This window comes from Lysobacter enzymogenes (genome assembly GCF_017355525.1).
GTDB classification, from domain to species: domain Bacteria; phylum Pseudomonadota; class Gammaproteobacteria; order Xanthomonadales; family Xanthomonadaceae; genus Lysobacter; species Lysobacter enzymogenes_C.
The window spans coordinates 4,535,531-4,646,822 of record NZ_CP067395.1; the positions used below are offsets into that span (position 1 = coordinate 4,535,531).

Consider the following 111,292-nt stretch of genomic DNA (forward strand, 5'->3'; position numbering starts at 1 on the left):
CTTGAAAGCCATCGGCGAGCGCCTGGGGCCGTTCGATGTTTCGCTGATGGACAGCGGCCAATACAACGAGCACTGGACCGACGCGCACTTCGGCCCGGAGCTGGCGGTGCGAGCGCACCAGCTCGTGCGCGCCAGGCGCCTGATTCCGGTGCACTGGGCGCTCATGAGTCTGGCGCCGCATGCCTGGACCGAACCGGTCGAGCGCACCCTGCGCGCGGCCGCTTGCCAGAACGCCGAGGTGCTGGTGTTGCGGCCGGGGCAGCCGACCGAGCCCGCGGCGGTGGCGGGCGCCGGCGAGCGCTGGTGGCCGCGCACCGATTGGAAGACCGCCGCCGATGCGCCCATCCTGTCTACGCGCAACGGCGACGCGGACGATCGCTACCCGCCCGCGGCCTGCGGCTAACCGGTTCGTTGCGCGCCTAAGCCGCGGCGGCGCGACGGAGCCGTTCGAGGAATTCGCGCCCGCGCCGTCCCGGCGCCATCACCACGCCGGTGCTGACCAGAAAGAAACGTTCCAGTTCCGGCGACAGGCTGCTGACCACCCAGAAATCGTCGGCCTCGCGGTGATTGACCGCGTGGTACAGGATCAGACCGCGCGCACGCAGATCGGCGACGACCTCCGCGAGCAGCTGCCGCGGCGTCTTGCGCGCGGGCTCGGCGAAATCCCAGTGCGCGCGATGCAGCCGGCGCGGATCGATGCCGCCCATCGCGCAGTCGCGCAGGCGCGGGTACGCGGCCAGCAGCTCCAGCGCGAGCCGGTCGAGCCCGGCCAGATGCTCGGTGTCGCGCTTGATGTCGACGCACTGCACCAGCTCGCTCAGCGCGCGCAGCGCCGCGTGTTGCGGATACGGCGAAGCGCCGCAGCCGTGCGAGAACACGACTTCGTCCTCGAGCCGCCGTTCGGGCACGGCGATGAAGGCCGGATAGGCCAGGTCGCTGGTGATGTCGATCAGGCGCACCCGGCAGCCGACGCGTCGCTCGGCGGTGCGGTGCGTGCGCGCCAGTTCGTCCGGCAGCGACGCCGGGTCGATCCAGCGCCCGTAAACGCCGTCGCCGCCGAGGTAGTGCGCCATCAGGAACAACGACCAGGCGTCGCGCTCGACGATCTCGCCGATGCCGTGCAGCGCCGCTTCCGCGAAGCTGCCGCCGATCGCGGTGCCGCTGTTGCTGCCGAAGCGCAAGGCGCGCGTGTAGTCGAAATCGTCGCGCGGATCGGCCGCGCGGACGCCGCCGGGATAGTCGGGGAAACTCAGGAACAACGGCACGGGCAGCGCGTCCTCGCCCGAGTACGCGGCGTAGTCGCGGCAGGCCAGGCGCCGCTGCGGTTGTCGTTCGAACTCGGACAGAAACGGCAGCGCTGCGTAGCGCGGGTCGTCGGCGATCGCGCGCGCGCTCGGGTAGTCCCACTGTTGCGGCAGCACCGAGGCTTTGCAGTAGTAGTGTTCGACCGCTTCGTACACCGCGCCGGTGTAGGCCGCGTCCGGCGCGCCCTTGCCGCCGCCGAAGGCCAGCGTTTCGCCGCCGGCGTCGAGCAGGAAGCATTTGGCCGCGACCAGGCCCTCGCCCAATCGGTCGGTATCGATGCTCCAGCCGCGCCGCGCGATGCAGGCGCGGATGATGCGGTCGGCCTCGTCGAGACTGCGCTCGCGTTCGTACGGAATCATGCCCGCGCTCCGGTTCGTTGGCGAACGACGCGCGGCGCGGCAACCCGCGCCGCGCGCCGGCGGCGCAAGCCGCTTACTTGGCGAACTCGTCGAGGAACGCCTGTTCCTGTGCGGTCGGCGCGTTGAGCTCGACCATCGTCGCCTTGAACTCGGCGGCCGACGCGCTGTTGGCGCGCAAGGCGTCGCTGGCCGGAATGGCCGATCCCTTCTGGAGCACGGTCTTGATCACTGCGGGACGCTCGTTACCCATGATTCGACTCCCTTGGTCGCAGAAGACTCAAGGTCGCGCCGCCGGGCCGGTTCGGGCCGTGGTTGCGGTTCGTCCTTGTGCCGCAGCCCGCGGCTGCGCTTGCAGGCTCGGGGCGGCGAGGACGGTCGTCAGTGATAAGGGTCACAAATGCTTCGGCGGCCGGCGCGCGAGGCGACCAGCGGAGCGCGCGGAGCGCGCAAGGCGCCCCATCCGCGAGGATGAGGCGCCGGACAGGCTCAGTGCTCCGGCGGATTCACGCCGCAAAGCTCGCGGCAGTAGCTGTAGTCCGCCGCATAGCAGGCGGCTTCGCCGCCCTCGGGGGCCGTCAGCAGGCACTGCGCGATGGCGGCGCGCTTGCATTCGACTACGCAATCCCTGGCCAACGCCGCGGTGGCGAAACTCAGGCCGAACACGAAAGCACACACTGCCAGCTTGCTGGTACGCGTCATTTCTCTCTCCTTAGAGGCCCAGGACCGGGCGTGTCGAAGCCGCGGCCGGCGGCCGGCGGCGCATCGAGCTTGGTCGACTGCGCGCGGCCTGTCCATCGGGTCCGCCGACGCCGAGCCGGGTCGGTCCGCATTTGTGCGAGCGCCCTCACGACCGCCGCGATTCGATCCGGCCGGACGAAAGACCGCAGCGGCCGCGCCTGCGCCGCCGATCGCGCCCCGGCAAACCGATGAGCCGAACCGCGCGGCTTTTGCGAGTACCCGAACGCCCGCTGCATCGCAGCCGGGCCGCCGGCGCGACGCCCGCGATGCGCTCGCGCATCGTCCAGGCCCCGCCCCGTCTCTCGCCTATACCCCTGACAGGAGCGACATCATGAAATGGTTTTCGGCAACCAGCGCGGTTCTGCTCGCCGCGCTCGGCCTGGTCCAGTTGACCGGTTCCACCGCGGCGGCCGCGACGCCCGCCTTCACTCTGAATCCGGCGTTCTGCACGCCGGTCTGCGGCGCCTCGCAGCTGGCCAGCCGGGGGTGGATCAAGCCGGCGCGGGCGACGTACGAAGACCAGACCGTCGAAGTCGACGTCGCCGCGTCCGACCTGCTCCAGGCCGGCATCGAAAACGTCTTCGTCAGCACCATGTCCGGCGATCAGGCCTTCACCTCCTCGGGCCAGTTCACTCCCAACGCGACCGGCGGCGGCATCGGCATCGTGCTGGGTTCGGCGCGCCCGCCGTACCACCCGACCTGCGTCGGCGCGACCGCCGACAACCGCCAGTTCGGCATCTTCGCGTACAGCTGGGGCGACCCCTACGGCCCGACCGCGGGCATGGTGGCGTGCAAGAACGTCGCCAAGACGCAGATCACCGGCACCGTGCGCATCTCGGTGACCACCAGCTGCGGCCCGGGCCTGAAGCCGTATTGCTCGGTCTCGGCCACGCTCAAGGACGCGGCGACCGGCGCGCTGCTGGCCTCGGCCTCGGTCAACAGCGTGCGCATGACCAACCCGAACAACCAGCGCAAGATCTGGTACGGCGTCAGCAACTACGACGCGTCCGCGCCGAACTATCCGGTCACCTTCACCCCGCGCTCGGAGAACTATTACGCGGAAGTGGAGCAGTGCAACCCGATCTGCCCGTAAACCGTCCGCATCGCGATGCATGACGCCGCGCAGCCGCTTGCGGATTCGCGGCGATGCCTCCCAGCGCCGGGCCCCGGATCATTCCGGGGCCCGGCCTGCGTTCATCGTCCGCAGCGCAGCCCCGGCTCGCCTTTCACCGCTTTGCACGCCGGCGCGCCGTACTCGTCCCGGCACTGGCGCGCCGAGGAACACGAGCGACAGCGTTCGCCTTCGCAAACGTAGGCGCCGCACGCGTTCAATTTCCCGTCGCGCAACGCGCCCGCTGCGTGCGGCGCGGGCCGGCAGCGGCGGCCGTATAGATCGTTGGGCGCGACGCACGTCCGTTGGTCGCAGAAACCCGAACCGCATTGCGCATCCGCCGAACACGCCGCGCCGAGGCGGCGCGACGCGTCGTGCGCCGCCTGCGGACTTTCGCGGCCGCAGGCGGCGCAGATCAGCGCGATCGACAGCAGCAGCGCCTTAGAGACAGCCGGCACCTTCGCGTCCCGGGCCGCCGTAGTAGAACCAGTTGCGCCAGATCGGGTCGGTATGGAAATACGGGCCCAGGCCGCTGTAGCACGCGGCATCGGTGACCGACAGCGAGCCGCTGTCCCACCACCAGTAGTTGTCCGCCGACCAGAAATACGTCAGGTTGCGGAAGTACGCGGCGTGGCCGAACTGGGCGTTGGCGTAGGCGCCGCTGCCCATGTCGGTCGAGGTCGATGCCGGCGCGGTGCTGTCGTAGATCTCGCCGTACCAATCCAGGCGGTCGGCCTTGTCGCGGATGCCGGCGGCCGAGAACAAGGTGCCGCCGGGGCACGGCGGCGCGCCGCCGCCGCCGATGCAATACGGGTAGTAGCCCGCCCACTGGCCCGCCGCCTTGACCCACCAGTTGCCGTTGAACAAGCGCACTTCCAGATCGAGGTCGTATTGCGGGCCGCCGGCGACGCTGGACCAGCCGACCAGCGACATGCCCGGCGCGACCGTCGGCGACACCTGTACCCAGCCGCGCACCAGCGCGTTGTAGCCGCCGACCCAATCGCCCGAGGCGTCGTCGTTGGTGCGGAAGTAGGTGAAGAACACCGGTTGCGAAGCCGGCGCGAACGCGACGTGCTCGATCTTGCCGGCCTCGATCGCCTGCATCGGCGCGCCGCGGATCACCGCGGTCTGGGCGATGGAGGTTTCGCCGTACACCGGCCCCGCCGTGTCCCAGATGTTGATGTAGCCCGAGGTGCCGTAGACATCGGCGAAGCGGTGCCAGACCACGTAATAGCGATTGTTCGACGCGGGGCTGGGCGCCGGCGGCGCCTTGCTGACGATCTGGCGCGGATCCAGCGGCAGGTTCTTGACCTGGCGCAGATAGGCATCGACATCGAAACGCACCACCGGCACGGTGCCCTTCGGCCCGCGCATCCCCGCGTCGAGCTGCACTTCGGTCTGCGCCGTACGGTTCGGCGCGCCCGGTGCCTTGGCCGCCAGCGAGGAAGCCTGATACGCCTGCCCCTTCGGCGGCAGGCCGTCGCCGTCGTCGGGCGGCGCGGCGATGACGCCGTCGGCGACCTGCGATTGCGGCAGGATCCAGTCGATGATCTGGCCGGATTTCGTGCGCGTGGTCGCGACGGCGCGATAGGCCGAACGTTGCTGCTCGAAGAATTGCACGATGCGGTTCTTGCGCTGCTCGTACTCGACCGCGCTCAACGGCGATTGCGGCGTTGCGCGGGCGGACGGGACGTCGGTGTTCGTGGCAGCGGGCTGCGCGCTGTAAGCCGGTGCGGCGGACAGCGCGAGCAGGGCGGCGGCGAAACGGCCGGGGACGGACGATTGCGGCATGGCGGCGGATCCTTCTGCACGCTAGGGGGATGCGCATTGGGTTTGCGCGCTCGTGCGCGTTCACACGCACGTTCGAGGCGACGGCGCAGAGCGGGGCGAACGGCGACAGCCGATGGAAACGCTACGGTTGTCGGGAGTCGTCGACGCCCGCCGATACGCTGCGATTGCGCGGACGTAGCCGACGCCGATCGCCATCGCCGTTCTAGCACCAATGCGCGCGGGCTGGAGCGAACGCCGATCCCACTATCGGGCCGTTGTTTGGGCGCCGCGTGCGCATTTCGGCGACCGTTCGCTGCGGCCGGAGCCTTAATCCGCATCGCTCGGCGCCGGCCGCGTTCCGGGTTTCATGTTCTTGCAGCGAAGCGGCGAGGTTCGTGTCCTCTACGTTGCGAACCCGGCCCGGTCTTTCGCCTCGGCGACGATGCCGGTCAGCGGCGGCAACGCAGCGGGTGCGGCGTTCTGCCGCGCCCGCGTTCCCGCGCCGCGCGCTGGAGCGCCTCTACTCTATGCGCTCGCCGGCGGCAGCGCCGGCATCCGAGAGCCGCAGACGCTGCGGCGCCCCTGAAACTCCGGCACCGCGCGGCGCCGCCGCGGGTCGCGTGCGCTTGCGAAGAACCTTATGACCCCACGAATCCTGGCGTTGAGTTGCTGCGTGGCCCAGGCCCTGATCGGCACCGCGGCTTTTGCCGCCGAGACCGCGGCGAAGGACGAATCCGCGCCGACCCTGGACGCCGTAGTGGTGACCGCCGCGCCGGTGTCGCCGCTGACGTTCGAACTCGATCCCAAGTTGCCGCGCCAGCCGGTGCCGGCGAGCGACGGAGCGGACTACCTCAAGACCGTGCCGGGCTTCGCCGCGATCCGCAACGGCGGCACCAACGGCGATCCGGTGTTGCGCGGCATGTTCGGTTCGCGCCTGAACCTGCTGACCAACGACGGCAGCATGCCGGGCGCTTGCCCGGCGCGCATGGACAATCCGCTGTCCTACGTCTCGCCGGAAACCTACGACCGCGTGATCGTGGTCAAGGGGCCGCAGACCGTGTTGTGGGGGCCGGGCGCTTCGGCCGGCACGGTGCGCTTCGTGCGCCGTACCGAACCGTTCGAGCGCCCGGGCCTGCGCATCGGCGGCAGCCTGCTGGCCGGCGCGTACGGCCGCAACGACCAGCGGCTCGACGTCAGCGCCGGCGATGCGTCCATGTACGGTCGCCTGTCGGCCAACCGCTCCGAGGCGGACGACTACGACGACGGCGACGGCCACCGCGTTCCTTCTTCGTGGCGCAAATGGAACGCCGATGCGGCCTTCGGTTGGACGCCCGATGCCGACACCTTGCTGGAACTGGCGGCCGGCGCGGGCGACGGCGAAGCGCGCTATGCCGGCCGCGGCATGGACGGTTCGCAGTTCAAGCGCGAAAGCTACAGCGCGCGTTTCGAGAAGAAACGGCTCGGCGGCGCGCTCGATGCGGTCGAAGCCAACGCGTACTACAACTACGCCGACCATGTGATGGACAACTACAGCCTGCGCGATCCCAATCCGATGAGCGCCATGCCGATGCCGATGGCCGCCAACGTCGACCGGCTCACCGTCGGCGGCCGCGCCGCCGCGACCTGGCGCTGGACCGCGTTCGAACTGACCGCCGGCGTCGACGGCTACGAGAGCCGTCATCGCGAGCGCAGCGGCATGGGGCGCGAGACCTACCGCGCCCAGCCGTGGAGCGGCGATGCGCGTTTCTCCAACGCCGGCCTGTTCGCCGAGGCGAGCTGGCGCGCGAACGCCGAAAACCGCGTGGTCTACGGCGCGCGCGTGGATCGCGCGCGGGCCCGCGACGAGCGCGCCGCGACCGGCATGATGGCCATGCCGAATCCTACGTTCGGCCAGACCCGCCGCGAAACCTTGCCGAGCGGATTCGTCCGCTACGAGCGCGAGTCCGCTGGCGGCCGCAGCGGCTGGTACGCGGGCCTCGGCCACGTCGAACGCATGCCCGATTACTGGGAACTGTTCTCGCCGAACCTGGGGCCGGCCGGCGCGTCCAACGCGTTCGCCGGCATCGCGCCGGAGAAGACGACGCAGCTCGACCTGGGTTTCCAGTACAAGAGCGAGCGCGTGGACGCCTGGGCCTCGGCCTATACCGGGCGCATCGGCGACTACATCCTGTTCGATTACGCGCCCGGCGGGATGATGGGCCCGACGAGCCGGGCGCGAAACATCGATGCGAACATCCGCGGCGCCGAGATCGGCGCGGATTGGCGGCCCGTCGAGCATTGGAAGCTCGGCGCGACGCTGGCCTATGCCAGGGGCGAGAACCGCAGCGACGGCCGGCCGTTGCCGCAGATGCCGCCGCTGGAAACCAAGCTGTCGTTGAGCTACGACGACCGGCGTTGGAGCTTCGGGGCCTTGCTGCGGGCTGCGGCGAGGCAGGACCGGGTCGCCGTCGGCCAGGGCAATGTGGTCGGCCAGGACATCGGCCGCAACCCCGGCTTCGCGGTGTTTTCGTTCAACGGCGGCTATCGCTTCAACGACAGGCTGCGGGTCAGCGCCGGCATCGACAATCTGTTCGACCGCAACTACAGCGAGCACCTCAATCTGGCCGGCAGCGCCGATTTCGGCTATCCGGCCGATCCGGTCCGGATCAACGAACCGGGACGCTCGGCGTGGCTGAAGCTCGACCTGGCGTACTGAAGCGGGCCGACGGCGGTCTCGGCGAGGCTACGGCGCTGCACCCGCCGCTTGCGCCTCAAGGAACGCCGCCAACTGCGCATCGAACGCGCGCCGGTACGCGGGCCGGGCGACGGCGCGGGCGACGTAGGCGGCGAGGTTCGGAAACTCGTTCACGGCGCCGAAGCGTTCCAGCCGCAACAGCACGGTCACCATCAACAGATCGCCTGCGCTGAATTCGCCGTCCAGCCAGTCCGCGTCGCCGAGGCGGCGCGACAGCTCGCCGAGCCGCCGGCGTACGCGTTCGTCGAGCAGCGCGGCGCGCGCGGCATACCAGCTCTCGTTGCGTTCGAGCACTTCGGTCAGCGCGCGCTCGAACACCGGCGGCTCGACGGTGTTGAGCGCGGCGAACATCCAGGCGATCGCGCGCAGGCGCGCGTTCGGATCGTCAGGCAGCAAACCGGGATGGCGTTCGGCGAGATGCAGCACGATCGCGCCGGACTCGAACAGGGCCAGTTCGCCGTCCTCGTAGGTCGGGATCTGTCCGAACGGATGCAGCGCCAGGTGTTCGGGCTGCTTCATCTGCGCGAACGAGAGCGGGCGGACCTGGTAATCCAGGCCGACCTCCTCGAGCGCCCAGCGCACGCGCATGTCGCGCGCCAGCCCGCGGCCGCGGTCGGGCGAGGATTCGAAAGCGGTAATGGTCGGTGTCATGGTTCGGGCTCCGGTCGGTTCAGCGTCGTGGCCGCGCGCGGCGCGGATGGCGGAAAGCGGCGGTCGGCCTTCGCGTTGCGCGCCCGCCGCCGAAGACTAGCGCGGTGGGGCGGTGCGGACGGGCCGACGGGCCGCCTGTCTGATAGAGACGAACGGCCGGTGCCGGAATCGACAAGGGACCCGGAAAGAGTATCGAGGCGTGGTTGCGCGCGGCGACGGGCGCCCGTGGGGGCGGCGACGAATCGTCGAGCCGCCGCGCGCAGCGACGCAGGCGGGATGGCAGCGCCCAGCGTCCGGCGCGCGCGGTCAGCGGCCCAGGGCGGCCAGCAAGGAACGCAGCAGCCGGCCGTCGGGCCTGTCTTCCAGCGGCAGGCCGGCCTCTTCGAACCAGCTCTCGTCGGCTTCCGGATGCGGGCCGCTCAGCACCACCACGCCGCGGCCGAGCGTATAGCGCGCCGCGGCGATGTCGTCGTTGGCGTAGGTGGCGATCGTGCGGAAGCCCGGGTCCTTGGGCGCGCGCCGCAGGTACGGCCCGTCCTGATAGAACACCGTCTGCGCGCGGCCCTGCCAGCGCACGGCGACGACCGCGTCCTCGCTGCCGTCGACTTCGAAACCCGGGCGCCCGACTTCCGACTGCAGTTCGTGCGGCACCAGACCGAGCCCGGAACCGCTGGCGAGATAGGCGCCCATGCAGATGCCGAGGTAGCGGCCGCCGCCGGCGACATAGTCGTGGATCGCATCGACCCGCCCGTCGCCGAGGCTCGCGAACGCCGCCGGAATGTCCTGGCCGCCGCCGGGCTGCGCATAGACGTCGTAGCGCGCGAGGTTCTCGGGGGTGATGTCGATGGGTTCGTCCGCGCCGACGAAGTCGACGCGGTACTGCGGACCCAGCGCCTGGATCGCGCGCTGCAGCGTTTCCGAACAGTTCTCGCACGAGGCCGGGCCGCGGTAGACGGCGACGCGCACGGTGTCGCTGCGGGCGCCGGCGTGGGCGGCGAAGGCGAGCACGGCGAACAACGCCAGTAGCGCGAGTTTCAGTGCGAGTTTCAATGCGAGGCGGTTCATGCGATCGGCTCCTGCGGCTGCGTCCGCGTGCCGTGCGTCGCCGCACGTACGGCGATGCACTAGCGTGCGCGGACCGCAGCGCGATGGACGTTGAGCCGGCAGCGTACACCCGACGGTTGCGCGCCTCAGTAACGATTGTTGATCGGACGGTTACACAGGTCGCGTTCGGCGTCTGCGATTGCGTTGCCGGCTCAACGCGTGATCAGCAAGGTCTTCGGCTCCAGATACGCGCCGATCCCCCACCGCCCCATCTCGCGTCCCAACCCCGAATGCTTGAAACCGCCGAACGGCGCGCGCGGTTCGTGGGCGAGGGTGTTGACCAGCACGCGGCCGGCGTCGATCTGCCGCGCGACGCGTTCGCAGCGGTCGACGTCGCTGCCGAGCACCAGCGCGCTGAGCCCGTAGTCGGTGTCGTTGGCGATGGCGATCGCCTCGGCCTCGTCGGCGTAGGCGATGATGGTCAGCACCGGCCCGAAGATTTCCTCGCGCGCGATGCGCATCGCGTTGTGCGCGCCGGTGAAGATCGTCGGCTTGACGAACCAGCCCGCGTCGAGCCCGTCGGGCCGGCCTTCGCCGCCGGCGAGCAGGGTCGCGCCTTCTTCGATGCCGAGGCGGATGTAGCCCTGCACGCGCTGCCATTGGCGCGCGCTGACCATCGGGCCGATGTCGGTGTCGGCTTGGCGCGGGTCGCCGGATTTGATCTGCGCGACCGCATGGCGGGCGACGGCTTCGAACTCGGCGAGCCGGTGGCGCGGCACCAGGATGCGGGTGCCGGCGATGCAGGCCTGGCCGCTGTTGGCGAAACCGGCCATCAACACCAGCGGCATGATCGCGGCGAAGTCGGCGTCGTCGAGCACCAGCGTCGGCGACTTGCCGCCCAGTTCCAGGGTTACCCGCTTCATGCTCGCGGCGCCGGCGGCGACCAGATGCTGGCCGACCGCGGACGAGCCGGTGAAGGAAATCTTGGCCACGTCCGGATGGCGCGCGATCTGTTCGCCGACGATATCGCCGCGGCCGTTGACGATGTTGAACACGCCCTTGGGCAAGCCGGCCTCGTGCAGCGCTTCGGCCACCACCCGGGTTTGCAGCGCGCTCATCTCGCTGGGCTTGATCACCGCCGTGCAGCCGGCGGCGAGCGCGGTCGCGAGCTTGTTGCAGATGAAGCCGGCGTTGCTGTTCCACGGCGTGATCAGCCCGGCCACGCCGACCGGCGTCATCGCCACGCGCGCGCTGCCGGCCTGTTCTTCGAATTCGAAGGCCTGCAAGGCCTCGATGGCCTGGGCGATGACGTCGGCCGGGTAGGTGGCCATCCAGCGGCTGCGCTGGGTGGGCGCGCCGTATTCGAGGATCACCGCTTCCATCAGCTCGTCTTCGCGCGCGGCGACGGCGCGGTGCATGCGTTGCAGCGCGTCCACGCGTTCCTCGCGGCTGCTGCGCGACCAGGCCGGGAACGCCGCCTTCGCTGCGGCGATCGCGCGCTGCGCGTCGTGGGCGTCGCCGAGCCGCACTTGGCCGATGACTCGCTCGGTGCTCGGATCGTGCAGGTCGAACCACTCCTCGCCGTGCGGCGCGACGAACTGGCCGTCGATGTAGATGTGCTCGATGCGTTGCATGCTGGGTCTCCTGGACGAGTGGCGATGCGGCGCAGTCTAGGAGTACAGTCGCGTCCTGATAAGACGATTTATCGCGTACGCTTCATCCGGATAATCAGGACAATCGATGCATCGCACCGGACTGACCGAACTGGAAGTGGTGCTCGCGGTGGCCCAGCGCAGCAGCTTCCGCGGCGCCGCGCAGGCGCTGGGGATGTCGGCCACCGCGGTCAGCGCCGCGGTCGCCGGGCTGGAGGCGCGGCTGAAGGTGCGCCTGTTCCACCGTTCCACCCGCAGCGTGGCGCTGACCGAGGCCGGGCGCCGTTACGTCGAGCGGGTGGCGCCGGCGCTGGCCGAAATCCAGCGCGCCAACGAGGAGGCCGCGCTCGGGCCCGACGTTCCGGCCGGCACGCTGCGGATCAACGCGCCGCAGGGCGCGGTGTCGTTGCTGATGGAGCCGTTGTTCAGCGAATACGCGCGGCGCTATCCGGACGTGCGCATCGACATCGTCAGCGAATCGCGGCCGATCGACATCGTCGCCGAGGGCTACGACGCCGGCATCCGCCTGGCCGAGTTCGTGCCGCAGGACATGATCGCGGTGCGGCTCACCAGCGACCTGCGCATGCGCGTGGTGGCGACGCCCGCGTATCTGCGCGAGCACGGCACGCCGGCGCAGCCGCGCGACCTGCTCAAGCACCGCAGCATCGGCATGCGCATGTCGCACGGCGGCGTCTATCACTGGGAACTGGAGCGCAAGGGCAGGAAGCTGCAGATGGATCTGCCCGCGCGCATGGTGTTGAACGAGCTGCCGGCGATCAAGCGCGCGGTGCTGCTCGGGCTCGGCATCGGCTTCGTCTCGGAATGGTTCATCGCGGACGAACTCGAATCGGGCGCGTTGGTGGCGGTGCTCGACGCCTGGTGTCCGCCCTACGAGGGGCTCAGGCTGTACTACTCCGGGCACCGGTTCGTCCCGGCGCGCCTGCACGCGCTGATCGCGATGGCGCACGAGCTGGGGCTGGCCGACCGCGTGCCCGTCGCGCGCTGAGCCGTTCGCGCGCTTACCCGGCCAGCCGCGCGACGATCTGGTCGAGGTGCGAGACTTCGTAGGTCGGCGCCGCCTCGCCGGGGTTGTCCAGGCGCAGCGGGTTGTACCAGCAACTGTCGATGCCGAAGCGGTTCGCGCCGAGGATGTCGGCATCGAGCCGGTCGCCGACGATGACCGTCGCGGACCGGTCGTAATCGCGGAAATTGCGCACCGCGTACTCGAAGAAGCGCGCGTCCGGCTTGGCGTGGCCGCAGGCTTCGGAGGTGGACACGAACGCGATCCAGTCGCCCAGGCCGGAACTGCCGATGCGTTTGCTCTGAACGTATTCGATGCCGTTGGTGATGACGCCGACTTCGCCGACTTGCGCCAGCGCCTCGCACAGCGCGCGCGCGCCGTCGACCAGGACCACGGTTTCGGCCAGCGATTCCAGATAGCACGCGCTGGCCGCGGCCGGATCGATCGCAAGCCCGTGCAGATCGAACACGCGGCGGAAGCGCTCGACCTTGAGCGCGTCCTTGCCGATCGCGCCGCGCTCGAACTGCGCCCACAGCTGCGCGTTCTCGCGCTGGTAGTCGGCGAACAGCGCGGGGCCGGCTTCGCCGCCGAAGCTTTGCAGCATCGTCGCGAACGACAGCCGTTCCGACGCGCCGAAGTCGAGCAGGGTGTCGTCGAGGTCGAACAAGAAATGCCTGTACTTCATCCACCGGTCCGCAAAGGCGAGCGCCGCGCCATTTTAGGCGGCGGGGCTTTGCCGGGACGGCCGGCTGGCAGCGCAGGGCCCCAGGGGAATCTCAAAGCGGCCCGGCCCGGGAGGCGCCGTTCGTCGGCTCGGGGCTTGCTTTCATATCTTACGATATATATCTTACGACCTATCTTACGATAGGTCAGAGGTACGTCATGCGTCGTTTCTTCGTGTTCGACCCGGGTCGCGCCCACTGCCGCGACGAGTTTTCCTTCTTCGAGCGTTTCGCCAGCCATTTGCACCGGCACGGCGACGGCCATCACCCGCGCGGCGGTCGCGGCGGGCGCCGCGGCGGCTTCCCCGGCGGTCCGGGCGGCCCCGGTTTCCCCGGCGGTTTCGACGACGGCGAGGGCTTCTCGCGCGGCCGCAAGTTCAGCTCCGACGATCTGCAACTGCTGCTGCTGGCGCTGCTGGAAGACAAGCCCAGCCACGGCTACGAACTGATCAAGGCCCTGGAAACGCGTTCCAACGGGTTCTACGCCCCGAGCCCGGGCATGGTCTATCCGGCGCTGACCTACCTGGAAGAACTGGGCTACGTCACCGTCGAGCTGGAAGGCAACCGCAAGCGTTACGCGCTGGCCGAGCCGGGCGCCGAGCACCTGCGCGCGAATCGCGAGCGCGTCGACATGATGCTGGCCAAGCTCAGCCACATCGCCCGCAAGATGGATTCGGTGCGGCGCGCGCTGGCCGGCGAGGACCCGAATGATCCGGCCGAAGGTGGTTGGCTGCCGGAGCTGATCCAGGCCCGGCGCGCGCTCAAGACCGCGCTGTTCCGCCGCGAGGAGGTGCCCGCCGACGAGCAGCGCCGCATCGCCGAGATCCTGCGTCGCGCCACGCGCGAGATCGAAGGCGACAAGGACTGAGCGCAGCCGCGCCCCCGCGCGAACCGCCGCGATGCGGCGGCATCGATAAAAACAAGAAACAGGACGGCCCCCCATGCAAGAACCCAGCGACCTGGCGGTCGTGCGCGTCCGCCATCCCTTGCGCCTGCGCCTGCTGCGCGTGACCCGGGTGGAGGCGGTCACCCCGCATCTGCTGCGGATCGCGCTGGCCGGCGATTCGCTCGCCGACTTCGTCTCGGCCTCGTTCGACGATCACGTCAAAGTGCTGTTCCCCGCGCCCGGGCAGGAAAGCCCGGTGCTGCCGACGCTGGGGCCGAGCGGTTTCGTCTACGCCGACGACGCGCCGCGGCCGACGATGCGCGATTTCACGCCGCGCAACTTCGATCTCGAAGCGGGCGAGCTCGAACTCGAGTTCGCCTTGCACGAGGCGGGGCCCGCGTCCGACTGGGCGCGGCAGGCGCAGGTCGGCCACCAGCTCGGCATCGGCGGCCCGCGCGGTTCGCGGGTGATTCCGGCCGGCTTCGACTGGCACCTGCTGATCGGCGACGACACCGCGCTGCCGGCGATCGCGCGCCGCCTGGAGGAACTGCCGGCCGGCGCGCGCGCGGTCGCCGTGCTCGAAGTCGAAGACCCGGACGCGCGTCTGGAGTTCGCCACCGCCGCCGCATTGCAGGTGCATTGGTGCTATCGGCGCGGCGCCGACAGCGGCGCCGAATCGCCGCTGCTGCAAGCGGTGCGCGCGCTGGCGTGGCCGCAAGGCGGCCGCGACGACAGCGCCTATGTCTGGGCCGCCGGCGAATCGGGCGCGATCCGCGCGGTGCGCCAGCACCTGTTGAACGAACGCGGCGTCGACAAATCGCGTTTGCACGCCGCCGGCTACTGGAAGCGCGGTGCGCAGGGCGTGCACGAATCCCTCGACGATTGAAGCCTTCTCCCACCGTCGCGCCCGCCGCGACCGCAAGGACTCCCATGTACTCGATCGAACCCCCACGCGAGCGGCGCCTGTTGTGGCTGCTGATGCTGACCCAGTTCACCCTCATCATGGATTTCATGGTGATGATGCCGCTGGGTCCGCAGATCATGCGCTCCATGCACATCTCGCCGGCGCAGTTCGCCGCCGCCGTCTCGGCGTATTCGCTGTGCGGCGGCTTGTCCGGCCTGCTCGCCGCGACCTATATCGACCGCTTCGACCGGCGCAAGCTGCTGCTGGCGATGTACGCGCTGTTCGCCCTGTCCAACCTGGCCTGCGCGTTGGCCGACAGTTATCCGTTGCTGCTGGCCTCGCGCGCGTTCGCCGGCCTCAGCGGCGGCGTACTCGGCTCGATCATCATGGCGATCATCGCCGACGTGATCCCGGCGCAGCGCCGCGGCGCCGCGACCGGCACGGTGATGACCTCGTTCGCGGTCGCCTCGGTCATCGGCGTTCCGGTCGGCGTGCTGCTCGGCGCGCATTTCCACTGGTCGGCGCCGTTCTGGCTGCTGGTGGCGCTGTCGCTGCTGATCTGGGTGGCCGGCGCGCGGGTGGTGCCGCCGTTGAACCAGCATCTGGCGCGGCAACCGCAATCGCTGGCGCAGGCGCTGCCGAACCTGTTCCGGCTGTTCTCCAATCCGCGCCATCTCAACGCGTTCGCGCTGACGCTGATGCTGACCACCTCGCAGATGCTGGTGATTCCGTTCATCTCCCCGATGCTGGTCGCCAACCACGGCATCGATCCCTCGCAACTGTCGTGGATGTACATGGCCGGCGGCGTCGCGGCGTTCTTCACCTCGCGCCTGATCGGGCGCCTGGCCGACCGCCACGGCAAGCAGCGGGTGTACCGCATCGCGGTGGTGGTGTCGCTGCTGCCGGTGCTGTTCGTGACCCATCTGCCGGCGGTCGGGTTCATCGCGATGCTGCTGTTCTTTCCGATCTTCATGGTCTCGATGAACGGCCGCATGGTGCCGCTGCAGGCCTTGCAGACCACGGTGCCGCAAGCCGAGCAACGCGGCGCCTACCTCAGCGCCAACAGCGCGGTGATGTCGCTGGGCACCGGCTTCGGCGCCTGGCTCGGCGGACTGATGCTGACCACCGACGCCAGCGGACACATCGCCGGTTACGGCGCGGTCGGCTGGATCGCGGCGGGGCTGGCGTTGTGCTCGGCCTTGTGGGTCGGGCGGGTGACCTCGGCCGATGCGCCGGCGCTCGCGCCGGCGCCGGCGGCGGACGAAGCGCCGCGCGGCGACGCAGTCTGAGCGCTGCAGGACGACCGCGCGCGAGGCGGGCGCAAGCTTGACGCAAGCTTGGCCTTCTATAGTGACCGCGCCGGACTGCGACCGATTCCAAGGCCGCAGTCCGGCGCGCAATCGACCGATCCGCTTCGCCGCACTATGACGACCCGACACGAACCCTCTCCGCCGAGCCGCTTTTCCATCGCGATGGCGCCGCAGCGCACGTACGAATCGGGCCTGCGCGTTGCGCCCGGCCTGGAGCATCCGCTCGCGAGCTGTCATTGCGGCGCCGTCTGCATCGCCCTGGTTTCGCCACCCAGCGAAGTCACCGCGTGCAATTGCTCGCTGTGCGCCAGCTACGGCGCGCTGTGGGCCTACTACACGGCCGACGACATCGTCGTCGCCGCCGGCGCCCGCACCGACACCTACGCCTGCAACGGCCAGCGCGTGGACTTCCACCGCTGCAGCGTCTGCGGTTGCCTGACCCATTGGGTGCCGCGCGATCCGCGCCGCGGCCGCCGCGGCATCAACGCGCGCCTGCTGCCGCCGCATTGGCTCGAGCGCGCGCGCCTGCGCCATCGCGACGGCGCCAACGGCGGCGAATACCTGGACTGATCCAGGCGCGACGGTCCGCGCGAGCGCGCGCGTTCGCGAAAATCGCAACGATCCGGATACAGCGAACCGGCGCCGCAAGGCGCTGCGTTCGCTTGTGCGCGTTGCTGCGTCCGCGCGCTGCGTGCGTTGCATGAACGCCGCACGACCGGGCGATGCGGCCGCGGCGCGCCGCAAGCTTGATACAAGCTTCGGCTCCTACAGTGCGCTCGACAGCAACGGCTTGCGTGGACGCACCGCTGCTGCGGCGCCCGCGACCTCTGCCCCGTCGCGGGCGCGCCTTTCCATCCAAGAGAAGGAGCACACCATGTACAAGGCTTCCGGAGCCTCACTCAAAGGCGTCGCCGCCGCACTGGCCATCGCCGCCGGCCTGGCCGCGGCGCCGAACGCCGATGCGCTGACCAAACAGGAACGGCGCGCGCTCGCCGGCGCGATCGTCGGCGGCGTCGCCGGTTCGCTGCTGTCGCACGGCGATCCGTGGGCGACCGCCGGCGGTGCGTTGGCCGGCGGCGCGATCGGCGGCGTCAGCGGCCACGACGACCGCCGCGACCGCTGGCGCGAAGACGCGCGCCAGCGCGAATGGGAACGCCGCGAACGCGAGCGGCGCGAGTGGGAATGGCGCGAACGCGAACGCCGCCAGAACAACTACTGGCGCGACCGATAACTCCCTCCCGATGAGCATCCCCCACATGAAGCGATCCGCAGTACTGATGCTGGGCCTGAGCCTGGCCGCCACCGCCAACGCCGCCACCACGGCCCAGTCCGATCTGGAGCGCGCCTACATCGACAGCGCCTTCGCCGCGGTCGACAGCGACAAGAACCAGGTCATCACCCGCAAGGAGTTCGACGCGTTCATGACCGCGCGGATCGCCAAGCAACGCATCGAGTTCGACAAAGGCTTCGCCGCCGCCGACGTCAACGGCGACGGCGGCATCGACCGCAACGAAGCCAAGATCCACGAGGCGCTGGTCGAACACTTCGACAAGCTCGACACCGACAAGGACGGCAAGTTGTCGCGGCGCGAAATGACCGCGGCGCTGCTCGCGGCGATGCAGCAAGGCAACGTCGCTACCGGCGGCTGACCGGTCCGCGTCGCCGCTGTCGCGCGACAGCGGCGGCGCGCTCGCGGACGCGCGCGTCAGGCTTCGTCGGTGGCCTGGAGCAGATAGCCCAGCCCGCGCATCGCGTGGATCTCCACCCCGGCCGGCGCCAGCGCGCGCCGCAGCCGCGAGATATGCGATTCCAGCGTATTGGATTCGATGTTGTCGTCGAAGCCGTACACCGCTTCCTGCAGCTTGGCCCGCGACACGGTGCGGCCCGCGCGCAGGCACAGCGTTTCCAGCACCAGCAACTGCCGCCGCGGCAGTGCCAGATCGACGCCGTCGACGCTCGCGCAACGGTTGGCGAAATCGAACTGCAAGGCGCCCAGGGTGATCGTGGGGATCTGGTGCTGGGCCGGACGCCGGCATACCGCGCGGATCCGCGCCAGCAACTCGTTCACGTCGAACGGCTTGGTGATGTAGTCGTCGGCGCCGGCATCCAGGCCCTGGATGCGGTCGTCGACGTGGTGGCGCGCGGTCAGGATCAGCACCGGCACGCCCGGCAGCGCGCGCCGCGCCTGCGGAATCAGCGAAACCCCTTCGCCGTCGGGCAACTGCCAGTCCAGGATCAGCACGCGATAGTCGGCCTGGCTCAGAGCCTGCCGGGCCTGGGCCAGGTCTGAAGCGACATCGAGCACGATGCTGTGCGCCGCCAGCGCGCTCTTGAGCGCCTGAGCCAGGCCTTGATCGTCTTCGACCAACAAAATGCGCATGTCAGGGGGTTTCCGTCTGCGGCTGAGCGAGCGGCAGCTGCACGCAGAAGCGCGCGCCGCCCTGGTCCGAACGCGATACCCGGATGCTGCCCTTGTGCCGGGTCACCACCTCGCGCGCCAGATGCAGGCCCAGCCCGCTGCCCTGGGTTTCGGGATTGAGCCGGTAGAACGGCGAGAAAATCTGCGAGTGTTCTTCCTCGGCGATGCCGGGGCCGGCGTCGGACACGCTGATGCGCGCCTGCGGCGACACGCTCAGCGCGATCTCGCCGGCGCCGCCGCCGTGGGTCATCGCGTTCTGCAGCAGGTTCATGACGACCCGCTGCAAGGCGCCGGCGTCGCCGGACACGACCACCGGATGCTCCGGCGCGTCGAAGGAGAACTCGTAGCCGGCCTTGACCAGCAGCGGGGCGATGTCTTCGCCGACGTCGCGGCAGACCTTGACCAGATCCAGCCGGTCGTTGGCGATCAGTCCGCGGTCCACGCGTTGCAGGTCCAGCAATTGCTCGGAGATGTTCTCAAGCCGCGCGATGTCGCTCAACATGCTGGTCTTGGACGCGCTGGCGGGCAGCGCGCCGGCGCGCGCGCGCACGATCGCGATCGGCAGCCGCAATTCGTGCGCGGCGTTGCCGAGGAAGCGGTCGCGCGCTTCGGCCGCATCCCAGATCCGCTCCAGCGCCTGGTTGAACGAATCGATCAGCGGCTTGAGCTCGGACGGCACCGCGCCGGCGTCGAGATGGCGGCTGCGGCGGTTCATGTCGACGCTGCGCGCCTGTTCGGCGACCTTGCCGATGCCGCTGAGGCCGCGGCGCACGATCCACGGCACCAGCAACAGGATCGCCGCCGCCACCGGCAGCGCCAGCCACAGGCTGACGAAGTAGAACAGCGGCGTGTACAGTCCGATCACGCCTTCTTCCGGGACGCCGCCGACGACGATGTGCAGGCGGCCCCAGGGGCGCTCCTCGACGATCAGCGTCGCCGCCAGCCGCGGATCGGTGCTGCGCAGGTCCGAATCGCTGAGCTGCGGCAACACCGGGATCAACGACCGGTATTCGGCGGGCAGCGCGCCCCAGGTCAGGCTGTGGCCGGATTCGTCCGCGGCCGCGAGCCAGGCGACGTCCGGCGCGTCGCGCAGGCGCGCCGGCAAGCGCGCTGGATCCAGCACCAGACGCCCGTCGCGACGCTCGATCGCGGTGGCCGAGTCCTCGGCCTTATCGCGATAGACCATGCGCAGGTCGGCCTTCCAGATCGACACGCACACGACCAGGATGATGACCAGGATCAGCAAGGTCACGCTCAGCCCGACGCGCCAGGCGATGCGCAGGCTCAGCGAAAGGGGGCGGGAAAAGAACGGGATGTTGGTTGGCATGGCCGGCTCCGGCGACGTCTGCAACGCGCAAAACCGTCGTCGGCATGATACCGGCAATCGCGTCGCGGCCGGTGTACGCCGCTGTGCGGATAACGCCGGCAGCGCGCGTGGACACCGCGCGCTGCGGATTCAGCCGGCGTCCGGCGTGGTTGTCACCGCTTCGACGCGGTGGCCGTCCGGATCGATGAGGAAGGCCGCGTAGTAATGCGCGCCGTAATCGGGCCGCAAGCCGGGCTGGCCGTTGTCGCGTCCGCCGGCGTTCGCGCCGGCCGCATGGAAGGCGTCGACCGCGGCGCGCGACGGCGCCGCGAACGCCAAGTGGAAGCCGTCGCCGGGCGCGGCGGCGCGGTCGTCGAGATTCAACAGCAGCAGGTCCTGGCCGTCGATCAGGCCGTAGCCGACCGAGCTGTCGCCGCAGAACACACGCCGATAGCCGAGCGCGGCGAGCGTCGCGTCGTAGAACGCGGACGCCGCGGCGAGGTCGCGCACGCCGAAGGAGAGGTGATGGAGCATCGTGGCGAACGTCCTTGCGGCGCAGGCGGGGAGGCGAGTCTATAACGCGCAGCGCTGCGCAGCGATTGGCCGCGCGCCGGCGCGCGAAACGACAGAGCCCCGCATTCGCGAGGCTCTCACCGGTTCCGCAAACGGCGTCAACGGGCCCGCATCAGTTGGTATCGATCGCGCGCGGCGATTTGCCCAGCGGCCCGTAACCGCTCAGGCCGAAATCGCTGACCGTGCGGCGCGCGCCGGTCAGCGGATCGACCTGCAACAGCAGGCCGCGCGCGTCGACGCCGGCTTTGGCGTCGACCACGTAGATCACCTGCTGATCCTTCGACCAGCGGATCGCGACCGGCGCCGCGCCGAGCGGCCCTTGGCCGTCGGCGCCGAGGTCGCTGACCAGGTTGCGGTAGCCCGACGCCGCATCCACCTTGACCAGCGCGCCGCGGCCGTCGGTGCCGGCGCGCGACAGCAGGACGTAGACGCTGCCGTCGTTGCCGGCGATGACCGAGTTCGGCCCGCTGCTGCCGCTGCGCGGATCGGTCCAGCCCTGCTGCGCGTCGCCGAAGTCGCTGAGCACCGAGCGTTGCTTGTTGATCGGATCGACGGTCAGCAGCGCGCCTTTGCCGTTGCTGCCGGTGGTCAGGTCGGTCACCAGCATCTTGCCGCCGAGGCCCAGCGCGCCGGGGCGCCAGGCGAACGCGACCGCTTGCGCGGCGCGCGCGCCGCGGCCGTCGCCGAAGTCGGCGAACACGCTGCGGCGGCCGTTGGATTCCAGCTTGAACAGCGCCGCGCGCCCGTCGGTGCCGGCGCGCCGGTCGAGCACGAAGAAACCGCTGAGCGGGCCGAGCAGCACCGGCGGGACATAGAGCACCGCATCGGGTTGCTGGCCGAGCGGCCCGCGCGAGGCGTCGCCGAAATCCGTCAGGGTCGTGCGCGTGCCGTTGCTGAGGTCGACTTCGTACAGCGCGCCGCGCTGGTCGGTGCCGCCGCGGGCGTCGGTCGCGATCCAGCGGTCGTTGCCGCCCCACAACCCGGCCGCTACCCGGGCCAGTCCGCTCGGCGCGATCGCCACCGGTCCTTGACTGGCGTTGCCGAAATCCGACAGCACGCGCCGGTAGCCGCTGACCGGCTCGATCGCGTACAGCGCGCCGCGCAGGTTGGAGCCGCCTTCCTGGTCGAGCACGATCAATGCGCCGGGCGCGGGATAGGAGCCCTGTGCGCAGACCGCGGCGGGCGCGCCGAGCAACAGAGCCAAAAGCAGATTCCTTGCAGACATGAACGATCTCCGTGGGGTGGGGTGTCCGGCGCCGCCGCGATGCCGGCAGGCGGAAGTGGGAGCGGCGTGCCGCTCTCGAAAACACCACGGTCTCCCCGCGAATGTCGTGATCCAACGCGTGCGGTGAGTAAGCGATAGGAAGGGTGAGCGGCGATGCGCGCGCGCAGGCAAGCGCGCGGCGTGAACGCGGTCGCGGCGGTTCATCCGGCGCGCGTTCGTGGGCGCGAAAGCGCGCGGATCGACGCGAAAAACAAAAGGCGGAGCCCATGCACGGGCCCCGCCTGCGGACTGCGATGCGCGTCGTCGGGTAACGCGCGGTTACATTTCCACGATCGGCCCGTTCGGGTCCGGCGGCGTCGGGCAGCCGGTGCTCTGGTTGCAGATGCCGATCAGGCGCCACGCGCCGCCGCGGCATTGATAGAACGAACCCGGGTCGACCGGATGATCGTAGGCGACCTGGAACAAATGCCCTTCCGATTGCGCGTTGCATTCGTAGGTCGGTTCCGCCGCGACCGGCGCGGCCGCGCCGAGCGCGAGGGCGAAAAGAACGAGCGTACTGCGCCTTGCCATCCATCCTTTCATGCGGCTGCCTTTCATGCGCGTGTCCTCCGTTGAACGCCGCCGCGATGCGAACGCCTGCCGAGCCCTTGCCGGCCGCGACGCTGCGCGCGACCATGCCGGCTCGCGACGATGCGAACCGGGCGGAAGCGACGGCGGGTTCCGCGCTCGGGACACGCGACGCTAGCACATGATGCGTCGCATCAAGGCGCCGCTGGCGGCCACGGTCCGGCACCGGCGCGGGAGCATTCGATGAAGCGTCTTTGGACCATCGTCGGCGTCGCCGACGTCGCGCGCAGCTTTCGTTGGTATCAGACCCTGTTCGGCCAGGATCCGACCGCACCGGCGCACGATTACTTCGGCCAGATCCTCGACAGCGACGGCACCGTGCTGATCTGCCTGCACCGCTGGGGCGCGCACGAACATCCGCCCTTGGCCGACGCCGCGCGCGCGCAGCCGGCAACGGCTTGCTGCTGTTCTTCCGCGTCGACGATTTCGAAGCGGCGCTGCGCAGAGCACGAACGCTCGTTCCCGCGCTGGACGAAGAGCCGCATTCGAATCCCGCGACCGGAACGCAGGAGTTCGCGTTGCGCGATCCCGACGGTTACTACGTCATGGTCAGCGCGCTGCCGGCGTAGGCGCGCGCAGTCAGGTTGGGAGCGTGCGGCGCGCACGCGGCGTTCTGCCGGCCGTCACAGAACCGCGGCCGGTTCGCATTGACTTGCTCGCTGCCCGGGTGCAAGGCTGTCGCGGTGTCTGGGACGGCACGGGCGGAAAGCGCAGGATCGCAGCCTATGGCTGCTACGCCTATCGGGGTCTTTAGGCACAGTGAAGTGTCCTCGTAACGTACCCGAATCCAATAAAGGAGAGCGTGTTATGAACGATCACGACCAGGTAGCCTCGTGGCGCAGCGAAGCGGGCGAGCACAATCCCGCCGGCCCGTTGTTCATCGGCGGCGAGTTCGCCGAAGCCGATCTTTCCGGCGACGCCATCGGCCCCACGTTTCTGACTTCCGGTTGCACCGGCTGCGGCACGATCCAGTGCTGCTGAGCTAAAGGCTTCGATACCGACATCAAGACCGGAGGGCGTTGCATGGCCACGGATGGGCAGTACACCGGCTCGATCGTCGCGGCTCGCCGCGCCCGGGTTTGACATGGCGTCCGTCGCGGACGCGCGCGGTTTCGAAGCATCGCTGGGCTGCCTGAGTTCGTCCGCGCTGGACGGCCTGGCAGCCCAGCTTCGCCGCATTCCCGGCTTGGACGAACGCGAACGCGAGGCGGTGTTGGCCGCCACGCGCGCGTCGCTGACCGCGGTGCTGCACGCCAAGCTCGGCCGGCTGCTGCTGCTCGAACTCAATGCCGCGCGGGTGACCGGCGGCCTCGGCGAGGACGGCAGCGCCGAAGATCGCTGGGAACGTTTCCTCGAAACGGCGGCGCAGCGCGATTTCTGGGACGGCCTGAGCCCGCACTATCCGGGCCTGATGGCGCGCGTGCGGCGCATCGTCGACAACCGCTGCGCGGCGTCGAAATCGTTCGCGCAGCGCTGGGCCGACGACCGTTCGCGCGTGCGCGCGCTGTGCGCGCGCGAGCCGGGCGAACTGCGCTCGCTGCGCTTCGGCGCCGGCGACAGCCATTGCGGCGGGTTGTCGGTGGCGGTCGTGGAATGCGCCGGCGGCGCGCTGCTGTACAAGCCGCGTTCGCTCGCGGTCGACGCCGCCTTGCGCGGTTTCCTCGATGCGCTGGCGCACGAGCACGGCGCAGCGATGCCGATCCGGGTGCCGCGCGTCGTCGACCGCGGCGAGTACGGCTGGAGCGAATTCGTCGCCCACCGCCACGCCGACGGCGAGGACGAACTGCGCAGCTTCTATCTCGGCATCGGCCATTGGCTCGCGGTCATGCGCGCGGTCGGCGGCACCGACCTGCATGCCGAAAACCTGATCGCCCACGGCGGCCATCCGGTGGTGATCGATTGCGAAACCCTGTTCACGCCGAAGCTGCCCGTGCTCGCCTCGGGCCTCGGCGAGGCGCACGACCGCGCCGTCGACCTGGCGTCGGGCACCGTGCTCAACATCGGCCTGTTGCCGGCCCGCGGCGGCAGCCTGGGGTGGCGCGGCGTCGACAATTCCGCCGCCGGCATGCTGCCGGGGCAGCAGCCGAAGATGAGCGTGCCGGGGATCGTCGGCGCGGGTTCGGACCAGGCGCGGATCGGCAAGCAGTGGGTGACCGCGCCGGTGTCGCAGAACCATCCCAGCGCCGAGCCGTTGCTGCATCGCTACTGGCCGCAGGTGTTGCAGGGTTTCGACGAGGCCGTCGCGACCTTGCAGCGCATGGACGCGGGCGGCCGCCTGCTGCCGCAGTTGCAGGCCTTCGCCGATTGCCGCGTGCGGGTGGTGCCGCGCGCGAGCGAGGCCTATGCCGAAATCGGCCGCATGCTGTGGCATCCGGTGTCGCTGCACGACGAGGCCAAGGCCCGGCGCACCGCGCACGAGCTGCTGGCGAAGATGGCCGCCAACGTGGCGATCGCGCCGAGCGATGCGGAAGTCATCGAGGCGGAGATCGACGACCTGATCGACGGCGATATCCCGCTGTTCGCCACCACCGTGCGCGACGGCCGCCTGCAAGGGCCGCGCGGCACCGCGTGGCTGGCGCCGTGCGATCTGGCCGAGGCCGCCTTGCAGCGTTGGCGCCAGGCCGATTTCCAGCGCGAGCGGCGTTTCATCTCGGCTTCGTTGATCAGCGCCTACGCCAACGACGGTTGGACGCAAGACACGCCGCAGCTGCGCGTCGACGCGCGCGCCGACGCACTGGACCGGCGCCGGCGCGAGCAGGCCGCGCGCATCCTCGGCCGAATGATCGAGCACGCCCTGTTCGGCGCCGACGGCAGCGTCGCCTGGATCGCGCCGAGCTACAGTCCCGCCGGTTGGGCGGTGCAGCCGTTGAACTCGGACATCTTCAACGGCGTGTCGGGCATGGCCTTGCTGGCCGGGGCGTACCTGCGCGAAGCGGCGGCCGGTCGCGCCGACGCGGTCGCGGGCATGCACGAGCTGTTCGCGGCCAGCGTGCGCACTCTGAAGTTCGCCGAGGCGCGCCGCGCCGAGCAGCGGCGCGACCGCGTGAAGCTGCGGCCGCGCGCGCCCGGCGCGTACTTCGGCGTCGGCGCGCAGATCTGGACCTGGCTGTCGCTGGCGCGCTGGGGCCTCGACGGCGGCGAAGGCCTGGCGCGCGCCCGCGCGCTGGCCGAGGACGTACCCGAAGCGGTCGCGGCCGATACGCTCAACGATCTGCTGATGGGCAGCGCCGGCGCCATCGTGCCGCTGCTGATGCTGGCGCGCGCGACCGGCGACACGGCCTACGTCGATCTCGCCAGCGAAACCGGCGACCGCCTCGCCGAACGCGCGCAGCGCGACGGCGAGCGCCTGTACTGGACGCACGAACGCTGGCCGCAAGGGCTCGGCGGTTATTCGCACGGCGCCACCGGCATCGGTTGGTCGCTGCTGCATCTGGCGCGCGCGAGCGGGCACGAACGCCACGACGCCGCCGGCCGCGGCGCGTTCGCGTTCGAGGATTCGCTGTTCGATCCGGACCTGGGCAACTGGCGCGACCTGCGCATGCTGCCGGGCGTGCCGGCCTCGACCGCGTGGTGCCACGGCTCGGTCGGCATCGGTCTGGCGCGCGTCGATCTGGACCCGGCGTTCGAGCAGCCGGGCACGCGCGAGACCTTGCGCGCGGCGGCGGCCGCGACCTGGCGCGCGGGGCTCGGTTGGAACCATTGCGTCTGCCACGGCGACGCCGGCAACGGCGAGCTGCTGGGGCTGGCGATCGACGCCGGCGTCGGCCCGGCCGGGGTGACCAAGACCGATCTGCTGGCCGAGTTGGTCACCGGCCTGGAACAGCACGGGCCGTACTCCGGCGGCCCGCGCGAAGTGTTCTCGCCGGCGCTGCTGCCGGGCATCGGCGGCATCGCCTATCAGTTGCTGCGCGCGCATCCGGACAGCGATCTGCCGTCGATCCTGGTGCCGGGCATGGCCTAGGCGCCGGTTACACTCGCACGCGTGCGCATGCGCCGGAGCGTGCGATGGATGCTGCAATGGCGGGTGCGACAGAAGCTGCGACAGCGCGGGCGGGCGAACAAGGCCGCAGCGTCGCCGAGCGCGATTTCCATCTGATCACCGGCGCCTCCGGCGCAGGCAAAACGACCTTGCTGGCCGAACTGGCGCGCCTGGGCTACGCCACGGTCGCCGAAGCCGCGCTGGCGATCGTCGAAGAACAGCGCGAGCGCGGCGGCAACCTGTTGCCCTGGACCGACCGCGCCGGCTTCATGCGCGAACTGCTGGCGCGCAACCTGCGCGCGCACCGCGCCGCCGCGACGCTGCCCGGGCCGGTGTTCTTCGACCGCGGCATCGGCGAATGCCTGGCGTGGATGCGCTCGATGGACATCGCGGTCGCGCCGCAGGACGCCGCGGCGGCGTTGCGCAAGCGCTACGCGCCGACGGTGTTCGTGGCCGAACCTTGGCCGCAGATCTACGCGCGTACGGGCGAACGCCGCGCCGGTTTCCAGCGGGCGATGCGTTCGTTCGAGACCACCGTCGACGCTTACCGCGCGCAGGGTTACCGGCTGTGCGTGTTGCCGCAGGTGCCGGTGGCGGAACGGGCGGCCTTCGTGCTCGAACGCATCGCCGAAGCCGCGAGACCTTCACCGTCCCACGGCGCGCTTGCGCCGCAATCCGAGGAGCCGCGATGAAACCGATGCTGGGACTTGCGCTGTTGGCGATCGGCGCGGGCTTGTCGCAGCCCACGGCGGCCGCAGATGCGCGCACGCCGTTCGCGGGATTCGTGGTGCACCCGCGCGGCGGCGTCGGGCCCTCGTTCGAATTCTCGGCTGCGCCGGCCAGCTCGGATGCGCCGGTGGTGATCAGCGTGGTCGGCCGCAAGACCGAACCCGCCGACCGCGAGTTCCGGACCAGTCTGCAGAAACGCTGGCTCAGCGAATACGTCGCAGCGGGCCGCAACCTGCGCCTGCGCGAACAATCGATGTGCGACTACCGGCCCGGCGGCGGGCGCTGCGACCGCTACGAGTTCGAACCGGGCGGCGAAGAAAACGCCTATTACTTCGCGCTAGACAACTGGCCCTGACGGCGGCGGTTGCGACGACGACAGGGCCCGGGCGCCGCATGCCCGCGGCCCGCGGCGTGTTCCGCCGCGGACCGGGAACGCAGGGCGCGTCGCGTCACCAGATCTTGATGCGCTGCTCCGGCGCCAGATATAGCTTCTCGCCCGGCTTCGCGCCCCAGGCGTCGTACCACGCATCGATGTTGCGCACCGTCTGCGCGCGCTGCGCGGCCGGCGCGTGGCCGTCGGTGAGGATGCGCTGGCGCAGCGCGGCGTCGCGGATCTTGCTGCGCCAGGTCTGGCCGTACGACAGGAAGAAGCGCTGGTCGCCGGTCAGGCCGTCGATCACCGGCGCCTCCTTGCCGCCGAGCGACTTGCGGTAGGCCATGTAGGCGATGGTCAGGCCCGACACGTCGGCGATGTTCTCGCCCGAGGTCTGCTTGCCGTTGACGTGCAGGCCCGGCAGCGGCTCGTAGGCGCTGTACTGCTCGGCGAGCTTCTTGGTCGCCTCGTCGAAGTGCTGGGTGTCGGCCGGCGTCCACCAGTTGGCGAGGCGGCCGGTGCCGTCGAACTCGGCGCCGGTGTCGTCGAAGCCGTGGCTGATCTCGTGGCCGATGACCGCGCCGATCGCGCCGTAGTTCGCGGCCGGATCGGCGCCCGGATCGAAGAACGGCTTGTCGAGGATCGCGGCGGGGAAGTTCATCGCGTTCTGCAGCGGCAGCTGCACCGCGTTGACGGTCTGCGGCGTCATCCACCATTCGCCGTTGTCGACCGGCTGGCCGAGCTTGCCGATCTGGTGGCGGTATTCCTGCAGCTCCGCGCGCAGGCGGTTGCCGAGCGCGTCGTCGGCGCGGATCTCCAGCTTGGAGTAATCGCGCCAGCGCTCCGGATAGCCGACGCTGACCCGCATCGACTTGGCCTTCTCGCGCGCCTTGGCCTTGGTTTCGGCGGTCATCCAGGTCAGCGAATCCACGCGCTCGTCGAACGCGGCGAGGATGTTGCGCACCATCTCCTCGACCTTCTGCTTCGACGCGGCCGGGAAATACTTCTCGGCGTAGATCTTGCCGACCGCGTCGCCGAGCGCGGCGCTGGTCGCGTCGAGCGCGCGCTTGCCGCGCTCGCGCGCCTGCGGGGTGCCGGCCAGGGTGGTGCCGTGGAAGCCGAACGCCAGGTCGCTGTAGGCCTTGGGCAGTTCGCCCGGGCCGCGCACGGCCTCGTTCCAGGCGGCGTGGTCGAGCGCGTGGAAGGTCAGGTAATCCTTCCACGCCGGCAGCGGCTCGCTGCCGACCAGACGGGCGATGCCGCCGATCGCGCCCGGCTGCCAGGCGACGATGGTCTTCTGCGAAGAAAGCCCGGCGGCGTCGAAGAACGCGGCCCAGTCGATGCCCGGCGCGCGCTGCGCGAACGCCGCGGTGTCCCACGGATTGTTCGACTTGTGCACGTTCTGCGATTCGACCACCGGCGCGTGCGCCTTGGCGATCTTGGTTTCCAGGGCCAGGATCGACTTGGCCTTGGCTTCGGGCTCGGCGATGCCGGCCTGCTTCAGCAGCGCGGCGACGTAGGTCTCGTAGGCGGCGCGCGTGGCCGCCATCTCCTTGTCGGACGACAGGTAGTACTCGCGGTCGGGCATGCCGAGGCCGCCCTGCATCAGGGTGGCGACATACGCCGGTTCTTCCAGCGCCTTGGCCACGAACACGCCGAACAGATTGTCGGTGTGGAAGTTGGTGGCGTTGAGCGGGTCGGTGTCGGCGCGCACGCTGCCGCCGAGCACGCGCGACAGGCCGGCGCGGTCGGCGATCGCGCCGATCGCGTCGAGCTGCGGTTGCAGCGATTGCAGGCCGCGCTTCTCGATCCCCGCTTCGTCCATGTAGGCGGCGTGGAAATCGGCAATGCGGCGCGCGTCGCTGCCGTCGGCGGGCTTGCTCGCGGCCAGTTGCGCGATCAGTTCGGCGTTGCGCTTCTCCGCGGTTTCCAGCAGCACGGTGAACGCGCCGTAGTTGGAGCGGTCGGCGGGAATCTCGAAGTTCTTGCGCCAGCCGCCGTTGGCGAAGGCGTCGAAGTCGTCGCCGGGCTTGACCGACTTGTCCATGCCGGCCAGGTCGACGCCGGAGGCCGGCGCGGCCGCGGCGGGCGCCGCCGGCGCCGCAGCAGCGGGAGCCGCGGCGGTTTCGTTGGCGGCGGGCTTGCACGCGGCCAGGCCGCCGGCCACGGCCAACGCCAGGCCGAGGGAAAGAAGGTTGGGGCGAAGGGACATGGTCGTGGTTCCGTGGCGGACACTGGGAGGACTGCGGACGCGGCCCGGCCGGCGCAGCGAGTGCGGCGCGGCGATACGGCAGCGACCGCATTGTGCGCCAGCGCGTCCTCGGCGCGGAAGTCCATGACTTTCGTCATCCCGGCCGTCGCTTTGCGCGCTCGGGCGGGCCGATGCGCGCGCCGTTCATCGCCGGCGCTGCGCAACGGGCGGGTTCGGCAAAGGTCGCCGCCGCGGCGCGCCTGCGCGCGTGGGTGCGCGCGGCGCGACGTGGCGAGCGGCGGCGGTTTCGATGCCTGCGCTGCGACGTCAGGTGCCGCCGGTGTCGTTGCAGCGTCGGCTCACGGCACGATACGCAGCGCGGGGTCGGCGACCAGCGCGTTCGGGCTGAGGGTCTGCAGCGCGCAGGGCCCGAGCATGCTGCGGAACACGAAGCGGTTCGCCGTCGGCGCGGCGGGCGGCGCGCCGGCCTGGTCGGCGACGTCGATCACGCCGTTGATCGCGCTCGTACCGGTCGTGTTGGGGCAGTAGAAGCTCGGCGGACCGGAGAAACTGAGGCGGACACCGGAGATCGCGAGGCTCCACAGCGTCGGCGTCAGCGTCGGCGCGCCGGGGAACGGCGGATTGGCGCCGGCGTAGGCCGCGGCTGCCGGCGTGGCCGGCCAGGGCAGCAGCGACGGCGCGAGCCCGCCGCAGAGGCTGCTGCCGGAGAACGAGGCGGCGGTGACCTGGGCGACGCCGGCGGAGACGGTCACGGTCCAGTCGGCGCCGCAGGCCCACTGCACGCCGAGGTAACCCAGGACGATGGGGCCGGTGAGGTGGGCGACGCCGTTGTTGGACCAGTTCGAGGTCGTCGCGTCCCAGACCTGGACGGAACTGGCGGCCGCCGGAGCGGCGGCGAGGGCGAGCACGAACGGAACGAGGGCGGACAGCGTGTGGCGATAGCGCGACATGGTGCGGCTCCTGTGCGTTGGCGGGAGATCCTTCTTTGGGTACAGACGCAGGCCTGCGCCGATCCCGAACCCCTTGGCCGGCGCGCGCCCGCCGCTGCGCGCGGCCGGCGTTCGGGCGGCCGCAGCGACCGGCCGCGCCGCCGGCGCGAAGGCGGAGGAAAAACCGCACGAGCGCCCACTACAATGCCGCGTCGAGTCCGAGGAACGTCGTAATGGATCCCCACGTCGAACCTGCCGCGGCGCCCGCCCCCGGCCCCGCTTCCGCGCCCGTATCGCTGAAAGCGCCGCCGGCGCGCATCGCGGCCTGGCTGTTCGCCGCGGCGGCGCTGTTCCTGGTGCTCAAGTTCGGCCTGCTCAGCGCGCTGCTGTCGGGGCTGCTGGTGTTCCAGCTCGTGCACACGCTCGCGCGCCTGGTCGACCGGCGGGTCAAGGGGCAGTGGGCGCGGTTGATCGCGGTGGTGCTGATCGCCGCGCTGGTGGTCGGCGGCCTGACCCTGGCGACGCTCGGCCTGATCGCGTTCTTCCGCGCCGACACCGGCGGCGAACAGGCGCTGCTGGCGCGGCTGATGGACATCATCGACGCCTCGCGCACCCAGGTGCCGGCCTGGGCGCGGCCGTATCTGCCGGAAGACCTGAGCGAGCTGGAGCACGCGCTGAGCGCGTGGCTGGACGAGCATCGCGGCGACCTCAGCCTGGTCGGCGCGGAGGCGGTGCAGCTCGGCGCGCGGCTGGTGATCGGCATGGTGCTCGGCGCGATGATCGCGCTGCAGGAAGAACTGCAGCCGCTGAAGCTGGGGCCGCTGGGCTCGGAACTGCTGGCCCGCGCCGCGCGCCTGTCCGACGCGTTCCGCCGGGTGGTGTTCGCGCAGATCAAGATCTCCGCGCTCAACACCGTGTTCACCGCGGTCTTCCTGCTGATCGTGCTGCCGTTGTTCGGCGTGCACCTGCCGATGGCCAAGACCCTGGTGGTGCTGACCTTCGTGGTCGGCCTGCTGCCGGTGGTCGGCAACCTGATCTCGAACACGCTGATCACCGTCGCCGGCCTGTCGGTGTCGATCTACGTCGCGGCCGCGGCGCTGCTGTACCTGGTGCTGATCCACAAGCTCGAATACTTCCTCAACGCGCGCATCGTCGGCGGCGAGATCCAGGCGCGCGCGTGGGAGCTGCTGCTGGCGATGCTGGCGATGGAAGCCTTGTTCGGCATGCCCGGGCTGGTGGCCGCGCCGATCTACTACGCCTACCTCAAGCGCGAGCTGGTGGAGCAGGGCTGGGTCTGAGGCGTCGCGATCGGCCGGTCCGGCTCGCGCTCGTCGCGATCGCGGCTCAGCCGCGCGCGGGCGGCCGCCGCGGCGGCGCGCTCTCGCGCAGGCTGTCGACCAGCGAGAACACCCACGGCCGGCTGGCCACCAGCATGCCGACGCTGCGGCGCCGCTCCGGCGGCAGGTCGACATCGAGTTCGGCGGCTTCCTTGAACTCGGCCACCAGTTTTTCCAGCTTGCGCCGCAGCGTCGCGGCCGACGCCTCGCCGAGTTCGCGGATTTCCAAAGCGAGAAAATCCCCGCCGGCGTCGAACGCGTGGTGGATGAACTCGCGGCTGGCCATCTGGAAATAGCGCGCGCGCACCGGGCCGTCGTCGCGCCAGGAGAAATCGCGCGGCACGCGCAGGCGCACGCGGTCGCCGGGCAGCAGTTCGATCAGGCGCAGGCGGTCGAGCTGCGCCAGCAGCCGCACCAGTTCGGTCTTGCGCAGGCCGTAGCCTTCGCCGATGGCGGCGGTGCGCCAGCCTTGGCAGAGCAGATGGAACACCGTCATCAGGCGCGGCTCGGCGGCCAGCGCGGTTTCCTGCAGCGGGCTCAGGTGGCGGCGCGATTCGCGGGTGCCGCGGGCGTTGCGCGCGAGCTCGAAGAAGTCGATGTCGAGCGCGTCGCAGATCTGTTCCAGCCGCTCCAGGCTCATGCGGCCGTTGGACAGGGTGCGCTTGATCGTCGGTTCGGACACGCCCAGCGCTGCGGCCAGATCCGCGTAGCGCCAGCCGCGCTCCTTGAGGATGCGCTTGAGCGCGGCGAGCAGGCGTTCGCGTTCGATCATGGCGGCGCGGGTTCCGGTCGGCGGGACACCGGGGATCATATTCCGATACCCGATCCGAACGAATAGCCGGTAGCGATACCGGCCGGTACGGTGCGGCCATCCCGCCCAGGCCCGCCGCCATGCTCGCCACCGCCCAGTCCGCGCCCGTTCCGCTCGAATCGCTCAACGATGTCCACGCGCGGCTCAATCCGACCCGCGCGCGGGTGCTGCGGCCGGCCACGCTCGACGCCGCCTGCGCCGCGGTGCGCGCCTGCGCGGCGGCCGGGCAGCCGCTGATCGCGGCCGGCGCGCGGCACGCGATGGGCGGCCAGCAGTTCCTCGACCACGGTTGGGTGCTCGACACCGCCGGCTTGAACGGCGTGCTCGGCTTCGACGACGCGCGCGGCCTGCTGACGGTGGAAGCGGGCATCCGCTGGCCGGCGGTGCTGGCGTGGCTGGCGACGAGCGCGGACAACACCCGCGGCTGGACCATCCGCCAGAAGCAGACCGGCGCCGACGATTTCAGCCTCGGCGGCGCCGCGGCGTCGAACATCCACGGGCGCGGGCTGGCGTATGCGCCGTTCGTGGAGGACATCGAAGCGCTGACGCTGATCGACGCGCAGGGTTGCTTGATCGAAGCCAGCCGGCAGCAGCGTCCGGAACTGTTCGCGCTGGCGGTCGGCGGCTACGGCCTGTTCGGCGCGATCGCGAGCCTGACCTTGCGTTTGACTCCGCGGCAAACGCTGCGCCGCGAAGTCTCTCTGGCGCGCGTCGGCGACCTGCACGCGGAGTTTTCCCGCGCGATCGGGCAGGGCTGCACCTACGGCGATTTCCAGTTCGCGATCGATCCGCGCAGCGACGATTTCCTCGACCTGGGCGTGTTGTCGTGCTACCGGCCCGCGCCGCAGGCCGCTGCGTTGGCGCCGCGCCATCTGCACGCCGACGACTTCGCCCGGCTGTTGTTGCTCGCCCATCACGACCCTTCGCGCGCTTTCACCGAATACGCCGGTTTCTATCTGGCCACCGACGGCCAGCACTACGCCAGCGACGCGCAGCAGAGCGGGGTGTACCTGGACGGTTACCACGCCGCGGTCGATCGCTCGCTGGGGCATTGCGGTTCGGAAATGATCACCGAGCTGTATGTGCCGCGCGCCGCCTTGGCCGCGTTCATGGCGCGCGCCGCCGACAGCCTGCGCCGGCATCGCGCCCAGCCGATCTACGGCACCGTGCGCCTGATCGAGCGCGATCCGACCAGCGTGCTGGCCTGGGCGCGCGAGGACTGGGCCTGCATCATCTTCAACCTGCACGTGCGCCACGACCCGCAAGGCGTCGACGCGGCCGCGCAGGCGTTCCGCGCGCTGATCGACGACGCGCTTGGGTTCGGCGGCAGCTACTACCTCACCTACCATCGCTGGGCCACGCGCGCGCAGGTCGAGGCGGCGCATCCGCGCTTGCGCGAGTTCCTGCGCGCCAAGCGCGAGTACGATCCGCACGGGCGCTGGCAAAGCGATTGGTATCGCCATCACCTCGCCTTGTTGCAGGCCTGAGATGCAGCGCATCTCCACGTCGATGCTGCTCGCCGCCGCTTGCGTGCGTCAGGCGCGGAACGATCGCGACCCCGATGCGCAGCAGGACGCGGCCTTGGCCCGCGCCTGCCTGCAAGGCTGCGGCGCGGCCGGCCGGCGCCTGCTGCGGGCGGTCGATCACGCATTCGGCCGGCTGTTGTTGCGGATGGCGGAAACCTTGTACTTGCCGGGCATCGGCGCGCATTACGCTTGGCGCAAGCGGCATATCCGGCGTTGGGCGCTGCAAGCCTGTACGCAGCCCGGCGCCGGCCGCGCGCGGCAGGTGGTGATACTCGGCGCGGGCTTCGACGGCTTGTCGCTGCGCTTGCTGGCGCGGGCGCCGACGCTGCGCGCGTTCGAGATCGACCGCGCGCACGGCGTCGCGATCAAGCGCGCGGCGTTGGCGGAGATCGGCGCGGACGATCCGCGGCTGACCTTGGTCGCGGCCGATCTGGCGCGCGAACCCATCGAAGCGGTGCTGCGCGCGATGCCGGGGTTCGATGCCGGCATCGCGACGCTGGTGATCGCCGAAGGCGTGCTGATGTATCTCGCGCCGGCCGACCTGCGCGCGCTGATGCGCGGCCTGGCGCGGACGCTGCCGCAAGCGCAGCTGATCGCCACCGCGATGGCCTTGCGCGCCGACGCGACGCCGTGCTTCGCGCGCCAGCGGCCTTGGGTCGGCGGCTGGCTGCGCCGCGCCGGCGAGCCGTTCCGCTGGGGCGCGACGCGCGCAGGCCTGGACGCGTCGTTGCGCGAGGCCGGCATGGAACTGCGGTACGTCGCCGATCCGTACGCCCCCGACGATCCCGATCCCTCGCCGGGCGAATGGGTGTTCGCCGGTTCGCTGATGCCGACCGCGGACGGCGAACGCTAGCGAACACCGCGAACCCGTGCCGACTTACTCGAGATAGCCCGGCGCCTTGGGCAACGCGTCGATATCGCGGCGGTCGTGCTGGATCACCAGCCGCCCGCGGGTATTGCTGAGGAGCCGGCGTACCCGGTCCATCGCAGCCAGGGTCTCGCCGCGCGAGTAGTTGAACGCCGGCATCCGCCCTTGCTCGAAATTCTCGCGGGTGTGGAACAGGTCGCCGGACAGGATCACCGTGCCGGCCTTCGGCAAACGCAGCATCAGCACCTGATGGCCGGCGGTATGGCCGTTGGCGCGCAGGATCCGCACGCTGCCGTCGCCGAACACGTCGCGGTCGAGGTCGATCAGTTCGACCTTGGCCTGCTTGTAGGCGGACAGGTTGTCCACCGCCATGCGGCCCGGCGCGGGCTGGCTGTCCAGCGACTGCACTTCGCGCCGGCTCAGCAGCCAGGTCGCGCCGGCGAAATCGTTGGCGTTGCCGGTGTGGTCCCAGTGGAAGTGCGAGAAGGCGATGTACTCGACATCGCTTGCGCGCAGGCCGATGGCTTCGAGCTGCGATTGCAGGGTGCGGGCGACGACGGCGCGCGAACCGTTGGGAAACGAGGTGCCGCCCGGCGTCGCCGCGAAGCGGTCGCCGAGGCCGGCGTCCCACAGCAGGTCGCCCTTGGGGTGGCGGACCAGGAAGCACGGCGCGGACAGTTCGCCCGCTTGGCCGTCGTACTCGCCGGTGTCGGCGAACGCGCCGAGGTCGTCCAGGACGATGCGGCCGCAATCGAAGGCGTACAGGCGCAGCGAACCGACTTTGGAATCGGCGTGCGCGGGCACGGCGAGCAGCGCGAACAGGATCGGCAGTGCGAGGCGAAGCGCGAACATGGCAGGACTCTCGGTCGGCACGGGGCGGGGACGCCATCCTCGGCCCGCCGCGGCGCGGCCGAAAGCGGCCCGAACGCCAATCGTCGATGGAATCGGGCCATGCGCGCGCCGCGCCGCAGCCTTACCTCGGCCGCACCGTCAGGCATTGCGACACCACGCCAATGGCGCCGGCGCGGCCGTGGATAACGCTGTGGGTGAGGCCGAGGCCGTTGCCGCCGAACGCCACCGTGGTGTCCAGGCCGATCCAGTCCGGATCGGGATCGCCGAACAGGTGCGCGCTGAGGTCGAGGTTCGGAAACGCCGCATGGTCGGCGTGCACGCGCGGGGTCAGGCCGTTGGCGACGTCGACCAGCCCCATCATGCGCGCGACCGGGCTGACCGCTTCGGCTTCGATCAAGGCCACGTCGGTGCGCACCCAACTGGCGGCGCGCCCGGGTTCGCGCTGCGCGCGCCGCGCTTCGACGCTGCGCACGAACGCGCCGGGCCACAGCTCGGCCAGCGACCACGGCGGCAGCGCGTCCGGCCCGGCGATGCGCTCGAACGCCGCGCCGGCCAGCGCGGGCGCCGGGTATTCCTGCATCAGCCACGCGCGCACCAGCACTGCGGCGCGGCCGGCATGGCTCAGCGTCGCTTCGACCAGTTCGATGGTGCGGCCGGGGCGCAACACCGCGACCTCGATGTCGACCGCGGCGATCGGCAGGGTGCCGAGAATCTCGCACGACACCCGCGCCACGCGCAGATGGCCCTGGCCGCGGCGGTCGCGGTCGCTTTCGATCGCATGCACGAGCAAGCCCAGCGCCGGGGCGATGTGCTGTTCGGCCGGGTTCCAGCCGCCGCCGACGCGCGCGGTGGCTTCGAAGCGCGCGGCGTCCAGGCGTTTGAAGTAGGCGGTCGCGAGCGCGTCGTTCGGCGTCGGCATGGTCGGGTCGTTCCTCATGAAAGGGTGTGGCTGCCGGGTCGGCGATGCGTCGCGCCGCCCCGCGTCGATGCAGCCGCGCTCACTCGGCCATATCGCCGTACTCGGTGTAGAGCGGACGCAGCACCCGCACGCCGCCGATGCGCTCGCCCGCGGCCGCCGCGCCGGCGCCGCGGTCGCGACGCAGCAGCGCGCCTTCGCGCGGCGCGCCGTCGATGCGCACGATCTGGTCGACGTCCGGTGGGGTTTCGATGCGATGGGCGAGGAAACGCTCGCGGCCTTCGCCGAACGCGATCCACTCGGCCGAACGCGGTTGGCGGCCGGGTTCGAAGCGGCGGAAGTGGACGATGCGCGCGACCTTTACGTCCAGGTTCTCGGCGATGCGCACGCCGCCGCGTTCGAAATGGCCGCGATACAGATCGGCGCGGAAGCGCGCGTCGGGGCGGATGGTCTGCGGCAGCACCCAGCGCTCGCTGGGAACCAGGGTGTAGTACTCGTCCGGATGCGCGCGGGCGTCGTCGCGATAGCGGCGCAGCACGTCGTCCGGCAGCTGCGCGCGCAGGATCAGTTGGTAATCGTGCGGGCGGTGGAACATCGGCAGATGCGACAGGTACACCGCCTGCGTGCCAGCCACCAGCATGCCGTGGGTTCCGGGCGGATCGGCGAATTCGCCGGCCTGCGGCACGCGGGCGAAGGCGAAGTCGGCGAAGGTGGTGTCGCCGAGGAAATCGCCGAGGCGCGCGGTTTCGTCCGCCCAGTGCGCGATCGCCGCCGCGTCCAGCGGCAGCGCGTGTTCCTCGGGCTGCGATGCGCTGCCGAGCGGATACAGTCGGTAAGGTCGCGCGCTCATCTCGACATGCGCGCCGAGCGCGCGTTCGACCCGGTGCGCGCGCGCGAACGCGGCCAGCCGCTGCGCGCTGGCGCGATAGGCGGCGAGGTCGCGCACGGTCAGCAGGCCGGGATACAGCGCGTCGCCGCTGAACACGCTCGCGCTGGCCGGGTCGTACACGGCGATGTGCGCCGCCTCGTGGCCCGGCAGCGGCAGCACGGTCAGGCGGCGGCCGCCAAGTTCGAACGCCGCTTCGCCCTGCGGCCATCGATCCAGGCCGAAGAACGCCGCGACCTCGGCCGCGCTGTGGCCGACGATGCGGGTATCGGGCCGATCGCGGAACTGCGCGTCGCCGTGGATGTGATCGCGATGGGCATGGGTGTGGGCCACGGTCAGCGCCAGCGGCGCCAGGCCGCGTTCGCGCTGCCACTGCGCCAGCAGCCGGTCGACCGTGGCGCGCAGCGGCAGGTCGGCGCCGCCGGCCGGTTCGGCGCCGGTGTCGAGCAGCAGCGCGCCGCGCTCGCCGGCGATCAGGTACAGGAACGGCGCCTCGAAGTTGCTGGCCTTGGATTGGCGCAGCACCCACAGGCCCGGCGCGGCGGCCTGCACTTGCAGCGCCGGTTCGCCGGGGGCGCCGTGGATCCAGCGCTGCGCCAGCGCGAATTCGGCGGCGCGCGCCGACGGCGCGATCGCGGCCGCGCACAGCAACAAGACGGAAAGCAGCAGGCGCATCGGCGGGTCGCGGGTCGGAGAGGGACGGCGGATTATCGGGCAATGCCGGCGCGGCGCACCAATCGCCGCACGCGGTCCCGGCCGCGCAGCGCCGACGACGCGCGGCCGCGCGCACCGCGCAACGCGCGGGCTCGGCGACGTTCACGGCGCGGCGACACGGTCCGTGCGCCGCCGCGCCGGTTCCGGCGCCGTTCGGGTCGCCGCCGGCCGCGGGTTTGCCGTCTGCCAACGATTCAGCCTCGCCGGGTCTTTTTCGCGCCGCGCTAACGCCGCCCGCTCCAGCTTGTACGGGCACAGTTTCGGGCGCGCCGGCAGCGGGCGCCTCATCGGACTAGACGGTCCATCAAGGAGAAAAAACATGAGCATGCGCATTGCAGGCATCGCGGTTCTGGCATTCGCCCTGGCCGGCGGCGCCGCGCTACAGCCGGCCCGCGCCGCCGGTGCGGAGACCAAGTGTCATATGACCTTCAACACCTCCGGCTGGGCCGTGATCTACAAGCACATCAACGGCAGCGGCACGGTCCGCTGCGACGACGGCACCAGCACCAAGGTGCGCATCCATATCCGCGGCGCCGGCCTGACCGCGGGCAAGTACAGCATCGAAAACGGCAAGGGCGAATTCACCAAGCTGCAGAACATCGGCGAGATCTTCGGCACCTACGTCACCGCAGGCGCCAACGCGGGCGTGGTCAAGAGCGGCGAGGCCCTGGCGATGACCAAGGGCCAGGTGTCGCTGGCGGTCAGCGGCACCGGCCGCGGCTTCAACCTCGGCGTGGACGTGAGCGGGTTCGAGATCCTCAAGGCGAAGTAAGCCGGCGCGGATCGAAGCATGCGGAAAGGGCGCCGGTCGGCGCCCTTTTCGTTATGCGCCGCCGATCGCGCCGCGGCGCCGGCGAGCGGGTCCGCCGTCCGCCGCCGCGCCGCGAATACTGTATCCACGCCTCGGAGCGGCCCGCCCGCGCGGCCGGCGGCCTCGCCGCAACGCGCCGCGCCCGCTCATGCCGCTCAGCAACAATCGCGGCCGCGCAACTCAATCGCCCTCACGCGCCGAGCGTGCGCGCGTCACGCATCCGCGCGAAAGCCGGCGAAGTGTCGGACCGGTCCGCGCATGCGGCCGCGCGCTCGCCTAGGATCGGCGTCCTCCAGCGCGTTCGGGACAGCGTCGCCGGAGAAGGCGGGAACCGCCATCGCGAAATCCTTCCGATCTGTTCGTGCGCCGCGACCACGCGGCGCGCGGCGGCGTCGTGTCCCGCCTGCGTGCGGTGTTCGCAATCCCCACGAGGAGAAGATCATGAAGCAGTTGATGCGTATCGCGGCGTTCCTCGCCGTGTCCCTGTTCGCCGGCGGCGCGTACGCGCAGAACTGGCAGTTGGTGTGGAGCGACGAGTTCAACGGCTCGATCGGTCCGAGCTGGGTGTTCGAAACCGGCAACGGCAGCAGCGGCTGGGGCAACAACGAGCTGGAGTACTACCGGCGCGAGAACGCCGGGATCGAGAACAACGCCCTGGTCATCACCGCCAAGCGCGAGGATTTCGGCGGCTTCCGCTACACCTCGGCGCGGATGAAGACCCAGGGCGTGCGCACCTTCCGTTACGGCAAGATCGAGGCGCGCATGAAGCTGCCCTCGTTCATGGGCGCGTGGCCGGCGTTCTGGATGCTCGGCGCGAACCTGCCGCAGGTCGGCTGGCCCGATTCGGGCGAGATCGACATCATGGAGCACGTCAACAACGAAGACCGCACCTACGGCACCATCCATTGGCGCGACCACAACGGCAACTACGCCCAGTACGGCGGCAACACCGCGCTGAACGTCGCCGACTGGCACGTGTACGCGGTCGAGTGGGACGCCAACGCGATCCGCTGGTACGTCGACGGCAACAAGTTCCACGAGGCCAGCATCCAGAACAGCGTCAACGGCACCGAGGAATTCCACCGCGACTTCTTCGTGCTGCTGAACTTCGCCATCGGCGGCAACTGGCCGGGCTTCAACGTCGACGAAAGCAAGCTGCCGGCGAAGATGCACGTCGACTACGTGCGCGTGTACAGCGGCGGCGGCAGCAACCCGGGCACGACGACGACGGTGGAAGCGGAGAACTTCAGCGCGCAGAGCGGGGTGCAGGTCGAGGCGTGTTCGGAAGGCGGCTACAACGTCGGCTGGATCGAGACCAACGACTGGATGGCGTACAACAACGTCAACTTCCCCAGCAGCGGCAACTACCGGATCGAGTACCGCGTGGCCAGCCCGAACGGCGGTGCGCTGTCGTTGGACCTGAACGCCGGCGCGGTGGTGCTGGGCCAGGTGCAGGTGCCGAACACCGGCGGCTGGCAGAACTGGACCACGGTGTCGCATACGGTCAACGTCAATGCGGGCACCTACAACCTCGGCGTGTTCGCGCAGGCCGGCGGGTGGAACATCAACTGGATCAAGATCACCAAGATCTGATCGGGTCGCGGCGATCGCATCGATCGGCCCGCCGGCTCGGCGCGGCCGATCCGACCCAGGCGCGCCGCCGCACGGCGGCGCGCATCCGGCGGCGCGGTGCGCTGCGGCGCTCTGGGCCGCAGCGCGCGCCGCAGCGGTCGCGCACCAACGCAGCCGCGACGCCGCGTTTCGGCATCCGCCGTTTTGTGCCGCAGTCCGCAAAACCGCCGCTCCCGGTCCGATGGATTGGCGGCTAAGCTCAAGCCACTCTCCCGCTATCGGACCGCCAAGACTCCGCCGCCGCGGCCGCTGCCGCCGTGCGCCGCCGGGGCGCCGTGCGATTCATGACCAACAAGGACGTGTCGATGCAACGGCCGCGGCGCGGCGCAGGGTTCCGCAATGCGCGGGCCGCTGCGCTGCTGGGTCTGGCCCTGCTCGCGCCGCCCGCATGGTCGCTCGATTGCGCCGCGCCCACGCGCGCGCTGCCGGATCCGGGCCTGTGCCAGTCGCGCCTGCTCGCCGACGCGCCGGCCGGCGACGCCGGCATCCAGGCGCTGTTCGATTTGGCCAAGGCCCGCGCCGACGCCGGCGGTTTCGACCAGGCCGAGCGCGCGCTCGATTGCGCCGACGCGCTGGCGCGACGCGCCGCCGAGCCGAAGCTGCGTTATGAAGCGGTGCGCCGGCGCGGCATCCTGGAATTCCGCCGCGAGCGCATCGCCCAGGCGCTGGACCGCTTCGAATGCGCGGTCGCGCTGGCCCAGCGCGCCGGCGACCGCGCCGGCACCGCGCGCGACCTCAGCAACGTCGGCGCCGCGCAGCGCCGGCTCGGCGATTTCCGCGGCGCCCTGCGCAGCCTGACCGCCAGCCTGGCGATCCAGCGCGAGCGCGGCGAGGTGTCCGCCGCGGTGCTCAACAACCTCGCCGACGTCTACCGCGAACTGTCCGACGAGACCCAGGCGATGCGCTTCTACCGCGATGCGCTGGCGGCCTTGCGCGAGCGCGGCGACGCGCTGGAAGCCGCGCACGTGCTCGAGACGATGGCCGAAGTGGCGCTGGACCAGGGCGACGCGCGGCAGGCGTCGGCGTGGCTGCAGGAAGCGCTGGCCGAGTACCGCAGCGCCGGCAACCGGGTGTACGAGTTGCGCGCGCACGATGGCCTGACCCGCGCCGCGCTGGCCTCCGGCGACGTCGCCCAGGCGCAGCGCTGGAGCGCGTCCGCGCTGGCCCTGGCCGACACCTGGAAGCTGCCGCTGCCGGCCGCGCTGCAATTGCAGCTGGCGCGCACCGCGCGGCTGTCGGGCCGCGTCGACGAAGCCGCCGCGCGCCTGCGCGAAGCCCTGGCCGCCGCGCCGGACACCGACCCGATGCGGGTGCCGTTGCTGGAAGAACTGGCCGCCGCGCAGGAAAACGCCGGCGATGCGGTCGCCGCCAACGCGACCCTGCGCGATGCGCACACCCGCGCGCTGGCGTTGGCGCGCGCCCAGCACGACCGGCAACTGGACTGGCTGCGCGCGCGCTTCGACGCGGCCGAGCAGCAGCGCACCATAGCCGCGCTGGAAACCGAAGCCGACCTGCAGCGCGCGCGTTTCCATCAGCGCACCTTGTTGCTGTGGCTGCTGGCGGCGCTGGCCGCGGCGGCGGCGCTGGGCGTGTGGCTGGCGCTGAAGCAGCGCCGCCATCGCGAGCGCCTGCGCGAACAGGCGCGGCAGGTGCGCCACGAACAAGAGCTCGAACGCTACCGGCGCGAAGCCGACGCGCTGGCCGAGGACCGCAGCCTGTTGCAGGCGTTGCTGGACAGCCGCGACGAACCGCTGTGCCTGCTCGACGCCGAAGGCCAGGTGCTGGCGGTCAACCGCGCCGGCCGGCAGTGGCTGGATGCGGGCGAGGACACGGTCAGCGCCGGCCAGCCGATCGCCGCGGCGCTCGACGAGGCCGGCTGGGCGGCGTTGGCGTCGGCGCTGGAACACATGCAGGACAGCGCCGGCCACAGCCTGCGCATCGCTTCGCAACGCGGCGCCGGACTGGCGGCGCGATTGACGCCGTGGGCCGGCGGCAACGGCCTGGTGTTGCTGTCGCCGCACGCCGACGCGGATCCGGCGCATAGCGCCGCTTCGACCGCACCGATCGCAGGCGACGTCGCCGCGGCATCGGCCGCGCCCGACGAAGACGCCGAAGCGCCGGTGCGCGAAGGCTTCCGCCGCGCCCTGGTCGAGCTGATGCTCGGCGCGATCGAAGCCTGGGAGCGCGGCACCGGCACCAGCCGCCTGGAACTGGCCGAGAAAAGCCGGATCTGGCGGGTCAACATCGACGACGGCCGGCTGCGCGCGCGCGCGCTGGAACGTTATCTGGCGGTGTCGCGCCTGCCGCGCAACCCGCGCTGGCGCGACGTGCTGCGCTCGGCCTACTTCGTGCTCGGCAAATGCGACGGCCTGTCGACCGAGGCGCGCGCCGAGTTGCAGGCGCGGGTCGACACCGTGCTGGCTTACACCCGCCGCGACGCGCTGGTGTAGGCGCGCCGACGGCGGGCGCCGAACGGCGGCGGGCCGCATGCAGGCTGCGGCCCGCGCCGCCTTCGCGTCACGGTTTCGTCGGCGGCGGGCAGACCGTGCACACGCCGCGGATGCCCTGGTCGATGCGGTAGGCGGCGTGGTGCGCTTTCGACAGATAGGTCTCGGGTCCGGACATGAACGGCACCGCGCCTTGCTTCGGCGCTTTCTCCTCGCAGTAGATCAGCATCGCCTGGCTGGCGACGCCCCACTGATCCTTTTGCTGCTGATGCTCGACGATGCCGCACTTGTGCGCGTAGCTGGCCAGCTCATCGCCGTTCATGTCGAAATTGGCGACGATCTTCGGCTCGCGGCCTTCCTGCACGCACCAGTCGGGCGGGACCACTTCGTGCGCCGCGCACAGCGGCGACAGCGTCATCGAGGCGACGAAACAGCACAGGGCGAAACGGGCGCGGAACGGTGACATGACGACTCCTGTCGTTTGGGGGTGCGCGTTCCACGGTACGTCCGCGGCGGCGCCGGCCTCCAGTCCGGTCGCGGGTATAAAACGGGAATCTTTGCGCGCAAGTCGTTGTTTCGCGTTCGCCGGCCCTTGCGCGTTGCGCCGTCGCCCGCGGGCGCGCTCGTGCAGCCCGGAATCGGCACGCGTGGATTGCGCGAACCCGCGCACACAGCGTCGCAAGGCGCGCTTCGACTGGATTGGCCGCAACGTCGCTGGTTACGGCGTCGTTCGCCCGCGGCGACGGGTGCAGGGGAGTTCGCACTGTGCCGTCCGAGGGCGTTCTTGACACCGCGGTCGACATGGAACATTAATTGTTACATGATATTCCGCCTTCCCACCCCGGCCCGGCCGGGCACCGAGACCGCGATGAACCCGTCCGACCCGTTCCACGACCCGCAAGCGGTCGCCCGCTACGCCGAGCGCACCGCGCGCGTCGTCCCCGGCCTGCGCGACCTGCACACCCTGGCCGGCCTGCTGCTGGCCGAACGCGCGCCGCGCGACGCCCGGGTGCTGGTGCTCGGCGCCGGCGGCGGCATGGAGCTGGCGGCGTTCGCCCGCGCCGAGCCGGGCTGGCGCTTCGACGGCGTCGACCCGTCGGCGGAAATGCTGCGGCTGGCCGCGGCGACGCTCGGCCCGCTGGCGCCGCGCGCGCGCCTGCACGAGGGCTATATCGACAGCGCGCCGGACGGCCCGTTCGACGCCGCCGCGTGCCTGCTGACCCTGCACTTCCTGCCCGAAGCCGAGCGCCGCGCGACCCTGGCCCAGCTCCAGCGCCGACTCAAACCCGGCGCGCCGCTGGTGGTCGCCCACCACAGCTTCGCGGCCGCGCAGGCCACGCGCTGGCTGACCCGCAACGCCGCGTTCGCGGTCGCGTCCGGGGTGCCGGCGGCGCAGGCCGAAAGCTCGATCGCGGCGATCCGCGAGCGCCTGCCCGTGCTCGCGCCCGAGCGCGACGAGGCGCTGCTGCGCGAGGCCGGGTTCGCCGAGGTCGAGCTGTTCTACGCGGCGTTTACCTTCAGGGGCTGGGTCGGTTACAAAGCCTGACGCCCGGCTGCCGCAGACCGGGCTTCGATGGCCTGGGGAGGCCGCTCATGGCCGTTGTCGCCAACCTCGTGGTCTTGCTCGTGCATCTGTTCGCCTACTACGTCGGCAAGCTCATCGCAGCCAAAGTCAGCGGCCGCCGGCCCAGCGCCGTAGGCCCCAAGGTCGCCGGCCTGATCGCGGTGCTGCTGTCGTCGGCGGCGATACTCGCCTGGCTGTTCTCGCGGATGGACTGGGTCGAACTCAATGCGCTGCCGCCGGAGCAATCCGGCTACATCATCGGCCGGGTGGTCGGATCGCTGCTGTTCCCGACCCTGATTTCGCTGGCGGTGGTCGGCTATCGCATCGCGCGCGCCCGCGGCGACGAAGCAAAAACCGCGCGCGACAGCGATCCCGCCAAGGCTTGAGCGCAGCGGCGCGGTCCCGATCCGCACTCGTCCGGCAGCGTTATGCCTGGAACCCGCGCCGCGTAGTACGCGCCGGCTCAGTAGAGACTGAAGAAATAGTCGTAGCTGCGCAGCCACAGCCGCGGCTTGCGCGGCGCTTCGAAGTGCAGTTGCAACAGGTTGCGCGGATGCGCGCTGTCGACGATGAGTTCGTCGTCGGACTCGCGGTCGTCGATCGGCGACATCGCCAGGCGCTGGAACGGATGGATCAGCGCGGCCTCGTGCGTGCGCGGGCGGTCGCCGTCGTCGAGCAGCAACGCGGGTTCGTCGAGATGGCCCTGGTGCAGCCAGTACCACAGGCCTTGCCCGGGCTCGCCGGGCTGCGCGCCCGCATCGCCCGCGGCGCCGCCTCTGCCGCTGGCTTCGCCGGCGACCGCGCCGGCCGGATCCCAGGCCAGCGCGCCGAGGCCGTCGCCGATTTCGACGAACGCGACCACGCTGCGTCGGTAACGCGCGCGCACCGCGTCGGGCACCGCGTCGAGATCGGCGTAGCCGCCCTCGCCGAGCAGCAGTTCGGCGGCGCTGCGCAGGCGCTGCGGCGCGACGAAATAGGAATGTTCGATCTCGATCCCGCCCGCGGACAGCAGTTCGCGCAAGGCCGTCGGCAAGCGCAGGCCCAGGCGTCGTTCGGCCTCGGCGAACGCGGCATCGGCGTCGGCGGCCGGGTCCGCGGGCGCGAACCGGGCCAGCCCGGTGGCGTCGGCGAACACGCGCACGCGTTCGGCCAGCGGACGCCCGCCGTCGTACAACGGCGAGGTGTGGACGCTGAGGTCGCGCACCGTCCAACGGCGGTCGAAGCGGGCGACGCCGCCGTCGCTTGCGGTCAGCGCGCCGCGCAGGCGCAGCTTGCGCAGGCCGTTCGGCAGCGCGATTTCGACCGTCGGGCGTTTGCTCAAGCCCGGATGCTGGGCGGTGTGTTCGAACTGCGCGAGCACGCGCCCGTCGGCCGAAACCTCGGCGCTCAACCGTTCGCCGACGCCGAGCCAGGGATGGATGCCGGCCCGCCCGGTCGATCCGCCCGGCTGCGGCGGCTGCGGCGACCCGCCGGTCGCCTTGGCCCACAGCTTCGACAGCAGAGAGCGCGGCGGTTCATCGGCGCAAGGCGGTGGCGGCATCGGTTCGGCGCAGGCAGGCAAGGGCCCGCCAGTATGTCGCAGCGCCGCGCTCAGGCCGCGCCGTCGCGAAGGCGCGCGACCACCTTGATCTCGAAGTCGAACCCGGCCAGCCAGTTCACTCCGACAGCGGTCCAGTTCGGATACGGCTCGGCGCCCATGACCTCGGCGCGCACCGCCTGGATCGCGTCGAACTGATGTTCCGGGTCGGTGTGGAAGGTGGTGACGTCGACGATGTCGTCGAAATCGCAGCCGGCCGCGGCCAACACTTCGGCGAGGTTGGCGAAGGCCAGCCGCACCTGCGCGGCGAAGTCCGGTTCGGGCGTGCCGTCCTCGCGCACGCCGACCTGGCCGGAGACGAACAAAAAGCCGCCGCTGCGGATCGCCGGCGAGTAGCGGTGCTGGCGATACAGGTCGTGGCGTCGGGCGGGAAAGACGGCGTCGCGTTGGGACATGGCTGCGGTTCCAGTGGGGGAGGGCGCCGCGCCGGACCCGGCGCGGGTTGCGCCGGCGGCGAAGCGGGGCCACTGTAATTGCTGCAAGCGATGGCGATAATCGCCGTCGGCCCCAAGAGACTCCTGCATAAAATGCAAGAACGAACCGGCAGCGAACTGCAACAGATCGAGGCCTTCGCCGCGGTCGCCGAACACGGCGGTTTCGCCGCGGCCGCGCGCGCGCTGGGACGCGACGCCTCGGTGGTGTCGCGGCGCATCGACGCGCTGGAAGCGCGGCTCGGCGTGCGGCTGCTGTCGCGCACCACCCGGCGGGTGACGCTGACCGAAGTCGGCGCGACCTATTTGCAGCGGGTGCGGGCGATTCTCGGCGAGCTGTCGGCGGCCGACACCGAGGCCGCCGAAGCCGCGGCCGCGCCGCAGGGACTGCTGCGGCTGGCGCTGCCGGCCGCGTTCGCGCAGCGCTGGATCGCGCCGTGGCTGGCGGATTTCCTCGCCGCCTATCCCAAGCTGCAACTGGAGCTCTCGCACAGCGACCGTTTCGTCGATCTGGTCGCCGACGGCTTCGATGCCGCGGTGCGCATCGGCGAACTCGCCGACAGCGGCCTGGTCGCGCGGCGCTTGGCGGGGTTCGAGACGATGCTGTGCGCCGCGCCGTCCTATCTCGCGCGGCGCGGCGCGCCGCAACGGCCGGACGAACTCAGGCAGCACGCCTGTCTGGGCATGCCCAAGGCGCGGTTCTGGCCGGACTGGAAACTGATCAAGGGCCGCCAGCGCAGCGTGCAGCGGATCGATGCGGCGATCGTGTCGGACGAGGGCGAGGGCCTGCTCGCCGCGTGCGTGCGGGGCGCCGGCATCCTGCCCGCGCCGGAGTGGCTGATCGGCCGCGAACTGGCCGACGGCCGGCTGGTGCGGGTGCTGCCGCAATGGCGGGCCGATTACGACGGCGCGATCCATGTGGTGCTGCCGCCGGGGCGGTTGGTGCCGGCGAAGACGCGCGCGTTCGTGGATCGGCTGGCGCAGGAGTTCGAACCGGCGCCGCCGTGGCTGCGCGCGCCGCACGCGCCTGCGCGCTAGCGCGTCCGAGCCGGTGAAGCGCCGCCGCGCGCGCATCGGCGCACGCGGCGGCGCGATGCGGGATCAGCGCTTGGACACGCCGCTGCCGGCGCCGATGACCTCGCTGGCCGGGCGGCCGGTCTTGGTCGGCGCCGACTTGTAATAGACCTTGGTGTCGGCGCCGGTGATCTCGACCCGCTTGACCGAATCGACGCTGACGGTGTTGCCGGCGCCTTCGATGACGACCGACGACAGCGGGCCGGTCACGGTGATGCGGTTGCCCGCGCCGGTGATCTCCAGTTCGCCGCCGGTGCCGACGAAGTTGCGCACGAGGTTGGTGCCGGTGATCGAGATCTTGCCGTCGGTCTCGACGACTTCGCCGGTATCGATGGCGCGGGCCGGCGTCGCGACCAGCGCGGCGGAAACGCCCAGGGACAGCAACAGCGCCAGCGAAGCGATCTGATTCTTCATGAGTAACGTCCTTGATTTCGGGGGATGGCGCATCGCGCGCACGGCTGCGGCCTCCGGCCGGCCTGCGGATGCCGGGCGATTCTAGCCACTCGAGGTTGCCGGTGGGCGAACGCCGATCGCGGGTTCGCGCGCGGCCGGGCAGGACGCCGGCCAGGGGCGAACGCAATCGGGCCAAAACCGGCCTGCCGCAATCGCGCGCGCTGCGTCGCCCGCGCGCCCGCTCGTCCGCCGCTGTCGTCGACCGAGCCGCGCCGGCGCGATCAGTGCCCCGCGGTTTCGCCGCCGCGGTGGCGCAGGCCGCCGAGCTTCTGCGCCGCCTTGCGCACCAGCAGATAGAACAGCGGGATGTAGAACACCGCCAGCACCGTCGCGGTAAGCGTGCCGCCGACCACCGCGGTGCCGATCTCGATGCGGCTGTTGGCGCCGCCGCCGGTCGACAGCGCCAGCGGCAGCGCGCCGAAGATGAAGGCGAAGCTGGTCATCAGGATCGGCCGCAGGCGCAGGCGTGCGGCTTCCAGCGCCGCTTCCACGGTGCCCTTGCCGCGGCGTTCGGCCTGCTCGGCGAATTCGACGATCAGGATCGCGTTCTTCGCCGCCAGGCCCATCGTGGTGATCAGGCCGATCTGGAAATACACGTCGTTCTCGAGCCCGCGCAAGGTCACCGCCAGCACCGCGCCGACCAGGCCCAGCGGCACCACCAGCAGCACCGCGATCGGGATCGACCAGCTCTCGTACAGCGCGGCCAGACACAGGAACACCAGCAGCAGCGCCAGCGCGTACAGCAGCGGCGCCTGGCCGGTCGACAAACGTTCCTGGTACGACAGACCCGACCAGGCCACGCTCACGCCGGGGATCGCGCGCGCGAGTTCTTCCATCCGCGCCATCGCCGTGCCGCTGCTGACGCCGGGCGCGGGCGTGCCCTGCAATTCGCTGGCCGGCACGCCGTTGAAGCGCAGCAGCGCGGTCGGCGCCTGCGCCCAGCCGAGCGTGGCGAAGGCCGAGAACGGGGTCATCTGCCCGTCGGCGCCGCGCACATGCCACTGGTACAGGCTCTGCGGTTCGTTGCGGAACGGCGCGTCGCCCTGCACGTACACGCGCTTGACCCGGCCGCGGTCGATGAAGTCGTTGACGTAGGTGCCGCCCCAGGCGGTCGACAGGGTCGAGTTGACCGAGTCCTGGGTCAAGCCGAGGCTGGACAGCATCTGCGCGTCGCTGTTGACCCGCAGCGTTGGCGTGTCCGGCAGCAGCGACGGGCGCACCGAACCCAGCAGCGGATCGCGCTGCGCGGCGGCGATCAGCTTGTCGCTGGCGGCGGCGAAGTCGGCGCGCGACATGCCGCTGGTGTTCTGCAATTCCAGGGTGAAGCCGCTGGTCTGGCCGAAGCCGCGGATCGGCGGCGGCGCCAGCACGAACACGCTGGCGTCGCGCAGCCCGCTCAGCGCCTTGGCGACGCGGCCGATCATCGCATCGGCGCTGCCGCGCTCGGTCTCGCGCTGCGACCAGTCGACCAGGCTGACGAAGCCCTGGCCGGAGTTCTGCGACGCGGTCGGGCCGCCGCCGCCGGCGACGATGAAGGCGGCGCTGATCAGTTCGGATTCGTTCTTGCTGAGGTAGGCGTTGACCTGATCGCGGACCTCGCTGGTGCGTCCCAGCGTGGCGCCGCCGGGCAGGCGGAACTGCACGTTGACCCGGCCCTGGTCCTCCGACGGCAGGAAGCCGGTCGGCAGGCGCAGGAACAACACGCCGAGCAGGGCCGCGATCAGCGCGTAGCTCAGCAGCGCCAGCCAGCGGTGGCGGAAGATCGACTGCACGCTTTGCAGGTAGCGGTCGGTGGCGCCTTCCAGCGCGCGGTTGAAGCCGCCGCCCAGGCGCGCCGGCAGCGCCGCCAGCTTCGGCGCGCGCCGCGCGAACCAGCCCGGGCCCTGCGCCGCCAGCGCATGCGGCGACTTCAGCAAGGTCGCGGTCAGCGCCGGGCTCAGCACCAGCGCGACCAGCACCGACAGCGCCATCGAGGACACGATGGTCAGCGAGAACTGGCGGTAGATGACGCCGGTGGAACCGCCGAACATCACCATCGGCAGGAACACCGCCGACAGCACCAGGGCGATCGCGATCAGCGCCACGTTGATCTCGCGCATCGAGGCGATGGTGGCCTGGCGCGGGGTCATGTTCGGGTTCTCGTGCATCAGCCGTTCGACGTTCTCGACCACGACGATGGCGTCGTCGACGAGCAGGCCGATCGCCAGCACCAGGCCGAACAAGGTCAGCGTGTTGATCGAGAATCCGGCCGCGTAAATGATGCCGAACGTGCCCAGCAGCACCACCGGCACCGCGATCGCCGGGATCAGCGTCGCGCGCCAGCTCTGCAGGAACACGAACATCACGATCACCACCAGCACGATCGCTTCGATCAGGGTCTTGACCACCTCGCTGATCGACAGCTTGATGAAGTCGGTGGCGTCGTTGAGGTAGGCGACTTTCCAGCCCTGCGGCAGGTTCGCCGCCAGCCGCGCGACTTCGGCGCGCACCAACTCGGCCGATTCCAGCGCGTTCGCGCCGGGCGCCAGCTGCAGGGCCATGCCGGCGGCCGGATGGCCGTTGAGCAGGCTGGAGGAGTTGTAGTTCTCCGAACCGATCTCGACCCGGGCCACGTCCTGCAGGCGCACCGAAGCGCCGTTGGGCTGGGTCTTGAGCACGATCTGGCGGAACTGGTCGGCGGTCTGCAAACGCGTCTGCGCGGTCACCAGCGCGTTGAGCATCTGCGTCGCCGGCTGCGGCTGGTCGCCGATCTGGCCGGCGGCGACTTCGGCGTTCTGGCTGCGGATCGCCGCGACCACGTCGCTGGGCATCAGCTGGAACGAGGCCAGCTTGCTCGGATCCAGCCACACCCGCATCGCGTACGGGCTGCCGTAGACGTTGGCGTCGCCGATGCCGGCGATGCGCGAGATCGGGTCCTGGAAATTGGTGGTGAGGTAGTCGGCGATGTCGCGGTTGGTGACGAGGTTGTTCTCGTCGTAGATCGCCACCAGCATCAGGTCGTCGGGGTTGGCCTTGCGCACCACGATGCCTTGCTGCTGCACCTGCTGCGGCAGCCGCGCGATCGCCTGCTGGACCTGGTTCTGCACCTGCACCTGGGCGATGTCGGGATCGACGCTGGTGTCGAAGGTGACCGAAATGGTGACCTGGCCGCGCGACGTCGAGGTCGAGCTGAAGTACAGCATGCCGTCGATGCCGGTCAGGGTCTGCTCGATGACCTGGGTGACGCTGTTCTCGATGGTCTCGGCCGAGGCGCCGGGATAGTTGGCGCGGATGCTGACGTTCGGCGGAGCGACGTTGGGGTACTGCGAGATCGGCAGGCTGCGGATCGCGAACGCGCCGCCGAGCATGACCACGATGGCCAGCACCCAGGCGAAGATCGGACGCTCGATGAAAACGCGGGAAATCATGCGCGCGCCTCAGCCTTGCTTCGTCGGTCGCGCCGCCGCGCCGGCGTCGGGCGCTTGCAGTTTCTGCGGCGTCGAGGCCGGCACCGCGCGCACGGTCGCGTCGCGGCGCAGCGAACCGATGCCCTGGGTCACGACCTTGTCGCCCGGGTTCAGGCCGGTGCTGACGATCCAGTCGCTGCCGTCGACGCGGTCGGCGCCGATCGGCCTCTGCACCGCTTTGTTGTCGGCGCCGACGACCCAGACGAAGGCGTCGCCGGTCGGGCCGCGCACCAGCGCCTGCTGCGGCAGGCGATAGGCCTGGGCCTGGGTCGCCTGGGCCAGACGCGCGCGCACGAACATGCCGGGCAACAGCAGCCCGTCGGGATTCGGCACGCGGATGCGCAGGGTGACGGTGCCGGTGGCTTCGTCGACCAGCACTTCGGAGAACTGCAAGGTGCCCGGCTGCGGATACGCGCTGCCGTTGGGCAGGACGATGCGCGCGGTGGTTGCGCTGGCCTGCACGCTGCCGGACGACAACTGCTCGCGCAGCATCAGCAACTGCTGCGCCGATTGCTGCACGTCGACGTAGATCGGATCCAGGCGCTGGATCGTCGCCAGCGGCGCGGCCTGATCGGGCGTGACCAGCGCGCCGACGGTGACCAGCGAACGGCCGATGCGGCCGTCGATCGGCGCCGGCACGGTGGTGAAGCGCTGGTTGATGCGCGCGGTCGACACGGCGGCTTCGCGCTGGGCCACGTTGGCGCGGGCTTGGTCGGCGGCGGCGACCGCGTTGTCGTAGTCCTGGCGGCTGATCATCTGCGTGGCGACCAGCGACTTGTTGCGCTGGGCCAGCAGGTCGGCGGCCTTGAGCGCGGCGCGCGCGTTCTTGAGGTCGGCTTCGGCCTGTTCGGCGGAGGCGCGGTACAGGCTCGGGTCGATCTGGTACAGCGGCTGGCCGGCGCGGACCAGGCTGCCTTCTTCGAACAGCAGGCGCTGCACCAGCCCGCCGACCTGCGGGCGCACTTCCGAGCTCTGGAACGCGACCGCGCGGCCGTTGAATTCGCTGGTCAGCGCGACCGTGGTCGGCTGCATCACCACATAGCCGACTTCGACCGCGCGGTCTTGGCCGGCGGCGGATTTGTCGGCCTTGCCGCCGCACGCGGCGAGCGCGAGGCAGACGGCGGCGAGGGGCGCGAGGCGGCGCAATGCGCCGGCGGAAACGCTGGAAAATACGGCGAACGGGCTGATGGTCATGGTCCTGTGAGTCGCCGTGCGGGTATACCGCCGGCGACAGTAGCATTCCTTAACGGTCGCGGCGCTGACGCAAAACTGACAAGCGCGCCAGGGAGCGCGGGGTTGACCTGGAATCGGGTCGCGGACCTTGCCGGATCTGTCCGCTCGAACGGCGGCCGGCGCGAGCGCGCCGCGGCAGCGGCCGCTTGCGACGATCCGGCGACATGCGATGGAGTATGCGCGCGTCGGTTTCGGCGGGTGCGCGCGGCGATGCGGGCTTGCGGCGGTGTTTCAGGATCGTGCTATCTCAGCATCGCGCTATCTCAGCGCGCCTCAATCCGCAGCGCCTCGGCCGCGGTTTCGCGCAGCACCTGGCCGATGCGCTGCAGCACGCTCGAGCGCACCGCCGCGTGCTGCCAGTACAACGGCACGTCGAGATGGCGCTGGGCGTCGATCAGCACGATCCGGCCGCTGCGCAGGTACGGCCCGGCCAGCGGCTCCGGCGCCAGGCACCAGCCCAGGCCGCGCGCGGCGGCTTCGACGAAACCGCTGGAGGTCGGCACGTAATGGATCGGCGGGTGCAGCCGCGCACGGGTGATGCGGCGGACGAAGCGCCATTGCAGCTCGTCCTTGCGGTTGAACACGATCATCGGCGCTTGCGCCAGCGCGTGGGCGTCGACGCCGGCGCCGAAATGGCGCGCGGCGAATTCGGGCGCGGCGATGGCGCGGTAACGCATCGTGCCGAGCGGATGCACATTGCAGCCCTGCACCGCGTTGGCCTCGGCGGTGACCGCGCCGAGCACGCTGCCGTTGCGCAGCAGGTCGAGGGTGTGGTCCTGGTCGTCCACGCGCACGTCGAACAGATAGCCGTATTGGCTGTGCAACTGCGCCATCGCCGCCAGGAACCAGGTGTCGAGCGAGTCGTCGTTGACCGCGATCGCCACCGGCCGGGTCGCCGCCGCGGCGCGGTCCTCGGCGAGGAAATCGGCCAGCGCCTCGGCCTCCAGCGCCTGCATCGGCCGCACCCGGCGCAGCAGCCGTTCGCCGGCGCGGGTCGGCCGGCACGGCGCCTGGCGCACCACCAGGACCTGGCCGAGGCGGTCCTCCAGCGCCTTGATCCGCTGCGACACCGCCGAGGAGGTGACCGACAGCCGGCGCGCGGCGGCCTCGAAACTGCCTTCCTCCAGCACCGCGGCGAACGCGGCCAGCTGCGGATGGAGTAGGTCCATGCGGCGCTCCCGGCCGGCGGCCGTCATTAGAGATTCTTGACACTGTAAAGGAAAATTAGCTGGCCTTAAGCAGGGGCGGGCGGCACCATGCCGCCTCCCCCGCTTACCGTCCCGTCCTGGAGTTCGCCATGCTCACCGCCGCCGCTTTCGCCGGCTTTCTCGCCAGCGCCGGCCTGATCATCGCGATCGGCGCGCAAAACGCCTTCGTCCTGCGCCAGGGCCTGGCCCAGCGCCACGTCGGCCCGGTGGTCGCGATCTGCGCCTTCAGCGACATCGCCCTGATCCTGGCCGGCGTGGCCGGCATCGGCGCGCTGGTGCAGGCCTGGCCGGCGCTGCTGCAAGTGCTGCGCTTCGGCGGCGCGGCGTTCCTCGGCGTCTACGGCTTCCTGGCCGCGCGCCGCGCCTGGCAGGGCAGCAGCGGGCTGGATGCGAGCAACGCCCAGCAGCAGAGCCTGCGCACCGCGGTGCTGACGTGTCTGGCCTTCACCTTCCTCAACCCGCACGTGTACCTGGACACCATGATCCTGCTCGGCAGCCTGTCCACGCGCTACGCCGGCGAACTGCGCTGGGCGTTCGCGATCGGCGCCTGCGCGGCGAGCATCGTCTGGTTCGTCTCGCTCGGCTTCGGCGCGCGCCTGCTGCAACCGGTGTTCCGCAACCCGCGCGCGTGGCGGGTGCTCGACGGCGGCATCGCCTTGTTCATGTGGGCGCTGTGCCTGATGCTGCTGTTGCAGCCGCTGAGCTGAGCGCGGACAGGAAAAAACGCCCCCGCAACGCGGGGGCGAAGTCAAGCGACAACGGGGGTCGTCGTCTCTCAGCCGCAGGCGGGCTGCGCCGATCCCGCGGGCAGCGGCACGCTGACCGCTTCCCAGGCGCAGGCCACCGCATTGGCTTGTTTCTTGCTCAGCAGGCCGCGGTCGAGCAGGTCCGCCGCCGCCTGCTGGGTCGCTTCGCGCGCCAGCGGGTAGTTCGTCTGCTCGGTCATGTACAGCCGCAGCGCGCGGTACCAGATCTGGCCGGCGGTCTTGTTGCTGATGGCCAGCAGCTTGGTGTTGCCGTTGCAGACCAGATCGTCCTTGGCCAGGGTCTTCTTGTGCGAGGCCGGCACCTTGGCGCCTTCCGACAGCAGATAGAAGAAGTGGTTGCCGATGCCCGAGGTGAAGTGCGAGTCCACCCGCACCTGGGCCAGCCGGTCGGTCGAGGAATAGTCGAAGCCGCCCTGCGGGTAGCAGTCGTACGAACCGATCTCCTCGTTCTTGCCGTTGTAGACGACGGTGCGGCGGTCCAGGCTCGGCTTGAACATGTAACGGAACGGCTTGCCGTCCTGCATCACGCTCTCGCCGATCAGATAATCCGGCGGGTCCTTCGGGTTGTTGTCGAAGAATTCGACCAGGGTGCCGTTGATGTCCGAGTTGGCTTCGTTGAGGCCGACCGGTTCGCCGCTGCCGAGGAACGCGGCGGTCGCCGCGGCGACGCCGTGCGACATCTCGTGGCCGGCCACGTCCAGGGCGATGACCGGATTGGACACGCCGGCTTCGCCGTTGAGGTAGTACATGGACTTCAGCGGCGTGTACCAGAACGCGTTGGTCTTGTCGGTCGATCCGGAGAAGACCCGCACGAACGAGGTGATGTTGGCCACCGCGGTCACGCCCGCGCCGTCGTCGTAGATGCCGTGGCGGTCGTGCTGCTTGAGGTAGTAGTCCCAGGTCTTGGCCACGCCGTAGTGGACTTCGCCGCCGATGCGCTGGCTCAGGTCGACCTGGTTGTCGCCCCACAGGTTGTCGGCATCGTAGAACGGCACGCCTTCGGGCTTGTCGCCGAAGCCGAGCGAGGCCAGGGCGAGGGCAAGATCGGAGGTGTCCTTGCCTTCGAAGTTGCGCGTCTGCCCTTTGCCGCGCTTCTCGTCGGTGAGCAGGAAGCCCGCGGCGCCGCCGGGGTTTTCCGCGGCGGTGACCTGGCTGGTGTCGAGCTTGACCTTGCCGCGGTTGAGGGTGAACGCGTCGCCTTGCGCGGCCACCGTCAGCACGTTGCTCTTGCGGCCCAGGTACTGCGCGTTGTCGGCGTCGACGTAGATCAGGTCGTCGACCGGAATGCCGTCGTCGCCGAGGCCGGTCAGGCGCACCTGATAGGCCAGCTTCGGCCGGTTGGCGTCGGCGAAGTAGACCGTGTCGAGGGCCGGATCGGCGAGCGGTGCGGTCGCGAAGTTGGCTTGGGCGGCGGCGACCGCGCGGTCCGGCGCGATGTTCGGCGTGGGCGCGCCGCGCAGCGCGGCGTCGTCGGGCACCTGCAGGTCCAGGGTCGCGCTCGACGACAGCCACTGGCCGTCGCGCGAGTGCACGACCAGATCGCCGCCGACCACCGGCAGGCCGCGATAGCTGCGCGCCAGACGCACGTGCTCGCTGCCGTCGGCTTCGACGATCGCATCGCGCGGCGTATAGCTTTCGGCGGCGAGCGATTGCGCGGACGCGTTGCGGCCCGCGGCCGCGGCCAGCGCGGTCTTGCGCTGGCGCAGCAGCGCCTCGGCGCGGGCGACGGCGGCTTGCTTGACCGAATCGAGCTGCGGCGCGGATGCGTTGATGCCCGCGAACGCATGCGCCGGCGCCGCGGCCGGCGAGGCCTGGGACGGCGCGCCGGCGGCGCTGTGGGCGGCGGTGGCCGCGGGCGTTTCGTGGACCAGCACCGCGGTGGCGGTGGTGCCGGCGATGGCCAACAAGGTTGCGCTGGCCAGCAGGTTGCGCTTCATCGACATGAATCGAATCTCCGTAGGAATCATGCAAGTGGGCAGCGCATTGCCCGTCGTGGTGTGCAGCGTTTCAGCGTGTCGTGTCGGTCCCCTTGCGCCATCGCTGAATGGCGCAATTCATTCGCGGAGCGAGTGCGTCCGCTGTTGATATAACGCGCGGCGCGCGGATTCTCCCTACCTCGGCGCGCTGCTTGCGGCGTGCCGAGACGAATCTTGCGGGGACGCTCGCCCGGACCTTCGTCGCGGAGCGTGCGCGCTTCGGGATCGATGGTCGGATGGGCCATCGGGAACGATCGGATCCGACGTTTTCGGTTCGGATCGAAGCGCCCGGCGTCGGGCCTCGATGCCGACCCGCGAGCCGTCGCCGTGGCGCGGGCCCGCGCATTGCGCGCGGGCGGACGGCGATGCGTGCGCGCCGGTGTCGGCCGGCGCGAGAACCGCGCTTACAGCACTTGATAATCGACGCCGACCACGCCCTGGTCCGGATTGGCGATGCGCAGGAACGCGCCGTAGGTCAGGTCGATGCAGATCGGCCAACCGAAGTTGCCGCGGTCGTTGATCCGCACCTCGACCGAGCGGCCCTGGTAACTGACCCGCACCCGCGTGCCGAACGGCAGCGAGTTGTGCGCGGCGGCCAGCGCGAAGCGGTGGAACGGTTCGCCGCTCGCGGTCGGCCAGCCTTCCGGGATCTCGCCTTCGGCGCCGTACCAGGTGGCGCTGCATACCGCCATCGTGCCGCTGCCGGCGTCGTCGACCGGCGCGTACGGAAGCGATTGCGCGCAGACGGCGCCGGATGCGGCGAGCGCGCCGGCGGCGAGCGCGGCGCGGACGAACGGGCGGAATGCGGCGACGGGCATCGCGGTGTCCTCGAGGGGGATGGCGGACGGCGCGCGCGCGATGCCGCCGGATCGCGGCACCGCGCGCCGCCGCGCGGTCGCGCGTCCTTGCCGCATGGGGGAGGTCATGCATGGGCCGGCGCGCAGGCTCATTGGACGCAAGCCGTGTTCAAGGCCGCGCGAAGCCGCACTGGCACGCGCTCGCAGTTTTTTGCCGTCGCGCATCACGCAAACCCGCGCGGCGCGGGGCATGTGCGCAGCCGCGCGCATTCGTCTGCGGCCGCGCGTCACACGCGTTCACCTTCCGTACCGAACGCCGCGTCAGGGCGCGGCTTCACGAACGCCGCGCACCGACGTTGTAGCCGCACGAGGGCCGTCCAGCCGCGTCCGCGGCGGCGGCCCCGGCCGGCGCGCTGCGCCTGGCGCGCCGGCGTTGCGGGCGCGAGCCCGACAGGAGACCGCGAATGCGTCGCGACAATGCGCTGTGGGCGATGCTCGAAGGGCGCGCGCCGCTGCCGGCCGCGGCGCGGACGCTGGGCTGGCGCCTGGATGCCCACAACGAAACCGACCGCAGCGTCAGCGTGAGTTTCGCGGTCGGCGCGGAACCGACGGACCCGCTCGGCTGCATCCCGCCCGGCACGATCGCGGCCATGCTCGACGATTGCATGCGCCCGGCGATCGGCGCGGAGCTGGCGCCCGGCCACGAGACGGTGCGGATGCGATCGGACCACGCGTTTCTTCTGCCGGCGCGACCCGGCCGCCTGTTCGGCTACGGCCGGATCGAGCGCTGGCGCGGGCCGTTGTGCGTCGTGCGCGCGCGCCTGAGCGACGAAGCCGGCCGGATTCTGGCTACTGCGACTGCCACCTATCGGATCGACGGTCCGCGTTGAGCGAGCGGGAAACGCACGATTCGCACCAGCGCGCCGGCGCCCGGGCCGGCGCCGCTGTCCGCGTCGTCGCGCCTGCGTTTACAGATCCAGCACCCAATCGTTGTACCCGGGGAAATAAGTCGGGTGCTTGTCCATGTACTCCTTGACCTCGTCCATGTTGTCCTTCTCGCGCTTGAAGTCGGCCTTGCGCTTGTCCGCATCGAGGAACTCGACGTAGGTGGTGGCGCCGCGGTCCTTCTCCCATTTGCCCTTGAAGTCGGCGAACTCCTCGCGGTGGAAGTCGAAGATGCTGCGGTCGCCCGGCGCCTGGCGGCCGCCCCAGTCGGCGCCGCGCAGTTCGCGCAGGTTGTGGATGTAGTCGCGGGCGTTGCCGAAGCTGTTGAGCGTGGTGACCGCGTAGTCGTACTTGAGGTTCCAGTCGCCGTGGGTCACGCCGTCGTCGCCGAGCTTCTTGAACCAGTCGTACTGCTCGCTGGCTTCCTTCTTGTCCTTGGCGTTGTTGACGAACACCGAGACCAGTTCCGAAGCGACGCTCAGCAACATGCCGACCGGCCCCAGGCCGCGGGTGATCGCGCCGACCACGCGCTCGGCGACCGCGCCGGCGGCCTGGCCGCCGACCGCGGCGACGAAGCGGCTGCCGGCCTTGAGCACGTCCGGCGCCAGTTCCAGGGTGCCCGACACCACGCCGAGCACCGCTTCGGCCTTCTCCGCCGGCGAGCTGTCGCCGTTGAACGCGGCCGCCGCCTCCATGCCGCCGGTGACCACGCCGAGCACGCCGCCGGCCTTGCCCGAATAGTCGGACAGCACTTTCAGCGTCGATGCGGAAATGCGCGAGAGATTGCCCTTGGCCGCATCGCCTGCGGTCTGTTCGATGCCCTTCACGATCTGGTCGCGGTTGGCGATGTCGGTCGGCGGAATGTCGGTGTCGGCGACGTTGCCGCCGATGGCCGACACCGCCTGGTTGCCGTAGCGCGTGTCGACGCCGATGCTTTCCTTGACTTGCTTGTCGACGCCGAGCAGATCCAGCGACGAGCCGTCGATGCCCTTGCCGAGGTTCGACAGCAGCTTCTTCGCGTCCGGCAGCGAACCGACCATGCCGATGATGCCGCCGGCGACGGCGAGCTTTTCCTCGGGCGTCTCGCCGAGACCGTCCTTGACCAGCCCGCGCACGGTCGAGGCGATGCCGATCGCGCCCGACACCGACGGCAGCAGGCCGCTGTTGTCGAGATTGCTGATGAGGTTGCGGATGCTGTCCTTCTTGTCGCTGGCGAAGTCGACGTTGGCGAAGGCCTTGTCGATGTCTTCCGGCGCGTAGCCTTCCTTGCGCAGCTGCGCGGTCACCTTGGCGAAGTCGCGCTTGGCGTCGTCGCCGCCCTTGCCGAGGAATTCCTTGATCTGCTCGGTCAGGTCGACCGGCAGCTTGGCCTTTTCCATCGCGTTGGTGACCGCGCCGAGCCCCGCCTCGACGCCGTCGACTTCGGCTTCGGGAGTGAACGAGTCGTCGGCCAGCCCGGCGTCGATGTCGCGCGCCAGCGCGTTCATGGCGAACTTCTGCCCGGCCGACTTGGCCCGGTCGGAATCGAGCAGGCCCAACTGCGAGATCGCATCTTCGACGTCGGCCTGCGCGCGCGGCTGATCCCACTTGGGCAGCTTGCCGATCTCCTGCACGTAGTCGGGGCTCTCCACCACCTTGGCCAGCTTGTCGGCCATCGACTTGCGTTCCTCCTCGGGCACCTTGCCGACGGCTTCCTTGAGGCTCTTCTGGTACAGCGCCGAGACCTGCTCGTCGCGCATCAGAGCGTCCAGGCGCTGGTTGATCTTGCCCTCGTCGAGCATCTCCTTCATGTCGACCGGCTCGAGCTTGAGCAGGTTCTCGGTCTCGGTCTTGGTCCGGCCGCCGACGCTGATGTGGCGGTTCTCGTAGACCGGATGGATGAACTTGCCGTTGGTCACCGCGCTGCGCGCCTCGACCATGCGCAGGAACTCGGCCTGCGGGCTGCCGTCGAACAAGTCCTTCTTGCCCTTGATCTCGTCGATCATCAGCTTCATCGCCGCGTCGCCGACCTTGAGCTTGTGGCCGTCGACTTCCTCGCTGGTCTCCAGCGAGAACACGTCGGTCTTGGCGGTCGGATCGAGCTTGGCGCGGTCGCGCGCGTTGTCGATGGTCTGCTGGCCGACGTCGAGATAGCTGCGTTCGGCCAGCGCGTAGACGTCGGGCGCATTGGTCTTGTCGACCGCGAACTTGCCGCCGTCCTTGGTTTCGAAACGCAGCCAGCCGTCCTTGTACTCGCCCGGATAGGAGACGTTCTTGATGTCCTCGTAGACGACGCGGTCGTCCTTGCCGAATTGGCGGTAGCCGTCGGCGAGGATGTCCTTGGGCGCTTCGGACGGCTTGTCGTCCTTCGGCGCGGGTTCGTCCTTCGGCGGCTCGGGTTTGCGGCTGGCGTCGATGAATTCGGCGGCCTTGTCCTTGGGGATGTGGTCGTCGCCGAAGCCGCGGCTGACGCCGTCGAGCACGCGCTTGCGGTCGCTGTCGTCGATGCGGCCCTTGTCGACCAGCTTGTCGAGGCGGTCTTTCTGCAGCCACGAATCCAGCGCGCCCTTGTCCTTCTCCATGACCGTGCCGATGAAGCGGCCGCGGTCTTCGGGGCTCAGCGTCGGCAGGAACTCGCTGGCCAGCGCTTCGAGCCGGCGGTCGTAGTCGTCTTTCTTGGCTTTCTTCTCGCCGACGTCGTGCAGCTTGTCGGCGAGTTCTTCGAGCTCGGCCTTGGTCGGCGACTTGTAATCGCCGTTGCCCGGTACGTAGGCGACGGCTTTGTTCTGCAGGTTGAGGGCGGGGACGCTCATGGGGATGCTCGCTCGATCGTCGTTTCGAGGGGAGGTGCCGCGGCGCGAGGCCGCGCGTCGCGGCGGCGCCGGCGAGCGCGGATCGCGCATCGGCATGGCTGCCAACATGAAAGCGGGCGGCGCAGCGGTGAACTGGGGAAAACCCGAGGTAAGCGCCGGCGAAGTGCAAACCCGCCGCGCAGATTCAGGATCGTTTACGGGTATACGTTCCGCGGCGCGCGCGGCGGCGATGGCGATGCGGTCAAACTTTCAACGCGTGCGCCGCTTCGCGATGGCTTTCGCGGCGCGCGGATGCGGCGGAGCGCGGCGCCGTCGCGCGCGGCCGCATTTCGATCCGGATGCGACGAAGCGACGACGGCATTCGCCGCTGCGATCAAGCGCGCGCGTCGCGACGGCCGCGCCAACGCGACAAGTAAGGCAGCGCGAACAGATACAGCCCGGTCGCCACCAGCAACACCAACGGCGGCAACGGCGCGTACGACACCCACACCAGCGGTTTTTCCTGCGCCAGCGCGATGAAACTGGCGGCGACGGCGAGAACGAACGCGATCGACGTCCAGCGATGGAACTGCCGGATCCAATGATTCCAATGCATGACGCGCTCCGTTGCCGATGAAGGACGATAGCGATGAAGGACGAGGGCGGCCGCGCGGCCAGGCGCCGGCGGCCGCGACGCGGTCCCCGCGCGCGGAGGCGCGCGCGGGGACGCTGCGCGCGCGGGCGAGGCCGCGCGCCTGGAACGGGATCAGCCCTGCGCGGCGGCCTGGATCCGGATCATGTTGCCGGACGGATCGCGCACCGCGCAGTCGCGCACGCCGTAGGGCTGGTCGACCGGCTCCTGCACGATCTCGACATCGCCGGCCTGCAGCTTGGCGAACACGCCGTCGAGGTCGGGCGTGGCCAGGTTGAGCATCGCGAAGCTGCCCTTGGCCATCATCTCGGCGATGGCGCGCTTTTCCGCCTCGGTCAGGCCCGGCGTGGCCTGCGGCGGATACAGCACGATCGCGGTGTCGGGCTGGCCGGCCGGGCCGACGGTGATCCAGCGCAGGCCCTGGTAGCCCACGTCCTTGCGCACTTCGAAGCCGAGCGCGTCGCGGTAGAAGGCCAGCGAGGCCTCCGGGTCGGTGTGCGGGAGGAAGCTGGAATGGATGCTGAGGTTCATGGCGTGTCCTGTGGGTGGCGGCGGGAGACGTCATGCTACGTCCGCCTAACCGGCGGGCGCTTCTCGATTCCTGACCGGTCGCGTCACCTGCTTGGCGACGCAGGCCGGCATGCCCTCGGTGGCCGCCGCGGCCTCGCGCTGGTAGACGCTCGGCGGCACGCCGACCAACTCGGCGAAGCGGGTGCTGAAGGTGCCCAGCGACGAGCAGCCGACCGCGAAGCAGACCTCGGTGACGCTGAGCCCGCCGGCGCGCAGCAGCGCCATCGCGCGTTCGATCCGCCGGGTCATCAGATAGGAGTACGGCGACTCGCCGTAGGCCGCGCGGAATTGCCGGCTCAGGTGCCCGGCCGACATGTGCGCGCCGCGCGCCAGCGCTTCCACGTCGAGCGGCTGCGCGTAGTCGCGGTCGATGCGGTCGCGTACGCGGCGCAGGCGGGCGAGGTCGCGCAGATGGACGGGGTCGGCGGGCAGGTCGTTCACCGCGGCGATGCTGCCATCGGCGCCGCGCGCGCTCAAGTGCGCGCGGCCGCGCGCGGCGGGCGAACCGCGCGCCGGCGCCGGCGCGGCGCTCAGGCCGACAGTTCGCCGTTCCAGGAATTGAACAGGACCCCGCCGGTGCCTTCCTGCAAGGTCGCCTGCACTTCGATCAGGGTGTTCATTTCGTCCAGCGCTTCGTCCAGATCGTCGATGGCGATCTCGAAGCGCGCGGTGCAGGCGCGCAGCGCTTGTTCGAACGCGCTGCCGGCGCCGATTTCCGCGGCTTCCGCGGCGACGTGCGCGCCGTCGGCCAGCACCACCCGCAGCACCGGGCGTTCCTCGACCCAGCTCACCGCCAGCCCGCGCGGCGTGGCTTCGACGTCGAGCCCCTTCGCCGACAGCGTCGCGCGCGCCCACTCCAGGTCGAAGCCGCCGGCTTGCGGCGGGAAGAACACCATCGAGACGGCATCGGTCACGGTCGTTCCTCGTACGCGGCGGCGGCGGTGAGCGGGAGCATACCGGAGGCGCGAGCGGCCGCGGGCCGGGGCGGGGGCGAATCGATGCGGGCGGGCGGCAACGGTTTCGTCGCCGCGACCGCGGTTCCGTCGCCGCCGGGCGGGTTTCGTCGCAAGCCGCTTGCCGCGCGCGCGGCGCGGCCGCAGGGTGAACCTGCGCCGCCCCCGGCGCTGCCGTCCACCCCTGAGGGAACCCGATCGTGAAGACGCTGCTCGCTTTGCTCGCCTGGTGCCTGCTGTTCGTCCTGTGCTGGCCGCTGGCTCTGCTCGCGCTGGTGCTGTGGCCGGTGGTCTGGCTGTTGGCGCTGCCGCTGCGTCTGCTCGGCATCACCTTGGGCGCGGTGTTCGCGTTCCTGCAGTCCTTGCTGTACTTGCCGGCGCGCGCCCTGGGTTGGCGCCCGGCGCCGGCGCAGTGCGCGCCCTGAGCGGGCGCGCTTCAAGCCGGCCTCAAGCCCGGCCGCAACCGAAGCGGCGCCGCGCGATTCCCCCCGCGCGGCGCCGCTTCGCATTCAGAACGACGAGAACCAGTCCGACACCGCCGCCAGGAAATAGTCCGGCGGCTGGTGGCCGCGCAGCCCGCCGCCGCCGGAATACTGGCCGCCGGCGTACAGCGTGAGCTTCACCGCCGCCTTGCAGCCGCGATAAGTGCGGGTTTCGCCGCTGGTGTCGTAGTCGTTCGAACACGCCAGCTTCTTCGTCCAGAAATCGTTCTGCTCGATGCCGAACAGGCCGTCCGGGCTGCTGTCGCCGAAGTGGTCGTCGGCGAGGCCGAAGAAGGTCCATACCGCCGGTTGCCCGGTGCAGTCCTTGGCGCTGGGCGGCGAACCGAACCAGAACGGGCGGTTGGCCGCGACCGGCGCGATCGCGCGCAAGCGTCCGCCGAGGTAACAGCCCACCACCGCGGTCATGTCGCCGCCCCAGGAGTGGCCGGTGGCGAACACGCGCGCGGTGTCGATCGAGTAGTCGCTCTCGACCCAGGTCAGCAGTTCGTCGATGAAGCGCAGGTCGTGCCAGCCATCGTAAGGCGCGGCGTTGGGCCCGAGCGCCCAGCCGTTGTCGCCGTCCCAGGAATAACGCTGGTCGGGATAGACGAACACGGTGTCGGCCATCAGGCGCTCCAGGCCGGGCGTGTCCGGATTCCAGCCTTGGCCGAACCATTCGTGCATTTCCTGGCCGGTGGTGGCGGTGCCGGCGAGCACCAGCACCAGCCGGTAGGTCCGCGCGGGGTCGTAACCGGCCGGCAGCGCGACGTAGTAGCTGCGCTTGCCGCCGGCGGCGTCGGAGAAGCTGCGCACGAGCTGGCCGCTGGGCGGAGCGGCGCAGGCGGGCGCGGCGAGGCCGGCGGCGGCGAGCAGCGCGAGCGCCGCGAGAGGGGAAAGGAGCGAGCGCATCGGGGGACCTGTTCGGTTGGAGGAACGCGGACGCGTCGTGTCGGGCCTGGGCGCGGCGCGCGGACGGGGTTCGGCATCCATGCCAGGGGAAACGGCAACGGCCCTGATCGCCTTTGCGGGGCTTGCCGACGATGACCGCGCGCGGGCGCCGCGTCTTGACCGGTTTGCGCGGCGCCGATGCGGATATCGGCCGAGTGCGGCCGCCGGTTCCGGCGCGAATGCGAACGCGGTGGCGCTTCGCGCAACTGGGCCCGCGTGCCCTTGGCGCTAGCACATCGGGGCGGTCGCGTCGATGCGTCGGCGCGGTTAATTCAATTCAGCCGCGATGACCGGCCGCCGAACCGGCCGTTGCGGCGAATGCCGGCCGGTCGCGCACGGCGTGTAAAATGGCGAACTTTTGCCCAGACCAGTTTGTTGATAGTGGAATCTCCCCGACGGGCGGCGGTCCGTGCTCCGACCTTGATCCGTCTGCTCGCTCGCCTCGCCGACGTGGACGTTGCGCCCAGCGCGCCGCCGTTGTCGGACCGGCTCAGCCAATGGATCGAATGGACGCAGTCCCTGGCCCTGTCTTCGGCTCTGGACGGCGCCGCGCTCGTGCCCGGCTTCGGCGCGCCCACCCCGGTGGCCGCGGAGGAGCGCGAATGCGCGCGCGTGCGCCAGGTCCTGGCCGCGGCGATCGCCGGCGACCGCGCCTTCGCCGCGACGGCGTCGGCGAAGGCGCCGGCGCGCTCGGCCGCCGCGCGCGAAGACGCCGACGATTTTCCGTTCTTCCGCCAACGCTATCTGGCCCTGCAACAGACCCTGGAAGCCGGCGCCGGCCGCCTGCGCGAACGCCTGCGCGAGCGCCTGACCAGCGCCTCGCCCGAACTGGCCAAGCTGGCCGAAATGGACGCGGTGATGGAGCGCGCGCTGGCGCGGCGCGAACGCAGCCTGCTGGCGGCCGCGCCGGCGCTGCTGGGCCGCCGCTTCGAACGCCTGCGCCACGACGCGCAGGCCGCCGCCGGCGATGCGGCGCCGGCGCCCGACGACTGGCTCGCGCCGTTCCGCCGCGACATGCACGACGCATTGCTCGCCGAACTCGACGTTCGTCTACAACCCTCACAAGGCTTGCTCGCAGCACTGCGCGCTCGCGCACCCGACTGACATGCCCACGAAAACCCCGTTGTCGCGAAATCTGCTGTTTCCCCTGGTCTTCATCGCCGGCCTCGCCGCCGTGGTCTGGGTCGCCTTCGGCTATCTCGGCGCGCATGCGCTGGCCTTGTCGGTGGTGGCGCTGATCGGCGCCTGCTACCTCGCCGGCGGCGTGGAATTGCTCGGCTACCGCCGCGCCACCGCGACGTTGGAGCGCGCCCTCGACGGTTTGTCGGCGGCGCCGGAGCGTCTGGACGAATGGCTGCAGCGCCTGCATCCCTCGCTGCGCAACGCCGCGCGGCTGCGCATCGAAGGCGAGCGCGCGGCGCTGCCGGCGCCGGCGCTGGCGCCGTATCTGGTCGGCCTGCTGGTGCTGCTGGGCATGCTCGGCACCTTGCTCGGCATGACCGTGACCTTGCGCGGAACCGGCCTGGCGCTGGAGAGCGCCAGCGACCTGCGCGCGGTGCGCGAGGCCATCGCCGCGCCGGTCGCGGGCCTGGGCTTCGCCTTCGGCACCTCGATCGCCGGCGTCGCCGCGTCGGCGATGCTCGGCCTGCTCGCCGCGCTGTGCCGGCGCGAGCGTGCGAGCGCGGTGCAGCGCCTGGACGCGGCCATCGCCGGCGCGCTGCGCCCGCATTCGCGCGCGCGCCAGCGCGAGCGCTCGTTCGAACTGATGCAGCGCCAGAGCGACACCCTGCCGGCGCTGGTCGAGCAGTTGCAGGCGGCGATGGCCGCGCTGGAACGCCACAGCCAGGCCGCGCACGCGCGCCAGGCCGAGCAGCAGGAGGCCTTCCACCAGCGCACCGAAGCCGCTTACGCGCGCCTGGCCGAATCGGTCGAACGCTCGCTCAAGGACAGCATCGGCGAAGGCGCGCGCGCCGCCGGCGCGGCCTTGCAGCCGGCGGTGGACGCGACCATGGCCGCGGTCGCGCGCGACAGCGCCGCTCTGCACGAGCGAGTCGGCGCGGCGGTGCAGCAGCAGCTCGACGGCCTCTCGGCCGGTTTCGCCGCGGCCGCGGCCGCGGCCGCCGGCAGCTGGACCAGCGCGCTGGCCGATCACCGCAGCGGCAACGAAGCGTTGCTGCGCGACCTGCGCGGCGCGCTCGACGGCTTCGCCGGCACCTTCGAACAAGGCACGGCCGCGTTGCTCAAGGACGTGTCCGCGCGCCTGGACGGCAGCGCCGAACGCAGCGCGCAGGTCTGGGACCAGGCGCTGACGCGCCAGAACGGCGCGCACGAAGCGCTGGCCGAGCGCAACCGCGAGGCGCTCGCCGCCGCCGCGGCCGCATTCGAAGGCCACGCCGCGACCCTGGTGAAGACGGTCGAAGGCTCGCACGCGGATCTGCAAACCGCGCTGGAGTCGCGCGACCGCGAACGCCTGTCGGCCTGGACCGAGGCCTTCGCCGGTATGACCGCGGCGCTGGGCGAACGCTGGGAACAGTCGGAAACCCGCAACGCCGGCCGTCATCAGGACATTTGTGAAACCTTGTCGCGCACGTCGGAAACGATGTCCGGCCACGCCCAGGCGCAGGCGCGCGAGACCATCGCCGAGATCTCGCGTCTGGTCGAAGCGGCTTCGCAAGCGCCGAAGGCCGCGGCCGGCGTGGTCGCCGGCTTCGAAGCGCACGCCGCCGAGCTGGTGCGGATCGTGCAGCAGTCGCAGGCGCAATTGCAGTCGGCGCTGGAGTCGCGCGAGCGCGAACGCCTGGAATCCTGGACTGCGGCCTTCGGCGCGATGACCGCCGAGTTGAGCCAGCGCTGGCAGCAGGCCGGCGACGCCGCCGCCAGCCGCCAGCAGGACGTGTGCGACACCCTGGCGCGCACCGCGCAGGACGTGTCGGAGCAGTCTCAGGCGCAGGCGCGCGACACCATCGCCGAGATTTCGCGCCTGGTCGACGCCGCCGCGCAAGCGCCCAAGGCCGCGGCCGAAGTGGTCGCCGAGCTGCGCCAGAAGCTCTCCGACAGCATGGTCCGCGACACCGCGATGCTGGAGGAACGCAACCGCCTGCTGGCCACGCTGCAAACCCTGCTCGACGCGGTCAACCACGCCAGCGGCGAACAACGCGCCGCGGTCGACGCGCTGGTCGCCTCGTCGGCGGAATTGCTCGAACGCGCCGGCGCGCGCCTCAACGAACGCATCGAGAGCGACACCGGCAAGCTCGACAGCGCCGCCGCCCAGCTCAGCGCGGGCGCGGTCGAAGTGGCCGGGCTCGGCGAAGCGTTCGCCACGGTGGTGCAGCAGTTCGGCGAAACCAACGAGCGCCTGGCCGAGCGCCTGCATGGCGTGGAAACCGCGCTGGACAAATCGCTGGCGCGCAGCGACGAGCAACTGGCGTACTACGTCGCGCAGGCGCGCGAGGTGGTCGACCTGAGCGTGCTGAGCCAGAAGCAGATCATCGAAGAACTGCAACGCCTGGCCGAGGAACGAGGCGACGAGCGCGCCGACAGCCGCGTCGACGAAAGCGCCGGCGCCGGGGCGCAGGCGGCATGAGCGCGGAGATCGACGGCGACCTCGACGCCGGCGTCGAATCCGCCGCGCCGGTCTGGGCCGCGTTCGGCGACCTGATGTCGGTGCTGCTCGGCGTGTTCGTGCTGATCCTGGTCGGGGTGATCGGCGCGCAGATGCAGTTGTCGAGCCGGCTCGACGAGGAAGTGAAGCAGCGCCGGATCGAGGCGCAGCGGCGGCAGACGCTGGAACGCGCGCTCGCCGCGCCTTTGGCCAGCGGCCGGGTGACCCTGGTCGACGGCCGCATCGGCATCAGCGGCAGCGTGCTGTTCGCGCTGAACTCCGACCGATTGCAGCCCGAAGGCCGCGAACTGCTCAAGACCCTGGCCGGACCGCTCAGCGACTACCTGCGTTCGCGCGACGAAATCCTCATGGTCAGCGGCTTCACCGACGACCGCCAGGTGCTCGAAAGCAACCGCCAGTTCGCCGACAACTGGGAACTGTCGGCGCAGCGCGCGCTGACCGTGACCCGCGCGCTGATCGCCGCCGGCGTGGCCGAGAACGCGGTGTTCGCCGCCGCGTTCGGCGCGCAGCAGCCGGTCGGCTCGAACGCCGACGAAGCCGGGCGCAGCAAGAACCGGCGCGTGGAGATCGCGCCGATGCCGAAGCCGGCCCAGCCGGGCGCGCCTGCGCATGGGCGCTGACGGCCGGCGCGCCAGCGCCGACGGTCCGGACCCGCGCGCGACGATCGAAGCCTGGCGCGCGCAAGGCGCCGACCGTCTCGACCGCATGCGCTTCCATCGCATCGACGCGCTGGCGCGGCGCGCGGCCGCCGCACACGGCGAACTGCGGCGGGTGCTGGAAGGGCGGGTGTATTCGCTGATCGGCGCGTACGCCGACGATTTGCGCCGGTTGCAGGTGTCGCCGCCGCCATCGCCGGTCGCGGAAACCCTGGCCGAGGTGGTCGAACGCCTCGAGCGCGCCGCGGCGGAGCGCGCTGGAGACGGCGAACTCGCCGTGTATCCGCAACTGGCCGCGCTCGACGAATTCCGCGCGCGCTGGTCGCGCCTGAGCCTGGACCGGCAGGTGCGGCGATCGCTGGAACGCGCGCCGGCCGACGCCGGCCCGCTCAATTCCGGGCGCCTGGTGCACCGCGCCTTGAACCTGATGCAGTCGCTGTCGCCGGAGTATCTGCAGCAGTTCCTCGGCTACGTCGACGCGCTGGCGTGGATGGAGCGCCTCGGCGAAGGCCTGCCGCCGGCGGAGGACGCCGCGCCGGCTGCCGGCGCTGGCAAGCGCAGCCGCAAGCGCCGCGAGTGATGCGCGTGCGCGGGCCGCGCGCTCAGCGCCGGTCGATGCGCACGTCGTAGAACACGCCGCCGGGATCGTACCGCCGGCGCAGCTCGCGCAATCGCGCCCAGTTCGCCGGAGCGAAGCAGCGCGCGGCCTGCGCCGAGCGTTCTTCCAGGTCGAACTCGTTGACGTAGCAGCCGCTGGCGAGTCCGGCGAGCTCGTCGTACAGCGCCTTGAGCCAGCGCCGATTGGCGTCGTCGTCGCGCTCGTGCGGCCACTGCGCGTAAGTGGAGACGAACCAGCGTCCGCGCGCGGAGAACGCCGCGTCCGCCAGCGCCGGCTCGCCGCGCCAGATCAGCAGCGGCAGGCTGGCCGGCGACGGGCTGCGCGGCAGATGCGCGGCGAGCACGCGCGCCGCGTCGGCGCCGCGATCGGTGAGGATGTTGTCGCTGCGGTAGCGCCCGGCGCTCAGCATCGCGTCGCTGCCGCGGTAGATCGATTCGAAGCCGGAGGGTTCGTCGACGTCGACGGGCTCGGCCAGCGCCGATGGCAGCCGCGAAGACAAGGCGCGGTGCAGCGCTTGCGCCTGTGCGGGCGTGTCGGCGAACGCCAAGGCGGTCAGCAGCGCGTAGCGGCCGCCGCTGTCGGCGACCAGGGCGAGCATGACCTGCAACGCCGGCGGCGGCGCGCTGCGTTCGATCTCGTCCATCAGCTCGCCGACGCACGCCAATTCGCAGCGATACGCGCACGAGGTGATGCAGGCCGGCAGCGGCCGGCATTGCAGGTGGAAGCGGACCGCGGCGAAAAACAGCCCCGGCCCGCCGCCGCGCGCGGCCCAGAACAGCTCCGGGTGTTGTTCGGCGCTGGCGCGCAACAGGCGCCGTCGGCGTCGATCAGGTCGACGGCGCGGACGCTGAACGCGCTGATATCGCCCCAGGCGCGGAAGTTGATGCCGAGTCCGCCGCCGAGCAGAAAGCCGCTGAGCCCGACCTCGCCGCCGTGCCCGGTCGGAAACGCCAGCCCGTGCGGCGCCAGCGCGGCGCTGAGCCGGCGCGCGCCGACCCCGGGCTGCACGCTGGCGGTGCCCGCTTCGGCATCTATTTCGATCCGGTCCAGCGCCGACAGGTCCAGCAGCAGACCGGCATCGCGCAGGAAGCAGCCGGCGTAGCTGTGGCCGCTGCCGCGCACGCTGACCGACAGGCCGTGGGCGCGGGCGAAGTCGATGCTGTGGGCGACGTCGTCGAGCGACTGCGCGCGCACGATGTACTCGGGAAAACGGTCGAAGCGGCGGCCGTTCCAGCAGGCGCTGCGATGCCAGCCGGCGTATTCGGCGTGGTGGCGCGAACGCGCCTTGCCGTCGAGCTGGCGCGGGAAGGTGCGGAAATCGTCGGCGCCGATGTGTTCGCGATAGTGCTGCATGAGTCGCTCCTGCGGAGTGTGCCGGCTCAGTCGACGGACGCGGTCGCGGCCGACGCGCGCGCATGCGGCGCGGTGCGCGCGACCGCGCCGGCGCGCGGCAGCGGCGCCAGCGCCGAGTACAGCGTCGACGGGCTCAGGCCGAGGCGGCGCTTGATCCGTTCGTTGAGGCGGCCGCCTTCGACCCGGCGCAGGCCTGCGGCGAAGGCGTACCGGTAGGCGGCGGCGAAGCCGACGGTGTAGGGACTGAAGTCGCAACGGTCGTAGACGACGCCGGCCGACCAGAGGTAAAAGGCGTCGCGCGACTGGTAGCAGATCATTCCGCTGATCGGCGCGCCGTCGGATTCGATCACGATCACCCGGGCGAGCTCGCCGCACAGGCGCACGAAGCGGGCCAGCGGCGCGGCCGGAAAATAATGCGGCGTGCCGCGCCGCGCGGTGGTCGCGAAGCACAGGCCGCACACCGTTTCCAGGGTGTCGTCGAACGGCGGCGCCAGCACCCGCGCGCTTGCCGCCGACGCCTCGAACTTGCGCAGTTGCCGGCGCATCTCGCCGCGGCCGTCGCTCGGCAGCGCGCGCAGCAGTTGCTCGAAGTCGTCGAAGCGCGCGAGGTCGAGGTCGTAGCGTTCGACCAACGGCCGCGGCGTCAGGCCGCAGGCGCGCAGCGGCGCGAACAAGGCCGGATCCTCGACATTGAGCAGGCCGGCGTAGCGGGCCCCTTCGCGCGCGGCGGCATCCAGCAGCGCGCGCAACAGCCGCTCGCGCGCGCCGGACGCGGCTTCCAGGCAGGGAACGCCGGTGTCCCAGCAATGCATGACGTGGCTGAACAGTCCCAGCTCGCCGCCGCCGTCGCGCACGCCGGCGCTGGCGGCCAGCAGCCCGAGCGGATCGACGCCGGCCAGGCGTTGCAGGTAGGCCGGCAGGACGCCGCACAGTTCGCCGTCGTCGTACGCGCACAGGTAGACGGTCTTTTCCACCGGCAGCAACGGCGAGCGCTCGGCCGCGTGCAGGAACCGCCAGTCGTAGAACAGCGACGCGCGGCTGGCGGCGTACAGCGCCTCGTACTCGCGCCGGCCGATCCGTTCCAGCGCATCGACGGCCTGGATGCTGATGCTCATGCCCGCTCTCCTGCGCCAAGGTTCATCCGCGCACGCATTCGACGATGGCCGCGTGCGGGCGGCGCGCGTAGGCGGCCAGTTCCGGCGGCGCGTCGGGGGCGGCGCGCAGTTGCGGGTCGTGCCACGACACCGCGTCCGCGCCGGCGCCGCGCAGCGCAGCGTCGATCGCCGCGCGGCTCCAGTACCAGGCGTGCACGCTGGCGTCGTGGCGCTGCTGATAGAACAGGTCGAGCTGGATGCGCGCGCCGTCGCGGTGCGCCGCCTCGGCGCGCTCGGGGGTCATGCGGAAGCCGAACGGTTCGTAGTAAGCCGGCGCCGGATCGTAATCGGGATGGATCGGCAAGGTGATCAGGCGCCCGCCGCGGCGCAGCGGCGTCAGCATCTGCGCGCACATGCGCCGCAACTCGGACAGCGTCTGCGCGTACGGCAGCACGTACACCGCCACCACCAGATCGAACGCGCCGTCCAGCTCCGGCGCGAGCGCGGCGACGAAGTCGATCTCCAGCCCTTCGTCGGCGGCGCGGCGGCGCGCGCTGGCGAGCATGCCGTCGGCGAGGTCGTAGCCGACCACGCGGCGCGCGCCGGCGCGCTTGAACCGGCGCGCATAAGTGCCGGCGCCGCAGCCGAAATCCAGCAGGTCGCGTCCGCGCACGTCGCCGACGCGTTCGAGCACGCTCGGCGTTTCGATGTAGCGGCGGAACGGCCAGTCGGACAGGTCTTCGTACAGGTCGGCCAGGGCTTCGAACTGGGCGGCGTGATGCTGGCTCATGGCGGGCGCCTCCGGGTGCGCGCGGCGGTGCGGGTGCGCAAGCGCCGCCGTCGCCGCGCGCCGCGGCGGCGCGCAGGCCCGGCTGGCCTTGCGAACGGGAACGCACGCGTTGGCGAGCGGCGTGCGGCGGTACTAAGTACGTCCGAACCCGTGTGGCCGTTTGTGATTGCCGGCAAACAAATGCGGTCGCTAACCCTCGATCACGCGGCGGCGGGTTCGCGCGCCGCGCAATGCGCCGCGCGGGCCGCAGCGCGCGGCCGCGCGCAGCGCGCCGATCGGCCGCCGTCGCGCGCAGGTGCGAGGCACCGCGGCCCGGCGCCCGCGGCGGATCGGCCGCGTCCAAACCTGCGGATGAACGGGGCCAGCGCCCGCGCGGACCGCTTTTATGCCTGTACCCGGGCGTATGGCCGCCCCGGGATTCCGGCAACGGCGCCGGAGCGCCTAAAATGCTCGCCCCAGCCGACGAGATTCGACATTGATCATCCATCCCAAGGTCCGCGGTTTCATCTGCATCACCACCCATCCCGTGGGCTGCGAGCTCAACGTGCGCGACCAGATCGCGGCCACGCGCAAGCTCGGCGTGCGCAAGGACGGCCCGAAGAAGGTGCTGGTGATCGGCGCGTCCAGCGGCTACGGCCTGGCCGCGCGCATTTCCGCGGCGTTCGGCTTCGGCGCCGACACCCTGGGCGTGTTCTTCGAAAAGCCCGGCAGCGACAAGAAGCCCGGCACCGCCGGCTGGTACAACTCCGCCGCGTTCGACCGGTTCGCCAAGGCCGAAGGACTGTACGCGCGTTCGATCAATGGCGACGCGTTCTCCGACGAAGTGCGCGCCCAGGCGATCGAGCTCATCAAGAATGAAATGGGCGGGCAAGTCGACCTGGTGATCTATTCGCTGGCTTCGCCGGTGCGCAAGCTGCCGTCGACCGGCGAAGTCAAGCGTTCCGCGCTCAAGCCGATCGGCGCGCCCTACACCTCCTCGGCGATCGACACCAACAAGGACCAGATCGTGCAGGCCACGATCGAGCCGGCCAGCGGGCAGGAGATCGAGGACACGGTCACGGTGATGGGCGGCCAGGACTGGGAGCTGTGGATCGACGCGCTCGAGCGCGCCGATGCGCTGGCGCCGGGCGCGCGCACGGTCGCTTTCAGCTACATCGGCACCGAGATCACCTGGCCGATCTACTGGCACGGCGCGCTGGGCCGGGCCAAGGCCGACCTCGACGCGACCGCGCTGCGCCTGGACGCGCGCCTGCGCGCGCACGGCGGCGGCACGGCGAACGTCGCGGTGCTCAAGTCGGTGGTGACCCAGGCCAGCTCGGCGATCCCGGTGCTGCCGCTGTACATCTCGCTGGTGTTCAAGGTGATGAAGGAAAAAGACCTGCACGAAGGCCCGATCGAACAGCTCGACCGCCTGTACCGCGAGCGCATGTACCGCGAGGACGGCGCCCCGGCGCAGACCGACGAGCAGGGCCGCCTGCGCCTGGACGACTGGGAGCTGCGCGAGGACGTGCAGGCCGAGTGCAGCAAGCTGTGGCCGCAGGTGACGACCGAGAACCTGTTCGCGCTCAGCGACTACGCCGGCTACAAGCACGAGTTCCTCAAGCTGTTCGGCTTCGACCGCGCCGACGTCGACTACGACGCCGAGGTCGATCCGGACGTGAAGTTCGACTGCATCGAGATGTAAGACGAAGGGCCGGCGCAAGCCGGCCCTTTCGTTTTCGCGTCCGCGCGGCGCAGGCCGTGGACCGCGCCGGCGCGAACCGTCGTCAGTGCCGCGCGTGCGCGACCCGCGCTGCTTCCGGTTGCTGCTGCTGCGCAGGCTGCTCCGCCTGGCTGTCCTTCCACGCGACTGCGTCCTTGGGTTGGTGCACCGGCACGCCCTGCAGCGCCACCGGCCCGGACACCATCAGCTGCGGATACTGGTACAGCTTGATCAGCGCCAGCATCGCCTTGTCGCGCTGCCCGGCCTGCTCGGGCGTTTCGTTCGCGGCGGGCGTGGTGGCGGTGTGCACGGTCTTCTGGAACCGGTACAGCGGCGAGTCGTCCGGGCTCGCCGGCGCCGGCTTGCCGGCCTGGTCCTGATGCAGGCCCTTGAACGCGCGCAGCATGCCGAGCTCGACGTTGGCGGTCAGCGCTTCGTGCATGTGCTTGCCGGAGAACACCCGCTCGCTGGTGTGGTAGCGGTCCTCCACCGCGCCGAACCGGCGGGTGAAGGTGCACTTGTCCTGCGAACCCAGGGTGGAGACGCCGTCGCGGCCGAAATGCGCGCTGCCGCCGGCGAGCCGCGCGCGCGCCTGCTCGTCGTCGGTGCCGCCGCAGGGATAGGCCGGATCGCGCAGCGCGATCGCGCAGACCCGGCCGGGCTTGGCCAGGTCGTCCAGCCCCAGCACGAACGATTGCGCCTGCGCCGCGGTGGCCGAGCGTTCCACCCCGGGATCGGCCTTGAGGTAGCGGGTGGAGTTGAGCATCGAGGTGGTCAGCTCCTGGCCCATCTTCGGATACACGTTGAAGAACACGAAATCGTGCGAGTCCAGGTGATTGGTGTTCATCGCTGCGGTGTTGCTGGCCTTGTCCATCTTCTCGCGCGAACCGCTCAGCGTCGCGCATGCGGCCTGGATCTCCTGGCGGTCGCGGGTGCACAGCAACTGGCCTTCGATATGCCGGTTGGAGGCGTGGGCGACGACGGCGCCGGCGTAGCGCTCGGCGACCGCGTCGCGGGCCTTGTCGACGGCGGCCAGATGCGGGCGCAGCCCGTCGTTGCCCTGGAACTCGGCCTTCAGCAGGCGGATCTCCTCGCGCATGCCCTGCAGGTTGTGGCGGGAAATCGCGTCGAGCTTTTGCTCGCCGGTGTAGCCAGCGAATTCCTCGGCGCTGACCGCCGCCGGCTCGGTGCCGCGCGGCTTGAACATGGGGTGCGCGGCGAACACGGGGCTGTCGGCGAGGCGGCCCGCATCGCCGTCGTTGCGCTCATCGGGCCGGTAGGCGCGGCACAGCTTCTCCTCGATCTGTTCCTTGCTGAGCTTCTTGTTCGGGGTCGGGAAGCTCGCCGAATCCAGGATCTCGCGGGCCAGCTTGTCGCGATCCTTCTCCGGAGCGGCGAGCACCGCTGCGACCGCGCGTTCGCGCAGCCGCTCCAGCGCGTCCGCGGGCGAACCGTCCTTGGGGTAGTTGTTGTCCTTGGCCAGCGCCTTGCCGGCGCTGCACTGCGTGCGGTGCTCCGGCGTGAGTTGCTTGTCGACGGCCGCGGCCGTGTTCTTGTCGGAAAAGCGGAAGCCGTTGCAGTCGGCCAAGAGCAGTTTCAAGGCTTGATCGGAACGCATGGCGCAGGCCCCGAGGGAGTGTGGTCGCTCAGGTCAACACGCGATACGGCGACGCGACCGGCCAGCCGCACGCCGGGACGGCCGGTAGCGCAAAGCGCGCCCGGCCTTACTGCGCGGCGGCGACCGCCGCAGGCTGTTGCGGCTTGCTGCGCACCCGATCGGACACGCGCTTGCCCCAGCGGATGCCGGGCTCCTCGATGTAGCGATAGGTCAGCCGCGACGCCGCGCACAAGGCCAGCGCGCAGGCGATGTTGACGATCCAGAACGGCAGCGTGCCGCTGAGCGCGTAGTCCTTGACCCCGGGAACGGCGAACACCGCCACCATCGCCAGGCCCTGGGCCAGATAGATGCTGTAGCTCATGTTGCTGAGCCGGCGCGAGGCCGGCCACGACAGCGCGCCGAACAGGTTGTTGCCCGAGCACAGCACGAACAGGAACAGCCCGGTCAGCGGGCACAGCGCCAGCAATTGCAGCATGCCGATGTTGCGCGTGCTCAGCATCGCCGCGAACACCAGCGCGATCGCGAGCAGCGCCAGCGCGCCGAATCGCTTGCGCTGCAACTGCCAGCGCTCGCCGATGCGTTCGTGCAGCAGCGAGGCGACCAGCATGCCGGTCGCGATCATGCCGATCAGTTCGGCCAGCACCGCCAGCAGCAGCACCGGACGCGGCTTGACCCCGGGCACGAAGCCGCCGTTCCAGGTCGCCGCGAGGATCACCAGCAGACAGGCCGCGACCGCGCTCGCGGAGAACGCCAGATGGCGGCCGCGGCGCACGAAGAACGCCCACAGCGGCAGCGAGAAGTAGAACACCCACTCGAAGAACAGGGTCCAGGTGACGCCGGCGAGGATGGTGCCGGTGTCGGCGTAGCCGTTGATCGCCGGCGGCGGCGGGACGATGCCCAGCGCCAGCCACGCCAGCGCCTGCGCGATGACCTGCAACGGCGGCTGCCGCCATTCGAAGCCGGTGCGGTAGGCGACGATGACGATCATCGTCGCCACCGCGGCCACGTACATCGGCCCGAGCCGGAACACGCGGCCGATGTAGAGCTCCTTCCAGCCCGGGCGGCCGCCGGACTTGAGCAGCTTGTTCCAGAACAAGAAGCCGGTGAGCATGAAGAACAAGGCCACCGACACCACGCCGGCGACGTTGTAGAACTGCGCCGACGACGGCTTCCACACGCCGGTGCGCAGGAAGTCGTAGTGCACGATCGCGTGCACGGCGAACACGCTCAGGGCGAGGAAGCCGCGCAGGCCGTCGAGGGTGTCGGTGCGGCGGCCGCTGCCGTGCCCGGCCGGGTCGGCGCTGCGGAACCACGGCAGGCTGGCCAGCGCGAAACAGGCCAGCATCATCGCGAAATATGGCCAGACCGAGTGGATGTCGACCATACGGCGTCCGCGTGGAGTGTGGGGATGGCAGCAGGCTATCGATCCGGCCGCGGGGCTTCTGCCGTCGGGATCACGCTTCCCGGGGCGGGCGCGCGGGCAAACGTGTGCTGGGTTGGCTTTCCGCTGTTCCGCCGCGCACGCTGCGGCCGTGCGAACGGTCGGCGGGCTGCGGCGGCGGTCCGCGCGGGCCTGCTAGCATCGCCGCCGGGCGCGGCGGTTGCGGTCGCGCGATGGAGCGGAATTTGCGAGTGCTTCCTTTTGGTTTTCGGCGCACTGGTTTTCGGCGCACGGCGGCGGCGATGCTGCTGGGGTTGCTGGTCGCGCCGGCCGGCGCGGCCGAGCCGGCCGCGGGCGAACGCTACGAATCGTTCACGATTCAATCCAAAGTACTCGGCGAGACCCGCCGCATCAACGTCTACGCGCCGCCGGGCTACGCCGCCGCGGGCCGCGACCGCCATCCGGTGCTGTACATGCCCGACGGCGGCCTGCAGGAAGACTTCCCGCACGTGGCGCAGACGGTCGACCGCGCCATCGCCGACGGCGCGATCGCGCCGATGTTCGTGGTCGGCATCGAGAACACCGAGCGCAAGCGCGACATGACCGGCTCGACCGAAGTCGCCGAAGAACTCGCGCTGGCGCCGCGTCTGGGCGGTTCGGCCCAGTTCCGCGCCTTCATCCGCGACGAGCTGATGCCGCAGGTGCGCCAGCGCCTGCGCAGCGACGGCCACGACGGCATCGTCGGTGAATCGCTGGCCGGGCTGTTCGTCGCCGAGACCTTCCTGCGCGAACCGCAGTTGTTCGACGTCTACATCGCGATCAGCCCGAGCCTGTGGTGGAACCGCGACGCGTTGCTGACCCAGGCGCCGCAGCTGCTGCGCGGCCACGCGCGCGCGCTGCCGGGACGCCGCCTGCGCCTGTATTCGGCCGACGAAGACAACATCGCGCCGCAGACCCAGCGGCTGGCCGACCTGTTGCGCGCGCAGGCGCCGGATGGGCTGCTGTGGTCGTACCAGCCGCGGCCGGACCTGACCCACGGCACGATCTATCGCGGCGTGGAGGTCGAGGCGATCCGCGCCGCGTTCGCGCCGTCGCCGCGCAAGCGCGCCGCGCCGATGCTGCGCAAGCACGCCGCGCCGCCGCGCAAGTAAGCCGCGGCGGCGTCTATCCGGCCTCGCGCAAACGCCCGTCCGCGAGTTCCAGCCGCCGCGTCGGCGCCAGCGCCTCGACGAAGGCCGGATCGTGGCTGACCACGACCAGCGCGCCCTGGTAGCCGCGCAGCGCGCGTTCCAGCTCGGCGGTCGCGTCGAGGTCGAGGTGGTTGCTGGGTTCGTCTAGCAACAGCAACTGCGGCGCGGGCTGCGCATGCAGGAGGCAGGCCAGGGTCGCGCGCAGGCGCTCGCCGCCGGACAGCGCGGCCACCGGCAACTGCATGCGTTCGCCGCGGAACAGCCAGCGCGCGAGCAGGTTGGCGCGCTCGTTCGCGGGCAGGTCGGGCGCGGCGCGGTGCAGATGGTCGGCGACGCTGAGCGCGGGGTCGAGCGCGTCCAGCCCCTGCGACAGCACCGCGATGCGGCCTTCGCCGCGCCGCAGCTCGCCCGCTTGCGGGCTCAGCTCGCCGCTGAGCAGCCGCAGCAGCGTCGACTTGCCGGCGCCGTTGGCGCCGCCCAGGGCGATGCGCTCGGGGCCGCGGATGTCCAGGTCCAGTCCCGGCGCGGCGAACAGCTCGCGTCCGTCGCAGGCGTAGCGCAGCCCTTGCGCGCGCAGCACCGTGCGGCCCGCGGGCACGCGCGTGGCCGGCAGGTCCAGGTCCAGCGCGGGCGCTTCGCGCAGCGCCTGCGCGGCTTCGCTCATGCGCGTGCGCGCCGCGTCCGCGCGCGCCGCGTGGACGGCTTCGGATTTCGCCGCCGACACCTGCGCGGCGCGGCGCAGATTGCCGGCGACGATGCGCGGCAGGCCGGCGTCCGGCGCGTTGCGGCGGGCGTTGCCGGTGCGGCGCTCGTTGCGTTCGCGCGCCTGCTGGCGCTCAAGCCGCTCGCGCCGGTCGTGCTGGCGCAACTGCCGCAGCTGATCTTCGGCGGCCTCGCGTTCGCGTGCGGCGGCGTCGCGATAGAACCCATAGCCGCCGCCGTATACGCGCAGCGCGGCCGGCGCGAGTTCGCCGATCTGGTCCATGCGTTCGAGCAGGGCGCGGTCGTGGCTGGCGACCAGCAGGCAACCGCGCCACTCGTCGATCAGCGCGTACAGGCGCTGGCGCGCGGCGCGGTCGAGATGGTTGGACGGTTCGTCGAGCAGCAGCACATCGGGCTGTTGCAGCAGGCGCGCGGCGAGGTTCAGCGCGGCCTGTTCGCCGCCGCTGAAACGTTCGAGCCGCGCCTGCAGCGGCACGTCGTCCAGGCCGCAACGCGCGAGCGCCGCGCGGCTGCGTTCGGCCAGGTCCCAATCCTCGCCGACCGCGTCGAACAGCGCGGGATCGGTCGAGCCGTTCTCGATCGCCGCCAGCGCGCGCAAACGCGCGGCGACGCCGAGCGCGTCGGCCACCGTGGCCTCGCCCGGCAGCGCGGCCTGTTGCGGCAGATACGCCAGCCGGCCGCCGACCTCGATCCGGCCGGCCGAAGGTTGCAGATGCCCGGCCAGCAGCCGCAGCAGGGTGCTCTTGCCGGCGCCGTTGGGCGCGACCACGCCGGTGCGCAGCGGGCCCAGCCGCAGCGACAGGTCGGCGAACACCGGACTCCCGTCCGGCCAGGAAAAATGCAGATGCGAAACGCGAACGTAAGCTTCGGCCATGACCGGCGCTCTCCACTCGGGGCCGCGCGTTGCGCGCGGCGGGCAGGCCCGGGGCCGTGCGCCGCGACGCGTCGTCGCGGGGCCCGCGGGGGCTGGAGGGGATGCGCTCGATCACATGTCCGGGGTCGGTCTCCGTTGCGTGCGGCGCATGATAGCGCAGCGAAACTGAGCGGTCGCCCGCGCGCGGATTCATGCCGCTGCGCAACATGCGGTTACCCTGGCGCGCCCAGCCCGAGCGCGATCCAGATGGCGGCCTACGCGATCAAGACCGAAGTCGACGACACCGGCGCGCGCGAGTTCGCGTTCGCGGCGCAGAAGACCATGTACGGCGGCAAGCGCATCGCGGCCGGCGACACGGTGTATTTGTTCGCCAGCGAGAACTCCGGCGGCCGCGGCCTGTTCGCGCGCGGCACGGTGACCGCCGCCGCCGCGGTGCCGTTGCGGCCGGAGCTGGAGCGGCAGACGCCGCGGGTCGACGTGCGCATCGGCCGCATCGAACTGGCGCGGCGCTCGCTCGGCCGCGCCGAACTCAAGCCGCACGCCGACTGGGACGACGGCAAGCCCGAGACCGAGCTCAACTTCAAGTTCTATCGCCAGGCCACCGACAAGATCGTCGGCCTGTCGGACCGGGCCGCGGAGTTTCTCGACGCCTGTTTCTGAGCGCATCGCGCGTTCACAACGCGCGCACCGCTGCGTCCGATAGGCATCGGTCGGCCCCTTCGCGTCGGCCGCGAGGAGCGCAACGATGCTGATACGAGTGGGCCTGGACCAGTGGATCGCGGTGAAGGGCACCAATCCGGATTCGAAATCGCCGGGCCATCTGGTCGGCCTCAACACCGCCGGGCTGTCGGGCTGCGTGGCGATCGGCCTGGCCCTGGACGACGTGATCGCGCTGGCGCACGTGTATTCCAACTGCACCGCGGCGACGTGGCTGGCCAACGGCGCCGGGCCGGGTTATCTCGACACGCTGACTGAGGCCTTGAACACGACCCGCAGCTTGCGCCCGCAGGCCAGGCCGAGCGGCGTGCTGGTGTTTTCCGAGGGCACGCCGCGCTGGTTGCCGCGCGAACTCGGCGAATGGCTGTACGGGCACGGTATCGATCCGGAAGAGGGCGAGAGCGCGGCCTGCCGGATATGGACCGACAACGGACGCCTGGGCTGGTCGAAAACGCTGGCCGAAGACCCCGCCGACAACAACAACTACACCACGTCCGCCAATGCGGCCGCGGCGATCCTGGCCTACAAGGCGCTGTCGCCCGACGCCGCGCCGGCCTCGCCGCCGCAGGGCGACTGACGGCGGCGCGCGCCGCCGCCATACCGCAGCCGTCGGCGGCGAATGGTGCGCAGCCGGCCGACCGGGTCCGCAAGGCGGCCGGGCCGCACGCGGGCTGCCGGTGGGGCGCGCCGGCTTGCTATCGTGCTCGCTATCGTGGCGGCCGGCCGTGGCCGCCACATCCCGGAGCGCGCAACCCTCATGGACTCATCCCCTTCCTGGCTCGCCAGCTATCCGCCCTCGATTCCCGCGCAGATCGATCCCGACGCGCTGGGCACGATCAACGATGTGCTGGCCACGACCGTCGCCGAGTTCGGCCCGCGTCCGGCGTACAGCAATTTCGGCAAGACCCTGAGCTTCGCCGAACTCGACGCGCTGAGCCGCCGCTTCGCCGCGTACCTGTCGTTCGACCTGGAGCTGAAGAAGGGCGACCGGGTCGCGATCATGCTGCCGAACTGCCTGCAATACCCGGTGGCGCTGTTCGGTGCGCTGCGCGCGGGGCTGGTGGTGGTCAACGTCAATCCGCTCTACACCGTGCGCGAGCTGGCGCATCAGATCCACGACAGCGGCGCCAAGGCGCTGATCGTGGTCGACAACTTCGGCGCGACCGTGGAAGCCTCGGGCGTGGCGGCGCAGCTGACCGGGGTGATCACCACCGGGCTGGCCGACCTGCTCGATCAACCCAAGCGCACGCTGATGAATTTCGCGCTCAAGTACGTCAAGCGCATGGTTCCGGACTACCGCATCGAAGGCGCGGTGCGCCTGCGCGACGCGCTGAAGGCCGGCGCCAAGCGCGAATGGAAGGACGTCCATGTCGAAGCGCAGGATCTGGCGTTCCTGCAGTACACCGGTGGCACCACCGGCGTTTCCAAGGGCGCGATGCTGACCCATCGCAACATGGTCGCCAACCTGCAGCAGGTGTCGGCGTGGTTCGGCGACAAGATCCGCCCGGGCCAGGAAACCATCGTCACCGCGCTGCCGCTGTACCACGTGTTCGCGCTGACCTGTAACTGCCTGGTGTTCCTCAAGGCCGGCGGCCACAGCGTACTGATCACCAATCCGCGCGACATGCCCGGCTTCGTCAAGGAACTCGCGCATACGCCGTTCACCGCGATCACCGGGGTCAACACCTTGTTCAGCGGCCTGCTCAACACGCCGGGCTTCGACAAAGTGGATTTCTCGCAGCTGCGCATGTGCTTCGGCGGCGGCACCGCGGTGCAGCGCGCGGTCGCCGAGCGCTGGCTGCAGGTCACCGGCAAGGCTTTGGTCGAAGGCTACGGCCTGACCGAGAGCTCGCCGGTCGCGGTGGTCAACCCGATCGTCGAGGGCATGCAGTTCAGCGGCGCCATCGGCGTGCCGGTGCCTTCGACCCTGGCCTGCGTGATGAACGAGCAGGGCGAACAACTGCCGGTCGGCGAACCCGGCGAGCTGTGCCTGCAAGGCCCGCAGGTGATGAAGGGCTATTGGCGCCAGCCCGAGGAAACCGCGCGCACCATCGACCGCGACGGCTGGCTGCACACCGGCGACATCGCCCGGATCGACGAAAAGGGCTTCATCTTTTTGGTCGACCGCAAGAAGGACATGATCCTGGTCTCGGGCTTCAACGTGTATCCCAACGAAGTCGAGGACGTGATGGCGGCGATGCCCGGCATCCGCGAAGTCGCCGCGGTCGGCGTGCCGAGCGAGAAGTCGGGCGAGGCGGTCAAGCTGGTGGTGGTGCGCTCGGATCCGGCGCTGACCGCCGAGCAGATCCAGACCTATGCGCGCGCCAACCTCACCGGCTACAAGCGCCCGCACGTGATCGAGTTCCGCACCGAGCTGCCCAAGAGCAACGTCGGCAAGATCCTGCGGCGCGAGCTGCGCGGCAACTGAGCCGCGCACGAACCTTGGGCCGGATTCGGCCGCTCGCGCGCGCGGCGTCCGCGCGCGCGGGGCGGGGCGCACAATGGCGGCCGGTTTCCCACTCGCGGTGCGCGTGCATGTCCGCTTTCTCGTCCGTCGTCGAAGACTATTGGCGGGCCGCCTTCGCCGGCGGCCGTGCGCATCGGCGCGGCCCGTCGCTGACGGTCAGTGTCGACGAAAGCCTTGATCCGCGCTTCCGCGCGACGCTGCTGGAAACCGACGCCGGCGCGTGTGCGGCGCTGACGCCCGAGCTGGCGGCCGCGCTGGCGTTGCCGCCAGACGCGGCGATCGACAGCGCCGGCCTGCGCCGCGCCTTGGCGCAGGCCGGCGCGCCGCTGTGGGGCGCCGACTGCGTGTTCTATTTCGCCGCCGAACGGCAAGACGAACTCGCGCGCGAGACGCCGGCCGCGCACGTGCGCCGGCTCGGCGCGGACGATGCGGCCGCATTCGCGCGCTTCGAAGCCGAAGCCTCGGAACACGACCTCGACGGCGCTGCCGTGGCGCTGGACCACGACGCCGCGTTCGGCGCCTTCGCCGACGGCCGACTGGTGTGCGCGGCCAGCATGTACCGCTGGGACGATTCGGCGCTGATGGACCTCGGCGTGCTGACCCTGAGCGCGCAGCGCGGCCGCGGTCACGCCCGCGCAGTGGTGCGGGCGCTCGCCGGCCACGCCCTGCGTCACGGTTGCGAGCCGCAGTATCGCTGCCAGCTCGACAACGCCGCGTCGATCGCGCTGGCCGCGGCGGCGGGCTGGTCGTTATACGCGCGGTGGGACTGCGTGCCGGCGCCGCCACGCGACTGAACGCTCAGCGCGCGGGTTCGGCCAGAACCTTTTGTACGTCGACGATGTCGGTGTTCTGCATCTGGCCTAGATACGAATCCAGCCACGGCTTGTGCATCGCCCCGACCACGGTCAGCACCCGCGCGCCGGGCTGCTGGCGATAGCTGGCGCGGATGTTCGCGGCCATGCGCAGGTTGCGGGTTTCCCAGCCGCCGACGTACTGCTGGCCGTAACGCTCCGGCGAGCGGTCGCGCAAGGCGGCGCCGGCGTCGGCCAGCGCGGCCTTCTGCAAGCGCGCCGGATCGTTCATGAAGCGATACAAGGCGATCGGATCCTGCCCCTTGCTCAACGCCGCGATCCGCTCCTGCGCGTCGCGCACCGACGGCGCGGCCGCGTCCCACGCCTGCTGGATCGCGGCGAGGAACGCGCGGCCGTCGCCGATGTCGAGGTTGTCGCCGCTGTGGTCGTCCATGCCGTAGACCCGTTGCAGGCCCAGCCGCGCGGCCAGGCGCGCGCCGATCTGGATGCTTTCGTCGCGCGATGTTTCGTACTTGCCCAGGCGCGCGACCAGCTTCGCGTCCAGGCCGTCGCCGGCATGGCGTTCGGCCGGTTCCAGTTGCAGCCACTGCGCGACCGCCGAGGCCGGCTCGCCCGCGGCCAGGAACAGCGCCGCCAGTCGCCGCCGTTGCGCCGGCGTCGGTGCGGCCGGCCAGTCGCGCAGCGCGGCGGCGATCTGCGCCAGCGCCTCGGGGCGGTCCAGGCCCAAGGCCGCGCGCGCATCGGCGGTGTCGGGGCAATAGTGCGCGACGTCTTCGGGCGCATACGCCTTGGGATGCCGCTGCATCATGTCGCAGCCTTCGCCGGGAATCGCTTCGACCGCGACGATGTCGGGATGGAAGGCGGCCAGCCGGTCCAGCAGCGGCCGCAGCCAGGCCGGATCGAACTCCTTGGGCATCTCCTGGCTCAGGTGCACGCTGCCGAGCACCAGCACTTGCGTGCGCGGGCCCGCCGCATCGCGGTCCAGGCGCGACAGATCGACGCTCGCCGCGCGCGCCGGCGCCCAGGCCGGAACCAAAGCCAGTACCGCCGCCATCCCTATCCATCCCATGCGCATGGTCCGCTCCTGCGTGGCATCGATGCGGCGGTCGCCGCGGTGCAGCGAATCTAGCGCGTCGTCTTCAGCGCCGTCCTGTGACAACAATCATGAGCGCGCGGGTGCGGCGGCCGCGGCCGCGATGCGATGATGCGGGCCAGTCCCGGATTGGAGGCAGGCGCATGAACCGCATCGGCGAACGGATCGAACCGGCCCCCGAGGCCGAGCCGCAACGCTCCGCGGCCTGGCGCGACGACCGCCGCCACGTGCTGCATTCGTGGTCGGCGCAGGCGCAGATCGATCCGGCGGTGATCGTCGGCGCGCAGGGCGCGTGGTTCTGGGACGAGCACGGAACGCGCTGGCTGGATTTCTCCAGCCAGTTGGTCAACGTCAACCTCGGCCATCAGCATCCGGCCCTGGTCGAGGCGATCCGCGCGCAGGCGGGCAAGCTGTGCACGCTCGCGCCGTACCACGCCAACGAAGCCACCGCGCAGGCCGCGCGCATGATCGCCGAGGTCGCGCCGGGCGATCTGGACCGGGTGTTCTTCACCAACGGCGGCGCCGAAGCGGTCGAGAACGCGGTGCGCATCGCCCGCCAGCACACCGGCCGGCACAAGCTGCTGGCGATGTACCGCAGCTACCACGGCGCCACCGCCGGCGCGCTCGCGCTGACCGGCGATCCGCGCCGCTGGAACGGCGAGCCGGGCAGCGCCGGCGTGGTGCGTTTCTGGGGGCCGTATCCGTATCGCTCGGCGTTCTACGCCAGCGATGCCGCGCAGGAATGCGAGCGCGCGCTGGCCCACTTGCGCCAGACCCTGGAGCTGGAAGGCGCGCACACGGTGGCGGCGATCCTGCTGGAGTCGGTGGTCGGCGGCAACGGCATCCTGGTGCCGCCGGACGGTTACCTGCAAGGCGTGCGCGAGCTGTGCGACCGCCACGGCATCGTGCTGATCGCCGACGAAGTCATGGCCGGCTTCGGCCGCTGCGGCGAATGGTTCGCGATCGACCGCTGGGGCGTGGTACCGGATCTGATCACGTTCGCCAAGGGCGTGAATTGCGGCTACGTGCCGCTCGGCGGGGTGATCGTCAGCGAGCGCATCGCCGAGGCCTACGACCGGAAGCCGTTTCCGGGCGGATTGACGTATTCGGGGCATCCGCTGGCCTGCGCGGCGGCGGTGGCCTGCATCGAGGTCTATCGCAGCGAAGGCCTGATCGGACGCGCGCGCCGCATCGGCGAGGAGATCATCGGCCCGGCGCTGGCGGCGATGGCGCAGCGCCATGCCAGCGTCGGCGAGGTGCGCGGGCTCGGCGCGTTCTGGGCGATCGAGCTGGTGCGCGACCGCGCCACGCGCGAGCCGCTGGTGCCGTTCAACGCCGCCGGCGCGGCCAATGCGCCGATGGCCGAACTGGTCGCGGCGTGCAAGCGCGGCGGGGTGTGGCCGTTCGCCGCCGGCAACCGCCTGCATGTCGTGCCGCCGCTGAACATCGGCGAAGACGAGCTGCGCCACGGGCTGGCGACGATCGACGAAGCGCTGGCGGTCGTCGACCGCTACGCCGCGGGCTGAGCGCGCAACGCCCGCGGCCGGCGCGGTCTGCGCCGGCCGCGGGCGCGGTTCACGCCGCCGCGGCCTTTTTCACCAGGTTTTCGAGCCCGTCGATCTCGCTCGTGTGCGCGGAAAAGATCGTCGCGAACACTTCGTCGTGGTTGCGGAACGCCTTGAATTCCAGCGAGTTTCCGCTCGGGTCGCTGAGGAACATGGTGGCGTGTTCGCCCGGCAGGTCGCGCATGCGCACGTGCGGCGGGTCGATGAAGCCGTAGCCGCGTTGCTTGATCCGTTCGGCCAGTTCGCTCCAGTCGCGCCAGTTCAAGTTCATGCCGAAATGCGGCACCTTGACCGTTTCGCCGTAGAACGCCGAGCCGAACGCGGCGTCGCCGGTCGCTTCTTGCGGCGCCTGGTGGATCACCAGATGGTGGCCGTAGAAATCCAGGTCGATCAGGTTTTTGGTCGAGCGGCCCTGGCCGGCGCCGAGCACGTCGCAGTAGAACGCGCGCGCCTGTTGCAGGTCGTGCACGCCGATGGCGAGGTGGAACTGGGCGATGCGCGCGTCCGCGTCCGCCGCCGGCAGCGCGGACGCGCCGTCGCTGGCGCCGCGCGCGACCGCGCCCGGGTCGTCCGCGGTCGCCGCGGCGTGGATGTGGTTCCAGAACGATTGCCAGGCCTGCATGCTGTCGCGGTAGCCGCGTTCCAGGCCGGCGACGCTGCCGGCGTCCATGCGGCCGACCTCGTCGCCGATCAGCGCGCGCAGCTTCTCGCGATGGGCGATGTCGTGTTCGCCGACGTGCAGATCCCAGAACGTCCAGTCGATCCGCTCGCGATGCTCGCGCACGTAGGGATTGCGGATCAGATGCTCGTACAGGCGCGCCAGATAGACCTGGCAGACGCATTCGCCGCCCATGCCGCGCAGGCCGACGCCGTAGGCCGGATCGCTGTCGGCGGCGACCAGCCGCGCGCGCGCCGCGTCGAGCAACGCGAGATTGGCCGCCAGCGGCAAGCGATCGCGCGGCGCGTGATCGATGCCCAGGCTGGCGAGAAAATCGTCGTAGAGCTGCGGATGCGCCTGCGCGGCGTCGCCGCTGCCGAGTTCGTCGAACAGGATGTCGGCGAGGAAACTGCGCATGCGCCCGGGCGGCAGCCGCGCGATCAGCAGGGCGATGTCGGCGATGTAGTAATCGGTGAAACATCGGTACTGCGCCAGCAGCGCGAACAGCCGCGGCGGTTCGGCGGTTTCCACGAACGCGAACAGGGCGCCGGCGTGGTCGACGGTCTGGCGTTGCAGATCGTCGGCCAGCGTCCAGAACGCGCGCAGGTCGAAGGCGGAGGGCGACGGCGCCTGGGGCGCGGGGTGGGTCTTCATGGCGATGGTCCTTCCTATCGTCGAGGTGGACTGAAGGACGTCGGCGGCGAGCGCCGACGGCGGAGCCGCGAGGCGCTCGGTTGCATGAGCGTGGGATGGCAGCGTGCTCGCGGCGAGGCACGCGGTGTTGCCGCATCGAATCGAACACGCCGCCGGGCGCGACCGCGGTGTCGCGATCACGAAAGGGAGAATCGCGACAATTTCATGCGAAACGCAGGGGCGCGTTGTGCGTCGCAGCGCGATGCCGATTCGCGCCCGCTGAGAGGCGCGTTATGTAGGAGCGACGCGAGCCGCGACCGCGAAACTCGGCTTACCTCGCAAGCGCGATGTCGCGGTCGCGGCTTGCGCCGCTCCTACAGGGGGCTGCGTGAGAGATTAGTGGGGCTTGCCGAGCGTCTTGGCGAACAACTTCAACGCCTGCTCGACCGCCGTGCGATGCGCCTTTTCCTGCGGCCCGGTCTTCGCGCACAACGCGAGCTTCTCGCGTCCGGCCGCGATGCAAGCGGACAGGAACGCGTAATGCCCGACTTCGGGCAACGCGGTCAGCCGCGCATTGGGAATCCCCTCGGCGGCCGGACGCGCGTTGCTGTCGAGCGAGGCGATGGTGTCGGCCTCGCCGGCGACGATCCGCACCGGCACGCCGATGGCTTTCAGGCTTTCCGGCGTGAACGCCTGCACCAGCGCCGGCGCCATCGCCAACACCGCCTTGACCGCGGGCAGCGAATGGTCGGCGCCGGCGGTGGCTTCCAGCGCGGCCACATCGGGGCGCTGCAAGGCTTGGCGCATATCGGCTTCGGTGATCGCGAATTCGAGCTGCGGCCGGCACACGCCGTCGTCGGGGTGGGCGTGACAGTAGTCGAGCAGGCGCTGGCGGTCGAAGCGCGCGCCGGCCAGGGCCAGCGCGGTGAAGCCGCCGGCGGAGAAGCCCGTGGCGCCGACGCGGGTCGGATCGATGTGCGGGCCGAACTGCGGATCGGCGGCGACCGCGGCCAGCGCGCGCTTGAGGTCTTCGGCGCGTTCCCACCACAGGATCGCGCCCGGCACGGTCATGCGGTCGACGCCGTTGTTGCCGGGATGGTCGACGCCGATCACCACGTAACCGGCCTGCGCCAGCGGCGCGGCGAACCAGCCCATCATCCGCGCGCTGCCGCCGAAGCCGTGCGACAGCAGCACGACCGGGCGCTTGCGGCCGGGCCCACCGCTGTTCGAAGGCGTGTCGTCGGCGAACGGCGCGTCGTCGGCGAGCGCGGCGACTTTGAAGAACGGCGCGTCCGGCGGGCCCAGCGCGACTTCTTTCGCGACGGTTCCGGCGCGGGCGGGATACCACACCGTCACCCGCAACTGGTCGCGCCCTTCGGCGTCGCGCGCCGCGGCGCTGGGTTGGACGGCGACGCGGTGGGTTTCGCCGGCGACGTAACGCGGCGCGGCCAGCGCCGGTGCGGCAGCGAACCACGCGGCCAGGGTCAGCAGGGCGAGAGGCTTGAGCTTCATGCGTGCTCCGACGGTCGGCGACGCGGAACGCTAGCACGCCCGTTCGGACGGCGTCGTAGGCCGGAAGTGATGCGCAGGCTTGGGCTGGCCGTGTAGGAACGGCGCGAACCGCGACTGCGACTTCCGGCATACGGCGTATGCGCGGTTTCGCGGTCGCGGCTCGCGCCGCTCCTACAGGGGGGCTTCGATCAGGACTTGAGGAAGTCCAGCAGATCCTGGTTGAGCTTGTCCTTGTGCGTATCGGTCAGGCCGTGCGGCGCGCCCGGGTACACGATCAGCTTGCTGTTCTTGACCAACTGGGCCGAGGCGCGGCCGGCAGCGTCGATCGGCACGATCTGGTCGTCGTCGCCGTGCACGATCAGGGTCGGCACGTCGAACTTCTTGAGGTCTTCGGTGAAATCGGTGGCCGAGAACGCGGCGATGGAGTCGTAGGTGCTCTTGTGCCCGCCCCACATGCCCTGCATCCAGAACGAGTCGATCATGCCCTGCGACGGCGTCGCGCCTTCGCGGTTGAAGCCGAAGAACGGGCCGCTGGCGATGTCGATATACAACTGCGAGCGGTCCTTGACCGAACCTGCGCGCAGACCGTCGAAGACCTCGATCGGCAGGCCGCCGGGGTTGGCGTCGGTCTTCAGCATCAGCGGCGGCACCGCCGAGATCAGGCCGGCCTTGGCGACCCGCGCGGTGCCGTGGCGGCCGATGTAGCGCGCCACTTCGCCGCCGCCGGTCGAGAAGCCGAACAGCGCCGCGCCCTTGATGTCGAGGTGTTCGAGCAACTGCGCCAGATCGTCGGCGTAATGGTCCATGTCGTTGCCGTCCCACGGCTGGCTGGAGCGGCCGTGGCCGCGGCGGTCGTGGGCGATGACGCGGTAGCCGTGCGCGGCCAGGAAGAACATCTGCGATTCCCAGCTGTCCGCGCTCAGCGGCCAGCCGTGGCTGAAGACGACGGGCTGGCCGTCGCGCGGGCCCCAGTCCTTGAAATAGATCTGCACGTCGTCGCGGGTGGTGAAAGTGGCCATGAGATCGCTCCGGTGATCGAACGGAAAAGAAGGGGAACGCGCCGCCGCGGATCGGCGGCGCGGAGGTTGCAGGAGTGGGGTGCAGCGCTTCGAGGCTGGACGACGCGGGTTACGGTGCAGTGTCGACCAGCACCAGTTCGGCGTCTTCCAACGCGGTCACGCGGATGCGCGCCTGGTCGCGGATCGCGGCGCCGTCGCGCGCTTCGACCACGATGCCGTCGACGTCGACGCGGCCCTTGGCCGGCACCAGATAGCCGTAGCGCTGGCCGTCGAAGGCGTAGTCGGCCGATTCGCCCTTGGCCAGGGTCAGGCCGAGCACGCGGGCGTTGGCGCGGATCGGCAGCGCGTCCTCGTCGCCGTCGATGCCGCTGGCCAGGACCACGAAGCGGCCGCCGCGGTCGTCCTTCGGGAACGGCTTGGCGCCCCAGGTCGGCGCGCCGCCGCGGGCGTCGGGGATGATCCAGATCTGGAAGATCCGGGTGGTGCCCGACTCCAGGTTGTACTCGGCGTGCTGGATGCCGCTGCCCGCGCTCATTACCTGCACATCGCCGGCTTCGGTGCGGCCACGGTTGCCGAGGTTGTCCTGGTGGCTGATCGCGCCGTCGCGGACGTAGGTGATGATCTCCATGTCGGCGTGCGAATGCGGCGGGAACCCGGTGTTGGCGGCGATGGTGTCGTCGTTCCAGACCCGCAGCGCGCCCCAGCCCATGCGCTGGGCGTCGCGGTAGCCGGCGAACGAGAAGTGGTGCTTGGCGTCGAGCCAGCCGTGGTTTTCGCCGCCGAGGCTGGCGTAGGGGCGCAGTTCGATCATGTCGGCGTTTCCTTGTGTGTGCGGTCGATGGGGAAACGATAGGCCGCTGCGATTGGGTTTAGAATAGAAACGATAGAAAACCATCGTTTCCAAAAAGGACATGATCGAACCATGATCCGACTGCCCGACCTGGAAGCCTGGGCGATCTTCGCCAAGGTCGCCGAACTGGGCTCGTTCGCCCGCGCGGCGGAGGAGCTGAGCCTGTCGCAGGCGACCGTGTCCAAGGCGGTGACGCGCCTGGAAACCCGGCTCAAGACCGGCCTGCTGCACCGCACCTCGCGGCGGATTTCGCTGACCGAGAGCGGCCGCGCCGCGCTCGAGCGCGCGGCGCGGATCCTGGCCGAGGGCGAGGCGGTCGAAGCCGAGGTCACCGCGCAGGCGCGCAGCCCGCGCGGGCGGGTGCGGCTGGCCGCGCCGATGTCGTTCGGCATCGCCCACCTGGCGCCGCTGCTGCCGCAGTTCATGGCCGAGTATCCCGAGATCGCGCTGGACATCGATTTCGACGACGGCGTCACCGATCTGGTCGGCGGCGGCTACGACCTGGCCCTGCGCATCTCCGCGCTGGCCGATTCGAGCCTGCTGGCGCGGCGCCTGTGCGGCGTGCGCATCGTGCTGGTGGCCGCGCCCGCGTACCTGGACGCGCGCGGCCGGCCGAGCCATCCGCGCGAGCTCGCCGCGCACAGCGCCTTGGCCTACGCGTACTCGCGCTTCGGCAACGCCTGGCGCTTCCACCACGCGCGCCACGGCGATTTCTCGCTGAGCGTGCCGGCGCCGCTGCGGGTCAACAACGCCGAAGCCTTGAACCCGGCGTTGCTGGCGGGGTTGGGCCTGGCGCTGCAACCCGAGTTCCTGGTCTGGCGCGAACTGCGCAGCGGCGCGCTGGAGGCGGTGATGCCGCAATGGGCGCCGCCGCCGATCGCGCTGCACGTGGTCACGCCGCCGGGCCGCGCGCGGCCGGCGCGGGTGCAGGCCTTGATCGAGTATCTGGCCGGCAAGTTCGAATCCGCGCCGTGGGCCGATCCGCGCGGGTGAGGGCGACGCGGGCGAGGGCGACGCGGGCGAGCGCGTGAGCGAACGTGAGCGCGCGCGGGTTCGCGTTTTGCGCGCCCGCTGCGTCGGAATGGATACGGCGCCGGCCGTCGCGGCCGCATCCGTAATCACTCAAACGCTAAGGAGATGGCGATGTCCGCATCGAAGCGCATTACCGCAACGATCGTGCTGTTGCTCGCGTTCCAGGCCTGGGCGCCGGCGCAAGCCGCCAGCCTGCAGATCTGGAACGGATTCGCCTGGACGGACACGGGGTACGTGCGTTTCCGCGGTCCGGTCCAGTTCTCTTATGTGCGTTGGACCTTGCCCTGCGACATGGTCGTGTCGGTGACGGTCCTCAATGGCACCCCGAGCGTCACCGGCGCTTCGTTCAGCGGCAGCACGGGCTGCGCTTCGACCGCTGCGCAGGCCCTGTCCTGGCCCATCGCGATCTGGCCGTCTCCAGGCTCGACGGTGCCGGTCGTCGGCGCGCCGACGCCGAATCCGCCGGTGTACACGCTGGAACTGTTGGATGTGCGCTTCGCGGTCGGCGCGCCGCTCAATGTGTTCTGCCCGAGCGCCACCGGCACCCACGACATCACCGCCTATCTGGACAGCACCAACTTCGTCGGCAGCAACAACAAGCTGGTGTTCGACTCGGCGCTGGGGCCGTGCAGGTTGCGCACTCAGACCTTCTCCGCCCTGGAAGCCGACGTGCCGCTGCGGGTGATCTGACCGAGCCGCCGTCGTTCGATATCGACGCCCACGGCGGCGGCCCATCGCCGCCGCCTCAAGCCCTGCGCCCGACCAGCCCGTGATCCATCGCCAGCCGCACCAGCGCGCCTTCGCCGCGCACGTCGAGCTTGCTCAGCGCCCGCGCGCGCAAGGTGCGCACGGTCGATTCGGCGACATGCAGCGCGGTCGCGATGTCGCGGTTGCGCTGGCCGTCCAGCAGCATCCGCGCGACTTCCAGCTCGCGCGGGCTGAGCCGGTCGAACGGCGAGGATTCGAACAGCAGCCGGCCGCCGAGCGAATCGTCGATGAAGCGGCGGCCGGCGGCGACTTCGCGCAGCGCCCGCACCACCACCGCGCCGTCGCGCGACTTGGACACGTAGCCCAGGGCCCCGGCGGCGAGCAGGCGCCGCGGCAGCGGCCCGTCGCCGACCGCCGAGACGATCAGGATCCGCAGCGCCGGATCGCGTTGCAGCAGGCGCCGCACCAGGGTCAGGTCGTCGCCGTCGGGGCGGTTGAAGCCGCACAGCGCCACGTCGGCCCGCGACTGCGCCATCCGCAGCACCGCCTCGTGCGGATCGCCGGCTTCGCCGACCACATCGATGTCGCTGTGCGCGCCGAGGATCCAGCGCAGTCCGAGCCGGACCAGCGGCTGGTCGTCGACGATGAACACCCGGATCATGTCCCTATCGCTCCGTAGATGATGCGAGCGAATTTCCAGGCCGTTTCCAAGGTCCGCAACTCGCCCGCGGGCAAAGTGCGGTACGCCGACGCGAACGTCGGCGGATGCCTACGTTACGTAACCGGATGTGTACGCCGGCGTAGACGCGCGCCGACGCCGAATCGGGGTTTTCCTACATCCGTCACGTTTGCCGTTTGCTAGCGTGGCCTCGCCCCGCAGCGCGGGCCCGAACCGGAGTAGCGATGTCCACGTCGATGACGATCTACGAAGTCGTTCCGCACGCGTCGAGCTTCTGGCGGCTGCGCATCAACGGCGCGCACGAGATCGCGTTCCCGAACCGCGACATCGCCCGCGCCGCGGCGCGGGTGCGCGCGCGCCGCCACAACCAGGACACCGGCGGCCATGCCGAGGTGTGGGTCGCGCGGCGCGACGGGCGCATGGACCGCGAGGCGGTGTTCGTCGGCGGCGCGACCGGCGCGCTGTGCGCGGAGTGGCGGCGGCAGTGACGCCGCGGCGTCGGCGGGCACGGTTACGCCGCGCCCGTTCATGCGATTAGGCTTGCGCGGTCGAACCTCGCCCGCTGCGGCCGCAACGCGCGCGCAGCGCCGGGCCCGACGTCCCCTTCCTCGATTCGCCAGGACGACGATGAACCGCCGCATGGAGCTTGCCCGCGCACCGCTTGCGCTTTGCCTGATGTTTTCCTTCGCCGCGTTCGCGGCGCACGCCGTCGGCGCCGAGTCCGCCGCGGCCGCGCCGCGCGAGGCCGACACCCGCGAGGGCTACCGGCTGTGCCTGAAAGCCGCCGCCGCCAACGCCGCGATGATGGACTGCGCCGCGGTCGAATACCGTTACCAGCAGCAGCGCCTGGACAGCGTCTACGCCGAACTGAAGCGGCGACTGCCGAAGGACGCGCAGGCGCGCATGCAGACCCGGCAACGCGAGTGGACGCAAGGCCGCGAACGTCGTTGCGCGCCCGGCGAAGACGGCTCGCTCGCCGCGCTGGACGCGGCGATGTGCCGGGTCGACGAGACCGCGCTGCGCGCCGCCGAACTGGAAGCGCGGCTCGCGCGCTGAACGGGGCGCACGCGCGTGCACGAATACGCCTGCGCGCGCGCAGGCGCAAGCGCCGTACCGCGTCGGCCCATACCGCGGCGAAGCTTGTGGCTGCCGCCGCCGAACCACTACACTCGGCGCGCTACAGGTGTCCTGCCGCCCGCTCCAGGCGAGCGCGCAGGGTGAAACGGGAAGCCGGTGCGGACGCGAGTCCAAACCCGGCACTGCCCCCGCAACGGTAGGCGAGAAAAACCGGCATCGGCCACTGCGCGAACGCGCGGGAAGGCGCCGGCGGGACGCAACCGCGTCGCTCGCGAGTCCGGAGACCGGCCTGTGGCGGACAGCATGCAGCGGCCGCGACCTCGTCGCGGCGCGACGCGCTGTTCTCCTCGGGCGTTGCGGCGGGCGACCTGACGAGCGGATGCGGTGCGGCGCGCGTGCGCCCGCCTTTCGCCCGGTCTTCGTTCGCGCATCGCCCGCCTTCGCGGGTGTGCGATCCGGAGACCAACATGAACGAAATGCACCGCGTCGCGACCGATGTCGCGACCGTCAAGCTGCTGATCGACGGCGAATTCGTCGAATCGCGCAGCGCGCACTGGCGCGACGTCGTCAATCCCGCGACCCAGGCCGTGCTGGCGCGCGTGCCGATGGCGACGCCCGAGGAAATCGACGCCGCCGTCGCCGCCGCGCAGCGCGCGTTCGCGAGCTGGCGCAAGACCCCGATCGGCGCGCGCGCGCGGATCTTCCTCAAATACCAGCAGCTGATCCGCGAGCACATGGGCGAGCTGGCGGCGATCCTGACCGCCGAGCAGGGCAAGACCCTGCCCGACGCCGAAGGCGATGTGTTCCGCGGCCTGGAAGTGGTCGAGCACGCCGCCGCGATCGGCAACCTGCAACTCGGCGAACTGGCCAACAACGTCGCCGGCGGCGTCGACACCTACACCCTGCTGCAACCGCTCGGCGTGTGCGCCGGCATCACCCCGTTCAATTTCCCGGCGATGATTCCGCTGTGGATGTTCCCGATGGCGATCGCCACCGGCAACACGTTCGTGCTCAAGCCGTCGGAGCAGGATCCGATGGTGACGATGCGGCTGGCGGAGCTGGCGCTGCAAGCCGGCATCCCGCGCGGCGTGCTCAACGTCGTGCACGGCGGCGAAGACGCGGTCAACGCGATCTGCGATCACCCCGACATCAAGGCGGTCTCGTTCGTCGGCTCGACCAAGGTCGGCACCCACGTCTACCGGCGCGCCTCGCTGGCCGGCAAGCGCGTGCAATGCATGATGGGCGCGAAGAACCATGCGGTGGTGCTGCCCGACGCGAACAAGGAACAAACCCTCAACGCGCTCGCCGGCGCCGCGTTCGGCGCGGCCGGTCAGCGCTGCATGGCGGCGTCGACCGCGGTGTTGGTCGGCGCGGCCAACGAGTGGATTCCCGATCTCGTAGCCAAGGCGAAGGCGCTCAAGGTCGGCGCCGGCACCGACGCCGGCACCGACGTAGGCCCGGTGATTTCCTGCGCCGCGCGCGAACGCGTCGAAGGCCTGATCGCTTCGGGCGTGGCGCAGGGCGCGACGCTCGAACTCGACGGCCGCGCGCCGGCGGTCGACGGTTTCGAGCGCGGCAATTTCGTCGGCCCGACGGTGTTCTCCGCGGTCAAGCCCGGCATGCGCATCTACGACGAGGAAATCTTCGGCCCGGTGCTGGTGATCCTGAGCGCGGACACGCTCGACGAGGCGATCGCCCTGGTCAACGCCAATCCCAACGGCAACGGCACCGCGATCTTCACCCAGTCCGGCGCGGCCGCGCGGCGTTTCCAGGAAGACATCGACGTCGGCCAGGTCGGCATCAACCTGCCGATCCCGGTGCCGGTGCCGCTGTTCTCGTTCACCGGCTCGCGCGCGTCCAAGCTCGGCGACCTCGGCCCGTACGGCAAGCAGGCGGTGGCGTTCTACACCCAGACCAAGACCGTCACCGCGCGCTGGTTCGACGACGACACCGCGGGCCATGGCGTCAACACCACGATCAGCCTGAAGTAATGGCCGCGGTCATGAACTGGCAGGCCCACGCGGCCGCGCCGACCGGGCTCAGCGAGGAACAGGCGGCCTACCGCGAAGCCGCGCGCGATTTCGCCCGCGCGCAGCTGGCGCCGCACGCGGCGCAATGGGACGCGCACAGCGTATTCCCGCGCGAAGCCATCGCCCAGGCTGGCGAGTTGGGCTTCTGCGGGCTGTACGTCGACGAGATCGCCGGCGGCTCGGGCCTGACACGGCTCGACGCGGCGATCGTGTTCGAGGAGCTGGCCGCGGCCGATCCGTCCACCGCGGCCTTCATCAGCATCCACAACATGGCGACCTGGATGTTCGCCGCGCACGCCGGCGAGGCGGTGCGCGCGCACTGGGGCGCGGAACTGGCCAGCGGCCGCAAGCTGGCCTCGTATTGCCTCACCGAACCCGGCGCCGGGTCGGACGCGGCCTCGCTGCGCACGCGTGCGGTGCGCGACGGCGGCGAGTACGTGATCGACGGCGCCAAGGCCTTCATCTCCGGCGCCGGGTCCACCGACCTGCTGGTGGTGATGGCGCGCACCGGCGGCGACGGCGCGCGCGGCATCAGCGCGTTCGCGGTGCCGGCCGACGCCGCGGGCATCGTCTACGGACGCAAGGAAGAAAAGCTGGGCTGGAACAGCCAGCCCACGCGCGGGATCTCGTTCGAAGGCGTGCGGGTGCCGGCGAGCCATCTGCTCGGCCGCGAAGGCGACGGCTTCAAGATCGCGATGAAAGGGCTCGACGGCGGCCGCCTCAACATCGCCAGCTGCTCGCTCGGCGCCGCGCAGGGCGCGTTGGACGCAGCGCGCCGCTACATGGGCGAGCGCCGCCAGTTCGGCAAGAAGCTCGCCGAGTTCCAGGCCTTGCAGTTCAAGCTGGCGGACATGGCCACGCAACTGATCGCCTCGCGGCAGATGGTCCACACCGCCGCGCGCAAGCTCGACGCCGGCGCCGGCGACGCCACGGTGTGGTGCGCGATGGCCAAGCGCTTCGCCACCGACGCGGGCTTCGCGATCTGCAACGAAGCGCTGCAGATCCACGGCGGCAACGGCTACATGCGCGAATACCCGATCGAACGGCTGCTGCGCGACTGCCGCGTGCACCAGATCCTGGAAGGCACCAACGAGATCATGCGCGTGATCATCGCGCGCCACCTGCTCAACAGCGACGAGGAATTGCGATGAGTTCCAGTGCGAACAAGGCTTACGCGGGCCTCAAGCTGCGCATCGACGGCCACACCGCGGTGGTGGAGCTGAGCAACCCGCCGGCCAACACCTGGACCCGCGACAGCCTGGCCGCTTTGCGCGACCTGGTCCGCGACCTCGACGCCGACCGCGAGGTCTACGCGCTGGTGATCGTCGGCGAAGGCGAGAAGTTCTTCAGCGCCGGCGCCGACCTCAAGCAGTTCGCCGACGGCGACAAGGCGCGCGCGCGCGAAGCCGCGCGCCGCTTCGGCGAAGCCTTCGAAACCCTCAGCGCGTTCCGCGGCGTGTCGATCGCCGCGATCAACGGCTACGCCATGGGCGGCGGCCTGGAATGCGCGCTGGCCTGCGACCTGCGCATCGTCGAGGAACAGGCGCAGCTGGCGCTGCCGGAGGCGACGGTCGGCCTGCTGCCGTGCGCCGGCGGCACCCAGAACCTGCCGCGGCTGGTCGGCGAAGGCTGGGCCAAGCGCATGATCCTGCTCGGCGAACGCATCGACGCGGCGACCGCGCTGCGCATCGGCCTGGTCGAGGAAGTGGTGGCCAAGGGCCAGGCGCTGACGCGCGCGCTGGAATGGGCCAAGCAAGCGGAAAAGCAGAGCCCGACCAGCGTCGCCGCGTGCAAGGCGCTGGTCCAGGCGACCCGCAGCCAGCCGCACGCGACCGCGCTGGTGCGCGAGCGCGAGGCCTTCGTCGACTTGTTCGACAGCGCCGACCAGGCCGAAGGCGTGGCCGCGTTCCTGGAAAAGCGCGCGCCGCAGTGGAAGAACGCATGAACGCGAACCTCAAGTCCGAAGCGCAAGACGCCGCGCCCGCCGCGCCGGTGCGCTTCGAAGAACGCGAAGGCGCGTACGGCCGCATCGGCATCGCCACGCTCGACGCGCCGGCGACCTTGAACGGCCTGTCGCTGGAGATGGCGCAGCGGCTCGACGCGCAGCTGCGGCGCTGGGCCGACGACCCGACGCTGGCGATGGTGTGGCTGCAAGGCGCGGGCGAAAAAGCCTTCTGCGCCGGCGGCGACCTGCACGGCCTGTACCGCGGCATGCGCGAGCAGCAGGCGCGCGGCCGCTGGGGCGGCGACGATTTCGCCGATCCGCGCGGCAACGTCCATGCCGAGGCGTTCTTCGAAACCGAATACCGCCTCGACTACCGCATCCATACGTTTCCCAAACCCTTGCTGTGCTGGGGCCACGGCATCGTCATGGGCGGCGGCATCGGCCTGATGGCCGGCGCCAGCCATCGGGTGGTCGGCGAGCGCTCGAAGCTGGCGTTCCCGGAAATCACCGTCGGTTTGTATCCCGATGTCGGCGGCAGTTGGTTGCTGGCGCGGGTGCCCGAGCGCGCCGGCCTGTTCCTCGCCCTGACCGGCGCGCCGCTCAACGCCGGCGACGCGATCCGCGCGGGTTTGGCCGATCACTACCTGCCCGAAGCCGCGCGCGCGCAGGCGCTGGACGCCGCGCTCGCCGCGCCGTGGAGCTTCGACGCCGCGCGCGACCGCGCGACCCTGACCGTGCTGCTGCAAAGCCTCGCCGAACCGGCCCCGGCGGGACCGCTGCAACAGCGCGCCGACGCCGTCGCCGCGCTGTGCGCCGGCGATTCGCTGGAAGCCATCATCGGCCGCATCGAGGCGATCGACGCCGACGACGCGTGGTTGCAGAACGCGCGCAAGACCCTCGCCGCCGGCGCGCCGGGTTCGGCGCGGCTCGGCTTCGAACTGCAGCGCCGCGCCGCGTCGCTGTCGTTGGCCGACACCTTCCGCATGGAATATTGGGTCTCGCTGCATTGCGCCGCGCACGGCGATTTCGCCGAGGGCATCCGCGCGCTGCTGATCGACAAGGACCGCAACCCGCGCTGGAACCCGGCGACGCTGGCGCAGGCCGACGCGCACTGGGCCGCCGCTTTCTTCCACGTGCCCGAACCGGCGCGGCCGCATCCGCTGGCCGACCTGGGCGCCGCCACGGAGCCGCGCGCATGAGCCGCATCGCCTTCATCGGCCTGGGCCACATGGGCGGCCCGATGGCCGCCAACCTGCTCAAGGCCGGGCACGAAGTCCACGTGTTCGATCTGGTGCCGGCCGCGGTCGACGCGGCGGTCGCGCTCGGCGCGCACGCGCAGGCGAGCGCGGCCGACGCGGTGCGCGGCGCCGACGCGGTGATCTCGATGCTGCCGGCCAGCCGCCACGTCGAAGCCCTGTACCTCGGCGACGACGGCCTGCTCGCGCGGATCGCGCCGGGCGCGCTGGCGATCGATTGCAGCACCATCGCGCCGGCGTCGGCGCAGAAGGTCGCTGCCGCGGCCGCCGCGCGCGGCGTGGCGATGATCGATGCGCCGGTGTCCGGCGGCACCGCCGGCGCGGCCGCGGGCACGCTGACCTTCATCGTCGGCGGCGACGCCGCGGCGCTGGAGCGCGCGCGCCCTTGGCTGGAGGCGATGGGCCGCAACGTGTTCCACATGGGCGGCAACGGCGCCGGCCAGGTCGCCAAGCTGTGCAACAACATGGCGCTCGGCGTCATCATGGCCGCGACCGGCGAAGCGCTCGCGCTCGGCGCCGCGCATGGCCTCGACCCGGCCGCGCTGTCGAAGATGATGGCGGTCAGCACCGGCCGCAGCTGGGCCACCGAAGTCTGCAATCCCTGGCCCGGCGTGCTCGAGAACGCGCCGGCCTCGCGCGGCTACAGCGGCGGCTTCGGCAACGACCTGATGCTCAAGGACCTCGGCCTCGCCGCGGAAGCGGCGATGAGCGCCGGCTCGCCGATCCCGCTCGGCGAACTGGCGCGCAATCTGTACGCGCTCAACGGCCGCGCCGGCCGCGGCGGGCTGGATTTCTCCAGCGTGATCCAGTTGCTGGCGCGCCAGGAGTCGGCCGGGTGAGCGTGCAGCGAGGCGAGCTGGCCCTGCCGGGCGATGCGCAGCGCCTGCTGCTGCACTCGTGTTGCGCGCCGTGCTCGGGCGAGGTCATGGAGGCGCTGCTGGCCGCCGGCATCGACTACACGATCTTCTTCTACAACCCCAACATCCATCCGGTCAAAGAGTACGAGCTGCGCAAGGACGAGAACGTGCGCTTCGCCGCGCAGCACGGCGTACCGTTCGTCGACGCCGACTACGACACCGATAACTGGTTCGCCCGCGCCAAGGGCATGGAGAACGAGCCCGAGCGCGGCATCCGCTGCACCATGTGCTTCGACATGCGCTTCGAGCGCACGGCGCTTTACGCGCACGAGCACGGCTTCGCCGCGATCAGCAGTTCGCTGGGCATCTCGCGCTGGAAGAACATGGAGCAGATCAACGACTGCGGCCACCGCGCCGCGGCGCGCTATCCGGAGCTGGTCTACTGGGACTACAACTGGCGCAAGGGCGGCGGTTCCCAGCGCATGATCGAGATCAGCAAGCGCGAGCGCTTCTATCAGCAGGAGTACTGCGGCTGCGTGTACTCGCTGCGCGACACCAACCGCCACCGCAAGGCGCAGGGGCGCGAGCGGATCCGCATCGGCACGGTCTTCTACGGCGACGACGGCGGCGATTCCGGATCGGGCTGAGCGCGAAGCCGCGCCGTCCGGCTATTGACCCGGACGCCGTAGGCGCTTGAAATCCAGGCTCCGCCGCGCGCCGGGAGCGCCGCCATGCCGCCGCCGATCGAAGTCGAACTGGTCGCGCACGACCCGCGCTGGGCGCAGGCCGCGGCCGAGCGCGCGCGTGCGCTGGCGGCGGCGATCGGGCCGGCGCTGATCGGAGTCGAGCACATCGGCTCGACCGCGATCGCCGGCATCCGCGCCAAGCCGGTGCTCGACCTGATGCCGTTGGTGCGCGATCTGGCCGAGCTCGATGCGCGCCGCGGCGAAGTCGAGGCGTTGGGCTACCAGTGGTGGGGCGAATACGGCTTGCCGGGGCGGCGCTACTGCACTTTGTCCGACCCCGACGGCGGCCGCCGGCGGGTGCAGGCGCATTGCTATGCGTCCGGCTCGGCCGAGGCGATCCGGCATCTGGCGTTCCGCGACTATCTGCGCGCGCATCCTGACATCGCCGCCGACTACGACGCGCTGAAACAGCGCTGCCGCGACCGCCATCCGATGGATTCGCACGCCTACAGCGAGTGCAAGAACGACTGGATCCAGCGGGTCCAGGCGCAGGCGTTGCGCTGGTACCCGCAACGCTGAGCGCGGCCGCGCATCGCGCGCGCCGCGCCCCGGGGCTTACTTCAGCGGCGCCAGCGCCAGCGCGGTGTAGAGCTCGTTCTGCGCCTTCTTCGCCAGCGAGCGCGGCACCTTGACCAGGAAACCGTCGCCGGACAGACCGACATCGCCCTGGGTCACCAGGCCGTTGATGCGCACGTAGCTCTTGAGCGACCAGCGGCCGTCCTTGCGGTCGACTTCCAGGAACATCGGCGCGGTCAAAAAGCCCGTGCCCTTTTGGTAGACGCGCCGTTCGCCTTCGCTGCGCTTGAGCGCATAGCCGTTGCGCCCGGCCCAGCCCTGGGCGAGCGCGTAGACGTCCTGGTCGTAAGCGAATTCGACGTAGTCGAACTGATGTTTGCCGTTCTTGGCGATGAGGGCCATGACGGCGAGGAAGCCGAGGCCGCACAGGCCGCCGAAGACGGCCATTACGATGATCGAAACCATGTCTGTCCTTAGAGCTGGAGGCGGACGCCGGCGCTGCGGGGCGGTGCGTTCGGGCGGCGTCCATTGCCGTGATGCGCCGATGGCCGGCGCTGGGGGACCGGCGCGCGGCCGGCGCCGGATGCTAGCAAGGCGCCGACTGCGTCGCAATCTCCGGGTCGGCGGCGACGATGGCGCCGAACCGGATCGGCGGCGCGCGCGCGTTCGCGACAGCGTTCGCGCGCGCAAGGCGCAGCATTGCGTACACGCCGCGACGCATCCATCAAAGAATTCCCAACGCGTTGCGGCGCGCGGCTCGGTCAAGCGAACACGGCGAAAAACCGCGGAAAATCCGCGCTACGCCGTTTCTCACGTTGCCTCACCCATGCTTGCATCGACGTAACGATGCGGTCCTCAGTCCGAATGAGTTGCGCTTTGCAGTAAGCGAATTCCCTGTTTTTCAGCGGCCGCTTTGCCGTCCCTTGTCACGTTATCGATGGTTAGGAAGCGATACAAAGCGAGAAAATCGCGCGGCCGACTTCTGCGATGATGGACTCGGCATCGCAACCTCGAACGTTGTAGCGACACACCGTCCGACAAAAAAAGCAGGGGGAATCATGGCCGCGTCTTCGCGCCTTCCCGTGGCGCTGCTCGGCAGCGCCGTCTTGATCCTTGGCGTTTTCATCTGGAAGCCCTGGAGCGCGCCGCGCGCGCCCGCGCCGCAAGCCGCGCCCGCGGCGGTGGCCGACGACGGCATCGGCGCGGCGCCCGCGGCGCAGATCGGCGAAGCGCCGCAGCTCACGCCGCAACAGCAGCAAGCCGTCATCGCCGAGAAAACCCGCAGCGCCGCGCCGCAGGCGCAGCCGCCGCGCACGTTCAAGGGCCCCGACGGCAAGCAGCACGAGATCGTCTACAACCAGGGCCTGGCGCTGTCGGCCGGCGCGCGCGAGGAACTCAAGCGCCAGCGCCTGCAGCAGATGCGCGAGCAGCCCGAGGCGATTTCCAAGATCTACGGCATCGGCCGCGACGAAATCGCCGCCGTTCTCGCCGGCAAGCAACCTTTCCCCGACCGGCTGATCGACCAGTAGCGCCGGCCGCCCCGCAGTAACGCAACGCATCGCGCGTTGTCCGTGTTCCGGCCTCCAGCGCTTCGGGCCGGAGCGAACTCCCATGGGCGCTCGCCCGTGGCCTTGTTATGGACGAGAGAGGACTGAGCTATGAAAGCCCGTCGTACTTATTGCCTGTTGGCCGCGGCGTTGCTGAGCGGCAATGCGTTGGCGCAAACCGCCGACGGTTTCGGCACGATCCTGCGCCTTCCGCTGGTCGTGAACAGCAGCACCTACTCCTCCACGGTGTTCGTGCGCAACGCCGGCACCGCGACCGCCAGCGTCAAGATGACTTATTACGGAGCCCCTGGAACCCCGTTCGCCGGCGAGCGGCCTTGCACCACGCTGAGCATCGCGCCCAATGCGGTGGTCTCCGGCAACCTCGCCGACCTGTGCGCGGTGCCGGTCAGCGCCAGCAGCAACTACGGCCAGGTCGCGTTCGAAGAACAAAGCGCGGCCAACATCCCGATCTCGGGCTATAGCCGGGTGCAGTCGTTCAGCGGCGCCGGCTTCTCGGTGGAAGCGTTCAAGGTCGGCTCCTTCGTCAGCGGCGCCAACGAGTCCGTCGTCACCGGCCTGCGCCGGCAGGCCGCGGCGCCGGGCTACCAGAGCAACTGCTTCGTCGGCGCGTTCGGCGAAGCGGCCCAGGTGACCTGGCAGCTGCGCGATTCGTCGGGTTCGCAGCTCGGCAACCAGCAGATCGTCAACCTCAGCGCTAACGAGACCGTGCGCGTGCTCGACGTGTTCACCGCGGCCGGCGCGCCGGCCGGCGACTACAGCAATGTGCAGGCGACCTTCCGCGGCACCACGGCCAGCGCCAACCCGGCGTTCGCCGCGTACTGCACGACGCAGGAGAACGTCGGCTTCGGCGGCGACTTCCGCATCGCCAAGACCGCCGACCCGCAGGACGACCGTTCCAAGAAGATCGGCACCTCCAGCTCCAGCGCGCTGGGCACCTTGCTCGGCCTGCTGAGCGGCCAGGACCGTTTCGGCCTGTACCTGCAAGCGCCCGACTACGTCAGCTGCCGCATCGACGGCACCGGCGCGCCGCAGCTGGAAATGCGGCTGGAGGACCCGCAGGGCAACGTGGTCGCGGGCGGCAACAACATCAACTCGTTCCAGAAGGTGTATCTGGGCGATCGCGGCGCCCGCAACGGCGGCGTCAACGGCCTGTACGTGCTCAAGGTCGAGTCGCGCAACCTGTTGTCGCTGATGATCAACTACGGCGTGACCTGCGAGAGCGGCAACGGCGCCAATCCGCCGCTGTTCGTCGGCCACGCGATCGCCGAGGAGTTCTGATCGCGCGGTCCGCGTAACCCAGACCGAACCGAAGCCGCGTCCGCATCCGTGGGCGCGGCTTCTTTCGTTTCAGCGCCGACGCAGCGCGCCGAGCGCGAACCCGGCCAGGGCGAACGCGGCCTCGCCGGCGGTGATCGCCACGCGCCAGGCCAGCGCCAGCATCGCCGCGTTGCCGGCGCCGACCAGCGGCGCCAGGCACCAGAACAAACCCGCTTCGCGCACGCCGAGGCCGGCCGGCACCAACACCGCCAGCACGCCGGCCAGGCCGGCCAGACACAGCGCGGCCGCGGCCTGCAGCCAGTCGATGCGCAAGCCGAAGCCGGACACCAGTACCGCGAACGCGGCGCACATCGCCGCGTAGGCGAGCAGTTGCAGCAGCCACACCCGCGCCAGCACGCCGCGTTCGGGCAGGCCTTGGTTCCAGCCGGCCAACGGCGCCGGCAAGCGCGCGGCCAATGCGGCCGGCAGTCGACGCCATAGCGCGGCGACGCTGACTGCGACCGCGAAGGCGAGCAGCGCGGCCTGCATCGCCGATCCAAGTTGCGGCGACAACGCCGCCGGCGCCGCCGCGGCGGCGATGGCCGCGCTGATCCCCAACGACAGCAGTTGTTCGCGCACGAACAGCACGAAGGTCAGCGCCGGCCGGCGTTCCTGCGCGTACAAGGCGCTGCGCGCCACACCCTGCCAGATCTTTCCGGGCAGGTACTTGCCCGGCAGGCTCTGGCCCCAGCGCAGCAGGTCGGGGTAGAGCTGGTCCGGTTCCCAGCGGCCGCGCGCGAACAGGTGCCAGGCCAGGGCGAAGGCGAGCTGCATCGCCAGGCACAGCGCCAGGGTCAGGGCGAGGTCGGCCGCGTCCAGGCGTTGCCACAGCGGCAGCCACTGCGCGCGCCGCGACCACGCCTGTTGCGCGACCAGCGCCAGCGCGGCCAGGCCGAGCAGCCAGCCGGCGGCGCGGCCGCCGCGGCGCAGGGCTTCAGCCCAGCGCATCGAGGCGCTCGGCGTAAGCCTGGGCCATGCCGCGCCACGAGCAGTGAGCGAGCGCATGCGCATGCGCGGCGCGGCCGCGTTCGCGCAGGGCGGCGCGGTCGCCGAGCAAGCCGGCGATCGCCGCGATCCAGGCCGGCGCATCGGCTTCAGGCAACAACCGGCCCAGCGCGGGATCCGACAGCGCGTCGCGCAAGCCTTCGAGGTCCGCGGCCACCACGTAACGCCCGCTCATCGCCGCTTCCAGCGCGACCAGGCCGAAGCCTTCCGGATCGCCGTCGACGCGCCGGTTCGGCATCAGCGCCAGATCGCAGGCGGCGAGCCGTCGCGCCTTTTCGTCTTCGTCGACATCGCCCCACAACCGCACCCGCTCGCGCAGGCCGCGCTGGGCGATCGCGCGTTCCAGCGCGGCGCGCTGCGGGCCATCGCCGACGATGTCGAGCACGACCGCGCGCGGCAGCGCCGGCATCACCGTCTCGACGAACCACAGCGCGCCCTTGCGCGGCACCAGCCGGCCGAGGATCAACAACCGCGGCGCGTCGGCCGGCGCCGCGTCGCTCGCATCCGCCGCGTCGACGCCGGGATGCGCCAGCGCGCAGCGCGCCGGTTCGATGCCGGCGCCGACGAGCCGGTCGCGCACATAGCGGCTGATGCAGAAGTACAGGTCGAACCGGCCCCAGAAGAACCGGCGCAGATAGGCCGGATAACCGCGGCGGGGATAGGTGATGTCGAGCCCGTGCACGACCACCGCGACCGGCACGCCGGCCCAGCGCGCCGGCAGCGCCAGCAGCGACAGCACCGGATCGCCGAGCAGCAGCACGCGCACGCGTCCGCGCAACAGGCCCGCGCACAGGCGCAGCAGCGCCCACATCACGAACAGCGGCAAGCCCCATTGGCCGCGGCGCCAGCGCAGCAGGGTCAGCGGCCGCAGCGCGCCGAGCTCGCCGGCGATGCGCGCGCTGAGCCGCTGCATGCCGCCGCGCGAGGGCGGGAACTTGCGGGTGATGTACCAGATCGACTGCAAGCGATGGGGGGCGCAGGGTTCGGCGGCGTTGGGTGCGCGACGATCGGTCGACCTCAAGCCGGCGGCCGCCATTCCGCCCGGCGCCGGCTCTGCTGCTGTTCTTCGAGCAGGCGCCGGTTGACCACCAGCTGGTTGGCCAGCAGTCCCACCGCCGCGCCGACCGTGCCGATCACGATGAGCAACGCCGACAGGATCAACGACTGCACGTGGCCGTCGCCGGCGCCGTGGGCGTAGTGATAGAGGAAGCGCGCGCCGATCAGCGCGCCGGCGCCCATGCACAGCGCCGACGGCGCGAGGAAGAACTCCAGCGGCCGGTACGTCAGGAACGAGCGCACGATGGTCAGCATCGAGCGGGTCACGTATTGCGGCACGCTGCGGATCAGGCGCGAGGGCCGGGTCGGCGGATTGACCTCGACCGGCAGCGCGTCGACGCGCAGGCCCGATTGCCCGGCCTGGATCAGCGTTTCCAGGGTGTAGGTGTAGTTGGAATAGACGTTCAGGCGCATCGCCGCGTCGCGGCTGTAGGCGCGGAAACCGCTGGTGGCGTCGTCCACGCGCACGCTGGCGGCGGCGCGCACCACCGCGCTGCCGAGCCGTTGCAAGCGCTTTTTCCACCACGGGAAATGGGCGATGCGCTCGATCGGGCGGCAGCCGACCACGATGTCGGCGCGGCCGGCGAGCACGCCCGCGACCAGGCCCGGAATCGCGCCGGCGTCGTATTGGTTGTCGCCGTCGACGTTGACGATGACGTCGGCGCCGCGCCGGCAGGCGGCTTCCAGCCCGGCGCAGAACGCGCGCGCCAGGCCGCGGTTGTGCGGCAGGCGCAGCACCGCGTGGGCGCCGTGGGCGAGGGCGACGCGCGCGGTGTCGTCGCTGGAGCCGTCGTCGATGACCAGCCATTCGACTTCGTCCACGCCCGGCAAGCGCCGCGGCAGCGCGGCCAGGGTCGCCGGCAGTTGCTCGGCTTCGTCGCGGCACGGCAGCTGGATCACCACCTTGACCGGCTTGCGCGCGTAACGGGCCTCCTGCGCCGGCGCCGGATCGGCGCGCAGCGGGCCGCCGGCGAACAGCGGGCCTTCGGCTCGGAGCGACCTGCGTGCATTCATCGGGCGATCTCCTCTCGGTTGCGGCGGACGTCCGCCGCAGGTGTCGATCGTTCGGGTGTTCGGTAGCGTCCGGCGCGCGTCCTGGCGCGCCTCAACGTTGGATGCGGCTGACCTGCCAGTCGCCGCCTTCCTGGTAGGTGCCGTGGGCCAAGGGTTCCAATGAAGTAACGCGGCGCAGCCGCTGCAACGGCAACACCGCCACCGCCGTCGCGCCGGCGATCGGCGCGCTCTTGGGATGCACCACCCAGCACTCGCCGCTGGCGGGGCAAAAGCGCGCCGGATCGTTCTGGGCAGCCGGCGCCACCGCCGCCACGCCGAAGCCGCTGAGCAAGGCGCTGGTCAGCGGCCCGGAATACTGCACGTAGACGACGCGGTCGCGCGGCACGCGTTCGGCGATGGCGCGGATCGAGGCGAGCATGCCGGCGTCCTCGCGCAAGCGCAGGGTGTCGCGTTGCTGCCACAGCAGGTTCGCGCCCAGCGCCAACGCGGCGACCGCGGCGAGCGCCTGCAAGGTCGCGCGCGGCAGGCGCCGGCCCAAGCGCGCCGCGGCGTACGCGGCCAGCGCGATGCAGGCCGGGAACACCGCCGGCAGCCAGCGCCGCGAGGCCCAGATGTGGTCGGGCGAGACCATCGGCCGCCACAGGTAGACCACGGTCGGGACCAGCAGGAACACCATGATCCACGCGCGTCCCGGCGACAGCTGGCGGGCGAACACCGCCTGCGCCGCCAGCGCCGCGCCGATGCCGGCGGCGAGGATCGTCGGCCACGACAGATACGCGGCGATGCCGGTCAGGCTGGCTTCGCGGTAGTCGCGCTGGCCGTTCAATTGCGGCACCAGCTTGGATTCGATCAACGCATACGGCGGCCAGTGCGGGCGGATCCACAGCGCGTAGACGAACAGCGCCGCGACCGCGGCGGCCGCCGGCCACGCCAGTCGCGGCGCGCGCGCGGCATGGGCGCGCAGCGCCGGCGCGCGCGCGGCCAGATGCGCGGCGAACGCGCACAGGGTCGTGGCGACCGCGGCCGCCACGACCAGATCGGCCAAGCCGAGCAGGTAGGGCTGCACGCAGGCGAGGAAGTAACCCATCGCCAGCGCGGCGACCGCGTAGCAGCCCAGGGCGGCCTCGCCGAGCGCCGCGGCGGCGCCGGGCTGGCGCGCGTCGCGGCCGAGCGCGGCGATCGACAGCGCCGCGGTCGCCGCGGCCAGGGCGAACACGATCGCGTCGATGCGCACGAAGCAGCCCATGCCGATCAGCGCGCCCGCGATCAGGCCCAGGCGGCGCGAACGCCGCGCGGCGGCGATGCTGGCGGCGAGCAGGCCGACCGCGAGAAACCACGCGCACAACGGCTCGCTGAGCGCGTTGCGCGACACCCAAATCTGCGCCGGCTGCAGCGCGAACACCGCCAGCGCCGGCACCGCCCAAGCGCGCGCGCGCGCCGGCAGCCAGCGCCGCAGCAGCGCATAGAAGGCCACGCAGTTGAGGACGCCGAGCACGGCGTTGAAGCGGAAGATGCCTTGCGGCCCGAGCGGCGCGCCGACCATCGCCATCCATGCCGGCGTGGCGGCGGAGAACTGGTAGGTCCAGCGTTCGCCGGTCGGGTACACGCCCGGCAGCTCCGGCGCCTGGCCTTTCTCGATCGCCTGGATCGACGGGTCCTGGGCGATGCCGAGCGCGGCCAGATCGATCGCCGAGCCGCCGGTGCGCAGCAAGTGCAGCGCGTGCTGGGCGTAGATGCCTTCGTCGCGCTCGCCGAGCAGGCTTTCCTTGGGATACATCGCGTAGAAGTAGCCCGCGACCGCGACGATCGCCGCGGCCGCCAGCGTCGCCCGCCCGTGCCGGCGCAGATGCGCGCGCGCGGACGCGGCGATGCCGTCGAACTTCGTCCACACGCGCTCGCGCCAGCACCACAGCGCGAGCAGCGCCCAGCCGGCCGAACCGATCGCCGCGGGGACGAACGCGCCCAGGCGCGCGAGCGCCATCATGACCAGCGTCGCGACCGCGCTGCCGATGCCGAGCGCGAGCAAGGGATGAAAGCGAAGGCGATGCGCGGGTTCGCCGGCGAAGGCCAGCACGAACGCACCCAGAGGGTAGATCGCGGGCCAGATGCCGAGCGCCGCCAGCGCCTTCAGATAATCCATCGAATGCCCCCTCGCCAGACATCGAGTCTACTGAGCACGTTTTTTGTGTACTGCGCAGTGGGTCATTCTTACACGCGATTTTTCGCGCGGATGTCTTGCGCGGAAAAATATTTGCGCTGCTGCTGCGCGAGGTTGAGGCGTAAAACGCAGAA

103 protein-coding genes and 1 riboswitch (1 of these 104 only partly in view) are annotated in these 111,292 nt (G+C 70.9%); of the genes, 51 read left to right on the plus strand and 52 right to left on the minus strand.

Going from position 1 to position 111,292, the window contains the following annotated elements:
- Window positions 1–403: the final stretch of an MBL fold metallo-hydrolase gene (locus tag JHW38_RS19125; RefSeq protein ID WP_207522903.1), read on the plus strand. It extends 797 nt beyond the left edge of the window; the window shows 403 of its 1,200 coding nt (coding positions 798–1,200); the start codon falls outside the window, past its left edge; the stop codon is at window positions 401–403.
- Between the two features lie 16 nt (window positions 404–419).
- On the opposite strand, the gene JHW38_RS19130 is transcribed toward JHW38_RS19125, so the two are convergent.
- The 3 genes from JHW38_RS19130 to JHW38_RS19140 all read right to left on the minus strand — a co-directional run bounded on the left by JHW38_RS19130 (window position 420) and on the right by JHW38_RS19140 (window position 2,363).
- Window positions 420–1,664, minus strand: coding sequence for a YcaO-like family protein (locus JHW38_RS19130; RefSeq protein WP_207522904.1), 1,245 nt, complete (start codon window positions 1,662–1,664; stop codon window positions 420–422).
- 73 nt (window positions 1,665–1,737) lie between these two features.
- Entirely contained in the window at window positions 1,738–1,914 is a 177-nt protein-coding gene (locus tag JHW38_RS19135; RefSeq protein ID WP_207522905.1) for a hypothetical protein, read from the minus strand.
- A 236-nt stretch (window positions 1,915–2,150) separates the two neighbouring features.
- Window positions 2,151–2,363 carry a hypothetical protein gene (locus tag JHW38_RS19140; protein WP_207522906.1) on the minus strand — a complete coding sequence of 71 codons (213 nt, stop codon included), beginning with the start codon at window positions 2,361–2,363 and terminating at the stop codon, window positions 2,151–2,153.
- A 370-nt stretch (window positions 2,364–2,733) separates the two neighbouring features.
- On the opposite strand from JHW38_RS19140, the gene JHW38_RS19145 reads away from it, so the two are divergent.
- The gene (locus JHW38_RS19145; RefSeq protein ID WP_207522907.1) at window positions 2,734–3,495 is read left to right on the plus strand and encodes a hypothetical protein; all 762 of its coding nucleotides are present in this window, start codon (window positions 2,734–2,736) and stop codon (window positions 3,493–3,495) included.
- 459 nt (window positions 3,496–3,954) lie between these two features.
- Here the strand turns inward: JHW38_RS19145 and JHW38_RS19150 are convergent, their stop codons facing one another.
- Window positions 3,955–5,304 (minus strand): neprosin family prolyl endopeptidase, encoded by a 1,350-nt coding sequence (locus JHW38_RS19150; protein ID WP_207522908.1) that lies wholly within the window; start codon window positions 5,302–5,304, stop codon window positions 3,955–3,957.
- Window positions 5,305–5,923: 619 nt separating this feature from the next.
- On the opposite strand from JHW38_RS19150, the gene JHW38_RS19155 reads away from it, so the two are divergent.
- Window positions 5,924–7,978, plus strand: a complete 2,055-nt coding sequence (locus JHW38_RS19155) for a TonB-dependent copper receptor (protein ID WP_207522909.1) — start codon at window positions 5,924–5,926, stop codon at window positions 7,976–7,978.
- A gap of 27 nt (window positions 7,979–8,005) precedes the next feature.
- Here JHW38_RS19155 and JHW38_RS19160 read toward each other — a convergent pair whose 3' ends face one another.
- From JHW38_RS19160 to JHW38_RS19170, 3 genes are all read right to left on the minus strand, one after another.
- Window positions 8,006–8,668: a glutathione S-transferase family protein gene (locus JHW38_RS19160; RefSeq protein ID WP_207522910.1), complete on the minus strand. Its 663-nt coding sequence runs from the start codon at window positions 8,666–8,668 to the stop codon at window positions 8,006–8,008.
- 306 nt (window positions 8,669–8,974) lie between these two features.
- Window positions 8,975–9,733 carry a BPL-N domain-containing protein gene (locus JHW38_RS19165; RefSeq protein ID WP_207522911.1) on the minus strand — a complete coding sequence of 253 codons (759 nt, stop codon included), beginning with the start codon at window positions 9,731–9,733 and terminating at the stop codon, window positions 8,975–8,977.
- 191 nt (window positions 9,734–9,924) lie between these two features.
- The gene (locus JHW38_RS19170; protein ID WP_207522912.1) at window positions 9,925–11,346 is read right to left on the minus strand and encodes an aldehyde dehydrogenase family protein; all 1,422 of its coding nucleotides are present in this window, start codon (window positions 11,344–11,346) and stop codon (window positions 9,925–9,927) included.
- A 106-nt stretch (window positions 11,347–11,452) separates the two neighbouring features.
- Between JHW38_RS19170 and JHW38_RS19175 the strand changes: the two genes are divergently transcribed.
- Window positions 11,453–12,370 (plus strand): LysR family transcriptional regulator, encoded by a 918-nt coding sequence (locus tag JHW38_RS19175; protein ID WP_207522913.1) that lies wholly within the window; start codon window positions 11,453–11,455, stop codon window positions 12,368–12,370.
- Window positions 12,371–12,383: 13 nt separating this feature from the next.
- Here JHW38_RS19175 and JHW38_RS19180 read toward each other — a convergent pair whose 3' ends face one another.
- Window positions 12,384–13,070 (minus strand): YjjG family noncanonical pyrimidine nucleotidase, encoded by a 687-nt coding sequence (locus tag JHW38_RS19180; protein ID WP_207522914.1) that lies wholly within the window; start codon window positions 13,068–13,070, stop codon window positions 12,384–12,386.
- 197 nt (window positions 13,071–13,267) lie between these two features.
- Between JHW38_RS19180 and JHW38_RS19185 the strand changes: the two genes are divergently transcribed.
- The 6 genes from JHW38_RS19185 (at window position 13,268) to JHW38_RS25585 (ending at window position 17,856) form a co-directional block, all read left to right on the plus strand.
- Window positions 13,268–13,975, plus strand: a complete 708-nt coding sequence (locus tag JHW38_RS19185) for a PadR family transcriptional regulator (protein ID WP_207522915.1) — start codon at window positions 13,268–13,270, stop codon at window positions 13,973–13,975.
- 73 nt (window positions 13,976–14,048) lie between these two features.
- Complete coding sequence (locus JHW38_RS19190) at window positions 14,049–14,879, plus strand: siderophore-interacting protein (protein ID WP_207522916.1); 831 nt, start codon at window positions 14,049–14,051, stop codon at window positions 14,877–14,879.
- A 44-nt stretch (window positions 14,880–14,923) separates the two neighbouring features.
- Window positions 14,924–16,186: an MFS transporter gene (locus JHW38_RS19195; RefSeq protein ID WP_207522917.1), complete on the plus strand. Its 1,263-nt coding sequence runs from the start codon at window positions 14,924–14,926 to the stop codon at window positions 16,184–16,186.
- Window positions 16,187–16,321: 135 nt separating this feature from the next.
- Window positions 16,322–16,777 carry a GFA family protein gene (locus tag JHW38_RS19200; protein ID WP_207522918.1) on the plus strand — a complete coding sequence of 152 codons (456 nt, stop codon included), beginning with the start codon at window positions 16,322–16,324 and terminating at the stop codon, window positions 16,775–16,777.
- A 304-nt stretch (window positions 16,778–17,081) separates the two neighbouring features.
- Window positions 17,082–17,438, plus strand: coding sequence for a glycine zipper 2TM domain-containing protein (locus JHW38_RS19205; protein WP_207522919.1), 357 nt, complete (start codon window positions 17,082–17,084; stop codon window positions 17,436–17,438).
- A gap of 25 nt (window positions 17,439–17,463) precedes the next feature.
- Entirely contained in the window at window positions 17,464–17,856 is a 393-nt protein-coding gene (locus tag JHW38_RS25585; RefSeq protein WP_242690984.1) for an EF-hand domain-containing protein, read from the plus strand.
- Window positions 17,857–17,912: 56 nt separating this feature from the next.
- On the opposite strand, the gene JHW38_RS19215 is transcribed toward JHW38_RS25585, so the two are convergent.
- From JHW38_RS19215 to JHW38_RS19235, 5 genes are all read right to left on the minus strand, one after another.
- Complete coding sequence (locus JHW38_RS19215) at window positions 17,913–18,587, minus strand: response regulator (protein ID WP_207522920.1); 675 nt, start codon at window positions 18,585–18,587, stop codon at window positions 17,913–17,915.
- Window position 18,588: 1 nt separating this feature from the next.
- Entirely contained in the window at window positions 18,589–19,953 is a 1,365-nt protein-coding gene (locus JHW38_RS19220; RefSeq protein ID WP_207522921.1) for a sensor histidine kinase, read from the minus strand.
- A gap of 129 nt (window positions 19,954–20,082) precedes the next feature.
- Window positions 20,083–20,466 carry a VOC family protein gene (locus tag JHW38_RS19225; protein ID WP_207522922.1) on the minus strand — a complete coding sequence of 128 codons (384 nt, stop codon included), beginning with the start codon at window positions 20,464–20,466 and terminating at the stop codon, window positions 20,083–20,085.
- A 151-nt stretch (window positions 20,467–20,617) separates the two neighbouring features.
- Complete coding sequence (locus tag JHW38_RS19230; RefSeq protein ID WP_207522923.1) at window positions 20,618–21,730, minus strand: hypothetical protein; 1,113 nt, start codon at window positions 21,728–21,730, stop codon at window positions 20,618–20,620.
- Between the two features lie 318 nt (window positions 21,731–22,048).
- A complete protein-coding gene (locus JHW38_RS19235; protein WP_207522924.1) occupies window positions 22,049–22,300 on the minus strand; it encodes a hypothetical protein in 252 nt (83 codons plus the stop codon).
- Window positions 22,301–22,593: 293 nt separating this feature from the next.
- Here JHW38_RS19235 and JHW38_RS19240 point away from each other — a divergent pair, with 293 nt between their 5' ends.
- The 5 genes from JHW38_RS19240 (at window position 22,594) to JHW38_RS19260 (ending at window position 27,420) form a co-directional block, all read left to right on the plus strand.
- Window positions 22,594–22,926, plus strand: a complete 333-nt coding sequence (locus JHW38_RS19240) for a VOC family protein (protein WP_428995330.1) — start codon at window positions 22,594–22,596, stop codon at window positions 22,924–22,926.
- A gap of 238 nt (window positions 22,927–23,164) precedes the next feature.
- On the plus strand, window positions 23,165–23,338 hold the full coding sequence (locus JHW38_RS19245) for a DUF6229 family protein (protein WP_207522926.1): 174 nt from the start codon (window positions 23,165–23,167) through the stop codon (window positions 23,336–23,338).
- Between the two features lie 103 nt (window positions 23,339–23,441).
- Complete coding sequence (locus JHW38_RS19250; RefSeq protein ID WP_207522927.1) at window positions 23,442–26,318, plus strand: type 2 lanthipeptide synthetase LanM family protein; 2,877 nt, start codon at window positions 23,442–23,444, stop codon at window positions 26,316–26,318.
- 56 nt (window positions 26,319–26,374) lie between these two features.
- Window positions 26,375–27,028, plus strand: coding sequence for an AAA family ATPase (locus JHW38_RS19255; protein WP_207522928.1), 654 nt, complete (start codon window positions 26,375–26,377; stop codon window positions 27,026–27,028).
- Window positions 27,025–27,420, plus strand: a complete 396-nt coding sequence (locus JHW38_RS19260; RefSeq protein WP_207522929.1) for a hypothetical protein — start codon at window positions 27,025–27,027, stop codon at window positions 27,418–27,420. Before JHW38_RS19255 ends, JHW38_RS19260 begins: the two co-directional genes overlap by 4 nt.
- Before the next feature lie 94 nt (window positions 27,421–27,514).
- Here JHW38_RS19260 and JHW38_RS19265 read toward each other — a convergent pair whose 3' ends face one another.
- Both JHW38_RS19265 and JHW38_RS19270 read right to left on the minus strand, forming a co-directional pair.
- Window positions 27,515–29,650 (minus strand): M13 family metallopeptidase, encoded by a 2,136-nt coding sequence (locus tag JHW38_RS19265; RefSeq protein ID WP_207522930.1) that lies wholly within the window; start codon window positions 29,648–29,650, stop codon window positions 27,515–27,517.
- A 338-nt stretch (window positions 29,651–29,988) separates the two neighbouring features.
- Window positions 29,989–30,600: a hypothetical protein gene (locus tag JHW38_RS19270; protein WP_207522931.1), complete on the minus strand. Its 612-nt coding sequence runs from the start codon at window positions 30,598–30,600 to the stop codon at window positions 29,989–29,991.
- Window positions 30,601–30,812: 212 nt separating this feature from the next.
- Here JHW38_RS19270 and JHW38_RS19275 point away from each other — a divergent pair, with 212 nt between their 5' ends.
- Entirely contained in the window at window positions 30,813–31,877 is a 1,065-nt protein-coding gene (locus JHW38_RS19275) for an AI-2E family transporter (protein ID WP_207522932.1), read from the plus strand.
- Between the two features lie 46 nt (window positions 31,878–31,923).
- On the opposite strand, the gene JHW38_RS19280 is transcribed toward JHW38_RS19275, so the two are convergent.
- The gene (locus JHW38_RS19280) at window positions 31,924–32,688 is read right to left on the minus strand and encodes a helix-turn-helix domain-containing protein (protein ID WP_207522933.1); all 765 of its coding nucleotides are present in this window, start codon (window positions 32,686–32,688) and stop codon (window positions 31,924–31,926) included.
- Between the two features lie 119 nt (window positions 32,689–32,807).
- Between JHW38_RS19280 and JHW38_RS19285 the strand changes: the two genes are divergently transcribed.
- Window positions 32,808–34,214, plus strand: coding sequence for an FAD-binding protein (locus JHW38_RS19285; RefSeq protein WP_207522934.1), 1,407 nt, complete (start codon window positions 32,808–32,810; stop codon window positions 34,212–34,214).
- Between the two features lies 1 nt (window position 34,215).
- Entirely contained in the window at window positions 34,216–35,106 is an 891-nt protein-coding gene (locus JHW38_RS19290; protein ID WP_207522935.1) for a class I SAM-dependent methyltransferase, read from the plus strand.
- A 24-nt stretch (window positions 35,107–35,130) separates the two neighbouring features.
- On the opposite strand, the gene JHW38_RS19295 is transcribed toward JHW38_RS19290, so the two are convergent.
- The 3 genes from JHW38_RS19295 to JHW38_RS19305 form a co-directional block, all read right to left on the minus strand.
- The gene (locus JHW38_RS19295) at window positions 35,131–35,973 is read right to left on the minus strand and encodes an N-acyl homoserine lactonase family protein (protein ID WP_207522936.1); all 843 of its coding nucleotides are present in this window, start codon (window positions 35,971–35,973) and stop codon (window positions 35,131–35,133) included.
- A gap of 121 nt (window positions 35,974–36,094) precedes the next feature.
- A complete protein-coding gene (locus JHW38_RS19300) occupies window positions 36,095–36,892 on the minus strand; it encodes a thioesterase family protein (RefSeq protein WP_207522937.1) in 798 nt (265 codons plus the stop codon).
- Between the two features lie 79 nt (window positions 36,893–36,971).
- Window positions 36,972–38,450 (minus strand): MBL fold metallo-hydrolase, encoded by a 1,479-nt coding sequence (locus JHW38_RS19305; protein ID WP_207522938.1) that lies wholly within the window; start codon window positions 38,448–38,450, stop codon window positions 36,972–36,974.
- Window positions 38,451–38,808: 358 nt separating this feature from the next.
- On the opposite strand from JHW38_RS19305, the gene JHW38_RS19310 reads away from it, so the two are divergent.
- From JHW38_RS19310 to JHW38_RS19320, 3 genes are all read left to right on the plus strand, one after another.
- A complete protein-coding gene (locus JHW38_RS19310; RefSeq protein ID WP_207522939.1) occupies window positions 38,809–39,261 on the plus strand; it encodes a hypothetical protein in 453 nt (150 codons plus the stop codon).
- A gap of 480 nt (window positions 39,262–39,741) precedes the next feature.
- Entirely contained in the window at window positions 39,742–40,893 is a 1,152-nt protein-coding gene (locus JHW38_RS19315) for a carbohydrate-binding protein (protein ID WP_207522940.1), read from the plus strand.
- Between the two features lie 323 nt (window positions 40,894–41,216).
- A complete protein-coding gene (locus JHW38_RS19320) occupies window positions 41,217–43,382 on the plus strand; it encodes a tetratricopeptide repeat protein (protein WP_207522941.1) in 2,166 nt (721 codons plus the stop codon).
- A 67-nt stretch (window positions 43,383–43,449) separates the two neighbouring features.
- Here the strand turns inward: JHW38_RS19320 and JHW38_RS19325 are convergent, their stop codons facing one another.
- Window positions 43,450–43,845 (minus strand): hypothetical protein, encoded by a 396-nt coding sequence (locus JHW38_RS19325; protein WP_207522942.1) that lies wholly within the window; start codon window positions 43,843–43,845, stop codon window positions 43,450–43,452.
- A 402-nt stretch (window positions 43,846–44,247) separates the two neighbouring features.
- Between JHW38_RS19325 and JHW38_RS19330 the strand changes: the two genes are divergently transcribed.
- A complete protein-coding gene (locus tag JHW38_RS19330; RefSeq protein ID WP_207522943.1) occupies window positions 44,248–44,925 on the plus strand; it encodes a class I SAM-dependent methyltransferase in 678 nt (225 codons plus the stop codon).
- Window positions 44,926–44,972: 47 nt separating this feature from the next.
- A complete protein-coding gene (locus tag JHW38_RS19335) occupies window positions 44,973–45,329 on the plus strand; it encodes a hypothetical protein (RefSeq protein WP_207522944.1) in 357 nt (118 codons plus the stop codon).
- Window positions 45,330–45,406: 77 nt separating this feature from the next.
- Here the strand turns inward: JHW38_RS19335 and JHW38_RS19340 are convergent, their stop codons facing one another.
- Both JHW38_RS19340 and JHW38_RS19345 read right to left on the minus strand, forming a co-directional pair.
- Window positions 45,407–46,483, minus strand: coding sequence for a hypothetical protein (locus tag JHW38_RS19340; protein WP_207522945.1), 1,077 nt, complete (start codon window positions 46,481–46,483; stop codon window positions 45,407–45,409).
- A 50-nt stretch (window positions 46,484–46,533) separates the two neighbouring features.
- The gene (locus tag JHW38_RS19345) at window positions 46,534–46,935 is read right to left on the minus strand and encodes a RidA family protein (RefSeq protein ID WP_207522946.1); all 402 of its coding nucleotides are present in this window, start codon (window positions 46,933–46,935) and stop codon (window positions 46,534–46,536) included.
- A gap of 132 nt (window positions 46,936–47,067) precedes the next feature.
- On the opposite strand from JHW38_RS19345, the gene JHW38_RS19350 reads away from it, so the two are divergent.
- Window positions 47,068–48,009, plus strand: coding sequence for a LysR family transcriptional regulator (locus JHW38_RS19350; protein WP_207522947.1), 942 nt, complete (start codon window positions 47,068–47,070; stop codon window positions 48,007–48,009).
- A 63-nt stretch (window positions 48,010–48,072) separates the two neighbouring features.
- Here the strand turns inward: JHW38_RS19350 and JHW38_RS19355 are convergent, their stop codons facing one another.
- The 4 genes from JHW38_RS19355 to JHW38_RS19370 form a co-directional block, all read right to left on the minus strand.
- Window positions 48,073–48,459 carry a DUF3060 domain-containing protein gene (locus JHW38_RS19355; RefSeq protein ID WP_207522948.1) on the minus strand — a complete coding sequence of 129 codons (387 nt, stop codon included), beginning with the start codon at window positions 48,457–48,459 and terminating at the stop codon, window positions 48,073–48,075.
- 260 nt (window positions 48,460–48,719) lie between these two features.
- The gene (locus JHW38_RS19360; protein WP_207522949.1) at window positions 48,720–51,905 is read right to left on the minus strand and encodes a multidrug efflux RND transporter permease subunit; all 3,186 of its coding nucleotides are present in this window, start codon (window positions 51,903–51,905) and stop codon (window positions 48,720–48,722) included.
- Between the two features lie 9 nt (window positions 51,906–51,914).
- The gene (locus tag JHW38_RS19365) at window positions 51,915–53,138 is read right to left on the minus strand and encodes an efflux RND transporter periplasmic adaptor subunit (RefSeq protein ID WP_207522950.1); all 1,224 of its coding nucleotides are present in this window, start codon (window positions 53,136–53,138) and stop codon (window positions 51,915–51,917) included.
- Window positions 53,139–53,440: 302 nt separating this feature from the next.
- Window positions 53,441–54,346: a LysR family transcriptional regulator ArgP gene (locus tag JHW38_RS19370; protein ID WP_207522951.1), complete on the minus strand. Its 906-nt coding sequence runs from the start codon at window positions 54,344–54,346 to the stop codon at window positions 53,441–53,443.
- A 128-nt stretch (window positions 54,347–54,474) separates the two neighbouring features.
- Between JHW38_RS19370 and JHW38_RS19375 the strand changes: the two genes are divergently transcribed.
- Window positions 54,475–55,092 carry a LysE/ArgO family amino acid transporter gene (locus tag JHW38_RS19375; protein WP_207522952.1) on the plus strand — a complete coding sequence of 206 codons (618 nt, stop codon included), beginning with the start codon at window positions 54,475–54,477 and terminating at the stop codon, window positions 55,090–55,092.
- 68 nt (window positions 55,093–55,160) lie between these two features.
- On the opposite strand, the gene JHW38_RS19380 is transcribed toward JHW38_RS19375, so the two are convergent.
- Together JHW38_RS19380 and JHW38_RS19385 are read right to left on the minus strand one after the other, a co-directional pair.
- Window positions 55,161–57,095: a M4 family metallopeptidase gene (locus JHW38_RS19380; protein ID WP_207522953.1), complete on the minus strand. Its 1,935-nt coding sequence runs from the start codon at window positions 57,093–57,095 to the stop codon at window positions 55,161–55,163.
- A 437-nt stretch (window positions 57,096–57,532) separates the two neighbouring features.
- Window positions 57,533–57,946 carry a septal ring lytic transglycosylase RlpA family protein gene (locus JHW38_RS19385; protein ID WP_207522954.1) on the minus strand — a complete coding sequence of 138 codons (414 nt, stop codon included), beginning with the start codon at window positions 57,944–57,946 and terminating at the stop codon, window positions 57,533–57,535.
- A 443-nt stretch (window positions 57,947–58,389) separates the two neighbouring features.
- Here JHW38_RS19385 and JHW38_RS19390 point away from each other — a divergent pair, with 443 nt between their 5' ends.
- Window positions 58,390–58,815 (plus strand): PaaI family thioesterase, encoded by a 426-nt coding sequence (locus JHW38_RS19390; RefSeq protein ID WP_207522955.1) that lies wholly within the window; start codon window positions 58,390–58,392, stop codon window positions 58,813–58,815.
- Window positions 58,816–58,893: 78 nt separating this feature from the next.
- Here JHW38_RS19390 and JHW38_RS19395 read toward each other — a convergent pair whose 3' ends face one another.
- From JHW38_RS19395 to JHW38_RS19415, 5 genes are all read right to left on the minus strand, one after another.
- Window positions 58,894–61,662, minus strand: coding sequence for a hypothetical protein (locus JHW38_RS19395; protein WP_207522956.1), 2,769 nt, complete (start codon window positions 61,660–61,662; stop codon window positions 58,894–58,896).
- A 373-nt stretch (window positions 61,663–62,035) separates the two neighbouring features.
- Window positions 62,036–62,257 carry a hypothetical protein gene (locus JHW38_RS19400; protein WP_207522957.1) on the minus strand — a complete coding sequence of 74 codons (222 nt, stop codon included), beginning with the start codon at window positions 62,255–62,257 and terminating at the stop codon, window positions 62,036–62,038.
- Window positions 62,258–62,407: 150 nt separating this feature from the next.
- Window positions 62,408–62,824 (minus strand): VOC family protein, encoded by a 417-nt coding sequence (locus JHW38_RS19405; RefSeq protein WP_207522958.1) that lies wholly within the window; start codon window positions 62,822–62,824, stop codon window positions 62,408–62,410.
- A gap of 45 nt (window positions 62,825–62,869) precedes the next feature.
- Window positions 62,870–63,304: a helix-turn-helix transcriptional regulator gene (locus JHW38_RS19410; RefSeq protein WP_207522959.1), complete on the minus strand. Its 435-nt coding sequence runs from the start codon at window positions 63,302–63,304 to the stop codon at window positions 62,870–62,872.
- An 89-nt stretch (window positions 63,305–63,393) separates the two neighbouring features.
- Window positions 63,394–63,777: a hypothetical protein gene (locus JHW38_RS19415; RefSeq protein ID WP_207522960.1), complete on the minus strand. Its 384-nt coding sequence runs from the start codon at window positions 63,775–63,777 to the stop codon at window positions 63,394–63,396.
- Window positions 63,778–64,016: 239 nt separating this feature from the next.
- Between JHW38_RS19415 and JHW38_RS19420 the strand changes: the two genes are divergently transcribed.
- Complete coding sequence (locus tag JHW38_RS19420) at window positions 64,017–64,241, plus strand: hypothetical protein (RefSeq protein WP_207522961.1); 225 nt, start codon at window positions 64,017–64,019, stop codon at window positions 64,239–64,241.
- A gap of 84 nt (window positions 64,242–64,325) precedes the next feature.
- On the opposite strand, the gene JHW38_RS19425 is transcribed toward JHW38_RS19420, so the two are convergent.
- On the minus strand, window positions 64,326–65,207 hold the full coding sequence (locus JHW38_RS19425) for an alpha/beta hydrolase family esterase (protein WP_207522962.1): 882 nt from the start codon (window positions 65,205–65,207) through the stop codon (window positions 64,326–64,328).
- Window positions 65,208–65,624: 417 nt separating this feature from the next.
- On the opposite strand from JHW38_RS19425, the gene JHW38_RS19430 reads away from it, so the two are divergent.
- The 4 genes from JHW38_RS19430 to JHW38_RS19445 are packed head-to-tail and all read left to right on the plus strand — an operon-like array spanning window position 65,625 to window position 70,104.
- A complete protein-coding gene (locus JHW38_RS19430) occupies window positions 65,625–66,350 on the plus strand; it encodes a DUF3348 family protein (protein ID WP_242691423.1) in 726 nt (241 codons plus the stop codon).
- 19 nt (window positions 66,351–66,369) lie between these two features.
- A complete protein-coding gene (locus JHW38_RS19435; RefSeq protein ID WP_428995331.1) occupies window positions 66,370–68,829 on the plus strand; it encodes a DUF802 domain-containing protein in 2,460 nt (819 codons plus the stop codon).
- On the plus strand, window positions 68,826–69,488 hold the full coding sequence (locus JHW38_RS19440) for an OmpA family protein (RefSeq protein ID WP_207522964.1): 663 nt from the start codon (window positions 68,826–68,828) through the stop codon (window positions 69,486–69,488). Before JHW38_RS19435 ends, JHW38_RS19440 begins: the two co-directional genes overlap by 4 nt.
- On the plus strand, window positions 69,478–70,104 hold the full coding sequence (locus JHW38_RS19445; RefSeq protein ID WP_207522965.1) for a DUF2894 domain-containing protein: 627 nt from the start codon (window positions 69,478–69,480) through the stop codon (window positions 70,102–70,104). Before JHW38_RS19440 ends, JHW38_RS19445 begins: the two co-directional genes overlap by 11 nt.
- A 22-nt stretch (window positions 70,105–70,126) precedes the next feature.
- Here the strand turns inward: JHW38_RS19445 and JHW38_RS19450 are convergent, their stop codons facing one another.
- The 4 genes from JHW38_RS19450 to JHW38_RS19465 are packed head-to-tail and all read right to left on the minus strand — an operon-like array spanning window position 70,127 to window position 73,380.
- Window positions 70,127–70,786 (minus strand): BBE domain-containing protein, encoded by a 660-nt coding sequence (locus tag JHW38_RS19450; protein ID WP_207522966.1) that lies wholly within the window; start codon window positions 70,784–70,786, stop codon window positions 70,127–70,129.
- Entirely contained in the window at window positions 70,786–71,496 is a 711-nt protein-coding gene (locus tag JHW38_RS19455; protein WP_207522967.1) for an FAD-binding oxidoreductase, read from the minus strand. Before JHW38_RS19455 ends, JHW38_RS19450 begins: the two co-directional genes overlap by 1 nt.
- 26 nt (window positions 71,497–71,522) lie before the next feature.
- On the minus strand, window positions 71,523–72,611 hold the full coding sequence (locus tag JHW38_RS19460) for a GNAT family N-acetyltransferase (RefSeq protein WP_207522968.1): 1,089 nt from the start codon (window positions 72,609–72,611) through the stop codon (window positions 71,523–71,525).
- 22 nt (window positions 72,612–72,633) lie between these two features.
- Entirely contained in the window at window positions 72,634–73,380 is a 747-nt protein-coding gene (locus JHW38_RS19465; RefSeq protein WP_207522969.1) for a class I SAM-dependent methyltransferase, read from the minus strand.
- Window positions 73,381–73,855: 475 nt separating this feature from the next.
- Between JHW38_RS19465 and fabV the strand changes: the two genes are divergently transcribed.
- Window positions 73,856–75,064: an enoyl-ACP reductase FabV gene (gene fabV / locus JHW38_RS19470; RefSeq protein ID WP_207522970.1), complete on the plus strand. Its 1,209-nt coding sequence runs from the start codon at window positions 73,856–73,858 to the stop codon at window positions 75,062–75,064.
- Between the two features lie 82 nt (window positions 75,065–75,146).
- Here the strand turns inward: fabV and JHW38_RS19475 are convergent, their stop codons facing one another.
- Window positions 75,147–76,682 (minus strand): hypothetical protein, encoded by a 1,536-nt coding sequence (locus JHW38_RS19475; protein WP_207522971.1) that lies wholly within the window; start codon window positions 76,680–76,682, stop codon window positions 75,147–75,149.
- A gap of 124 nt (window positions 76,683–76,806) precedes the next feature.
- The gene (locus tag JHW38_RS19480; protein WP_207522972.1) at window positions 76,807–78,084 is read right to left on the minus strand and encodes an acyltransferase family protein; all 1,278 of its coding nucleotides are present in this window, start codon (window positions 78,082–78,084) and stop codon (window positions 76,807–76,809) included.
- A 299-nt stretch (window positions 78,085–78,383) separates the two neighbouring features.
- Here JHW38_RS19480 and JHW38_RS19485 point away from each other — a divergent pair, with 299 nt between their 5' ends.
- Window positions 78,384–79,232, plus strand: coding sequence for an alpha/beta hydrolase (locus JHW38_RS19485; RefSeq protein ID WP_207522973.1), 849 nt, complete (start codon window positions 78,384–78,386; stop codon window positions 79,230–79,232).
- A gap of 13 nt (window positions 79,233–79,245) precedes the next feature.
- Here the strand turns inward: JHW38_RS19485 and JHW38_RS19490 are convergent, their stop codons facing one another.
- Window positions 79,246–80,868 (minus strand): ABC-F family ATP-binding cassette domain-containing protein, encoded by a 1,623-nt coding sequence (locus JHW38_RS19490; RefSeq protein WP_207522974.1) that lies wholly within the window; start codon window positions 80,866–80,868, stop codon window positions 79,246–79,248.
- Window positions 80,869–81,114: 246 nt separating this feature from the next.
- On the opposite strand from JHW38_RS19490, the gene JHW38_RS19495 reads away from it, so the two are divergent.
- From JHW38_RS19495 to JHW38_RS19510, 4 genes are all read left to right on the plus strand, one after another.
- Entirely contained in the window at window positions 81,115–81,528 is a 414-nt protein-coding gene (locus tag JHW38_RS19495) for a hypothetical protein (RefSeq protein ID WP_207522975.1), read from the plus strand.
- A gap of 85 nt (window positions 81,529–81,613) precedes the next feature.
- Window positions 81,614–82,162: a hypothetical protein gene (locus tag JHW38_RS19500; protein WP_207522976.1), complete on the plus strand. Its 549-nt coding sequence runs from the start codon at window positions 81,614–81,616 to the stop codon at window positions 82,160–82,162.
- Between the two features lie 180 nt (window positions 82,163–82,342).
- On the plus strand, window positions 82,343–84,013 hold the full coding sequence (locus tag JHW38_RS19505) for an AMP-binding protein (RefSeq protein ID WP_207522977.1): 1,671 nt from the start codon (window positions 82,343–82,345) through the stop codon (window positions 84,011–84,013).
- Between the two features lie 107 nt (window positions 84,014–84,120).
- The gene (locus JHW38_RS19510; RefSeq protein WP_207522978.1) at window positions 84,121–84,846 is read left to right on the plus strand and encodes a GNAT family N-acetyltransferase; all 726 of its coding nucleotides are present in this window, start codon (window positions 84,121–84,123) and stop codon (window positions 84,844–84,846) included.
- Between the two features lie 4 nt (window positions 84,847–84,850).
- Here JHW38_RS19510 and JHW38_RS19515 read toward each other — a convergent pair whose 3' ends face one another.
- Complete coding sequence (locus tag JHW38_RS19515) at window positions 84,851–85,933, minus strand: DUF5694 domain-containing protein (protein ID WP_428995261.1); 1,083 nt, start codon at window positions 85,931–85,933, stop codon at window positions 84,851–84,853.
- 167 nt (window positions 85,934–86,100) lie between these two features.
- Here JHW38_RS19515 and JHW38_RS19520 point away from each other — a divergent pair, with 167 nt between their 5' ends.
- The gene (locus JHW38_RS19520) at window positions 86,101–87,483 is read left to right on the plus strand and encodes an aspartate aminotransferase family protein (RefSeq protein ID WP_207522979.1); all 1,383 of its coding nucleotides are present in this window, start codon (window positions 86,101–86,103) and stop codon (window positions 87,481–87,483) included.
- A gap of 49 nt (window positions 87,484–87,532) precedes the next feature.
- Here the strand turns inward: JHW38_RS19520 and JHW38_RS19525 are convergent, their stop codons facing one another.
- The 4 genes from JHW38_RS19525 to JHW38_RS19540 all read right to left on the minus strand — a co-directional run bounded on the left by JHW38_RS19525 (window position 87,533) and on the right by JHW38_RS19540 (window position 92,155).
- A complete protein-coding gene (locus JHW38_RS19525) occupies window positions 87,533–88,834 on the minus strand; it encodes an iron-containing redox enzyme family protein (RefSeq protein WP_207522980.1) in 1,302 nt (433 codons plus the stop codon).
- A 375-nt stretch (window positions 88,835–89,209) separates the two neighbouring features.
- A complete protein-coding gene (locus tag JHW38_RS19530) occupies window positions 89,210–90,325 on the minus strand; it encodes an alpha/beta hydrolase family protein (protein ID WP_207522981.1) in 1,116 nt (371 codons plus the stop codon).
- A 188-nt stretch (window positions 90,326–90,513) separates the two neighbouring features.
- A complete protein-coding gene (locus tag JHW38_RS19535) occupies window positions 90,514–91,344 on the minus strand; it encodes an alpha/beta fold hydrolase (protein WP_207522982.1) in 831 nt (276 codons plus the stop codon).
- 109 nt (window positions 91,345–91,453) lie between these two features.
- Window positions 91,454–92,155, minus strand: a complete 702-nt coding sequence (locus JHW38_RS19540) for a pirin family protein (RefSeq protein WP_207522983.1) — start codon at window positions 92,153–92,155, stop codon at window positions 91,454–91,456.
- 111 nt (window positions 92,156–92,266) lie between these two features.
- Here JHW38_RS19540 and JHW38_RS19545 point away from each other — a divergent pair, with 111 nt between their 5' ends.
- Complete coding sequence (locus JHW38_RS19545; protein WP_207522984.1) at window positions 92,267–93,187, plus strand: LysR family transcriptional regulator; 921 nt, start codon at window positions 92,267–92,269, stop codon at window positions 93,185–93,187.
- Between the two features lie 150 nt (window positions 93,188–93,337).
- Complete coding sequence (locus JHW38_RS19550) at window positions 93,338–93,916, plus strand: hypothetical protein (RefSeq protein ID WP_207522985.1); 579 nt, start codon at window positions 93,338–93,340, stop codon at window positions 93,914–93,916.
- A 55-nt stretch (window positions 93,917–93,971) separates the two neighbouring features.
- On the opposite strand, the gene JHW38_RS19555 is transcribed toward JHW38_RS19550, so the two are convergent.
- Entirely contained in the window at window positions 93,972–94,595 is a 624-nt protein-coding gene (locus tag JHW38_RS19555; RefSeq protein WP_207522986.1) for a response regulator, read from the minus strand.
- A gap of 242 nt (window positions 94,596–94,837) precedes the next feature.
- Here JHW38_RS19555 and JHW38_RS19560 point away from each other — a divergent pair, with 242 nt between their 5' ends.
- The 9 genes from JHW38_RS19560 to JHW38_RS19600 all read left to right on the plus strand — a co-directional run bounded on the left by JHW38_RS19560 (window position 94,838) and on the right by JHW38_RS19600 (window position 103,043).
- Window positions 94,838–95,101, plus strand: a complete 264-nt coding sequence (locus tag JHW38_RS19560) for a DUF2188 domain-containing protein (RefSeq protein WP_207522987.1) — start codon at window positions 94,838–94,840, stop codon at window positions 95,099–95,101.
- Window positions 95,102–95,288: 187 nt separating this feature from the next.
- A complete protein-coding gene (locus JHW38_RS19565) occupies window positions 95,289–95,669 on the plus strand; it encodes a lysozyme inhibitor LprI family protein (protein WP_207522988.1) in 381 nt (126 codons plus the stop codon).
- Between the two features lie 108 nt (window positions 95,670–95,777).
- Window positions 95,778–95,997, plus strand: a riboswitch (cobalamin riboswitch).
- 169 nt (window positions 95,998–96,166) lie between these two features.
- Window positions 96,167–97,681, plus strand: a complete 1,515-nt coding sequence (locus tag JHW38_RS19570) for a CoA-acylating methylmalonate-semialdehyde dehydrogenase (protein WP_207526433.1) — start codon at window positions 96,167–96,169, stop codon at window positions 97,679–97,681.
- An 11-nt stretch (window positions 97,682–97,692) separates the two neighbouring features.
- The gene (locus JHW38_RS19575) at window positions 97,693–98,871 is read left to right on the plus strand and encodes an acyl-CoA dehydrogenase family protein (protein ID WP_207526434.1); all 1,179 of its coding nucleotides are present in this window, start codon (window positions 97,693–97,695) and stop codon (window positions 98,869–98,871) included.
- Window positions 98,868–99,665, plus strand: coding sequence for an enoyl-CoA hydratase (locus JHW38_RS19580; RefSeq protein ID WP_207522989.1), 798 nt, complete (start codon window positions 98,868–98,870; stop codon window positions 99,663–99,665). Before JHW38_RS19575 ends, JHW38_RS19580 begins: the two co-directional genes overlap by 4 nt.
- Complete coding sequence (locus JHW38_RS19585; protein WP_207522990.1) at window positions 99,662–100,864, plus strand: enoyl-CoA hydratase/isomerase family protein; 1,203 nt, start codon at window positions 99,662–99,664, stop codon at window positions 100,862–100,864. Before JHW38_RS19580 ends, JHW38_RS19585 begins: the two co-directional genes overlap by 4 nt.
- Window positions 100,861–101,760, plus strand: a complete 900-nt coding sequence (gene mmsB / locus JHW38_RS19590; protein ID WP_207522991.1) for a 3-hydroxyisobutyrate dehydrogenase — start codon at window positions 100,861–100,863, stop codon at window positions 101,758–101,760. Before JHW38_RS19585 ends, mmsB begins: the two co-directional genes overlap by 4 nt.
- Complete coding sequence (locus tag JHW38_RS19595) at window positions 101,757–102,425, plus strand: epoxyqueuosine reductase QueH (RefSeq protein WP_207522992.1); 669 nt, start codon at window positions 101,757–101,759, stop codon at window positions 102,423–102,425. The genes mmsB and JHW38_RS19595 overlap by 4 nt, the downstream gene beginning before the upstream one ends.
- An 84-nt stretch (window positions 102,426–102,509) precedes the next feature.
- Window positions 102,510–103,043, plus strand: coding sequence for a GrpB family protein (locus JHW38_RS19600; protein ID WP_207522993.1), 534 nt, complete (start codon window positions 102,510–102,512; stop codon window positions 103,041–103,043).
- Window positions 103,044–103,079: 36 nt separating this feature from the next.
- Here JHW38_RS19600 and JHW38_RS19605 read toward each other — a convergent pair whose 3' ends face one another.
- Window positions 103,080–103,505, minus strand: coding sequence for a hypothetical protein (locus tag JHW38_RS19605; RefSeq protein ID WP_207522994.1), 426 nt, complete (start codon window positions 103,503–103,505; stop codon window positions 103,080–103,082).
- A gap of 167 nt (window positions 103,506–103,672) precedes the next feature.
- Between JHW38_RS19605 and JHW38_RS19610 the strand changes: the two genes are divergently transcribed.
- A complete protein-coding gene (locus JHW38_RS19610) occupies window positions 103,673–104,569 on the plus strand; it encodes a hypothetical protein (RefSeq protein ID WP_207522995.1) in 897 nt (298 codons plus the stop codon).
- A 129-nt stretch (window positions 104,570–104,698) separates the two neighbouring features.
- Window positions 104,699–105,886, plus strand: coding sequence for a hypothetical protein (locus JHW38_RS19615; RefSeq protein WP_207522996.1), 1,188 nt, complete (start codon window positions 104,699–104,701; stop codon window positions 105,884–105,886).
- A gap of 69 nt (window positions 105,887–105,955) precedes the next feature.
- Here the strand turns inward: JHW38_RS19615 and JHW38_RS19620 are convergent, their stop codons facing one another.
- The 4 genes from JHW38_RS19620 to JHW38_RS19635 form a co-directional block, all read right to left on the minus strand.
- Window positions 105,956–106,873: a lysylphosphatidylglycerol synthase domain-containing protein gene (locus JHW38_RS19620; RefSeq protein WP_207522997.1), complete on the minus strand. Its 918-nt coding sequence runs from the start codon at window positions 106,871–106,873 to the stop codon at window positions 105,956–105,958.
- The gene (locus JHW38_RS19625; protein WP_207522998.1) at window positions 106,860–107,951 is read right to left on the minus strand and encodes a glycosyltransferase family 4 protein; all 1,092 of its coding nucleotides are present in this window, start codon (window positions 107,949–107,951) and stop codon (window positions 106,860–106,862) included. Before JHW38_RS19625 ends, JHW38_RS19620 begins: the two co-directional genes overlap by 14 nt.
- Window positions 107,948–109,000, minus strand: coding sequence for a glycosyltransferase family 2 protein (locus JHW38_RS19630; RefSeq protein ID WP_207522999.1), 1,053 nt, complete (start codon window positions 108,998–109,000; stop codon window positions 107,948–107,950). The genes JHW38_RS19625 and JHW38_RS19630 overlap by 4 nt, the downstream gene beginning before the upstream one ends.
- A gap of 91 nt (window positions 109,001–109,091) precedes the next feature.
- Window positions 109,092–111,140: a hypothetical protein gene (locus tag JHW38_RS19635; RefSeq protein WP_207523000.1), complete on the minus strand. Its 2,049-nt coding sequence runs from the start codon at window positions 111,138–111,140 to the stop codon at window positions 109,092–109,094.
- Window positions 111,141–111,292: the final 152 nt, after the last annotated feature.

Excerpts from the sequence above, each read along its gene's own strand:
- JHW38_RS19610 (WP_207522995.1), top strand. The coding sequence starts at position 103,673 with ATGGCGCCGAACCGGATCGGCGGCGCGCGCGCGTTCGCGACAGCGTTC.
- JHW38_RS19330 (WP_207522943.1), top strand. The coding sequence starts at position 44,248 with ATGAACCCGTCCGACCCGTTCCACGACCCGCAAGCGGTCGCCCGCTAC.
- JHW38_RS19405 (WP_207522958.1), bottom strand. The coding sequence starts at position 62,824 with ATGAACCTCAGCATCCATTCCAGCTTCCTCCCGCACACCGACCCGGAG.
- JHW38_RS19540 (WP_207522983.1), bottom strand. The coding sequence starts at position 92,155 with ATGATCGAACTGCGCCCCTACGCCAGCCTCGGCGGCGAAAACCACGGC.
- JHW38_RS19175 (WP_207522913.1), top strand. The coding sequence starts at position 11,453 with ATGCATCGCACCGGACTGACCGAACTGGAAGTGGTGCTCGCGGTGGCC.
- JHW38_RS19140 (WP_207522906.1), bottom strand. The coding sequence starts at position 2,363 with ATGACGCGTACCAGCAAGCTGGCAGTGTGTGCTTTCGTGTTCGGCCTG.
- JHW38_RS19150 (WP_207522908.1), bottom strand. The coding sequence starts at position 5,304 with ATGCCGCAATCGTCCGTCCCCGGCCGTTTCGCCGCCGCCCTGCTCGCG.
- JHW38_RS19145 (WP_207522907.1), top strand. The coding sequence starts at position 2,734 with ATGAAATGGTTTTCGGCAACCAGCGCGGTTCTGCTCGCCGCGCTCGGC.
- JHW38_RS19185 (WP_207522915.1), top strand. The coding sequence starts at position 13,268 with ATGCGTCGTTTCTTCGTGTTCGACCCGGGTCGCGCCCACTGCCGCGAC.
- JHW38_RS19485 (WP_207522973.1), top strand. The coding sequence starts at position 78,384 with ATGCTGCTGGGGTTGCTGGTCGCGCCGGCCGGCGCGGCCGAGCCGGCC.
- JHW38_RS19165 (WP_207522911.1), bottom strand. The coding sequence starts at position 9,733 with ATGAACCGCCTCGCATTGAAACTCGCACTGAAACTCGCGCTACTGGCG.
- JHW38_RS19550 (WP_207522985.1), top strand. The coding sequence starts at position 93,338 with ATGTCCGCATCGAAGCGCATTACCGCAACGATCGTGCTGTTGCTCGCG.
- JHW38_RS19605 (WP_207522994.1), bottom strand. The coding sequence starts at position 103,505 with ATGGTTTCGATCATCGTAATGGCCGTCTTCGGCGGCCTGTGCGGCCTC.
- JHW38_RS19460 (WP_207522968.1), bottom strand. The coding sequence starts at position 72,611 with ATGAGCATCAGCATCCAGGCCGTCGATGCGCTGGAACGGATCGGCCGG.
- JHW38_RS19220 (WP_207522921.1), bottom strand. The coding sequence starts at position 19,953 with ATGCCAACCAACATCCCGTTCTTTTCCCGCCCCCTTTCGCTGAGCCTG.
- JHW38_RS19350 (WP_207522947.1), top strand. The coding sequence starts at position 47,068 with ATGCAAGAACGAACCGGCAGCGAACTGCAACAGATCGAGGCCTTCGCC.
- JHW38_RS19440 (WP_207522964.1), top strand. The coding sequence starts at position 68,826 with ATGAGCGCGGAGATCGACGGCGACCTCGACGCCGGCGTCGAATCCGCC.
- JHW38_RS19345 (WP_207522946.1), bottom strand. The coding sequence starts at position 46,935 with ATGTCCCAACGCGACGCCGTCTTTCCCGCCCGACGCCACGACCTGTAT.
- JHW38_RS19580 (WP_207522989.1), top strand. The coding sequence starts at position 98,868 with ATGAGTTCCAGTGCGAACAAGGCTTACGCGGGCCTCAAGCTGCGCATC.
- JHW38_RS19455 (WP_207522967.1), bottom strand. The coding sequence starts at position 71,496 with ATGCAGCACTATCGCGAACACATCGGCGCCGACGATTTCCGCACCTTC.
- JHW38_RS19260 (WP_207522929.1), top strand. The coding sequence starts at position 27,025 with ATGAAACCGATGCTGGGACTTGCGCTGTTGGCGATCGGCGCGGGCTTG.
- JHW38_RS19620 (WP_207522997.1), bottom strand. The coding sequence starts at position 106,873 with ATGCGCTGGGCTGAAGCCCTGCGCCGCGGCGGCCGCGCCGCCGGCTGG.
- JHW38_RS19530 (WP_207522981.1), bottom strand. The coding sequence starts at position 90,325 with ATGAAGCTCAAGCCTCTCGCCCTGCTGACCCTGGCCGCGTGGTTCGCT.
- JHW38_RS19565 (WP_207522988.1), top strand. The coding sequence starts at position 95,289 with ATGTTTTCCTTCGCCGCGTTCGCGGCGCACGCCGTCGGCGCCGAGTCC.
- JHW38_RS19375 (WP_207522952.1), top strand. The coding sequence starts at position 54,475 with ATGCTCACCGCCGCCGCTTTCGCCGGCTTTCTCGCCAGCGCCGGCCTG.
- JHW38_RS19215 (WP_207522920.1), bottom strand. The coding sequence starts at position 18,587 with ATGCGCATTTTGTTGGTCGAAGACGATCAAGGCCTGGCTCAGGCGCTC.
- JHW38_RS19395 (WP_207522956.1), bottom strand. The coding sequence starts at position 61,662 with ATGAGCGTCCCCGCCCTCAACCTGCAGAACAAAGCCGTCGCCTACGTA.
- JHW38_RS19480 (WP_207522972.1), bottom strand. The coding sequence starts at position 78,084 with ATGGTCGACATCCACTCGGTCTGGCCATATTTCGCGATGATGCTGGCC.
- JHW38_RS19545 (WP_207522984.1), top strand. The coding sequence starts at position 92,267 with ATGATCCGACTGCCCGACCTGGAAGCCTGGGCGATCTTCGCCAAGGTC.
- JHW38_RS19635 (WP_207523000.1), bottom strand. The coding sequence starts at position 111,140 with ATGGATTATCTGAAGGCGCTGGCGGCGCTCGGCATCTGGCCCGCGATC.
- JHW38_RS19235 (WP_207522924.1), bottom strand. The coding sequence starts at position 22,300 with ATGGCAAGGCGCAGTACGCTCGTTCTTTTCGCCCTCGCGCTCGGCGCG.
- JHW38_RS19340 (WP_207522945.1), bottom strand. The coding sequence starts at position 46,483 with ATGCCGCCACCGCCTTGCGCCGATGAACCGCCGCGCTCTCTGCTGTCG.
- JHW38_RS19225 (WP_207522922.1), bottom strand. The coding sequence starts at position 20,466 with ATGCTCCATCACCTCTCCTTCGGCGTGCGCGACCTCGCCGCGGCGTCC.
- JHW38_RS19135 (WP_207522905.1), bottom strand. The coding sequence starts at position 1,914 with ATGGGTAACGAGCGTCCCGCAGTGATCAAGACCGTGCTCCAGAAGGGA.
- JHW38_RS19570 (WP_207526433.1), top strand. The coding sequence starts at position 96,167 with ATGCACCGCGTCGCGACCGATGTCGCGACCGTCAAGCTGCTGATCGAC.
- JHW38_RS19615 (WP_207522996.1), top strand. The coding sequence starts at position 104,699 with ATGAAAGCCCGTCGTACTTATTGCCTGTTGGCCGCGGCGTTGCTGAGC.
- JHW38_RS19500 (WP_207522976.1), top strand. The coding sequence starts at position 81,614 with ATGCTGATACGAGTGGGCCTGGACCAGTGGATCGCGGTGAAGGGCACC.
- JHW38_RS19230 (WP_207522923.1), bottom strand. The coding sequence starts at position 21,730 with ATGTCTGCAAGGAATCTGCTTTTGGCTCTGTTGCTCGGCGCGCCCGCC.
- JHW38_RS19195 (WP_207522917.1), top strand. The coding sequence starts at position 14,924 with ATGTACTCGATCGAACCCCCACGCGAGCGGCGCCTGTTGTGGCTGCTG.
- JHW38_RS19600 (WP_207522993.1), top strand. The coding sequence starts at position 102,510 with ATGCCGCCGCCGATCGAAGTCGAACTGGTCGCGCACGACCCGCGCTGG.
- JHW38_RS19200 (WP_207522918.1), top strand. The coding sequence starts at position 16,322 with ATGACGACCCGACACGAACCCTCTCCGCCGAGCCGCTTTTCCATCGCG.
- JHW38_RS19245 (WP_207522926.1), top strand. The coding sequence starts at position 23,165 with ATGAACGATCACGACCAGGTAGCCTCGTGGCGCAGCGAAGCGGGCGAG.
- JHW38_RS19355 (WP_207522948.1), bottom strand. The coding sequence starts at position 48,459 with ATGAAGAATCAGATCGCTTCGCTGGCGCTGTTGCTGTCCCTGGGCGTT.
- JHW38_RS19325 (WP_207522942.1), bottom strand. The coding sequence starts at position 43,845 with ATGTCACCGTTCCGCGCCCGTTTCGCCCTGTGCTGTTTCGTCGCCTCG.
- JHW38_RS19390 (WP_207522955.1), top strand. The coding sequence starts at position 58,390 with ATGCGTCGCGACAATGCGCTGTGGGCGATGCTCGAAGGGCGCGCGCCG.
- JHW38_RS19155 (WP_207522909.1), top strand. The coding sequence starts at position 5,924 with ATGACCCCACGAATCCTGGCGTTGAGTTGCTGCGTGGCCCAGGCCCTG.
- JHW38_RS19275 (WP_207522932.1), top strand. The coding sequence starts at position 30,813 with ATGGATCCCCACGTCGAACCTGCCGCGGCGCCCGCCCCCGGCCCCGCT.
- JHW38_RS19465 (WP_207522969.1), bottom strand. The coding sequence starts at position 73,380 with ATGAGCCAGCATCACGCCGCCCAGTTCGAAGCCCTGGCCGACCTGTAC.
- JHW38_RS19380 (WP_207522953.1), bottom strand. The coding sequence starts at position 57,095 with ATGTCGATGAAGCGCAACCTGCTGGCCAGCGCAACCTTGTTGGCCATC.
- mmsB (WP_207522991.1), top strand. The coding sequence starts at position 100,861 with ATGAGCCGCATCGCCTTCATCGGCCTGGGCCACATGGGCGGCCCGATG.
- JHW38_RS19270 (WP_207522931.1), bottom strand. The coding sequence starts at position 30,600 with ATGTCGCGCTATCGCCACACGCTGTCCGCCCTCGTTCCGTTCGTGCTC.
- JHW38_RS19160 (WP_207522910.1), bottom strand. The coding sequence starts at position 8,668 with ATGACACCGACCATTACCGCTTTCGAATCCTCGCCCGACCGCGGCCGC.
- JHW38_RS19310 (WP_207522939.1), top strand. The coding sequence starts at position 38,809 with ATGAGCATGCGCATTGCAGGCATCGCGGTTCTGGCATTCGCCCTGGCC.
- JHW38_RS19170 (WP_207522912.1), bottom strand. The coding sequence starts at position 11,346 with ATGCAACGCATCGAGCACATCTACATCGACGGCCAGTTCGTCGCGCCG.
- JHW38_RS19450 (WP_207522966.1), bottom strand. The coding sequence starts at position 70,786 with ATGGACGAGATCGAACGCAGCGCGCCGCCGCCGGCGTTGCAGGTCATG.
- JHW38_RS19560 (WP_207522987.1), top strand. The coding sequence starts at position 94,838 with ATGTCCACGTCGATGACGATCTACGAAGTCGTTCCGCACGCGTCGAGC.
- JHW38_RS19305 (WP_207522938.1), bottom strand. The coding sequence starts at position 38,450 with ATGCGCCTGCTGCTTTCCGTCTTGTTGCTGTGCGCGGCCGCGATCGCG.
- JHW38_RS19250 (WP_207522927.1), top strand. The coding sequence starts at position 23,442 with ATGGCGTCCGTCGCGGACGCGCGCGGTTTCGAAGCATCGCTGGGCTGC.
- JHW38_RS19295 (WP_207522936.1), bottom strand. The coding sequence starts at position 35,973 with ATGTTCGCGCTTCGCCTCGCACTGCCGATCCTGTTCGCGCTGCTCGCC.
- JHW38_RS19585 (WP_207522990.1), top strand. The coding sequence starts at position 99,662 with ATGAACGCGAACCTCAAGTCCGAAGCGCAAGACGCCGCGCCCGCCGCG.
- JHW38_RS19555 (WP_207522986.1), bottom strand. The coding sequence starts at position 94,595 with ATGATCCGGGTGTTCATCGTCGACGACCAGCCGCTGGTCCGGCTCGGA.
- JHW38_RS19370 (WP_207522951.1), bottom strand. The coding sequence starts at position 54,346 with ATGGACCTACTCCATCCGCAGCTGGCCGCGTTCGCCGCGGTGCTGGAG.
- JHW38_RS19335 (WP_207522944.1), top strand. The coding sequence starts at position 44,973 with ATGGCCGTTGTCGCCAACCTCGTGGTCTTGCTCGTGCATCTGTTCGCC.
- JHW38_RS19280 (WP_207522933.1), bottom strand. The coding sequence starts at position 32,688 with ATGATCGAACGCGAACGCCTGCTCGCCGCGCTCAAGCGCATCCTCAAG.
- JHW38_RS19510 (WP_207522978.1), top strand. The coding sequence starts at position 84,121 with ATGTCCGCTTTCTCGTCCGTCGTCGAAGACTATTGGCGGGCCGCCTTC.
- JHW38_RS19300 (WP_207522937.1), bottom strand. The coding sequence starts at position 36,892 with ATGCCGACGCCGAACGACGCGCTCGCGACCGCCTACTTCAAACGCCTG.
- JHW38_RS19630 (WP_207522999.1), bottom strand. The coding sequence starts at position 109,000 with ATGAATGCACGCAGGTCGCTCCGAGCCGAAGGCCCGCTGTTCGCCGGC.
- JHW38_RS19290 (WP_207522935.1), top strand. The coding sequence starts at position 34,216 with ATGCAGCGCATCTCCACGTCGATGCTGCTCGCCGCCGCTTGCGTGCGT.
- JHW38_RS19285 (WP_207522934.1), top strand. The coding sequence starts at position 32,808 with ATGCTCGCCACCGCCCAGTCCGCGCCCGTTCCGCTCGAATCGCTCAAC.
- JHW38_RS19315 (WP_207522940.1), top strand. The coding sequence starts at position 39,742 with ATGAAGCAGTTGATGCGTATCGCGGCGTTCCTCGCCGTGTCCCTGTTC.
- JHW38_RS19205 (WP_207522919.1), top strand. The coding sequence starts at position 17,082 with ATGTACAAGGCTTCCGGAGCCTCACTCAAAGGCGTCGCCGCCGCACTG.
- JHW38_RS19400 (WP_207522957.1), bottom strand. The coding sequence starts at position 62,257 with ATGCATTGGAATCATTGGATCCGGCAGTTCCATCGCTGGACGTCGATC.
- JHW38_RS19190 (WP_207522916.1), top strand. The coding sequence starts at position 14,049 with ATGCAAGAACCCAGCGACCTGGCGGTCGTGCGCGTCCGCCATCCCTTG.
- JHW38_RS19265 (WP_207522930.1), bottom strand. The coding sequence starts at position 29,650 with ATGTCCCTTCGCCCCAACCTTCTTTCCCTCGGCCTGGCGTTGGCCGTG.
- JHW38_RS19575 (WP_207526434.1), top strand. The coding sequence starts at position 97,693 with ATGAACTGGCAGGCCCACGCGGCCGCGCCGACCGGGCTCAGCGAGGAA.
- JHW38_RS19490 (WP_207522974.1), bottom strand. The coding sequence starts at position 80,868 with ATGGCCGAAGCTTACGTTCGCGTTTCGCATCTGCATTTTTCCTGGCCG.
- JHW38_RS19520 (WP_207522979.1), top strand. The coding sequence starts at position 86,101 with ATGAACCGCATCGGCGAACGGATCGAACCGGCCCCCGAGGCCGAGCCG.
- JHW38_RS19255 (WP_207522928.1), top strand. The coding sequence starts at position 26,375 with ATGGCGGGTGCGACAGAAGCTGCGACAGCGCGGGCGGGCGAACAAGGC.
- JHW38_RS19515 (WP_428995261.1), bottom strand. The coding sequence starts at position 85,933 with ATGGGATGGATAGGGATGGCGGCGGTACTGGCTTTGGTTCCGGCCTGG.
- JHW38_RS19385 (WP_207522954.1), bottom strand. The coding sequence starts at position 57,946 with ATGCCCGTCGCCGCATTCCGCCCGTTCGTCCGCGCCGCGCTCGCCGCC.
- JHW38_RS19535 (WP_207522982.1), bottom strand. The coding sequence starts at position 91,344 with ATGGCCACTTTCACCACCCGCGACGACGTGCAGATCTATTTCAAGGAC.
- JHW38_RS19495 (WP_207522975.1), top strand. The coding sequence starts at position 81,115 with ATGGCGGCCTACGCGATCAAGACCGAAGTCGACGACACCGGCGCGCGC.
- JHW38_RS19505 (WP_207522977.1), top strand. The coding sequence starts at position 82,343 with ATGGACTCATCCCCTTCCTGGCTCGCCAGCTATCCGCCCTCGATTCCC.
- JHW38_RS19525 (WP_207522980.1), bottom strand. The coding sequence starts at position 88,834 with ATGAAGACCCACCCCGCGCCCCAGGCGCCGTCGCCCTCCGCCTTCGAC.
- JHW38_RS19320 (WP_207522941.1), top strand. The coding sequence starts at position 41,217 with ATGACCAACAAGGACGTGTCGATGCAACGGCCGCGGCGCGGCGCAGGG.
- JHW38_RS19360 (WP_207522949.1), bottom strand. The coding sequence starts at position 51,905 with ATGATTTCCCGCGTTTTCATCGAGCGTCCGATCTTCGCCTGGGTGCTG.
- JHW38_RS19365 (WP_207522950.1), bottom strand. The coding sequence starts at position 53,138 with ATGACCATCAGCCCGTTCGCCGTATTTTCCAGCGTTTCCGCCGGCGCA.
- JHW38_RS25585 (WP_242690984.1), top strand. The coding sequence starts at position 17,464 with ATGAAGCGATCCGCAGTACTGATGCTGGGCCTGAGCCTGGCCGCCACC.
- JHW38_RS19425 (WP_207522962.1), bottom strand. The coding sequence starts at position 65,207 with ATGCGCTCGCTCCTTTCCCCTCTCGCGGCGCTCGCGCTGCTCGCCGCC.
- JHW38_RS19180 (WP_207522914.1), bottom strand. The coding sequence starts at position 13,070 with ATGAAGTACAGGCATTTCTTGTTCGACCTCGACGACACCCTGCTCGAC.
- JHW38_RS19130 (WP_207522904.1), bottom strand. The coding sequence starts at position 1,664 with ATGATTCCGTACGAACGCGAGCGCAGTCTCGACGAGGCCGACCGCATC.
- JHW38_RS19445 (WP_207522965.1), top strand. The coding sequence starts at position 69,478 with ATGGGCGCTGACGGCCGGCGCGCCAGCGCCGACGGTCCGGACCCGCGC.